This window comes from Tepidamorphus gemmatus (genome assembly GCF_004346195.1).
GTDB lineage: Bacteria > Pseudomonadota > Alphaproteobacteria > Rhizobiales > Tepidamorphaceae > Tepidamorphus > Tepidamorphus gemmatus.
This window is the reverse complement of the sequence record NZ_SMAK01000006.1, coordinates 1-115,343: the sequence shown is the minus strand read 5'-3', so window position 1 is coordinate 115,343 and position 115,343 is coordinate 1. Positions and strand designations below refer to the sequence as shown.

The following is a 115,343-nucleotide window of genomic DNA, read 5'->3' as shown; positions in this document are numbered from 1 at the left end:
GCCGCAGCGACGCTGTCGCAGCCCGAACGCGACGCGGTCTTCTTCAACACCGCCAGCCGGGTCTACCGGCTCTGAGAACGGAGGACAGGATGCCCCTGGAAATCAAGATACTCGACTTCGGCGACATCGAGCTGGAGAGCTCGTTCCTGGTGCTGGGGCGTGACTGCGGCCGCGTGCGGCGAGTGCCCGTCTACGGCTTCCTCATCCTCGGCGGCAGGTATCCGGTCGTCGTCGACACCGGCTACCGCGACAACGCGATCATGGAAACGCTCGGGATGCGCGGGCTGCAGTTCCACGAGAACATGATCGAGCGCCAGCTCGCCAATCACGGCGTCAAGCTCGGCGATGTCCGCTATGTCCTCCATACGCACCTGCACATCGACCACGCCGGCAAGGACGACCATTTCCCGATGAACACGACGGTGGTGATCAACCGCCGCGAGCTGGAATACTCGGTGTCCGGCCTGATGCACCCGCAGTATCCGAAGCCCGACATCATCCATCTGGTCGAGCGGCTGCACACGCCGGGTGCGCTCAGGCTCGAGGACCTGGAGATGTCCGGGCCGATCGAGCTGATGCCCGGCCTGACGCTGGAGGCCGCAGGCGCCCACACCGAGGGTTCGATGAACGTCCATGTCGAGACCGCCGACGGTCTGGCGACCATCTGCGGCGATGTCATCTACGACTTCAACGACCAGATCATCGAGCCGATGCGCACCTTCGGCCCGGAGGAGTACCAGGTGACCGGCAATCACGGCGGTTCCAAGCGCGGCGAGAAGGCCGCGATCCGCAAGCTCATGTATTCCGGCGCGAAGTATCTGCTGCCGGTGCACGACAAGCCGGCGAAGGTCGAGAACGGGCGCGTGGTCGGCCGCCTCGACATGACCGTCCCCGGTCCGGTCAGCCAGTCCGTGCCGCGTCGCGACTGGTTCCCCGCCTGACAGGGAGGCCACGATGGCACACACGGCCCTTGATCCCGGCTTCCGCCGCCTGATCGACGAGCATGCGCCGGTGCGCCAGGTCGGCTCCGGCTTTACCTTCACCGAAGGCCCGATCTGGCATCCGGTCGATCATTACCTGCTGTTCTCCGACATGCCGGCAGACGTGCGCCGCCGGCTCGACCGTGCCGGCGTGCGCGAGGTCATGCGACCCTCCAACAAGGCCAACGGCATGACCTATGACGCGGACCTCAACCTGCTGGTCTGCGAGCACGCCACCTCCTCGGTGGTGCGCTTTCGACCGGACGGGCGACGCGAGGTGCTGGCGAGCCATTTCGAGGGGCGCGAACTCAATAGTCCCAACGACATCTGCGTCCATTCGGACGGTTCGATCTGGTTCACCGATCCTTGGTATGGACGGATGCCGCACTATGGCGTCGAGCGGCCGCGCCAGCTCGGCTGGCAGGGCGTCTTCCGCATCCGGCCGAACGCCAGGCCCGGCGACGAGCCGCAGCTCGTCGTCGACCGCTACATGTTCACCCAGCCGAACGGCCTGTGCTTTTCGCCCGACGAGCGCCTGCTCTACGTCAACGACACCGAACAGGCCAACATCCGCGTCTTCGACGTCGGCCCGGACGGCAGCCTGCGCAACGGCCGCATCTTCGCCGCCGGTCTGCGCGACAGCCTGCTGCCCGGCGTCCCCGACGGCATGAAGTGCGACGCGGAGGGCAATGTCTGGTGCACCGCGCCGGGCGGCATCTGGGTCTATGCGCCGGACGGGCGGCATATCGGCAAGGTCTCGATTCCCGAGCTTCCCGCCAACCTGCACTGGGGCGGCGCGGACTGGCGCACGCTCTATGTCTGCGCCTCGACATCGGTCTATGCGGTGGACGTCAAGGTCGGCCCGCGCAACGAGCCGTTCATGCGCGCCCGCGCCTCCGCCGCGTCGGCGGGTCGGTCGGCGCAGGCGTCGGGCGGCAACGGCAGCCTGCGCCTCGATGCGAGCCGCTGCGCCCTGATCATCCAGGACATGCAGAACGACGTGGTGATGGACGGCGGCGCCTTCGCGGCGTCGGGCAGCCCCGACCACTGCCGCCAGCAGAACGCCATCGCCAACATCGCCCGCCTTGCCGACCGTTGCCGGGAGCTCGGCGTGCCGGTGATCCATGTCCACTATCTGGTCAATCCCGGCGCGCCCGGCATGACGCTCAACGCGCCGCTGTTCGAAGGGGTGGTCGATTCGAACGCCATGGTGCGCGGCACCTGGGGCGGGCAGCCGGTTGCCGGTCTCGAGCCGCAACCGGGCGATCACGTGGTCGAGAAGATGCGCATGTCAGCCTGGGAGGGGACGCCGCTCGAGACGATCCTCAAGGCCGAGGGGCGCGACATCATCATCGAGACCGGTGCCTGGACCAACATGTCGATCGAGCACACCGCCCGCACCGGAGCCGACAAGGGTTATATCATGGTCGTTCCCGAGGATTGCTGCTCGACCATGAACGCCGACTGGCATCGGGCCAGTATCGACTATGCCATGCAGAACGTTGCACTGGTCACCCGTGTCGACGAGGTGATCGCCGCGCTCGCCTGATCGGCCGCGCCGCCCCGATGCACGGCGCGGCGGAACGGCTTGGCGCGGCCGGCTCGCCGTGCGACCATCGGCCGTGCGCGAAGAGGCGCGCCGGGCGACTTCGCGCAGGGGAAACGCCGCAGCGGCCATCCGGCGGGCCTGCCCTGCCGAAGCGTGCGGCGCGGGATGACCGGAAGGGCGAGCGATGGCGGAGACCACCTCGTCTGACATCAGGGCGCAGCGCGGCGTCAGCAGCCAGACGGCCGCGCCGCAGATCGCGCAGATCGACCTGCGCGACATCCGCGCCGTGCTGGCGCTCGCAGCCGCCGATCTCGGCCGCGCACCGGTCTACGGACTTGCCATCGGGGCATTCTACGCCGTCGGCGGCATCGTCCTCTATCTGCTTGCGACACGGACCGGCCTGTTCTTCCTGACCTATCCGCTGGCGGCCGGCTTCGCGCTGCTCGGACCGTTCTGCGCGGTGGCGCTCTACGAGATCAGCCGGCGGCTCGAGAGCGGCCTGCCGCTGTCGCCGGGCGCCTTGGTCAGTGTCGTCGTCGGCCCCGGCGGCCGCTCGCTCGGCTGGATGCCGATGCTCAACCTGTTCGTGTTCTTCATCTGGGTGGATGTGGCGGCCGCCCTCTATCTCGGCTTCTTCGGGCTGCGTCGGCCGGATCTCGGCGGGTTTGTCGTGGAGGTGTTCACGACATGGCACGGCCTTTCCTTCCTGGTCCTCGGCAATCTCGTCGGCGCGGTCTTCGCCATCGGCGTCTTCACCTCGACCGTCGTCGCCTATCCGCTGCTGCTCGACCGCGACAGCGATTTCGTCACCGCCATCATCACCAGCTGGCGCGCGGTGCGGGCCAATCCGGTGCCGATGCTCGGCTATGGCCTGATCGTCGCCGTCAGCCTGTTCGTGGCGATGCTGCCTGCGCTGCTCGGGCTGATCGTGGTGCTGCCGCTGCTCGGCCATTCAACCTGGCACCTCTACCGCCGCGTGGTGCGCTGGCCAGACGGCGGAACGGGCTGAGCGCTCGGCCGAGCCGCTGTTCCAATGTCGCGCAGCCGAAGCCCCGGACGATGACGAAGGCGCGCCGGGATCGGGGCAGGGATGACCGCCACCCGCCGGCTCAGTTGCGCTTGCCGAACAGGCTGTCGAACAGCTTTTGGGCGGCATCGGCCGCAGGATCGCCCGGCGGCGGCTCGGCGACCTGCTGTTGCTGGTCGTCCTGCAGCGCGGGCTGCTCGTGCTGCGGCTTCTTCTTCTTCGCATTGACGCTGCCTGTCTCGACCGGGTCCGCCGCTTGCGGTGGCGGCTGCAGGGTCTGCTGCTGGGGCCGCTGGCCCTGGAGGAGCTGGTTGAGGCCCTTCAGGGCCTGGTCCTGCAGCGCCCGGTGGTCGATCCTGCCGTCCTTGACGATGGCACCGACATCGACGCCCGTCTTCTTCTGGATGTCGTCGACGATTTGAGCCACCGGCGCTGCGGCCTTGTCGGCGTCGGGCAGCCTGAACAGGCCGCCGCCGAGCGCGCGGAGCTGCTCGTAGGCCGCCGCCGGGTTCTGGAGGATGCCGGCGATGTCCGGATAGATCGACGGTCTCGACCAGGGTCCGGAGATCAGCACGGGCACGCCGAGGCCCTGCAGATCCTGCCTGCCACCCTGGCCCTCGAGGCTCGCCACCACCTTCGGGTCCACCCGGAAGGCGAGCGTCTGCGCCGGAAGATCGACCTCGCCGGAACCGGTCATGCGGACCAGGGGCCCGATCAGGTTGAGATCGCGGTTGACGGCCTTGCCCCTGTCGATCTCGAAGCTCGCTGCGAGCGAGGCGAAGTCCGTCTTCTCGCTCTGTTCCTGCTGCCAGCCCGACAGCGTGCCGGAGGTCAGCGAGCGCACCATCCTGGCGACGTTGATGCCCCGGATCGCCCCGTCGGTAAACTGGAAGGATGCCTTGCCGGACAGGCCGGAGACGATCGCGCGCTGGCTGGCGCCGGTGGCGCTGACGTCGATGGCGACGTCGGCCGAACCCTCGATTCGCTCGAAGCCCGCCGCGTCGCGCAGGAACGGATAGGCCTCGAGGCCCTGCAGGCTGAACCGCAGCCGCTGGCTCGGCGTTGCCGACGACGCGTCGACGGTGACCGTGCCGCTCCCGGTTCCGCCATAGAGGCCGAAGGCGGGCATGTCGGCGGTCAGCCGTCCCTTCTCGATCACCGCCGCGAGGTTGACGCGGCTGGCCTTGATGTCCCTGTAGACGAGTTCGCCGGCCGACACGGTGAGCTTGGCATTGATGGCATTGAGCGCGGAGAAGTCGATCGGCGCATCGCTCCAGCCCGCGTCGATGGCCGCCGCCTGGTGCCCGCCCGCCGGCGAGGCGGCGGCGCCGAGATAGGGGTTGAGGTCGAGCTTCTCGAGGTCGAGCTGCGCATTGACCTGGGGCACCGCGCCGAACACGATCCGGCCCGAACCCTTGCCGCGGGTGTCGTCGAGGCGGATCGAGGCATCCTCGAAGGCGATGGCATTGTCCTGCAGCTTCAGGATGCCGGACACGGCGAAGGTCTCGAAGCCGGACTGCCAGGCGGGCTGCTGGCCGAGCCAGCGCATCAGGCCGGTGAGCGAGGGGGTCTCGAGCGAGACCTTGCCGCTGCCGAGCCCGTTGCGGCTCACCGTGCCGTCGAAACCGGCCGTCACGCGCTGCGAGGCGGCGCGGGCGATGAGCGCCGCGTTCGAACCGACGATCAGGCCGCGCATGTCGGCGGTCGCCGACAGTTCGAAGGTCTCACCGTTCCAGCGGGCGCTGCCGGCCACCGACACCGGCTTGGTCATCTCGGCGATCGTCGCGGTGACGGTGATCGCCTCGATGCGGTCGGCTCCGGCATTGCCGGTCAGCGCCGCGGCGCCAATGCCGCTGATCGTCCCGTCGGCGAGGGTGACCGTGCCGGAGGCGTTGAAGCGGCTCTGCCATTCAGCCGGGCTGCGTCCGGCCGTGGCGAAGACGAGATCGGCGCCAGCGCTGCCGGTCACCGGCGCGTTGGCTCCGGCGATCCTGTTCAGCGCCGCCACGTCGATGCCGGAAATGCGCAGCTTGCCGCTCAGATAGGGGTCGGGCCGTGTGGCGTCGAGCGTCAGCGTTCCTGCACCGGATGCCCCCACGACGCCGATGATGTCGGCGATGGCCTCGAGCCTGCCGCCGCCGAACCGCATCGACCCGACCAGCGGCTGGATGGTGGTGCCGGCGACGACGAACCGGGTCAGCGACAGGTCGACCTCGCCAGCCAGGCGCGACAGCGGCGAGAAGTCGATCGGCCGTGCGGCGGTCGACGGGGCGGGCAGTCCGGGCGCAAGCGGCTTCGGTTCGGCCTTCGCGAGGAGTGCGTCGAGATCGAGGTTGTCGCCCGCGATCGACAGCCGCAGCGCGGGTGTCTCGCCCGAGAGATCGACGCGCAGCTGGCCGTCAACGGCGGTGGTGGCGGACCGCATGGTGAAGCTGTCCAGCGCGAAGCTGTCGCCGCTGTAACCGGCGGTTCCGGCAATCTCCACCGGCTTGGCGAGCAGCGCCGGCGCTTCGGCCTCGATCCGGAGCGTGGCGGGATAGCCGTCGAGCAGCGGGCCGAACGCACCGATTTCGCCCCGTGCGGCATAGCTGTCCGCGCCCAGTCGCGCCTTCGCCGAGAAGGTCAGCGGGCCGTCGAAGGATGCCAGCGAGGCGGTCAGCTCGACGTCCTCGATACGCGTCGCCGGCCTGCCGTCCGTCCCGGGGATCACGACGATGCCGCCATCGATGCGCAGGCGGTCGAGGCTGAGGCTCCGCAGGGCAGCCGAGGCTGGCGCGGCGGCTGGCGCGGCGCCGGCCAATCCGCCGGCAGTGGCGCCGCCGGCGACCTCGGCCGGCGCGCCGGAGCGCTGCGGCAGCGTGATCACCGGCCTTACCAGGGTGATTTCCGTGAGCCGCACATTGCCGGACAGGAGGCCGGAGAACGACAGGCCGAACCGCAGCCGGTCGGCGGCGGCGAGCTCCCGCGCGGTGCCGTCGGCAGACTCCGACACCGTGACGTGATCGGCGACCAGATCGAGGAACGGCAGCATCGAGATCGACACCGGTCCGTCGATCCTGACATGGTATCCGGTCGCGTTCTCGACCTCAGCGAGGATCTTCTCCTTCACGTCGTCGGCGGAAATGAAGACAGGCAGCATCAGGGCTGCCATCGCGACGATCGCGACAACGGCACCGAAGCTCAGCAAGGCGCGTCGCACGGGTATCCTCCGGCGTTAACGGACGGTTGAGGTTAACGAGCCTACGGCAGATTCCTAAAGAAAGATGACCAGGTGGAGCCCTGCCGAGGGCAGATCGGTGGCGGAATTCGCGATTTCCTTCGGCCGGCCCTCCCTGTAAGGTTCCGGGCTCATCGGCAACGGCAGGCAGGCAACGCAGATGACATCGACGGGCGCTCTCGACGCGGCGCTGGCGCCGACCTGGTACATCGAGAGCGACCATCCGGCCGTGCTCGGTTTCGTCGCGGAGCATGCCGGTGCCGGCACGCCCGAGGAGCGGGTCGTCCGCCTCTACTACGCGGTGCGCGACGGCTTCCGCTATGATCCCTATTCGATCCGGCTCGACCCTCGGAATTTCCGCGCCACCACCTGTCTGGAGCAGGGTGCCGGCTACTGCATCAACAAGGCGATCCTGTTGGCTGCCGCAGCGCGGGCGGTCGGCGTTCCGGCGCGGCTCGGCTTTGCCGATGTGCGCAACCATCTCGCCAGTCCGCGCCTCATCGAGCTGCTCGGAACCGACGTGTTCTACTGGCACGGCTATACGAGCCTGTGGCTCGGCGGGCGCTGGGTCAAGGCGACGCCGGCCTTCAACATCGAACTGTGCGAGCGTTTCGGGGTCCGACCGCTGGAGTTCGACGGACGCGCCGATTCGGTGTTCCACGAATTCGACACCGGCGGCCGGCGGCACATGGAATACATCCGCGAGCATGGCGATTTCGACGACCTGCCTTACGAGAGGCTGACGGCCGTCATGCTGGCGGAGTATCCCCGACTGTTTGCGGGCGAATTGCCCTCCGGCGATTTCCACGCCGAGGCCGAGCCGATCCGGGGATAGGTCGGATGCCGCGTCGCAGCCGCACGACGTCCGGCGATGCCTCAGGCTCCGTCTTCTGACGCAGCCGCCCCTTGTCCTCCCGGCCGGGCCCGACGCCGGAGTGCGGGGATCGGTTTGCGCATCCCGTCTGGCGTCCTCCCGACCAGCCGCCGTGGCCATCCGATCCCGGATCGGCTCCGCCGTCCGGGATGATGTCGGAGGGGCGGCAAGGGCAGGGGCTCTATCCGCTGCGCATCTTGCGGTACGAATCCTTGACCGCGATCAGGTCGCCGTCGAAGACGAACAGGTCGCAGCCGTCGACGTCGACGCGCCGCCCCTCGCGGTCGACACCCCTGAACCGCCATTCCGATACGCCACGGTTTCCCGCGACGAAATGCCGGGCGTTGGTCCAGGCTGCCTCCGGGAAGGCGTCGAACACCGCCTGATAGCCGGCTCGGACGGCCGCGCGCCCCGAATACACCCGGCCGCTGGCGTCGGGTCCGCCGGAGGCATGGAACGCGCAGACCGGTGCCATGCAGTCCATCAGGGCATCGAGGTCGCGCGCGTTCCATGCCGCCGCGAACCGCTCGAGCAGCCGCATCCGCACGGTCTCGCTCATCCGACGATCTCTACCTCCAGGAAGCGCAGCTCTTCATCGCCGGCGTTGATGACATTGTGCTCGACGCCGACCCTGCGGGCATAGGGGATGCCCTGCCTGAGTTCCGCCCGCGCCGTGTCGCCGCCGGGCAGCTCCAGCAGCAGCTGGCCATCGGTCAGCGGCACGACCACATAATCGTGCTCGTGCCGGTGCCAGCCGGTCTCGGCGCCGGGCGTGAAAGCCCATTCGGTCGCCTTCACCCGGTCATCGTCGATACGCACCGTCGGTATCGCCTTGGGTCGTTCCATGAGGAGCCTCCGTTGGGACAGGTCGGAAAGTGGGCCGTCAGGCCGGCCCGCCGGCCGTCTCGTCGGCCGGACCGGTCCTGCCGGTCGTGAGCCAGACGCCGACGAGCATGAACGTGGGCGCCGCCCGCAACAAGAGACCAGGACGTGCGCCGAACGGCATTGCGCCCCGGCCGATCCCGGCCGGCACGGCGGGATCGCTGGACGTGTCGAAGCCGTTGGTCCGGCGCGCCGGACGGTTGCGTCGAACAGGACGCAGCCCACCGCGTCGATACCGCCATGGACGAGCGCGGCAAGCATCGGCATCCCGACATGTGCGGGTGCCGGCGACATCTATCGCGTCCTGGAACTGGACATAGGGGAGGCGCAGCGGCTACGCCGCGATGGCGACGGCCTGAGTGCACCGGCCGGCCCGACTCCGCTCTGAGCGGCTCCGTCAATCCTCGAAAGTCGTCGATTGTTCGGCGATGAAGGCGCCGGCCTGCAGGATGTCGTCGCGAATCGCGCGGCGCGCGGCCATGGGATCCCTGGCGCGGAACGCCTCGAGGGCCGCCCGGTGGTGTTCCTGCAGACTCTCCACCAGCTCGAGATTCTGGAACAGCGCGTTCAGGCTCGGCCCGATCTGCACCCACAGCGCCCGGATGATCCTGAGCAGCACCGGCGAGCGCGACGCCTCGTAGATCGCGAAGTGGAAGTCCTCGTTGGCCGACAGGTAGTTCTTCAGATCCTGCCCGTCGATCGCCTTGCTCATCCGCTCGACGAGCTGTTCCAGCCGCCGGATCTCGCCCGCAGAGATCATCAGCGCGGCCTTCTGCGCCGCAAGCCCCTCCAGCTCTGCCCGCGTGTCGCGGATATCGAGGAACATGTCCTGGGTGATGCGCGGCACCCGGTAGGAGCGGTTCGGTTCGGCGATCAGCGCGTTCTCGGCAACGAGCTGTTGCAGCGCCTCGCGCACCGGCGTCGGACTCGTGCCGAAGGCATCCGCCAGCCCGCGCACGGTGAGTGCCTGTCCCGGCTCGAACATGCCCTTCATGATCGCGGCCCTGAGCCGCACATAGATGCGTCCGCGCAGGGTCTCCCGGGAGACCCCCCTTAGCCCGTGCGCAATCGACATTCGGATCCTGCCTCGCTTCGTCCCACGGGTGCCTGTCGGTCATGTCGCGGCCGATCTGCGCCGGCCTGCCGGGCCCGCGCCGCGGGCCCGGATGATGGTGCGTCGGTCGTCGGGCGCCTGCAACCAAGGATCGTGGCACAACTGCCGTCATGTTCAGGCGATGCGCACGCCATCCCTGATCAGTTCGTCGCGGACGCCGGCGATGCTGGCGGCCAGCCGTTCGACGCAGGCCTCCACGTCCGCCCGCGAGATCACCAGCGGCGGCGAGAAGGCGAGCGAGTCCCCGTTCGGCAGCGCCCGGGTGATCAGCCCGTTGTCGAGGGCGCGCGCCGCCACCCGGCCGGCGACCTTGAGCGCGGGATCGAACGGCGTCCGCGCGGCCGGATCGGCAACGAGCTCGACCGCGGCGATCAGGCCGATGCCGCGCACCTCGCCGATCGCGGGCTGTCCCTCGAAGGTCTCGCGCAGCAGGGTCTGCATGTAGGCGCCGGTCTCTGCGGCGCGGTCGGCAAGCTTCTCGCCCTCGAGGATGTCGAGATTGGCCATGGCCGCGGCGCAGGAGACCGGATGGGCGGTGTAGGTGTAGCCGTGACCGAACACGCCGAGCGTGCGCGATTCCTCCATCAGCACCTGCCACATCTTCTCCGAGACGACCGAGGCCGACAGCGGCACGTAACCACTGGTGATGCCCTTGGCAACGGTGACCATGTCCGGCTCGATGCCGAACACCTCGCAGCCGAACATCCTGCCGAGCCTCCCGAAGCCGCAGATCACCTCGTCGGCGATCATCAGCACGTCGTGCTTCTTCAGAACCTTCTGGATCTCCTGGAAATAGCCCTTCGGCGGAACGATGACGCCGCCGGCACCCATCACCGGTTCGGCGATGAAGGCGGCGACCGTGTCGGGGCCCTCCCGCTCGATCAGCGCGTCCAGTTCCGCCGCGCAGTGGCGGGCAAAGTCCTCCTCGCTCATGCCGGGTTCGGCGTTCCAGTAGTGGTGGGGGGTCACCGTGTGCAGGATGCGGTCGATCGGCAGGTCGAAGGCATTATGCAGCACGGGCAGGCCGGTGAGGCTCGCCGCCGCGACGGTGACGCCGTGATAGGCGCGCTTGCGCGCGATGATCTTCTTCTTCCTCGGGCGGCCGAGCAGGTTGTTGTAGTACCAGACGAGCTTGACCTGTGTGTCGTTGGCGTCCGAACCGGAGAGGCCGAAGAACACGCGGCCCATCTCGCCCGGCAGCATCCGTTTCAGCCGGTCGGCAACATGGGCGGCCGGCTCGGTGCCCATCGAGGCGAAGGAGTGGTAGTAGGGCAGCTCGCGGAGCTGCCGGTCGACCGCCTCGGCGATCTCGGTGCGGCCATAGCCGATGTTGACGCACCACAGGCCGGCCAGTGCGTCGATGTATTCCCGGCCCGCCCGGTCCTTCAGACGGACGCCGGAACCGCTGACCATGATGCGCGGCCCGGACTCGTTGTGCTGGGCGAGCGCCGTGAACGGATGGAACACGCTCTGCCTGTCGAGTTCCTCCACCGAGAGATTGTGTGTGGGATGCAGGGTCATGCCGATACTCCTGGGCCGGCGCGGCCGGCGAACGGCGCCTGTGATATCAAATCTCCTGGCTTTGTGATATCAAATATCGCTCTGGCGCGGTCTTCTCGTTGACAATCATGGCCGGGAATGCGTGACTATCCATGCGCGGCCCTCCGCCGCGCGACGCCGTCATCCAGTAGGGAGCGTTGGAACAAGAGATGGGTGCCACATACAAGCAAGGACTCCTCGCGGGAGCCGCGGCGCTGGCGGCGCTCGGCTTCGCGACGGCCGCCAGCGCGGCCGACTGGTTTCCGGTCAAGGTGTACGACGCCTCGTCGGGATCCAATGTCGAGGTTGACTACGTTCCGCTCGAGAAGGCCTCGAAGCCTTGGAACATCTGCGTGCTGTTCCCGCACATGAAGGACAGTTTCTGGGTCGCCGTCGCCTACGGCATCGTTGAGGAGGCCAAGCGCCAGAACGTCAACATGACGCTCTACGAGGCAGGCGGCTACGAAAACCTGCCGCGCCAGCTGTCGCAGTTTGACGATTGCCTCGCCGGCGGTGCCGATGCGATCATCGTCGGCGCGATTTCGGAAGCCGGTCTCGCCAAGAAGTTCGAGGAGGGCATCGCGGCGGGCAAGCCGGTGATCAGCACCGTCAATCCGGTGTCCGAGGCCAAGACCACGGCGAAGATGTTCGTCGAGTTCGACACCATGGGCGAGCAGACCGGCAATTATCTGAGGGAGGCCCTCGGCTCCGAGGAGGCCAAGGTGGTGACCTTCCCCGGTCCGGCCGGCTCCGGCTGGGCGGAGGCGTTCAACGACGGCTTCAAGCGCGCGATCGCCGGCGCCGACAACATCGAGCTGCTCGACGAGAAGTTCGGCGACTCCGGCGTCGCGGTCCAGCTCGCGCTGATCCAGGATGCGCTGCAGGCCTACCCCGAGATGAATGTGATCTGGGGTACCGCGCCGACCGCCGAGGCCGCCATCGCCGCGGTGGCCGAGGTGGGCCGCGAGGGCGAGATCATGATCATGTCCTCGTACGAGAACCAGGCCATGCTCGACGCGCTCAATCGCGGCGACATCATGGGTTTCGCTACCCAGTACCCCGTGCTCGAGGGGCGTGTCGCCATCGACATGGCGGTCCGCGCGCTCGAGGGCCAGCCGCTGATGACGTTCGTGAAGCCGATCCCGGACATGATCGCCAAGGATTCGGTTGACAAGATCGACATGAGTCTGGTTCTGGCGCCGGCGGACTGGACCCCGGTCTACTCGGTGCAGGCCCAGTGAGGCGCAGGCCGGTTCCCCACGGACCAGCGTGCCACCTGCAAGAGGGCTGATTGTGGGATGAACGATCTCGCGCAAGCGACGGCGGCGGCGCGGTCCCGGACCGCGCCGTCGGACGCTGGTGAGCCGCTGCTCGAGATGAGGGCCATCTGCAAGGCCTTTCCGGGCGTGCGCGCGCTGGATTCGGTCGACTTCGACCTGCGCCGCGGCGAGGTCCATGTCCTGTTCGGCGAGAACGGCGCCGGCAAGTCGACCCTGATCAACATCATCGCCGGCACCTTCCCGCCCGACAGCGGCAGCTTCCGCTTCGAGGGGCGCACCATCACCGGCCTGACGCCGCACAAGGCGCGGGTCATGGGCATCAGCCCGGTCTTCCAGGAATTCTCGCTCGTCCCGGACATGACCATCGAGGAGAATCTCTTCCTCGGCCGCGAGATCACCTCCGGCGGCGTGCTGTCCTCGCGCGCGATGATGCGCCGCGCCCGCGAGGTCATCGACGAACTCGGCTTCCATCTCGATCCGAAGAAGAAGGTGCGCGAACTGTCCCGCGCCCACCAGCAGATGACCGAGATCGCCAAGGCGCTGATGGGCAATGTCCGGTTGCTGATCCTTGACGAGCCGACCGCCTCGCTGACCGAGGCGGAGACCGGCCGCCTGTTCTCGCTGATCGAGCGGTTGAGGGCGGAAAAGGTCGGCATCATCTACGTTTCCCATCGCATGCGGGAGATCAAGCAGCTCGCCGACCGCATCACCGTGCTGCGCGACGGCCGACTGGTTCGCGCGCTCGACGCCGGCGGCGTCAGCGAGAACGAGCTGGTCGAGCTGATGACGGGCCGCAAGATCGACGTGCTGTTCCCGACGATCGCCCATGCACCGGGCGCGGTCAGGCTCGAGGTCGAGGATCTCACCCTCGCCAACCGCTCGGTCGTGGGCGTCGGTTTCCGTGCCCGCGCCGGCGAGGTGACCGGCATTGCCGGCCTGGTCGGCTGCGGCAAGTCGGAACTGGTTCGGGCGGTCTACGGCCTCGAGGACATCGAGCGCGGCACGATCCTCGTCGAGGGGCATCGTTACGACGCCCCGACCCCGGCCGAAAGTCTCAGGCGCGGCATCTGCTACTTTCCCTCCGATCGCGTCGTCGAGGGCCTCGCGCTCGGCCGGCCGATCCGCGAGAACGCCTCGATGGCCGCGCTCGATCTCGCCACCTTCGCCCGCATGCGCATCCTCCGGCGCGCCAACGAACGCCGGACGATCCAGGAGATCGTCGATCGGCTCAGGTTGCGGCCGCCGCAGATCGAGCGGGTCGTGGCCAACCTGTCCGGCGGCAATCGGCAGAAGGTGATGTTGGCCCGCGGCCTCACCCGCGAGACGCGGCTGTTCCTGTTCGACGAGCCGACCGTCGGCATCGACGTCGGCGCCAAGATCGAGGTGTACGAGCTGATGAAACAGCTCGTCGAGAACGGCGCGGCGATCGTCCTGGTGTCCTCGGAGCTGCCCGAGGTGCTGCATCTGTCGAACCGGCTCTACGTGATGCATCGCGGCCGGATGGTTGCCGAACTCACCGGCAAGGACATCAACGAGCAGGCGGTCCTGTCGAGCTTCTTCCGCGACGAGGCAACCGCCGCAGCGAGCGAGGGGGCATGACGGGTCGCGCCATTGGGGTGCGGGAGCACCCCGAATCCCAGTTCGACCGGGTCTCGCGCCTGGTGCTCGGGGTCGGCCTCCTGCCGATCCTGCTCGTCGCGATGATCGCCTTCATGGCGGTGGTCGAACAGAAGTTCTTCGGGCTCAACAACATCTTCAACGTGCTGCGCTCGACCTCGTTCCTGGCGATCGTCGCCGCCGGCCAGATGCTGGTGCTGATCGTCGGCGGATTCGATCTGTCGGTCGGCGCGGTGATCGCACTCACCTCGACGGTGATGGCAAAGGTGATGGCCATGCTGGCCGCCTCGATGCCCGATCAGACCGGGCTGGTGATCACCGTCGGCATTCTCGCGGGCCTCGCCTGTGGCGTCTTCATCGGACTGATCAACGGGTTGTGCGTCGCCTTCCTGCGCATCTCGCCGTTCATGGTGACGCTCGGCACGCTGTCGATCGCAAGCGGCATCGGCCTGCTGCTCACCAATGGCATCCCGGTCTACGGAATGCCGGACGCCTTCGTGAAGGATTTCGGGCGGGCGCTGTGGCTCGGCCTGCCGACCACCGTCTACATCGCCGTGGCGATCATCGCGGCGGTCTGGTTCATCCAGCAGCACACCCGGCTCGGCCGCTACATCTATGCCATCGGCGGCAATCTGCAGGCGGCGATCGTTTCGGGTGTCCCGGCGACCGGGTATCTGGTGCTGACCTATGTGATGTGCTCGGTGCTTGCCTCGATCGCCGGCATCCTGATGACCGCGCGGCTCGGCTCGGGCCAGGCGACGATGGGCGGCAACCTGATGATGCTGCAGTCGATCGCCGCCGCCGTGATCGCCGGCGTCAGCCTGCGCGGCGGCATCGGCCGGGTCGAGATGGTGGCGCTCGGCGCCCTGTTCCTGTCGATCCTCACCAACGCCATGAACCTGCTCAGGGTGGACAGCAAGATGCAGGTGGTCGTGCTCGGCATCATTCTCGTCGCCGCGGTGGCACTGGACGAGTGGGGCAAGCGGAGGCAGCTGCGTGGCTGACGTCGCCCGCCCGACCGAAATGTCCCGGCTGATCGGCCGGGCGACCCTGATCCAGGCGATCCTGCCGGTCGCGCTGGTGGTGATGGTGTTCGGCTTCTCGCTGGTCGAGCCGCGCGTGCTGTCGACCGGGAACCTCGTCAACATCGCCATCCAGGCGAGCTATCTGGCGATCTTCGCCACCGCCCAGATGGTGGTGATCCTGACCCGCGGCTTCGACCTGTCGCTCGGCACCGCCGTCTCCGCCGTCAGCGTGACCAGCGCGCTGGTGATGACCGGCATGGCCGGACCGGCCGGTGAGGGGCTTGCCCAGGCGCTGATCCTCGGCATCCTGATGGGGCTCGCCATTGGCGTCGGAACCGGCCTGTTCAACGGGTTCGCCGTCGCCTGGCTACGGGTCAATCCGTTCGTCGCCACGCTCGGCAGCCTCAACATCTGCCTCGGTATCGCCACCATGGCCTCCGACGGACGGCCGGTGTTCAACGTGCCCGACGCGTTCAGCCGTCTCGTCTATTCCGGCACCGTGGCCGGCATTCCGGTGCCGATCCTGCTGGCCGGTCTCGTGCTGCTGGTGACGTGGTTCATCCTCAACTACACGGTATTCGGCCGGGCACTCTACATCCTCGGCGGCAATCCGCGGGCAGCGACCGTCGCCGGCATCCCAAGCCGTCGCTACCTGCTGCTCGCCTATGTGATGTGCTCGGTCATCGCGGCGCTCGGCGCGCTGATGCTGACCGGGCGCACCGGCTCGGGCGAGCCCAATCTCGGCGGCAACCTGACGCTCGAAAGCATCGCTGCCGCCGTGATCGGCGGCGTCAGCCTGCGCGGCGGGCTGGGCGGGGTGCATTCCTGCATCCTCGGCGCGCTGTTCATCACGGCGCTGTCCAACGGCATGAACCTGATGCGGATCGACGGGTACATCCAGATGATCGTGCTCGGCTGCGTCGTCATCCTTGCGATCTTCCTTGACCGGCTCCGGGCAATGCGTTCATGAGGCGATGAGCGTGCGGACGGCGCGCGCCATCGCGGTGGCGATTTTGGCAGTTCAGATCAGGACGAGGAGACAGCGATGACGGTGATCAACTGCGACATGGGCGAGGGGTTCGGCCTCTACCAGATCGGCGATGATGCCGCGCTGATGCCGCTGATTTCGGTCGCCAACGTCGCCTGCGGCTTCCATGCCTCCGACTTCAACCACATGCGCAAGACGGTCCGGCTCGCCAAGCAGCACGGCGTCAAGGTCGGGGCGCATCCCTCGCTGCCGGACCTGCAGGGCTTCGGTCGCCGCGAGATGAAGATCTCGCGCGAGGAGCTCGCCAACTGCATCATCTACCAGGTCGGCGCGCTGAAGGGCTTCCTCGAGGCTGAGGGCATGCAGCTCAACCACATCAAGCCGCACGGCTCGCTGTATGGCATGTCGGCACGGATGGAGGACATCGCCCATGCGGTCTGTGATGCCGCCGACGTGTTCAAGGTGCCGCTCTACGGTATCGTCGGGACGCTGCACGAGAAGATCTATCCCGCCCGCGGCCACGCCTTCGTGTCGGAGTTCTATGCCGACCTGGACTACAGCGACGAAGGCACGATGATCATCACCCGGGAGCACCACGCCGTCGATCCGAAGGTCGCTGCCGAGCGCTGCCTTAGGGCCGTGCGGGAAGGCAGGACGACCAGCGTCAACGGCAAGGAGCTGGTGGTGCGGGCCGATTCGATCTGCGTGCATTCCGACACGCCGAACGCGGTCGAGATCGCGACGGCTGTCCGCGAGGCGATCAAGCCGTATCTCGACGCCGCGTGAATCCGCTACGCTGCGCCGCCGCGCGAATCGCTGGCTCTGCAACTGCCTGATCGGGGAAACGAATGTCCGAGAAACATATCCTGTCGCCGCTCCCGGGAACCTTCTATCGCAAGCCGGCCCCGGACAAGCCGCCGTTCAAGGATGTCGGCGACATGGTGACGCTCGGCGAGGTGGTCGGGCTCGTCGAGGTGATGAAGACCTTCTACGAGGTTAAGTCCGAGCTTGAGGGCAAGGTGGCGAGGATCCTCGCCGAGAACGAGGCCGCGGTGCAGGCCGGCGAGCCCCTGATCGAGCTGGAATGACGGGCGGATTCCCCGACGTGTGCCGTCCCCTGCCCGCCTCGCTCAGCGTCCTTCCGGAAACGGCAAGGCCGTTGCCCGGGATCGGTATGCATCAATGGTCGATCGCGCTCCAAGTCCGGTTTCCCGGCTGCATCTTCGGCCGGGATGACGGTGGCATGCCTGCCGTCGCGGTCGCCACTACGATCGGATCACGCCGCGCATGACCATCCGCAAGCTTCTCATCGCCAACCGCGGCGAGATCGCCGTCAGGATCAACCGGGCCGCGCGCGAACTCGGCATCCGCACCGTGCAGGCCTACAGCCAGGCCGACGCCGACTCGCTCGCCGTGAGGCTCGCCGACGAGGCGGTCGAGATTGGCCCGGCGCAGGCGGCGAAGTCCTATCTCAACGTTGACGCGCTGATTGCGGCGGCACGGTCGTCCGGAGCCGATGCGGTGCATCCGGGCTATGGCTTTCTTGCCGAGAGTGCCCGATTCGCCGAGGCGGTCGAGCAGGCCGGTCTGGTTTTCGTCGGCCCGCGTGGCGACACCATCCGCATGATGGGCGACAAGGTCGCCGCCCGCGCCGCCGCCGCCGCCGCCGGCGTGCCGACCGTGCCCGGCAGCGACGGCCGGATCGACAGCCTGCCCGATGCGCTGAAGCTTGCCGAGGAGATCGGCTATCCGGTGATGATCAAGGCGGCGGCCGGGGGCGGCGGACGCGGCATCCGCATCGCCCACGACAGGGCCGAGTTCGAGCGCTTCTTCCAGCTCGCCGGCACCGAGGCGCAGACGGCCTTCGGCGACGGAGGTCTCTACGTGGAGAAGGTGATCGAGCGGGCGCGTCACGTCGAGGTACAGGTACTCGGCGACGGCACCGACGCCGTCCATTGCTTCGAACGTGAATGCTCGCTGCAGCGCCGCCGCCAGAAGGTCTGGGAGGAGGCGCCTTCGGCCGCCCTCGACGCGACGAAGCGGCGCGACCTGTGCCAGTCGGCGGTGGCGCTGGCGAGATCGGTCGGCTATCGCGGCGCCGGCACGCTGGAGTATCTCTACGACGACCGCACCGGTGACTTCTACTTCATCGAGATGAACACCCGCATCCAGGTCGAGCATCCGGTCACCGAGTTCGTCACCGGCATCGACCTGGTGCGTGAGATGCTGCTGATCGCGGGCGGTCAGCCGCTGCGGCTGAAGCAGGAGGACATCGCGCTGCGCGGCCATGCGATCGAGGTGCGCATCAATGCGGAGGATCCGGCGAAGGACTTCATGCCCTTCCCCGGCAGGATTGGCGAGTTGGCGGTCCCGGGCGGGCCCGGCGCGCGCTTCGATACCATGCTCTATGCCGGGTATCAGATCCCGCCCTTCTACGACTCGCTGCTCGGCAAGCTGATCGTCTGGGACGAGGACCGCGAACATGCCATCGACCGGCTGAAGCGCGCGCTGCGCGAGCTCACCATCGGTGGGGTCAAGACCACCGTGCCGCTGCATCTGGCACTGGCCGACGACCGTGACGTGCGCGCCAATGATGTGCATACCCGCTGGCTCGAGCGCTGGCTCGAGACGAACGGATCGCGACTGGGCTGAACAGGGGAGGAACCGAACCGATGACAGCACGATACTCCTTCGGCGGAGACGAACACGTCTTCGTCGAGGTGGACGAGGAGATGTCGCTCGAGGCGTTCTTCAAGAGCCTGTCGATCACCAATGCGGTGAAGCAGGCGGGCATCAGGGGGGTCACCGAGATCTGCCCGGCGAACGCGTCGTTCCAGATCAAGTTCGACCCGGACGTGATCAGCCCGGATGACATGCTGGCCGAGCTGAAGTCTCTGGAGGCGGCGGCGGAGAAGGCCGAGTCACGCATCCAGACGCGCATCATCGAGGTGCCGGTGTTCTACCGCGATCCGTGGACCACCGAGACGCTGATGCGCTTCCGCGAGCGCCATCAGGATCCGAATTCGACCGACATCGAGTACGCAGCTCGGATCAACGGCTATGCGACGGTCGACGACTTCATCAAGGCGCATTCCGGCGCGCCCTGGTTCGTGTCGATGGTCGGTTTCGTCGCCGGCCTGCCGTTCCTCTATCAGATGGTCGAGCGCAAGCGGCAGATCCAGGTTCCGAAGTATCTGCGCCCGCGTACCGACACGCCGAAGCTGACGGTCGGTATCGGTGGCTGCTTCGGCTGCATCTACTCGGTGCGCGGCGCCGGCGGCTACCAGATGTTCGGCATCACGCCGATGCCGATCTACGACCCGAAGCAGGAGATCAGCTATCTCCGCGACTTCATGGTGTTCTTCCGCCCGGGCGACATCGTGAAGTGGAAGCCGATCGACCGGGCTGAATACGACGACACGGTCGCGGCCGTGGCGGCGAACCGCTACATGCCGAAAGTGCGGGAGGTCACCTTCGATCTCGACGAATTCAACAAGGACATCGACGGCTACAACGCCAGGCTCGAGGGGGTGCTCAATGGCCATTAAGGTGATTGCGCCCGGGCTTGCCACCACCGTTCAGGATCTCGGCCGGCCCGGCTACTACCATCTCGGCATTCCGCTCTCCGGCGCCATGGATCGCTATGCGCTCGTCTGCGCCAATCTGCTGGTCGGAAATGACGAGGGGGCGGCCTGTCTCGAATGCGTGTTCATGGGGCCGGAACTCGAGTTCACCCGGGACGCCGTGGTTGCCGTGACCGGCGCCGACCTGCCGCCCAAGGTCGACGGCGAGGAGCGCGAGACGTGGACGTCGTTCCCGGTAAAGGCCGGCCAGAGACTGTCCTTCTCGTTCCTCAAGGCGGGCGCCCGAGCCTATATCGCCGTTTCCGGTGGCATCGATGTGCCGGTGGTGCTCGGCAGCCGGTCGACCTATGCCCTTGGCGCCCTGGGCGGTCACGAGGGCAGGGCGCTTGCCGCGGGCGACACGCTGCCCGTCGGCGCAGGCGCCGGCAGGGCGGGACGTTCGGTGCCGGCCGCGCTGCGCCGGATGCCGGGCAAGCCGGCGGAGCTGCGGATGCTGCCGGGTCTCTACTGGCACCGGATCACGGCCGAGGCCGGCCGGCACTTCTTCGCCGACACCTGGAAGGTCGCGCCGGAGGCGGATCGCATCGGCTACCGGTTCCGCGGCGGGCGGCCGCTCGACTTCGTGCCGCGCGAACAGCCGTTCGGTGCGGGATCCGATCCCTCGAACATCGTCGATGCCTGCTATCCCTACGGCTCGATCCAGGTGCCCGGCGGCACCGAACCGATCGTGCTGCACCGCGATGCGGTCTCGGGCGGCGGCTACTTCATGCTCGGCACGGTGATTTCCGCCGACATGGATCTGATCGGCCAGATGCAGCCACACACCGAGACCCGCTTCGTCGAGGTCGACATGGCGACCGCCCTCAAGGCGCGCCACGACCGCGAGGCCGGACTGCAGAAGGTGCGCGACGCGCTGGCCTGAACTGGGGGCGCCGGCCTGATGCCAGATGCGTCGGGCCAGCCGACAGCAAGGCCGCAGAGCCAGGGGCGGCCTGAGCCCGTTGGCGATGACGAGGTGCGGAGAGGAGTACGGGCATGAACCGGATCGGAAGGGCGCGCCGGCGGTCAAACGTCTCTTGACGGAACGCACGGGGTCGGCGAGACCCTGTATCGGGACAACACTTCGCGGGTGGAACAGGGGAGTTCACTGATGAATGCAATCGAAAGCCGCATGCCGACTCTGGCCGGAACGCTGTGGCCGGCGCGCGGCGGGTCCGAGATCGTCCGCAATGTCGTGCTGGCGCTGATCGGGACGGTGCTGCTCACGATCTCTGCCAAGATCATGGTGCCATTCTGGCCGGTGCAGATGTCGATGCAGACCTTCGCGGTAATGGTGATCGGTGCCGCTTACGGGCCGCGGCTGGCCGGCGCCACCGTCGCCCTCTATCTCCTTGAGGGCGCGCTCGGGCTGCCGGTATTCGGCCGGGGCGCCGGTCTTGCCTACATGGCCGGCCCGACCGGCGGCTACCTGATCGGCTTCCTGGCCGCCGCCATCGTTGTCGGCTTCCTCGCCGAGCGTGGCTTCGACCGCCGCTGGCCGACGGCACTGGCGATGTTCCTGATCGGCGATGTCATCATCTTCGTCTTCGGCCTGGCGTGGTTGACCAGCCTGATCGGCTTCGAGAAGGCGATCGCCGGCGGCCTGATGCCGTTCCTGCCCGCCGAGGCGCTGAAGATCGCGCTCGCCATGGCGGTGATGCCGATCGCCTGGAAGTTGGTCGGCAGGCAATAGTCTGCGGCGGCGTCATCCCGGACCGGCCCGCTGGCCGATCCGGGATCGAGCGGGCGGGGCCTCTGGCGCTCGGATGCGCTGCGAAGCCGGCCTTCGCTCCGCTCCGGTCGGGATGACGCAGGAAGGGCTGCAACGTTGCGACCAGGATACGGCCCCGCTGCGGCGGGGCCGTTCGCGTTTCGGGGACACCGCATCCGCCGGCTGCGCGGACAGTTCGCTGGTATTTTGACCATCCGATAAAAAATTTTGCGCTTTCGTCGGATTGGTGCCATGCTGCCGTTACGGGCGCGACCGCGCCTCCCGTCCACGCGGCTCCCCCGGCGGGCCGGGCGGACAGGGGAGGGAGGCGCCGTGCCCGCCATGGAGGAGGAAGGCATGGCATCGACCCCGCATGTCGGCGCGCCCGACATCGCCGCCGGGCGACTGGCGCCCGAGGACTATCTCGAAAACTTCTCGGATCTGCATCCGCCGCTGACGACTCACGAGGCGCGGGTCGAGGCCGACCGCTGCTACTTCTGCCACGACGCACCCTGCACCGTCGCCTGTCCGACCTCGATCGACATTCCACTGTTCATACGCGAGATCGCGACTGGCAACCCGATCGGCGCGGCCCGCACGATCTTCGCCGAGAACATCCTGGGCGGCATGTGTGCCCGCGTCTGCCCTACCGAGACCCTGTGCGAAGAGGCCTGCGTGCGCATGGAGGCCGAGGGCAAGCCGGTAAGGATCGGCGAATTGCAGCGGCATGCCACCGATGCCTGGATGGCGACGCGCGGCGGGCAGCCGTTCTCCCGCGCCGATCCGACCGGCAAGCGCGTCGCCATCGTCGGCGCCGGGCCGGCGGGACTCGCCTGCGCCCACCGTCTTGCCCTGCACGGCCACGACGTCGTGATCTACGAGGCCCGCGAGAAGCCGGGCGGTCTCAACGAATACGGCATCGCCGCCTACAAGACCGTCGATGATTTCGCCCAGCGCGAGGTCGCGTTCGTCCTGTCGGTCGGCGGCATCACCATCGAGACCGGCAAGGCGCTCGGCCGGGATCTGAGCCTCGCCGAGCTCACGTCCGCCTTCGACGCGGTGTTCCTCGCTCTCGGCCTCGGCGCCGTCAATGCGCTCGACGTCCCGGGCGAAGATCTCGACGGCGTGATCGACGCGGTAGATTACATCGCCAGCTTGCGCCAGGCCGGGAACCTCGCCGAATTGCCGGTCGGCCGCCGCGTCGTCGTGATCGGCGGCGGGATGACCGCCATCGATGTCGCCGTGCAGTCGAAGCTGCTCGGTGCGCAGGAGGTCACCATCGTCTACCGCCGTGGCCAGGAGCAGATGGGCGCCAGCGGATTCGAGCAGGAACTGGCGCTGACCCGTGGCGTCGTCATCCGCCATTGGGCGCGACCCGTCCGCATCCTCGGCGGCAACGACAATCACGTGCGGGCCGTCGCCTTCGAGACGACGCGGCTCGACGGCGACCGGCTGGTCGGCACCGGCGAGATCTGGGAGCTTCCCGCCGACATGGTGTTCAAGGCGATCGGGCAGGCCTTCGATCCGGCCCCGCTCAACGGATCCGGTGCCGGCATCGCGCTCGAGTCCGGGCGTATCCGCGTCGACGCGGAGCGCCGCACCTCGCTTGCCCGGGTCTGGGCGGGCGGCGACTGCGTCGCCGGCGGCAAGGATCTGACGGTGGCGGCTGTCGAGGACGGCAAGCTGGCTGCGGAAAGCATCCACCGGGCACTGACCGCCGGCGCCTGAACCGTCCGGGGCCGCCGCCGGTGCCGCGCCATGCCGAATGACCCACGGGTCGATCCGGCGTCGCGACGATGGTCTCAGCGGCGGCATCCCGAACCCGGCATCCGCCTCGCTCGGTCGGAAGGCCCTTCTCGGCCGGGAGGATCAGCCGGGCAGGATGCAAAGTCTCGGTCACAGGAGGAGAGCATGGCCGATCTTCGCAGCGAATTCCTGGGGATCAGGACCCCCAATCCGTTCTGGCTGGCGTCCGCGCCGCCGACCGACAAGGAGTACAATGTGGTGCGCGCCTTCCAGCAGGGCTGGGGCGGCGTCGTGTGGAAGACGCTCGGCGAGGATCCGCCGATCGTCAACGTCAGCGGCCCGCGCTACGGCGCCACCTGGGGGCCGGACCGGCGGCTGACCGGCTTCAACAATATCGAGCTGATCACCGACCGCCCGCTGGAGATCAACCTGCAGGAGATCAAGCGGGTGAAGCGCGACTGGCCCGACCGCGGCCTGATCGTCTCGCTGATGGTGCCCTGCGAGGAGGCGAACTGGGCCGCGATCCTCAAGCGCGTCGAGGAGACCGAGGCCGACGGCGTGGAGCTGAACTTCGGCTGTCCGCACGGCATGTCGGAACGCGGCATGGGCTCGGCCGTCGGCCAGGTCCCCGAATACATCGAGATGGTGACGCGCTGGTGCAAGCAGCACACGCGGATGCCGGTGGTGGTCAAGCTCACCCCGAACGTCACCGACATCCGCGCGCCCGCGCGGGCGGCGAAGGCCGGCGGCGCCGACGCGGTGTCGCTGGTCAACACGGTGAACTCCATCATCGCGGTGGACATCGACACTTGGGCGCCGCAACCCACAATCGATGGCAAGGGCACCCACGGCGGCTATTGCGGCCCGGCGATCAAGCCGATCGCGCTGCACATGGTGGCCGAGATCGCCCGCGATCCGCAGACCCGCGGCATCCCGATCTCCGGCATCGGCGGCGTCACCGTGTGGCGCGATGCAGTCGAGTTCATGGCCCTGGGTGCAACCAATGTGCAGGTCTGCACCGCCGCGATGACCTATGGCTTCAAGGTCGTCAAGGAGATGATCGCCGGCCTGAACGACTGGATGGACGAGAAGGGCTACACCCGCCTGTCCGAGATCATCGGCCGTGCCGTGCCGAACGTCACCGACTGGCAGTACCTGAACCTCAACTACGTCACCAAGGCGCGCATCGACCAGGATCTGTGCATCAAGTGCGGCCGCTGCCATGTGGTCTGCGAGGACACCTCGCACCAGGCGATCACTGCAACGGTGAACGGCGTCCGGCACTTCGAGGTGATCGACTCAGAATGCGTCGGCTGCAATCTCTGCGTCTCGGTCTGTCCGGTGGAGAACTGCATCACCATGGAGCGGATCACCGGCATCGACCCGCGCACCAGGGAACCGATCCCCGACACCTACGGCAACTGGACCACGCACCCGAACAACCCCAACGCGATTCGCGAGGCGGCTGAATAGGGGCAGCCACGCCTTCATCGCACAGCCGATGTCATCCCGGACGGCCTTTGGGCCGTTCCGGGATCGGGTGGGTATGCCGGCGCCGTCATGTGTCCCGATCGCGACGCTCCGGTCGGGATGAGGCTGCGCCGATCGGCTATGCCTCCTCCTCGAAGCCGGTCAGCACGTTGACGGTGTTGATTCCGATCTCCTCGACCGCGTAGCCGCCCTCCATCAGGAACACGGTCGGCCGTCCCAGGCGGGCGATGCGGCGGCCGATCTGCAGGAAGTCGGGCGTCGTCAGCTTGAAATGCGAGATCGGGTCGCGCTCGAACGTATCGACGCCGAGCGACACCACCACCGCATCGGGCGCGTAGCCCGCCACCTTGCCGCAGGCGTCATCCAACGCTGCGCCCCAGACGTCATAGGTGGTACCGAACGGCATCGGGTAGTTGATCGTGTAGCCCTCGCCGGCACCCGCCCCCGTCTCGTCGGCATAGCCGAGGAAGAACGGGTACTCGGTCCTCGGATCACCGTGCAGCGAGACGAACTGCACGTCGGCGCGCTCGTAGAAGATGGCCTGGGTGCCGTTGCCGTGGTGGTAGTCCACGTCGAGGACGCTGACCCGGGCAGCGCCCTGGTCGCGCAGCCACTGCGCGGCGATGGCGGCGTTGTTGAGGAAGCAGTAGCCGCCATAGTAGTCGGCGGCCGCGTGATGGCCGGGCGGCCGGCACAGGCCGAACGCCGCCCGCGCGCCATCCCTGACCATCGCCGTGGCGGTCAGCGCGACATTGGCGCTCGCCCGCGCCGCGGCCCATGTGCCAGCCGTGATCGGCGTTCCGGCATCCATCGAGAAATAGGACAGCTTGCCGTCGATCGCCTCCGGTTCGACCGCCCGGAGGCCGCGGATCGCCCAGACCAGTGGCAGCGCCTCGTAGTCGCGCCCGCTCGCCGTCCACATCTCCCAGGCCCGCTCCAGGAAGGCGAGATAGCGGGCGTCATGCACCCGCCCGAGCGGCTCCGTTCCGAACTCGCGTGGCGGCTCCACCGGTCCGAGACCCGTCTCGCGGATGCGCGCCAGCACGATCTCGGCGCGCTCTGGCTTCTCCACGGCGGGCTTCAGCGTCCCTTCGATCAGCTCCATGCGCGCGGCATGAAGCCGGTGATCCTCGCTGTAGACGGTCTTCATGGTTCCTCCCAATGGCGTGATGCCGGAGTCCTGTGACCGGTCCCGGCGCCGCACGGCAGGTGCCCGGCCGGGCCGACGGCGGACGGCATGATGCCGCCCGCCCCTGTCAGCAGCGCCTCACGCGCACATGCGCCGCCGACCAGGCGCCCGGCCAGACCTCGGCGGCACCGGCCCGCTTCCGGCGGATCAGGCCGATCGGCAGGTCGCGGGCGATCAGGAACGGCCCGTCGCCGTCATGGGCGCCGACCGGATCGGTGGCGGCGAAGACGCCGGTGAAGCCGAGCTCCCGTTCGCATGGCACGAAGACAGCGCAGCCGGACACGTTGGTTTCGTTCTGCGTGGTTCCCGGCGCCGTGCCGACGCATCCGGTCGCCGCGACCACCGTCATCAGTTCGACCGCCCGCGCCTTGGCACAGCCGAACACCCGGCTGTACCCGGACAACAGCCCGGTCATCGACGGGACCATCAGCAGGTCGATCCCCTGCGGCGCCAGCAGACTCGACAGCGCCGGCATCTCCACGTCGAGGCAGATCAGCGTCGCGATCTTGAGGCCGCGCCATTCGACGATGGCGATCTCGTCGCCGGTCGCTAGCGTCCAGCTCTCCGGATCCTGCTCGCCCGGGGTCAGGGCCATCTTGTCCTGGGCAATGGCGCGCCCGTCCGGCAGCATCAGCCAGGCGCGGTTGCGTTGGCTGCCATTCACCGTCCACGGCATCGTTCCGGCGAGCAGCGCCACGCCATGCCGCGCCGGGAGCGGCTTGAGCATCTCGAGGGCCTGCGGCGCCTGCGCGGCCATCCAGCCGATCTCGGCCGTTGGCGCGAGCCCGGTGGGCTTGAAGCTCAGCCACTGCTCGCAGGCATATTCCGGCATGATCAGGAGGTCGGCACCGGCGCGGGCGGCCTCCGCGAGCTTGGCATCGATCCGCGCCGCCCAGGCCTCGAGACCGGTCAGCGGCGCAGAGAGATTGGTCGCCCACAGGGCGAGCGTCAGGGTGTCGGTCATAAAGCGCCCCTTAGAGCAAGTCGCGGAGAAGTGGAAGTGGGTGCCCCGTCAGGCAGTGCAACGCCACGGGGGCGAGATCGGGTGATCAATTCGGCTAAACGATGAACCGCCTCACTTCGGACATCCATCCTGCGTCTTCCCGGGTCGGAGGATGCAACGGGCGGCGTCCGGGGTGACGGCGGTGATCGGACAGCGGCTAGGGTTGCGGCATGCGCGAGGCGGCCCGTCTCACACCGCGCCGGCCACCTCTGCCAGCAGGCCGTCGAAGGCGGCAGTCACGATGCGGATGTCGAAGCGTTCGACGGCGCGGGCGCGGCCCTCGGCCTGAAGGCGCGCGCGCTCGGTGGGGGTGTCGATCAGCCGGGCGATGGCAGCGGCGAAGTCGGCCGGATCGACGGTTCCGGTGGTGATCGCCGTCTCGCCGGTCACCTCGGTCAGCCCGCCGCGCCCGGAGCTGATCACCGCCGCCCCGCAGGTCATCGCCTCGAGCGCGGTACGTCCGAACGGCTCAGCCCACACGCTCGGCACCACGGCGATCTCGGCCTGGGCGAACAGACCCATCACGGTTGCGTGCGGCAGGTCGAACATCAGTTCGGCGCGCGGTCCGAGCGGGGCGAGGTGCCGCCGCACCGCCGCGACCGACGCTGCGACGGACCGACCGCCGCCGAGCGCCATCACCGCCCGCCAGTCCGGTCGGCTGGCAAGGGCGGCGGCCGCGGCCTTGGCGAAGATCTCCACCCCCTTCTCCGGCACCGCGCGGCCGGCGAACAGCACGGTCCTCTGCTTCGGCCCGGGAACGAACGCCCGGGTGTCGATGCCGTTGTAGGTTACCGCCGAGCGCGCCTTGCCGGTGTAGCTCCGGCGCGCCGTCTCGCTGACGAAGGCGACCAGCGCCAGGTTGCGGAAGGCGCGGTCGCGCCAGACCCGATGCACGCCGCTGCGCGCCGGCAGGTGATTGTGGCGCTGCAGGATCACGGGAATGCCGGGAAAGGCGCGCGCGACACGGGCCGCCGCCAGCGGATACTGGTGGACGAGGATCGCCTCCGGCTTCGCCTGCCGGATGGCCTCGGCGACCGGCGCGAAGCTTCTGTCGCCAAACCCGACCGGACCGAAGCGTCTGCCGATCCCCGCCACGCCGATGAATGGCGCATCGGCGAATGGCGAGGCCACGGCCTCGCCGATCACCGTGATCCCCGGCCGGAACCGCGAATGGACGACGAAATCGCGCGCGCACAGGTCCACCGAGGTCGCCCGGTCCGCGGCATAGTGCATGTGGCGGGGCAGGATGATCGCAAGGCGCATGGTCAGATCATCACAGGATGGCGTGGGCCGACGCCATCGGCTATAGGGCCGTGATGACCGACCTGACAGTTGCCGTGCCCGTCTTCAACGGCGAAGCCGATCTCGATGCCGCCCTGTGGAATATCCGCCGGCAGACGGAGTCCGATTTTTCGATCGTCGTCTACGACAACGCGTCGACCGACGCGACGCCGCAGATCGCGGCACGCCATGCCGGCGAGGATCCGCGCATCAGGGTCGTGCGGCGGCCCGAGAACATCGGTCTGGTCCCGAACTTCGTCGCCGCCGTGCGCGACGCCACGACGGAGTTCTTCGCCTGGCACGCCGTCGACGACATCTGGTCGGCAGACTACGTCGCCGAACTGCGCAAGCTGCTGCGCGCGCGCCCCGACGCCTGGCTGGCGGTGCCGGGCCAGATCGTCCAGTCCACCGTGCTGAACAGGACCAAGCGCCGGCCGCTGCCATTGCCGCTGTCGGAGCGGACACCGCGCCTGCTGCGCGTCCTCAAGGCGATGTCGGCCTCGCGTTCCGCGTGGCTCTACGGCATGTGGCGGCGCGACCCGCTGCTGACGGCCTATCGGCGTGTGCTGGACGGCTATCCGGTCGTCTATGTGCACGACACGCTGGTGGTGCTGCAGGCGCTGCTGCGCGATGCGGTCACCGGGTCCGACGTCCCGACCTTCACCCAGCGCGTCGGGCACCAGAAGATGTACGACCTGCCCGCCACCGCGGCCGGCCGCCGGGCGGTCTGGGCGGATTTCGTGCGCTTCTGCCATGCCGAGATCGGGCGCCTCGACTGTTCCGATGCCGCCAAGGCGGTGCTGCACGCCTATGTCGCGAAATTCGCCGACAAGCGTTGCATGCGCGTTGCCGATCTCGTGCGCTGGTCGCTTGCCGAGCGGCTGGGGCTGAAGGCGAGGGGCCTCAGCGAATACGCCTGATCCAAGCATCGGGCCAGTGGGTGATGCTCTTCGACAGGGTGCTCTCGTTGAACGCCCAGGCCGGCTGCTCGATGACGAAGTCCGGGTTGCGCGCGACGAAATCGCGGGCCGCCTGCGCCGGGTTGTCGGTGGTCCATTCGGGGCGGCCGCGCGGCGTGTCGGCGAGGTCGCGCATGATGCCGTCGGTCGCCACGATGTAGGAGCCCGGTGTCACCATCGGCGCATAGGCCTCGAGTTCGGCCGTGACATGCGCATAGGTGTGGTTGGAATCGAGCACTACCATCACCGTCTCGTCGGGCGCGATCTCAGCACGCACCTTGCCGACGATCTGCGGATCGACCGAGGAGCCCTCGAACATGGTGATCATGCCGATCAGCGGATGTGCCGCAAGCCGCGCGCGGTTGTGCGGACGGATCTCGATGTCGACGCCGATCACCCGGCCCTTGCCGAGCATCCGGCACAGCGTCGCCGAATAGACCAGCGAGCCGCCATGCGCGATGCCGGTCTCGATGATCACGTCCGGCTTTACCGTGCACACCACCTCCTGGTAGCGGATCATGTCCTCGGGCAGCTGGATCACCGGGATGCCGAACCAGGTGAAGGTGTAGTTGTGCTTCTGGTTCCAGCCCGACTTCACCCACAAGTCGGTCAGGAACGCGAAGCCCTCGTCGCTCCAGAAGCTAGTCCGTCGCCCGTCCTCGGAGATGATCTCGGCGCGGTCGGTATCGATCTGAAATTTCATGCAGCCTCCGGGACGAGTGGCACGAAGCGGGCCTGCCGGCCGATGGCGCGGGCCTGAGCCTCGATCTCCGCGTGATAGGCGGGGTTCATGACGATGACGGTCGCGCCCTTGGCAGGAAGCTGTTCGGGTGCCAGGATCGGCAGTCCGGTCACGGGCAGATAGCCGCCCTGCTTCCTGGGGTTGATGTCGACGGCGCCGGCGAGGCGCGTGGCGTCGGGATCGATCAGCAGGGTGAAGGTGACGCCCTTCGAGCCGCCGCCCCACAGATAGACCGGGCCTTGTCCGGCGGCCGTCTCGACGATGCCGCGCCAGTGCGCGACATAGCGGGACTTCCGGTCCTCCCAGCCGGCGAAATCGGGAATTGTGGCCGGCGCGGGATCGTCGGCGCCGAAGCCCGCCTCGGCCCAGAGATACTGGCCGGCGAAGACGTGGCCGGCCCGCGCCGGGCCGAAGCCCGCCTCGCGCAGCGCGAGCGCCAGCGATCCGGCGGTGAAGATCGAGCAGTGTTCGTAGAACAGGTCCTGCATCTGGCCGTTGGCGATCACCCAGCCGATGCACGGCGTCTCAAGGAAGATACGGACCGGCGAATCGGCGCCGGCTGCGGCGCGGATCGCCCTCAGGAAGCCGACCGGATCGGGCACGTGCTCGATTGTGTGGCGGGAGACGATCACGTCCGGCGCGCCACCGGCCAGATGCGCCGTCGCCGGCTCGTAGTAGCGCCGATGGATTGCCGCGCGACCCGGTCCCTCGCCGTCGATGCCGCGCCAGGCGGGATCGAAGCCGGTTGCACGGGTGATCCTGCCGTCGCCGAGCGCGGCCAGATGCGCGAGGAAATCCCCCTGTCCGCAGCCGACCTCGACGACGCGGACCTCGGTCAGATCGCGGACCGCCGCCAGCACCCGCCCCGCCCGCTCCGCGAAGTGCGCCCGGAAGGCCGGGGAACAGGTCTGGTCGTTCTCGTAGGCCGCGTCATAGACCAGCAGGCCGGGCTCGAAGGCGGCGTTCCAGGCAAAGCCGCAGGCGTGGCAGCCGGCCATCTCCAGCACGCCGGTCGGCGTTGCCAGTGCGCGCTCGCGCGTCGGGCACAGGCCGTTCTGGTGCACGGGCACGCGCGCCCGCCGATCGAAGACGAGTGTGTCGGCCGAGCCGCAGACCGGGCAGGTCATCGCGCCGCCTCCGCCAGCGGCGCATCGTGCCGTCGCCACCAGTCCAGTGCCTCGCCGAGTCCCTGTTCCAGCGGCCGGATCGCCCGGAAGCCGACCTCGCCGGTGAGCCTGCGCACGTTGGCAACCAGGCGCTCCGGCTCGTCCCTGTCGGGCAGGGCGCCGATGCGGACGAGATCGGGCCGTCCGGCCAGCCGGCCGAGCGTCGTCGCGACCTCGGCAACCGTCGCGGCCCGCCCGGAGGCGATGTTGACCGGCCCCTCGACCGGTGACAGGGCGAGCGCGGCGAGCGCCGCGCCGGCATCGCGCGCGTCCATGAAATCACGCGGGCGGTGGCCGGGACCGATCGGTGCCGGCTCGCCGGCCAGCAGCCGACGCGCCACCTGCGGCACCAGCCGCGTCTCGGATTCCGCTGGCCCGTAGAGGAGGAACAGACGGCCCCACGCCCAGGACAGCCCCGCCGACCGGGCATAGCCCTCGACCAGCCGGCGGCAGGCGTCCTTGGCGATGCCGTAGAGCGTCTGCGGCGCGGTCGGCGTCGCCGTCTCGTCGCAATCGGCGGTGGTCTGAGCCGCGTATTCGAAGCCGGAACCGACCCCGACGAAGCGGCGCAGGCCGCGGTCGCCGCCCTGGCGCATCAGGTCGAGGCTCGACGCCACCCAGTCGAGGTTGCTCGGTGCCGTCCAGAAGCGGCCGTGCTCCACCTCCCAGGCACAATGCAGGATCGTATCGGGGCGAACTGTGTCGATCAGCGCCGCCCGCGCCGCCGGGTCGAGCAGGTCGACCCGGTGCCAGACGACGCCCGCGACCGCCGGGGCAGTGCCGCGCGTGCAGGCATGCACCTCGCGTCCCGCCGCGACGAGGGGCGGCAGAGCATTGCGGCCGATGAAGCCGGCGGCGCCGGTGACGAGGATTCGGGCAGTCATGGGATCGAGCGCGCCAGATGTCCGGTCGCGGCGACTTGTAGCCGCCGCCCGCCGCAGGTGCAATCGCGGCTTGGCGGAAACTGGCCAGGCTCCGGTCGGTCGCATTGACCGAACGCAATGGCCCGGCGGTCGCGACGTGTTGGGGGCCGGTGTGCAAGGGGACGGACGAGCCCCTATCCGAACGATCGGATCGCCGACGGCGTCCGGGTTGTGCGCCGCAGCACCCACGCGATGTAGCGGAACCGGCGCGGTCCTCGCGCGTTGCCACATTATCGTCCCGACGCATCGCGATGCTGGACCGGACCGGGGATCAATACCGCATCGCAATGTCGCAAACTCCGCATTTGCCGCGGACGGTCGACCCGCTATGCTATGGGCCGCCGCATGTCGCGGTGTCTCCCTTGGTCGAGGATGTCTATCGGGGTCGTTCGCGGCGCCCGATCCTGCGCGGTCGTCTGCGGGCACGGTATGGGGGTTTGGAGGTTTTGAACATGCGACTGACGCGGCGGGATCTGCTGGCGCTCGGCGCAGCTGCCGCCTGGAGTGCTGGCCGGCTCGACCGGCCGGCACTGGCACAGGAAGGGACAGAGGCACCCCCCGCTCCCGCGGTCAGGCTGGGGTCGGAGGAACCGTTCTCGCCGGCCATGGTGCGGCTGCGGGCCCGCGAACTGGCGCAGCGCCCCTACGAGCCGCCCCCGGCAGGTGCGGCCGAACCGCTGCTCGAGCTTTCCTACGACCAGTATCGCGACATCCGCTTCCGCCCCGAGGCGGCGATCTGGCGGGGCGAGGGGCTGCCGGTGCAGGTGCAGCTGTTCCATCTCGGCCATGTCTATTCGGCGCCGGTGATGATCAACATCGTCGAGAACGGCATCAGTCGCCACGTTGTCTATTCACCGGACCTGTTCAGCTATGGCCCGCTCGTGCCGCAGCCGCTGCCCAACGAGGACATCGGCTTTTCCGGGTTTCGGCTGCATGGCCCGCTCAACGATCCGGGCCGGCTCGACGAATTCGCGGTCTTCCAGGGGGCGAGCTATTTCCGCGCCATCGCGCGGGGTCAGACCTACGGCCTCTCGGCCCGCGGCCTGGCGATCCGTACTGCCGAGCCCGAAGGCGAGGAGTTTCCCGCCTTCCGCGAATTCTGGATCGAGCGGCCGCGCCCCGACTCCAGCTCGGTGGTGGTGCATGCGCTGCTCGACAGTCCCGGCATCACCGGCGCCTACCGGATGACCATCCGACCGGGCACGGAGACGGTGATCGACGTCGAGGCGACGCTGTTCCCGCGTGTCGAGATCAACAAGATCGGCCTGGCGCCGCTCACCAGCATGTTCTATTTCGGCCCGCACGACCGGGTCGGGGTCGACGATTTCCGGCCGTCGGTACATGATTCCGACGGTCTGTTGATGTGGAATGGCCGCGGCGAGTGGCTGTGGCGGCCGCTGATCAATCCGGCGACGCTGCAGATCAGCGCCTTCCTGGACGACCAGCCGCAGGGCTTCGGGCTGATGCAGAGGAGCCGCGACTTCGAGGCCTATGAGGACCTGGAGGCACACTACGAGCGCCGCCCGAGCCTGTGGGTCGAGCCGATCGGCAACTGGGGGCCGGGTTCGGTCATCCTCGTGGAGATCCCGACCAACGCCGAAACCTACGACAATATCGTTGCCTTCTGGCGGCCCGCCGAGCCGCTTCGCGCCGGCGAGGACTATCTCGTCACCTACCGGCTGTCCTGGTCGACCGACGTTCCGGTGCCCTCGGGCCTTGCAAGGGTCGTCAGCACCCGGGTCGGGCGCCCGACCAACGTGACCTCCGAGACACCCGCCGACCGGCGGCTCATCGTCATCGACTATGCCGGCGGGCCGCTCGCGCAACTGCCGCCCGACGCCGAGGTGTTGCCGGAGGTCTGGAACAGCGCCGGCCGTCTGGTCCCCGGAACGATCCAGTTCAACCCGGTTACCGGCGGACGCCGCGTCGCCTTCGGGCTCGATCCGAGCGGACGCGAGGGGATCGACCTGCGCTGCACCCTGCGACATGGCGGCGAGGCCATCTCGGAAGTCTGGGTCTACCGATGGTCAGCGTGACATCGACGGCGCGGTTCGAACGGCGCCGGCCGCCGCACCTTGCGCTTCCTGCCGAGTCGCCGATGGCGATGCCGGTGCAGGAGCTCTACAGCAGGCCGCAGCCGATGGTTCCCTACCGATCGGATGCGCCCGTCTGGCCGCGCCTCCTCGTCTTCGGTGGTGCGGCGGCGATGACGGTCCTGTTTGTGCGCGAGATGTATGCCGTCCTGTCGGTCGCGCGGCTGACGCCGATCGAGACCGTGATGCTGGCGCTGTTCTCGGTCAACATCGCCTGGATCTCGTTCGCCTTCGCCGTCGCGGTGGCCGGCGTCCTCGCGCTCGTGTTCTGCCGGGCGCGGCTCGATCTTCCGCAGCGCGGCAACCGGCTTCCGCTCGGCCGCACGGCGATCCTGATCCCTGCCTACAACGAGGATCCGGCGCGGGTGTTTGCGGCCGCCGCGGCGACCGCCGAGGCTCTGGCCAATGCCGGGGCGGCGCGCGCCTTCGACATCTTCGTGCTGAGCGACACGACCAATCCGGACGTCTGGATCGCCGAGGAGGCCGCCTATCGTGCCCTGCAGGACAGGGGAAACCCGCGCGCGCGGATCTTCTACCGCCGCCGCACCAGGAACGTCGAGCGCAAGGCCGGCAACGTCGCCGACTGGTGCCGCCGCTTCGGCGCAGCCTATCCCTATTTCGTCGTGCTCGACGCCGACAGCCTGATGGAGCCCGACACGCTGATCCGGCTGGCGCTGGACATCGAGGCCCGTCCGGGGGTCGGTCTGATCCAGACCGTCCCGATGGTCGTCAACCGCAACACCCTGTTCGCCCGCGTCCAGCAGTTCGCCGGGCGCGTGTATGGCCCGGTGATGTCGGCGGGACTGGCGATCTGGGCCGGCGACGACGGCAACTACTGGGGCCACAACGCCATCATCCGCACTGCCGCCTTCACCGGCGCTGCCGGCCTGCCGCATCTGCCCGGGCGGCCGCCGTTCGGCGGCCATGTGCTCAGCCACGATTTCGTCGAGGCCGCGCTGATGCGGCGCGCCGGCTGGTCGATCCGGCTGGTGCCGCTGGTCGGCGGCTCCTACGAGGAAAGCCCGCCGAGCCTGATCGACCTTGCTGCCCGTGACCGGCGCTGGTGTCAGGGCAATCTCCAGCACGCCAGGATCCTGCCGGCGCGCGGGCTCGCCTGGCCGAGCCGGGTGCATCTGCTTACCGGCATCATGTCCTATGTCGCCTCGCCGGTCTGGCTGATGTTCCTGCTCGCCGGCCTGTTGCTCGCCCTGCAGGCGCGGTTCATCCGGCCGGAATACTTCACCGAGGAGTTCCAGCTGTTCCCGACCTGGCCGGTGATCGATTCGGAACGCGCCATCGGCCTGTTCGTCGCGACGATGGCGATCCTGTTCCTGCCGAAATTTTTCGGGCTGTTCGTCGCGCTCGCCGACAGGACCGTCCGGCGCGGCATCGGCGGGCCGCTGCGCGGCGCCCTCAGCCTGTTGGTCGAATCGCTGATCGCCGCGCTGCTGGCGCCGGTCATGATGGCGATCCAGTCGGCGGCGGTTCTCGACATCCTGATTGGTCGCGATGCCGGCTGGAATCCGCAGCGCCGCGATGACGGCTCGGTGCCGCTCGTCGAGATCGCCAAGCGCCACGTCAACCACACGCTGTTCGGCGTGCTGCTCGGCGCCAGCGCCTGGGCGGTGTCGCCGCAGGTCTTCGCCTGGCTGACCCCGGCGCTGGCCGGTCTTGTCGTCGCAGTGCCGCTGTCGGCCGTCACCGCCCGTGCCGATGTCGGCCTCGCCCTTCGGCGGGTGGGGCTGCTGACGATCCCGGAGGAGTTCGAGCAGCCCGAGATCCTGCGCCGGGCCGCGCGGCTGGCGGGCGAGCTCGACGCGCGGCTCGGAGGCCAGGTCGAGGCGATCGCAAGGCTGGCTGCCGATCCGGCGCTGCTGGCCTTCCATCGGGCCTGCCTGGTTCCGGACCCGCCGCACGGACGCGGCGGTATCGACGAGCCGCTGGTTCTCGGGCTTGCCCGTCTGCGCTCCGCCAGCAGCATCGAGCAGGCGCTGACCTGGCTGTCGCCCCGCGAGAAGCTGGCCTTGCTTGCCGATCCGGAGGGGCTCGACCGGCTGGTGCTGCTGCCACACGCCAAGGCGGCCGAGTAGCGGGTCTGGCCGGGCGCGTGGCGGGCGGGGTGACGGGCGCAGGAGGAAGGCGCGGCTTCAGGCCGTTGCCGCCGCAGGTGTCAGGGAGCCTCGCCGCCCTCGCGCAGCCGCGACACGGCGTTGGCGTGCGCCTCGAAACCTTCGTAGCGCGCCAGCCGCCGGGCATGCGGGGCGAGCCCGGGATAGCCTTCGGCGGTGATGTAGCCGATGGTCTGGCGCTTCAGATAATCGAACACCGACAGCGGCGAGCAGGTCTTGGCGCGGCCGCCAGTCGGCAGCACGTGGTTCGGGCCGAGCACGTAGTTGGCGATCGAGATCGCCGAATGCTCGCCGATCAGCACCTCGCCGGCATTGGTCAGCTTCGGCAGATAGGCCCAGGCGTTGCCGCTCTCGACGATCAGGTGCTCCGGCGCATAGTCGTTGACGAAGGCGCAGGCGGCCTCCATGTCCGGCGCCAGCACGATGCCGCCGCGTCCGCCGGACAGAACCGTGCGGCTGTAGCCGACCCGCTCCGGCCCCATGTGGCGCCAGAGCACCTCCACTTCGTCGGCGACCTTCTCGGCCAGCGCGCGATCGTCGGTCACCAGGAAGGCGGAGGAATCCGGGCCATGCTCGGCCTCGTTGAGAAGGTCGAGCGCCGTGCGCCGCACGTCGGCGCTCGAATCCGCCAGGACGATCGATTCGCTCGGGCCGGCCGGCGGGCCGAGGTCGATGCGGTCCGACAGCGCGCGCATGCCGGCCACCACCCACGACGAGCCGGGGCCGACGATCTTGGCGACACGCGGTACCGTCTGCGTTCCATAGGCGACGGCTGCCACCGCCTGGGCGCCGCCCGATTTGTAGACCTCCCGGACGCCGGCCAGCCGGCAGGCATAGAGCGTGGCATCGTCAACGCCGCCGTCCGGCGTCGGCGGGGTGATCACCACGATGCGCGGCACGCGGGCGACGACGGCAGGAATCGTGGTCATCAGCGCGACCGAGGGAAACGCCCCCTTGCCGCGCGGCACGTAGCAGGCGACAGAGGGGATCGGCAGCGAGCGCTCGCCCGCCATCACGCCAGGCGCCATTTCCTCGAGCCACATGTCCTCGGGCAGCTGGCGCTCGTGGAAGCGGCGGATGCGCTCGGCCGCGAACGCCATCGACCGTTTCAGATCCGGATCGAGACGCGCCTCGGCCCGGTCGAAATCCTCGGGTGTTGCGGCGATGCGGTCCGGGTCGAGCGCCGCCTTGTCGTAGGTACGGGCAAACTCGGCGAGTGCCGCATCGCCGCGCGTCCTGACCGCCTCGATGATCGGCCCGACCTTGGGGAGGATTGCGGACAGGTCCGTCTCTGCGCGCACCAGCAGCTGCGCCCTGGCGTCTGCGTCGATCAGGCTGAGGTCGTGAACGGCAATGGCGGTCATCTTGGAGCTCCTGGGAGGGCCTTCGAGGCTCTAAGCCAAGTGCCGGCGCGGCTCAAGCGTCGCGCCCCGCGACTGCGGGTCAGATTCGGGCGAGGGCGAAGGGCGCCACCAGGGCGAGGAACAGGGCGAGAGCGATCAGCCGGTCGCCGAAGCGACGGATGCCGAACACGGTTGCGCTGCGCATGATGCCGATCCTCCTGTCGCGCGGGCGATGCTGCGGCGCACATATCGTTGCGTATGAAACCATGCCAGGGTGCAAACTGTCGCATCGGGAATTCCCTCATCGGCAACGCGAACCGACCTGCCATCCTGCCATTGCCTGTTCGGGTCGGCTGCTGCCGCTCAGCCGCCAAGCGAGGGCAGCTTGAGACCGTGCGCGCGGGCGCAGTCGATGGCGATGTCGTAGCCGGCGTCCGCATGGCGCATCACGCCGGTCGCCGGGTCGTTCCACAGGACCCTTTCCAGCCGGCGCGCCGCCGCGTCCGTGCCGTCGCAGACGATCACCATGCCGGAATGCTGCGAATAGCCGATGCCGACCCCGCCGCCGTGGTGGATGGACACCCAGGTGGCGCCCGAGGCGCAGTTGAGCAGCGCGTTGAGCAGCGGCCAGTCGGCGACCGCGTCCGAGCCGTCCTTCATTGCCTCGGTCTCGCGGTTGGGGCTCGCCACGGAGCCGGAATCGAGATGGTCGCGACCGATGACGATCGGAGCCTTCAACTCTCCCGACGCCACCATCTCGTTGAAGGCGAGGCCGAGCCGGTGGCGCTGGCCGAGACCGACCCAGCAGATGCGCGCCGGCAGCCCCTGGAACTGGATGCGCGCCCTGGCCATGTCGAGCCAGGTGTGCAGGTGCGGATCGTCCGGGATCAGTTCCTTCACCTTCTCGTCGGTCCTGCGGATGTCCTCGGGATCGCCGGACAGCGCCGCCCAGCGGAACGGGCCGATGCCCCTGCAGAACAGCGGGCGGATATAGGCCGGCACGAAGCCCGGGAACTCGAAGGCATCGACGAGACCGACGTCGCGGGCCATCTGGCGGATGTTGTTGCCGTAGTCGAAGGTCGGGATGCCCTGCCGGGCGAACCACAGCATCGCCTCGACCTGGTCCTTCATGGACAGCTTGGCGGCGCGGATCGTGCCGTCGGGATCGCGCAACCGCCGCTCGTCCCACTCTTCGAGGCTCCAGCCGGCGGGCAGGTAGCCGTTCAGCGGATCGTGCGCCGAGGTCTGGTCGGTCACGGCGTCGGGCCGGACGCCGCGCCGCACGAGTTCCGGGAACACCAGCGCCGCATTGCCGAGCACGCCGACCGAGATCGCCTTCTTCTCGGCGGTGGCGCGGCCGATCACCTCCAGCGCCTCGTCAAGGCTTTCCGCCTGCATGTCGAGATAGCCGGTTCTCAGGCGCATCTCGATGCGCGAGGGCCGACATTCGACCGCCAGCATCGAGGCCCCGGCCATCGTCGCCGCCAGCGGCTGCGCCCCGCCCATGCCGCCGAGCCCGCCGGTCAGGATCCACTTGCCGGAGAGGTCGCCGCCATAGTGCTGGCGGCCCATCTCGACGAAGGTCTCGTAGGTGCCCTGCACGATGCCCTGGCTGCCGATGTAGATCCAGGAGCCGGCGGTCATCTGTCCGTACATCATCAGGCCCCGGCGATCGAGCTCGTTGAAGTGCTCCCAGTCGGCCCAGCGCGCCACGAGATTGGAGTTGGCGATCAGCACGCGCGGCGCGTCGGGATGGGTGCGGAACACCCCGACCGGCTTGCCGGACTGCACCAGCAGCGTCTCGTCGTCCTCGAGATCCTTCAGCGCCGCCACGATCCGGTCGTAGGCGCGCCAGTCGCGCGCCGCCCGGCCGATGCCGCCATAGACCACCAGCTCCTGCGGCTTCTCGGCGACGTCGGGATCGAGGTTGTTCATCAGCATCCGCAATGCCGCTTCGCTGAGCCAGTTCTTCGCCGACAGCCGCGTCCCGCGCGGGGCGCGAATGACGCGCTCGTTGTCAATGCGGCCGAGTTCCATCATCGCTGTCCTCCGTAGAGCCTGGCCCCTGCCGCGAGCATTGCCGCCAGCACCTCCCGCAGCACCGCGCGCGTCGGGGCGGCTGCGGCCGCGTCGTAGGTCCAGGGCGGCGTCTCGAGCATGTAGGCCCGCTGCGCCAGTTCCATCTGCACGGCATGGACATCGGCATCCGGGCGGCCGTGGTGGCGGGTGATGAAGCCGCCCTTGAAGCGGCCGTTGAGCACATGGTCCGGTCCCGCCGCCGCACAGGCCGCGACCACCGCCGACTCGATCTCCGCCGCGCAGCTCGCTCCGGAGTTGGTGCCGATGTTGAAGGTTGGCAGCCTCCCCTCGAACAGGCGCGGGATGACCGAGCGGATCGAATGGCAGTCGTACAGGAGCGCATAGCCGTGCCGCGCCCGCACCCGCGCGATCTCTCCGGCCAGCGCCGCGTGGTAGGGCGCATGAAAGGCTGTCCGCCGTCGGTCGATCTCGGCCGGGTCGGGTTCCCGGCCGGGCTCGTAGAGCGGTTCGCCGTCGAAGGTGGTGGTCGGACAGAGTTCGGTCGTGGCCTGGCCTGGATAGAGCGAGGCGCCCGACGGATCGCGGTTGACGTCGATGACGTAGCGCGACAGCCGCGCCCGGACGACGGTCGGGGACAGATCGTCGGCGAAGTCGTAGAGCCGGTCGATCCACCAGTCGGTGTCACCGAGAGCAAGCCCGGTCGGGTTCAACCGCGCCGCGGCGTCCGGCGTCAGCTCGGTGCCGACATGCGGCATCGACAGGATCAACGGGCTGTCGCCGCGGCGGATATCGACGATCGGCGCGGTCATGCGGCCTCCAGTTCCGGCAGCGGCACGCCTGCCACCGAGGCCAGCGCGACGCCGTCGCGGGCGAGGCGGGCGGCGGCCTCGAGGTCGGGCGCCAGATAGCGGTCATCGTCGAGATGCGCGGCCTCGCTGCGCAGCGCCCGGATCGCGGCGGCGAGCGGCGGGCTCGTGGTCAGCGGCGCGCGCAGATCGATTCCCTGCGCCGCCACCAGCCATTCGATGCCGACGATGCGGGCAAGGTTGGCGTTCATCTCGCCGAGCCGGCGCGCCCCGTGACAGGCCATCGACACGTGGTCTTCCTGGTCTGCGCTGGTCGGCGTCGAATCCGTCGAGCAGGGATTGGCGCGTTGCTTGTTCTCCGACATCAGCGCCGCCGCCGTCACTTCGGCGATCATGTAGCCCGAATTGAGGCCCGGACGCGGGGTCAGGAACGGCGGCAGGCCGTAGGAGAGCGCCGGATTGACCAGCATCGCGATGCGGCGCTGGGCGATCGAGCCGAGTTCGGCGACGGCGAGCGCGATCTGGTCGGCGGCGAAGGCGACCGGTTCGGCGTGGAAGTTGCCGCCCGAGACGATGGTGCCGTCCCCGGTCATCACCAGCGGATTGTCGGTCACCGCATTCGCCTCGATGCGCAACGTCGTGCCGGCCTGGCGCAACAGGTCGAGGCAGGCGCCGGCGACCTGCGGCTGGCAACGGATGCAGTAGGGGTCCTGCACCCGCTCGTCGTCCTCCCGGTGGGATTCGCGGATCGCCGAGCCGTCGATCAGCGCATGCAGGGTGCGGGCCGCGTCGATCTGCCCGGCATGGCCGCGCAGCGCCTGCACCTCTGGCCGGAACGGCGCCGCCGATCCCATTGCCGCGTCCGTCGACAGCGCGCCGGTGATCAGCGACGTCAGTCCCAGCCGCCAGGCGTCGAACAGACCGGCCAGCGCCAACGCCGTTGAACACTGGGTGCCATTGATCATCGCCAGCCCTTCCTTGGGGCCGAGCGTGATCGGCGCAAGGCCGACCGCCGCCAGCGCCGCGGCGCCGGGCATCCGCCGGCCGCCGATCATCGCCTCGCCCGCGCCGATCATTACCGCCGTCAGATGGGCGAGCGGCGCGAGATCGCCGGAGGCGCCGACCGATCCCTGCGCCGGGACGACCGGCACGATGCCGGCCGCCAGCATCGCCTCGATCAGTGCGATCAGCTCCCAGCGCACACCGGAGGCGCCGCGCCCGAGCGAGATCAGCTTCAGCGCCATCATCAGCCGCACCACCGGCGCGGACAGCGGCTCGCCGACGCCGCAGCAATGCGACAGGATGAGATTCTCCTGCAGTCGGGCAGTGTCGGCGGGTGCGATGCGCGTCGAGGCGAGTTTGCCGAAACCGGTGTTGATGCCGTAGACGGCGGTACGGCCCGCCGCCGCTCCGGCAACGATCGCCGCGCTGCGCTCGATGTCGGCCCGGCAGCTGGGATCGAGGTGCAGACGGTCGCTGCCGCGGTAGATGCACTCGAGCTGCGCAAGCGAGACCGCGCCGGGGACGAGGGTGATTGCCGCAGTCATCGGGGGGCCTGTGTCGGGAGTCGTTCCGCAGCCGATGCCGCCGAGGCGCCGAGGGCTGTTGCCTGGCAGGCGGCTTCTCGCCTCGGCCGTGACAGCGGCGTGCCGATCCGCGATCGGGACGCCTCGCCGGTTCCTGATAGCCGGATTCCGGCTTTCGGCGTGGCTGCGACCGGGATGACGGCGACAATGCGCGAGCTTGCCGGTATCACCTGCCCCTCCACACCCGGGCATGCAGTGGGTTGAAGCCGATCCGGTAGACCAGTTCGGCAGGCTGCTCGATGTTCCAGACCGCCAGGTCGCAGGACTTGCCGACCTCCAGGGTGCCGATCTCCCGCAGCCGGCCGAGCGCGCGGGCGGCGTTGCGGGTAACCCCGCAGAGGCATTCCTCCACGGTCAGGCGGAACAGCGTTGCGGCCATGTTCATGGCGAGCAGGATCGAGGTCAGCGGCGAGGAGCCGGGATTGCAGTCGGTCGCCACCGCAATCGGCACGCCGGCCAGCCTGAGCGCCGTGACCGGCGGCGCCTGCCTCTCGCGCAGGAAGTAGAAGGCGCCCGGCAGCAGCACCGCGACCGTGCCGGCCGCCGCCATCGCGGCGACACCGTCCTCGTCAAGATATTCCAGATGATCGGCCGACAGCGCGCGGTAGCGGGCCGCGAGCTTCGCGCCGCCGAGATTCGACAGCTGCTCGGCATGCAGCTTCACCGGTAGCCCCAGTGCCCCGGCGGCATCGAAGACCAGCGCCATCTGATCGGGGGAGAAGGCAATGCCCTCGCAGAAGCCGTCGACCGCATCGGCGAGGCCGTCGGCGGCGACGGCCGGCAGCTGCCGGCGGCAGACCGCATGGATGTAGCCGTCGGCATCGCCGGCGAATTCCGGCGGAACCGCGTGGGCGCCGAGGAAGCTCGTGACGACCGTGACCGGGCGCGCCTCTGCGAGCCGGCGCGCGGCGCGCAGCATGCGGACCTCGCTGTCCGGCTCGAGCCCGTAGCCGGACTTCACTTCGATCGTGGTGATGCCCTCGGCGAGCAGCGCGTCGAGGCGGGGAAGGGCGCCGGCCACGAGGTCATCCTCGCTGGCGGTCCGTGTCGCCATCACCGTGGACAGGATGCCGCCGCCTGCCCGCGCGATCTCCGCGTAGCTGGCGCCGGCCAGCCGCAGCTCGAACTCGCGGGCGCGGTTGCCGCCGTGGACGATGTGGGTATGGCAGTCGATCAGGCCGGGGCTCACCCAGCGGCCGTCGAGGCCGATGCGCTCGCGTGCGTCGAGGCCGGCAGGGAGTTCGTTGGCGGGGCCAGCAAAGACGATCCGTCCGCCCTGGCAGGCGACGGCGCCGTTCTCGATGATGCCGAGCTCATGTCCCGGGCCGGATCCGGTCCGGTCGGTGGCCATGGTCATCAGCCGGCAGTCGTGCCACAGCCGGTCTGCCAGCATGCCCTTCCGCCTCCTGCGACCACATCCGTTGTCGTGGAGACTATACGTAGCGGCATGCTCAAGATATGTCTATACAATTAACGACCAGGATGTGGACATGCCCATGGCGACGGCACTGTGGTTCGAGACGGCGCTGCTCCCGGACGGTTGGGCGAAGGCGGTTGCGATCGGTCTCGCGGCTGACGGCACCATCGCCGCCGTCACGCCCGATGCCCCGCGCGGCGACGCCGAGGCTTACGCGGGCGCGGCCGTGCCGGGTCTCGCCGATCTGCATTCGCACGCCTTCCAGCGGGCGATGGCCGGGCTGACCGAGCGGCGCGGAACCTCGCCGGACAGCTTCTGGACCTGGCGGGAGACCATGTACCGGTTCCTCGCCCGCCTCTCGCCAGACGATGTCGAGGCGATCGCCGGGCTGCTCTATGCCGAGCTGCTCGAAGCGGGCTTCACCGCGGTTGGCGAGTTCCACTATCTCCACAATGCCCCGGATGGTTCGCGCTACGCCGACCCGGCGGAGATGGCGGTTCGCATCGCCGCCGCCGCCGCTGCGACCGGCATCGGGCTGACGCTGCTGCCGGTATTTTACGAGACCGGCAATTTCGGCGGCGTGCCCGCGACCGAGGGTCAGCGCCGCTTCCTGTCGGACCTCGACGGCTTCGCGCGGCTGATGGAGGGCGCGGCTACGGCGATCCGCGATCTGCCCGGCGCCGTGCTCGGAATAGCGCCGCATTCGCTGCGGGCCGTTACCCCGACTGCACTTGACCATCTGGTCAGGTCATATGGCGACGGACCCGTCCACATCCACGTGGCCGAGCAGGAGAAGGAGGTGGCCGACTGTCTCGCCTGGTCGGGCGCGCGGCCGATGCAGTGGCTGCTTGCCAATCAGCCGGTCGGGCCGGGCTGGTGTGCGATCCATGCCACCCACCTGCTGCAGGCGGAGACGCGGGCCTTCGCCGCGACGGGCGCGGTGGCGGGACTGTGCCCGGTCACGGAATCCAATCTCGGCGACGGCATCTTCGACGCAGTCCGATATCTCGACGCCGGCGGGCGCTTCGGGGTCGGAACCGATTCCAATGTCCAGATCTCGGCCGCCGCCGAACTGCGCACGCTGGAATACAGTCAGCGGCTTCGCGACCGCTCGCGCAATGCGCTGGCGACCCGCCCAGGCTCGACCGGCCGGCAGCTCGTCGAACGGGCGCTCGCCGGCGGCGCACAGGCGCTCGGCCGCAACGGCGGCGCGCTCGCGCCGGGCATGCGCGCCGATATCGTCCGGCTCGATCCCGGCCATCCCTCGCTGGCAGCAGCCTCGGGCGACGGATGGCTCGACGGTTGGCTGTTCTCGGCCGATCTGGCCGCCATTGGCGACGTCTGGGCCGGTGGCGTGCATCTGGTCCGGCAGGGTCGGCACGTGCGGCGCGACATGCTGGTGGAGCGTTACCGTCGCGTCCTTGCAGGCCTTCTGGCATGAGCCCGCGCGAACGTCCGCCCGTCCTCGACGGCTCCGGCGCCGTCTACCAGCAGATCCGCCGGGCGCTTGCCCGTCCGATCATCAGCGGCGAGTGGCGACCCGGCGTCCGCATTCCCTCCGAGACCGAACTGGCCGGGATGTTCGGCGCCTCGCGGATGACCGTCAACAAGGCGCTCACCTCGCTGGCCGAGGAAGGACTGATCCGCCGCCGCCGCCGGCACGGTTCCTTCGTCGCAGATCGGGTGCCGGAACGTTCGGTGCTGGAGATCTGGGACGTCGGCGCCGAGGTCGCCCGCGCCGGCCAGACCTATCTGTTCGACGAGATATCGCGGCGCGTCGGTCCGGCAGATGCCGGTGATGCCGACCGGCTCGGCGTCGATCCCGGCGCGGCAATCGTCGAGATTGTCGGCGTCCACCGCGCCGACGGCGACCCGGTGCAGCTCGAGCGACGGTTGATCAACCTGGCCGCCGCCCCCGGTGCCGAGCGATGCGACTTCCGGCAGACGGCGCCGGGGCGCTGGCTGCTCGACACCGTGGCATGGACCGATGCCGAGCACCTGATCCGCGCGGTCAACGCCGATGCCGGGACCGCCCGCCTGCTCGCAATCGGTGTCCGCGATGCCTGCCTGCTGGTCGAGCGCCGCACCTGGAACGGGCGCACACCGATTACCTGGGTCGAACTCGTCAATCCGGGCTCGGCGCGCCGGCTGGTCGGCCGCTTCTCGCCGGCCGGCGGTTGAGTGTCAGGCGCCGCCGGCCGGGCGGATCCGCCTGAGGAAGTGCCAGGTCGGCAGCGCCGCCAGCCCACCGACGAGGCCGGCCCCGTAGCTTGGCAGGGCAAGGCCCGTGAGCCACTGCCAGATCCAGCCCGCGGCGTAGCTCGCCGCCAGCATGACTGCGATGGTGATCGCGAGGCGCTGCCAGAACGGCAACATCAGCCGCATCGGTTGACCCCCTGAATGTTCCGGTCGCATAGACGGTGCCCGCTCCTGCCGAATCGGTCAGGATCGGCAGCGGATCAACGGAGCGTGCAGCAAAATGGGCTCGGTGGCGATGCGCAACGCGCCCGCGGCGGGGCGGACGGTGCCGACGATTGCGGTTGCGGGCGCCGAGTTCGCGGCCGAACCTTGCGGTGCGCTGTGGTGGCCGCAGGAACGGCTGCTGGCGGTCGCCGACCTGCACCTTGAAAAGGGCTCGGCGCTGGCGCGCCGCGGCGCCTTGCTGCCGCCCTACGACACCGCCGCCACGGTGTCGCGGCTCGCCGCCACCGTCACGCGCCTGCACCCGCGCACGGTGATCGCGCTTGGCGACAGCTTCCACGACACCGGCGCCGGTGCGCGCATCGACGCGGCCTCGCGCGCCGCGCTCGCCGCGCTGCAGCGCGGCCGCACGTGGATCTGGGTCGCCGGCAACCACGATCCGTGCCCACCGGATGGCATCCCCGGCGACTGGTACGCCGAGCTCGCCGTGGGGCCGGTCGTCTTCCGCCACGAGCCCGATCCTGCTGCGCCCGCCGGCGAGATCGCCGGCCATCTGCACCCGGTTGCGAAGGTCAGCCTGAAGGGCAGGGGGATACGCCGGCGCTGCTTCGCCGGCGACGGCCGCCGGCTGGTGATGCCCGCCTTCGGGGCCTATGCCGGCGGCCTCAACGTCCTCGATCCGGCCTTTGCCGGCCTGTTCGCTGCCGCCTCGCTCTGCGCCTGGATGCTCGGCGCCAGCGCGGTCTACCCGCTGCCGCGCCGCCGGCTGCTGCCGGACTGACGGCGCTCACCCCCCGCCGAGGGCCGTCACCCACAGCCAGGTGACGAGCGGCGACATCACCGTCACCGGCAGCATCAGCGCGGTGAACTGCCAGAAGGTGAACGGCCGCTGTCCGTAGCGCTCGGCCTGCTGCACCACGATGACGTTGCTCGCTGCGGAGATGATGAACAGGTTGCCGGCCAGCGTCGAAATGCCGGCCAGCATCATCAGGGTCTCGGTGCTGGCACCGGAGGTCAGTCGCAGATAGAGGTCCACGACCGGCACATTGGAGAACAGCTGGCTCGCCACGAAGGCGATCGCGGCCGTCACCGCCGGCTCGCCGAGCCGCTCGACCAGCGGCCCGAGCAGCTGCTGCAGCGCGCCCGAGTCGTGCAGCGATCCGGTCACGACGAACATTGCCACGAAGAAGATCAGCGTCGGCCAGTCCACCTCCCGCAGCGTGCGCAGCCGGCGGCTCGAGAACAGGGCGACCGGTGCCGCTGCCACCAGGCTGGCCACACCGAAGGGAACGTGCAGGCCCGGATGCAGGCTGCCGCCGACAACCAGCACGACCAGCAGGCCCATGCCGACCCAGGCCGGCCAGGCGCGCGGCTCGCTGTGCGGCAGCGGCAGCTCCGGCTGGATGGTTCCGGACGGCCGGCAGTTCATCACCAGCCGCACCAGCCACGGATAGGCCAGTGCCAGCGCGATCAGTGTCGGCGGGCCGAGCCAGAGGGCGAAGGTGCCGACCGGATCGGTGAAGCCGGCATGGGAAGCGATCAGGATGTTCTGCGGGTTGCCGACCGGACTTGCCATGCTGCCAAGCGTCACCGCCGCACACAGCGCGATCAGGATCGGCACCGCCGGCCGATCGAGCGCGCGCGCCAGCATCAGCGCGATCGGCGTGCCGATCACCGCTGCCGCGTCGTTGGTCAGAACCGCCGAGGTCAGCGCGGTCGCCAGCACGAAGATCAGGATCGCCAGCCGCGGTCGGCCGGCGCCGACGATGCGCTCGCCGATCGCATGCGAGATGCCGTTGTCGTAGAGCGCGGCGGCGATCAGGAACACGCCGAACAGATAGGCGATGACGTTCCAGTCGATCGCCGCCAGCGCCGCCTGCGGGGTGATCTCGCCGAACGCGAGAAGCACGACCGCCCCGGCGCTCATGATGTGCCAGATCCTGATCTTGTCCGGCAGCCATTGCCGCAGCGCGATCAGGAGGAAGATCAGGCAGGAGACGGCGAGGCTGATGCTCACGCGATGGCCCGTAGCACGGCGGACGTTACAGCGGAATGATCGCCACCTCGGAGACCATCGTCACGACCAGCGCGACGACGGCTGCCGCCGTCAGGCGGATGCGCAGCGGACCGTACCACATCGGCGCGCGCCCCTCGCCGACCGCCCTGAGATCGAGCCAGCCCTGCAGCAGGAAGGCGACGATCAGCAGCGACAGTCCCTCGATGCGCGGGATCAGCAGCGCCAACCATCCCGCGCTCGGCGCGAGGATCGACAGGGCGAATCCGAGCGTCCGGTCGGATGCCCACAGCGGGCTCATCGCCATGCCCCAGCGGATGCCGCCCAGGAATGACAGGATCAGCGCCGCGTACACGCCCCCGGCCAGCGACAGGAAGGCGACCGTGCCGTAGTCCGACAGCACCAGCGGCGCCAGTGCGGCCGCCACGAACGGCACCACGCCTGCCCAGCCGATGATCAGCGCCACCAGCGGCGGCCGGCTGTCCTCGCCGATCGGTCGGTCGGAGATGATGGTCATGCAGCGACTCCCTTCCCGGACGCGCTCTCGTTCAATCCCGCCGGAACAGCACGCTGCCCAGCCAACCTACCCCGAAGGCCATTGCCACGGTGGCCAGTCCGTACAGCAGCGGCTGGCGGTGGGCCAGATCGAACACGGCCGCCTCGAACCCGTGCTTGAAGACCCAGAAGCCGATCTCGGTGCTGGCCAGCAGGGCGCCGTCGGCGAAGACGTGGACGACCGCCGTGTAGCCGCCGGTGCGGATACGTGTGGGCAGCGGAATCGGCACCTGGAACAGCCGCTGCGTCAGCATCTGCACCGCTCGGCCGTCCTCGATGTACAGGTGCTGTTCCATCTTGCGGCGAATCAGGGCGTCGCGGAACTCGGCCTCCACCTCCGGTGGCTGGGCAGTTCGGGGCACGAGCTTCACATGGTCGAGGCCGATGCCGCGCCGGCGCAGCAGCAGCGGCCCCGAGATCTCGCTCAGCGGCCGGTTCGACAACACCGCGTAGTAGGACGGCGCCCGCACGAACTCGACGCCGGTGGCGTTGACCCATATCCCGGCGATCCGCTCCTTGCGCCAGCTCACCATGTCGTCCGTCGGGCCGCGCACCACGACGACGACATCGTAGCCCCGGGCCCGCCCCACGGTGGCAGCGTCGCGCTCGATCGACCCGAACACCACCAGTTCGGTCCCCACGAAGTTGGAGCGGATCTCGACGCGGCGGTTCGACAGCGTCGCGATGACGCCTTCCGCCCATACGGGCTCCGGCGGCAGAAACGAGGCCGCCGCCATAAGCACGAGGATGAGCCGCATCATCTCAGCGGCCTCCCGCGGCAATCGTCAGCGTGTAGAGATCGGGTGGCGTCGCCACCAGCTCGTACATCATCCGCACGCCGACCGCGAGTACGAGCAGCGCCAGCAACAGCCGCAGCTGCTCGCCGCGCAGCCGCTGGCCTGCCTGTACGCCGAACTGGGCGCCCATCACCCCTCCGACCATCAGCAGCAGCGCCAGCACAGCGTCGATCGACTTCGTCGAAACGGCGTGCAGCACCGTGGTCGCCGCGGTCACGAAGATGATCTGGAACAGCGACGTGCCCACGACGACGTTTGTCGGCATCCGAAGCAGATAGATCATCGCCGGCACCATGATGAAGCCGCCGCCGATGCCCATGACGGCAACCAGCAGGCCGATGAACCAGCCGAGCGCCAGCACCGGCAGGACCGAGATGTAGAGCCGCGAGCGCTTGAAGCGCATCCTGATCGGCAGCCTGTGCACCCAGGTATGCTGGCCGGGGCGGCGGGCGGCGATCGGCCGGCCGAGCCGTCTGAGGATGATCGCCCGCGCGCTCTCCAACAGCATCAGCCCGCCGACGACGCCGAGGAACAGCACGTAGAGCAGGGAGATGATCAGGTCGAGCTGGCCGACATGCCGCAGCAGGCGGAACAGCACCACACCCATTGACGCGCCGACGATGCCACCTGCGATCAGGATGATGCCGAGCGAGACGTCGATGGTCCCGCGCCGCCAGTGGGCGAGCGCGCCGGACACCGACGAGGCGACGATCTGGCCGCTCTGCGTCGCGACCGCGACGGCCGGCGGAATGCCGGTGAAGATCAGCAGCGGCGTCAGCAGGAAGCCGCCGCCGACGCCGAACATGCCGGACAGGAAGCCGACCGCGCCGCCCATGCCCAGCAGCAGGAACATGTTCACGGCGATCTCGGCAATCGGCAGGTAGATCTGCATGCTCGCGGCCTGACGGGTCGCCGCGCGCCGACGGGGCGCTCGTTCTTGCACTCTGTCTGTTAACCGGCAGCCGGCGGCGGAAGTCAACCGGCCGGGCCGGCGTGCGGCCTCAACCGGCCGAACGCGTCAGTCGCTCGATCAGCTCCTCACTGACCTCGCCGGTATCCGGCATGCCGACGCTGCGCTGGAAGGCGCGGATCGCATCGCGGGTGCGCGGTCCCATCTCGCCGTCCGCGGGACCGGGCGCGTAGCCGAGCCGCGACAGCAGCGACTGCACGGTTGCGATGCTCTCGCGTGCGCCGAGCGCCTGACGCACCGGCGGCAGCGCGTCGCCCCAGCCGCCCTGTGGCTCGGCGACGACGTTGGCGGCCGGGTCCACCGGCTTCGGGGTGAAGGAGTCGAGGGCTGCGCGTGCTCGGGCGAGCTGCTGCTCGTCCAGATTGCGGGCGATCTCGTCGCGCTTGGCGAGCGCCTCGCGGTCGCCCTGGTCGGCGGCGATGGCGAACCAGCGGAACGATTCCACCAGGTCGACGGCGACACCCATGCCGCGCGCGTAGAGGATCGCGAGATTGTACTGGCTGTCGGCGAGCCCGTGCTCGGCGGCCTGGCGGAACCAGGTGGCGGCCTTCTCGAAATCCGGCGTTCCGTCGATGCCGTCGGCGTACAGCACCGCCAGATTGTGCATCGCCTTGCGGTTGCCGCGCTCGGCCGCGCGCTGATACCACATCCGTGCCATTGCCAGGTCGCGACCGACGCCGTGGCCCTTCTCGTACATGCTGCCAAGCCGGTACTGGGCGGGCGCAAGGCCCTGCGCGGCGGCGAGTCGATACCACCTGGCCGCCTCGGCGTAGTCCTGCGGCACACCGCGGCCATCCATGTAGCGGATCGCGATCTCGAACTGTGCCGCTGGGTCGCCGGAAAGCGCTGCCTCGCGCAGCTTCTGCGGTCCGATGCTCTCGGGCAGCGCCGGGATCGCGTCCTGTTGCAAGGCAGGGGCGGACGCGGCGGCGGCCGGTGCGGGCTCGGTTCCGACTGCTTGATCGATCGTTGCGGGTGTCGGGATCGAGCCGGTGACGTCGGCCTTTGCGACGGGCTCGGCGGCGGCGATGATCTGGCGGATTGCCGAACCGGCCTCCTTGGTGTTGTCGACCGTCTGGTGTGGCGGCCGTTGCGGCGGCGTCGTGTCGGCTGTCTCGACCTGTCCTGCCTCCGGTGTCTCGAGGAGCGACAGCACGGCGGAATCCGAGCGCAGGATGGCAGCGAGCTTCATGGCGCCATAGATGACCAGCAACATCGCCACGAGGATCGCCAGCGGCCGGCGGTAGCGCGCCAGCGCGGTCCCGACCGCGGCCAGCCGCTTGCGGTCGCGGATCGGCGCCGCCGGTTCGTCGGCAACGGCCTCCCGGGTCGCCTCCCGGGTTGCCGCCTGGGCGGCGCGGCGGGCGGCGGCGATGAAGTCGGCCTTGCGCGTCGGCTCGGCGGCCAGCACCTCAGGCTCGGTCCTCGGCCTCCGGGTGCCGGGCTCGAGTGGCACGTCGTCAGCCGGATCGGGCGGAACCGCCTCGCGGAACGAGCGGGTGACGGCGTTGATGCGATCGACGATCGCGTCGGGCTCCGGCACGCGGGTGCGATCCTCCGGCGCGGCGCCGACCGTCGGCTCCGGCGCCGGTTCACGTCCGGCCGGCAGCTCGCCGGCCCGCGCCTGCGGCCTGGCGGCGGCGCCCTCGATCTCGTCCTCGAGATCCTCCAGCCGGCCGACGATCTTCTTCAGGGTCTCGTGAACGGCGCGCAGCGTCTCCTCGGTGCGTCGGTCGGCCGCCTCGGCATTGGCGCGCTGCTCGGCCAGTTCGCGCTTCAACGCCTCGAGGATGTCCGGATCGCCGCCGGTGTCGCGCGCCAGCGACGCCATCGCCCGCTCAACCGCCTCCTGCGCAGCGGCCCGCGCCGCCTCCATGGCATCGGCGCGGCTCTGATCGAGCCGGCTGAACAGGTCCTCGAGCGTCCGGTCCAGCCCATCGAGGCCCGCCACCCGACGGGTCGAGGCGTCGACCTGCTCGGCCAGCCGCGCGATCTGCCGCTCGATCTGGGCAAGCGCCGTGGCGTCTCCCTCGCTGGCGGCACTGTCCAGCCGGTTCGCGAGCATCGACAGGTGCTGCTCGAGCTCGGCCATCTGCGGCGCGGACACCGTGCCGACGCGCTCGCCGAGCGCGCGCATCTCGCCACGCAGGGCCGAGTAGTCGCTCTGACGGGCATCGTCGATCTGTTCGGCGAGTGCCCGGATCTCGGCGCGCACGGCTTCGAACTCGCGGTCGTCGCGCTCCCGCGTCCGAGACCGCTCGCCGGCGCTCAGGCGGTCGCCCAGCGCCTGGATCTCGCCGCGCAGGCTCTCGAACTCGCTGCGCCCGGCCGCGTCGATGGCGCGTGCGATTTCGCGGATCTCGCTGCGGATCTCGGCGAACTCGCTGCGCGCGGCGGTGTCGAGCCGCAGCGCGACGTCTTCGATCATCGCCTCGAGGCTGGACGCCGACGAGGTCGGCGTCCGTTCGACGCGGTCCGCGAGTTCGCGCAGCTCGGTGCGCAGGGCATGGAATTCGGCGCGCGCGCTGCGGTCGAGATCCTGGGCGATCTCGCGCAGCTCGCCGCGAATCGCATCCAGTTCGGACCGGGTCGCAGTATCGAGCCGGCGGGCGGTGTCCTCCAGTCGCCCGGCGAAGTCCTCGGCGACGCGCGCCGGCATGCTGTCGATGCGGTCGGCGAGATCGCCGACCAGCCGGCGCAGGGCGTCGAACTCCGCGCGGCTCGCATCCGGGTGGCGCTGTCCCCGCAGGGGCGCCTCCTCGAGGGTGCGCTCGAGCCGCTCGGCGACCGTATCGAGCCGGTGATCGATGCGGTCAGCATAGGTCGCCACGGCCCGGTCGAAGCTGGTCTCCAGGCTGCGCTGGCGGGTGGCGATCTCGGCGATCGCTTCCTTCAGGCCGTCGAGCGCGGCCGGCGAGACGCGCGAGTCGGCCAGCGGGCGCTCGCGCCCGGAGCCGATCGGCCGGGCGGTGGCCAGCGGCGGGCGCGCCGGCGTCTCCATGCGCCGGGCGATCTGTTCGAGGCGCTCCTCGAGCTGGCGCACCGTGTCGCGGGCCGCACGCCGTTCCAGATCATCCCGCGCGACGGCGCCACCAAGCCGGTCGAGCCGGCCGGCAATGGCGCGCAGCGCCTCGGGGGCCTCGTCGCGGCCGATCGGCTCGTCGCCGCCCACCGCATCGACGAGTCGGCCGAGACGGCGCTCGACCTCCGTCTCGGCGGCGCGCCCGCGCGCGGGCGGAAAGCGGTCGGTGAGATCGGTCGCGGCCGCGGCCGCATGCTTGTCGCGGCTGCCGCGCGACAGCCGGCGCTCGAGGTCGTCGAGACCCGCCTCCACCTGGTCGAGGGCTTGGCGGCGGCGATCCCGCGCGGCATTCTCGGGCCGGGCGGCGGCAGCCGTTGACTGCCTGCGCGGCGGCGCCACCTCGTCGACGCTGCCGTCGATCACCGCGTCGAGCCAGTCGCGCAGGCTCATCCCGGCGCGGTCGGCCAGCCGGCGCGCCTCCGCTACGGCATCGAGGTCGGAAATCGGCTTGGTGGAACCGCGGAGTGCCATCGTCTACTACCGGTGTTGCGGCGTGCGCTGCGCACGGGCGGGCTTTGCGACTCCGTGCCACCAGAGCGGCGCGGATCAGGGCCATGCCGGAGTTTTTCGCAACACGGTAAACAACGGGTTAAGGGATCCGGTGCGTCGGCAGCCGTTCGGCGCGCGGCCGGCCCCGGCGACGGCCGGGCACGGGGCGGCGAAGGGCGGAGAGGAGGCGGTCGAGCGGCAGCAGACTGACTGCTTGACGTTTACGTAAACGTTATGTAGCTTCCCTGTGAACAGGATCGCAAGCGCATGTCCCGCCGCAACGCTGAGACCGAGGCCGCACCGTCCCCGCCGGGTGAAGCCCCGGCGCCTGCTGCCGCCCGCCAGACCACCTTCACCATCGGCGATCTCGCGCGCGAGTTCGGAGTCACCCTGCGCACGTTGCGCTTCTACGAGGACAAGGGACTGATCCATCCGCGCCGCCATGGCCAGACCCGCATCTATTCGCGCCGCGACCGAGCGCGCCTGAAGCTGATCCTGCACGGCAAGCGGGTCGGCTTCTCGCTGGCCGAGATCAGCCAGATGCTTGATCTGTACGACCTGAAGGATGGCCAGGTCACCCAGCTTCGCGTGGCGCGCGACAAGTTCGACGAGCAGATCCGCTTTCTCGAGGCGCAGCGCGCCGAGATCGAGACGGCGATTTCCGAACTCCGGCGCGCCCGCGAGGTCGTCTCTGGTATGCTGAAGGAACGCGAGAGTCGCGGCGCCTGACGGACAGCGAATCCGGGGGCCGCGCACCGTAGGAGGAAATGCCCATGCCGAGCTACCAGGCGCCCGTCGAGGACGTCCTCTTCCTGCTCAACGACGTCATCGGTCTCGAGCGCTACGGCAACATCCCCGGCTTCGCCGAGGCGACGCCCGATCTGGTGCGGGCGATCCTCGAGGAGGGGGCGCGGCTTTGCCAGGAGGTGCTGCAGCCGCTCAACCGCATCGGCGATATCGAGGGCTGCGTCCGCCATGACGACGGCAGGGTCACCACGCCGCCGGGGTTCCGGGAGGCGTTCCGCCAGTTCGCCGAGGGCGGTTGGATCGGGCTGTCCGCCGATCCGGAATATGGCGGGCAGGGTCTGCCGCATACATTGTCGGCGGCGATGAACGAGTTCGTCTCCTCCGCCAACATGGCGTTCGGCATGTATCCGGGCCTGACACAGGGCGCCATCGCCGCGCTGAGCCTGCATGGCACCGCGGAGCAGAAGGCGCTCTACCTGCCGAAGCTGATCGCCGGCGAATGGCTTGGCACCATGAACCTCACCGAGCCCCACTGCGGCACCGACCTCGGCCTGATCAAGACGAGGGCGGTGCCGAACGGTGACGGCACCTATGCGATCACCGGCACCAAGATCTTCATTTCTGCCGGCGAGCACGACCTGTCCGACAACATTGTCCACCTGGTGCTCGCCCGCGCCGAGGGCTCGCCCGAGGGCATCAAGGGCATCTCGCTGTTCGTCGTGCCCAAGGTGCTGCCGAACGCCGACGGCTCGCTCGGCGCGCGCAACGCCGTCTCCTGCGGCTCGATCGAGCACAAGATGGGCATCCACGGCAACGCCACCTGCGTGATGAACTACGAGGGCGCCACGGGCTGGCTGGTCGGCGAGATCGACAAGGGCATGCGGGCGATGTTCACGATGATGAACGAGGCCCGGCTCGGCGTCGGCATCCAGGGTCTCGCCCAGTCGGAGGTCGCCTACCAGAACGCCGTGTCCTATGCGAGGGAGCGGCTGCAGGGCCGGGCGCTGACCGGCCCGAAGCAACCGGACCGGCCCGCCGACCCGATCATCGTGCATCCCGACGTCCGCCGCATGCTGATGAACATGAAGGCGTTCAACGAGGCGGCGCGCGCGTTGGTGCTGTGGACCGCGATCCGCGGCGACGTGTCCCATCGCGGCAGCGACGCTGGCGAGCGCCAGGCGGCCGCGGATCTGATGGGTCTACTCACCCCGGTCATCAAGGGCGTACTGACCGACATCGGCTTCCGCAACGCCGTCGAGGCCCAGCAGGTCTATGGCGGCCACGGCTACATCGCCGAGTGGGGGATGGAACAGTTCGTCCGCGACGCCCGCATCGCCATGATCTACGAAGGCGCCAACGGCATCCAGGCGCTCGATCTCGTCGGCCGCAAGCTGCCCGCCAACGGCGGCCGGGCCGTGATGGCCTGGTTCGCGGAGGTCGGCGACTTCGTCAAGGCCAACCGGGACGATGCGGCGATGGCGCCCTATGTGGGCCCGCTCAAGGCAGGGCTGGACACGCTGCAGAAGGCCACCATGTGGTTCATGCAGAATGCCATGGCCAGGCCCGACAATGCCGGCGCCGGCTCGACCGACTACATGCATCTGTTCGGCCTCGTGGCGCTCGGCTACATGTGGGCGCAGATCGCCAAGGCCGCTCAGGCGCGGCTCGCCGACGGTGCCGACAACCGGGCCTTCTACGAGGCCAAGCTGGTGACTGGCCGCTACTTCATGGAGCGGATCATGCCCGAGGCCGACGCCCATTATGCCCGCATCTCGTCGGGCGCCGATACGCTGATGGCGCTGCCGGCAGAGGCGTTCTGATGCCGCCTGCCGCACCTGTCTCCGCCATTCCGGGCGGTTGTGCGTCCGCTTCGGGGTCGGGTGGGCACTGCAGCCCCATGCCGTCGGCCCGCGTCCGGCTCGCGCACTGTGCGCGCCTGAGCGGGATGACGGCCTGGAGGCGAGTCGGGATGACGACTGACATGGGAAGGATCGACGAATGACCGTACTCGACGTGCCGCGCCCGGAGTGGAAGAGCGAGGACGTGCTGCTGCTCGAGGAGCAGTCGCGCCGCTTCTTCGAGACCGAGCTCGTTCCCCACTACGAGCAGTGGCTCGAGGACGGCATCGTGCCGCGCTGGGCGTGGGAGAAGGCGGGCGCGGCGGGCTTGCTCTGTGCGGCGATGCCGGAGGAATACGGCGGCGCCGGCGGCACCTTCGCGCACGAGGCGGCGATCACTTGGCAGCTTGGGCTCGCGGGCCTGGATTCCTTCGGAATCGCGCTGCACAGCGCCATCGTCGCCCCCTACATCCTGCATTTCGGTTCGGAGGACCAGAAGAAGCGCTGGCTGCCGAAACTCGCCACCGCCGAGTATATCGGTGCAATCGCGATGACCGAGCCGGGCGCCGGCTCCGATCTTCAGGGCGTCAAGACGGTGGCGGTCAAGGACGGCAACCACTACCGCATCTCCGGCTCCAAGACCTTCATCACCAACGGCCAGAATGCCAACCTGATCATCGTCGTCGCCAAGACCGATCCGACGGCCGGCGCCCGGGGAACCTCCCTGTTCGTCGTCGAGACCGATCGGGTCGAGGGTTTCCGGCGCGGCCGCAACCTGAAGAAGCTCGGCCTGAAGGCGCAGGACACCTCCGAACTGTTCTTCGACGATGTGCGCGTACCCGCCGATGCGCTGCTCGGCGCCGAGGAAGGGCAGGGCTTCATCCAGCTGATGAAGGAACTGCCGCAGGAGCGCCTGCTGGTGGCGGTGCAGGCGATCGCCATGATCGAGCGGGCGCTCGAGACCACCATCGCCTACGTGAAGGAACGCCGGGCGTTCGGCAAGACGATCGCCGAGTTCCAGAACACGCAGTTCGCGCTTGCCGAGGCGAAGACCGAGGCCACCATCGGCCGGGTTTTCGTCGAGCACTGCATCGGCCGGCTGATCAGCGGCAATCTCGACACGGTCACCGCCTCGATGGCCAAGTACTGGCTCACCGACCTGCAGTGCAAGATCGTCGACCAGTGCCTGCAGCTGCATGGCGGCTACGGTTACATGGCCGAGTACCCGATCTCGCGCATGTACCAGGATGCCCGCGTGCAGCGCATCTACGCGGGCACCAACGAGATCATGAAGATGCTGATCGCTCGGAGCCTGTGATGGTCTCGATCGCATCCGCAAGCACCTCTGTCGTCCCGGACGCCGCAATCCGGCGATCCGGGATCGGGATGCCGTGAACGTCTTTATCCTCCCGATTCCGGCTCTGCGTTGCGCCGGGCGCGGGATGACGGAGGACAGGGAGAGGATTGTCCGATGCCCGACTGCTTCATCTACGATCATGTCCGTACCCCGCGCGGGCGCGGCAAGAAGGACGGCAGCCTGCACGAGGTGACGGCGCTGTCGCTGGCCTCGCAAACGCTCGCCGCGATCCGCGACCGCAACGATCTTGATACCCGGCTCGTCGACGACGTCGTGCTGGGCTGCGTCGATCCGGTCGGTGAGGCCGGCGGCGACATCGCCCGCGGCGCGGTCCTGCATGCCGGCTACGACCAGTCGGTGCCGGGGGTCCAGATCAACCGGTTCTGCGCGTCCGGCCTCGACGCGGTGAATTTCGCCGCCGGCGAGATCATGTCCGGCCAGCACCAGATGGCCATCGGTGGCGGCGTCGAATCGATGAGTCGCATCGGCATCGGCGCGTCCGGCGGGGCCTGGCCGATGGATCCCTCGCTGGCGGTCCCGACCTACTTCATGCCGCAGGGCATCTCCGCCGACCTGATTGCCACGAAGTACGGCTTCTCCCGCGACGATGTCGACGCCTATGCGGTCGAGAGCCAGAAGCGGGCGGCGAATGCCTGGGAGAAGGGATATTTCCGCAACTCCGTGGTGCCGGTGAAGGACATCAACGGCCTGACCATTCTCGATCGCGACGAGCACATGCGGCCGGACACCACGATGCAGTCGCTGGCGAGCCTGAACCCGTCCTTCGCCCAGATGGGCGAACTCGGCGGATTCGATGCGGTGGCCATCCAGCGCTACCCGGAAATCGAGGAGGTCATCCACGTCCACCACGCCGGCAATTCCTCCGGGATCGTCGACGGGGCGGCGGCTGTCCTGCTCGGCTCGAAGGCAGCCGGGAAGCGGGCGGGCCTCAGGCCGCGCGCACGGATCAGGGCCTTCGCCAATATCGGCTCGGAGCCTGGCATCATGCTGACCGGCCCGCTCGCCGTCACCGAGAAGGTGTTGAAGAAGGCGCGGATGCGGCTCGACGACATCGACCTGTTCGAGATCAACGAGGCCTTCGCCTCGGTGGTGCTGCGCTTCTTGCAGTATTTCGACCTCGACCCGGCGAGGGTGAACGTCAATGGCGGCGCCATCGCCATGGGCCATCCGCTCGGCGCGACCGGCGCGATGATCCTCGGAACGGTGATCGACGAACTGGAGCGCCGCGGCAAGGAGACCGCGCTGGTGACGCTGTGCATCGGTGCCGGCATGGGCACCGCGACGATCGTCGAGCGGGTGTAGTCGCGACAGTGGCAAACACACCCACGTCCCTGCCGGACCTGGCCCGGCATTCTCCGCGGCGGTCTGGTCGCGCGAGCTGGAGGCCCGGGTCGGGTCCGGGCATGACGTGGGGGGCGGCCGGACAGGCCAGGGAGGACTCCTGACATGACCTACAAGAACTTCACCCTCGACATCGACTCCGACGGCATTGCGCTCGTGACGTGGGACATGCCGGAGAAGACGATGAACGTCTTCGACGTCTCGGTGATGGACGAGATCGCGGCGATCATCGAGACGGTCGCCAGCGACGCGACCATCAAGGGGGCCGTCGTGACCTCGGGCAAGGAAACCTTCTCCGCCGGCGCCGACCTGACCATGCTGCAGAGCCTGCTCGGCGAATTCCACCGGATGCGGGCGAAGGACCCCGCCGCCGCCATCCAGGCGATGTTCGAGCAGTCGAGCCGCATGTCGCGGCTGTGGCGCCGGCTCGAGACCTGCGGCAAGCCGTGGGTGGCCGCGCTGAACGGCACGGCGATGGGCGGCGCCTTCGAGCTGGCGCTCGCCTGCCACTACCGGGTCGCCGCCGACAGCGACAAGGTGAAGCTGGCGCTACCCGAGGTGAAGGTCGGTCTGTTCCCCGGCGCCGGCGGCACCCAGCGCGTGCCGCGCCTCGCCAACACGCCGGACGCGCTGCAGTTCCTGCTTCAGGGCCGCGAACTGAGGCCGTCGCAGGCGCGTGCCATGCGGCTGATCGACGAGGTGGTGCCGGCCGACAGGCTGATCGCTGCGGCGAAGGACTGGATCCGGAACGGCGGCAAGGGGATCCAGCCCTGGGACAGGGACGGTTTCAAGCTGCCCAGTGGCAAGGTCTATTCGCCGCAAGGCTTCCAGATCTTCCCCGCCGCCAATGCCATCTACCGCCGCGAGACCTACGACAACTATCCGGCAGCCCGGGCCATCCTGTCCTGCGTCTACGAGGGGCTCCAGCTCCCGATGGACCAGGCGCTGAGGGTTGAGTCGCGCTATTTCACACACGTCCTGCAGACCAGGGAGGCGGCCTCGATGATCCGCTCCCTGTTCGTCTCCATGCAGGAGCTGAACAAGGGCGCCCGCCGCCCGGCCGACGTGCCCCCGGCCAAGATCCGGAAGGTCGGCATCCTCGGTGCCGGCTTCATGGGCGCGGGCATCGCCTATGTGACGGCGCGGGCCGGCATCGACGTGGTGCTGATCGACCGTGACGTGGAGTCGGCGGAGCGCGGCAAGGCCTACTCCGACACGCTGATGTCGAAGGCGGTGGGCCGCGGCAGCGCCAGGCCCGAGGACAAGGCCGCACTGCTCGCCCGCATCCGCACGACCGCCGACTATGCGGATCTCGAGGGTTGCGATCTGGTCATCGAGGCGGTGTTCGAGGACAAGGCCGTCAAGGCCGACGTCGTGCAGAAGGCCGAGGCGGTGCTCGCCTCCTCGGCGGTGTTCGGCTCCAACACCTCGACCCTGCCGATCACCGACCTCGCCACGGCGAGCGCCCGGCCGGAGAACTTCATCGGCATCCACTTCTTCTCGCCGGTCGACAAGATGATGCTGGTCGAGATCATCCTCGGCAAGAAGACCGGCGACAGGGCGCTGGCCATCGCGCTCGACTACTGCCGGGCGATCCGGAAGACGCCGATCGTGGTCAATGATTCGCGCGGCTTCTACACCTCGCGCGTGGTCGGCACCTATATCCGCGAGGGCCATCTGATGCTGATGGAGGGGGTGCCTGCCGCGATGATCGAGAATGTCGGCCGCATGGCCGGCATGCCGGTCGGGCCGCTTGCACTCAACGACGAGGTCGCGGTCGATCTGGCCTGGAAGATCCTTCAGGCCACCCGCAAGGATCTCGGCGACAAGGCCATCGACCCGCGTCAGGCGGCGCTGCTGGAAGAGATGGTCGTCAGGCGCGGCCGTCTCGGACGCAAGAACGGCAAGGGCTTCTACGACTATCCCGAGAAGGGCAGGAAGAAGCTCTGGCCTGAGCTGTCCACCCTGCAGCCCGTGCATCTCGATCCCGATTCGATCGACGTCGCCGAAATCAAGCATCGTCTGCTGGCGATCCAGGCGCTGGAGACGGCTCGCTGCTTCGCGGAAGGGGTGCTTACCGACGTCCGCGAGGCCGATGTCGGTTCGATCCTCGGCTTCGGTTTCGCGCCGTTCTCCGGCGGCACGCTGAGCTACATCGACAATATGGGGCTGAAGGCCTTCGTCGAGCTCTGCAACAGGCTCGCCCGCAAGCACGGCCCGCGCTTCCGGCCTAACAGGCTGCTCAGGGAGATGGCGGCGAACGGCGAAACCTTCTACGGCCGCTTCCCGCCCGACGCGAGCGCAGCCAGGGCAGCGGCGTAGAGCCGCTCGCGGAGAAGGGGCGAGCGGCGCGCCGTCTGCGCTCGCGACGAGGCGCCAGGTTGGAGCGGATCATCGAGCCCGCGATGCGATGATCTGCCGGGCAGAGGAACCCGTTCCGGCGCGACGCACGCCGCATCCCGGCCGCAGGCGGGATGCCGGGGAGCCGGGACCGGGGCGCCGATGCGGGCTGGCGTCCTGCCCTCCCGCTCCCGGATCAGCCATGCGGCCGTCCGGGATGACGCGGGTCTGGCCCGGGTGCGAGGAGGACTGCAGGATCACTTCTGCAGTTCGGTCCAGATTGCCGTGTACATGGCCTGCACGTCGGGCGGGCAGGTCATGTTGAAGCGGCCGGCATCGGCGAACTGTTCGGGAATGTTGACCTCCGGTGCCGTGCGCATGTCCTCGGGCATGAACTGCTCCGAACCCTTGATGCCGTTGGCATAGCGGGCAAAGGCGGAGATCAGGGCCGCGTTCTCCGGGTCCATGATGAAGTTCATGAACAGCTTGGCGTTCTCGACGTTCTTGGCGTCCTTGAGCACGGCAACCGAGTCCATCCACAGGACATAGCCTTCCTTCGGATAGCCGTAGACCACGTCCGGGTTCTGCAGGCGGGCGCGGAACGTCGAGCCGTTCCAGTTGACCGAGGCCATGACGTCGCCGCTGGCCAGCTTCTCGGTCATGCCGTAGTCCATCGACAGCCATTTCGGTTTGGCCTCCATGAGCTTGTCGCGGACCTTGCGCAGCACCTCGCGGTCGCTCTCGCAGGGTTTGCCGCCCATGTAGTAGATCGCCAGATGCATGACATCGATCATCTCCGGCACGACATTGACCTTGCCGATGAGCTCCTCGGGCGGGTCGAGGAAGATTGCCGAGGTGTTGGGATCGCCGCTGTAGGCCTTGGTGTTGACCGCGATGCCGGTCGTGCCCCACTGCCACGGCACGGTGTAGTGACGGCCCGGATCCCATTCCACGTCGACCCACCGCGGATCGACGTTCTTGAAATTCTCCATCTGGTCGGGCCTGACCTCGAGCAGAAGGCCTTCCTTGATCCACACCGGAACGTAGGAGTGCGACGGCACCACGATGTCGAAGCCGTGACCGCCGGCCTTGACCTTGGCGAGCGCGGTGTCGTTGGAGTCGTAATCGGTGATCGTCACCTTTACGTCGTAGGTGTCCTCGAACTTCTTGATCAGCTCGGGGTTCGTGTAGTTGCCCCAGTTGAAGATGTTCAGCTCCCCTGCTGCCGAGGCGAGGCCGGTCGAGGCGATCAGGCTCGCCGCCGCCAGTCCGGTTGCAGTTCTCCACCTCATGTCTGATCCTCCGTTGTGGTTGGGCCCCGCAGCGGGGCAAGGCTACTTGCGTTTGCTCAGAAGGAAGAACACCGTTACCAGCGTGACGGAGATCCCGAGGAACACCGTTGCTATGGCGTTCATCTCCGGCGAGATCGCCCGCCGGAACTGGCCGAGCATGTAAGTGGGCAGGGTATCCTGTCCGCCCGATTTGACCAGTTCGGTGATCACCACGTCATCGAGCGAGATCACGAAGGCGAGCATCAGCCCGGCCAGGATGCCCGGCATCAGCAGCGGCAGCGTCACGCGCCGGAAGGTCATCCACGGCGTCGCGTAGAGATCCGCCGCCGCCGTTTCCAGGGTGAGGTCCATGTTCTCGAGCCGCGCGCGGATCGGCAGATAGGCGAACGGGATGCAGAAGGCGGTGTGGGCGAGGATCAGGTAGCCGAGCCCCGTATAGCCGGTCGCCACCTTGATCATGGCGAAGAAGATCAGCAGCGCGACGCCGGTGACGATTTCCGGCACCATCAGCGGCTGGTTGATCATCGCGTAGATGGCGGTGAGCCCGCGATAGGGCCTGGTTCGGGTCGTCGCCAGCGCCGCCATGGTGGCGAGCACGGTCGCCGAGACCGAGGCGATCGAGGCGATGATGAAGGACCTTATCGAGGCGTCCTTGACCTGCTGGTTCTGCCAGGCGGCCTCGTACCAGCGCCACGAGAAGCCCTCCCACACCGCGATCGAGGTCCCCGAATTGAACGAATAGATCACCAGGACCAGGATCGGCGCGTACAGCATCACGAAGCACAGCATCGCGATGGTGGCGAAGCCCGTCTGCTGCGTCACCGAGAACGGTCGGGCCCTGCGCATGGCGGCGTCAGCCATGGTGTCCGCCCCCCTGGCGCGACACGTTGCGCACGTAGACGAGCAGCGCCACCATGACGATGACGAGCAGCGTCATCGACAGCGCCGCGCCGAGCGGCCAGTTGCGGCCCTGCCCGAACTGCAGTTCGATCAGGTTGCCGAGCATCAGGTTCTTGCCGCCGCCGAGTACCCGCGGCGTCACATAGGCACCGAGCGAAGGGACGAAGACCAGGATCGAGCCGGCGATGATTCCGGGCTTGACCATCGGGATGATCACCCGCTTGAGCGCCTGGAAACGGGTCGCATAGAGGTCGTAGGCGGCCTCCACCAGGCGGAAGTCGAGCTTCTCCATCGAGGCGTAGAGCGGCAGCACCATCAGCGGCAGATAGACATAGGTCATGCCGAGCATGATCGCGAAGTCGGTGTAGAGCATCTGGATCGGTGTCTGGATCAGACCGAGCGAGATCAGCAGCGTGTTGATCGCGCCCTCGTTGCGGATCACCTCCATGATCGCGAAGGTGCGGATCAGGAGGTTCGTCCAGAACGGGATGGTGATCAGGAACAGCCAGACGGCGCGGTAGCGGGCGGGGCGGGTGGCGATGAAGTAGGCGGTCGGGAAGCCGAGGATCAGCGCCGTCAGCGTCGTCAGGAACGACAGCCGCACCGAGCGCCACAGCACCGAAAGATGCGCATCCGCCAGACTGATCGTGTCGTCGAAGATGTCGCGGCGGAACACGACGCTGAACCAGGCGTCCGTCGAGAATTCCCAGATCACCCCGCCATAGGGTCCGGGCTTCAGGAAGGAATAGACCAGCACGATGACGAGCGGTCCGGACGCCGCCACCGTCAGCACGATCAGTGCCGGCAGGCTGAGCAGCCACTTGGTCCGGATCGCGCGGCGTTCCGCGGCCGCCAGCGCGTCGCGGCCGCCGGCACCGGCAGCCAGTGCCGCGGCGTTCGATCTCAGCGATGTGTCCGAAGCCACCATTGCCAGCGGATCTCAATCCCGGAGCACCTGGATCGCGCCCGGCGCGATCTCGATGCCGACCCGTTCGCCGGTTGAGAACGCCTCCGCGCCGCCCCGCGCGTTCTGCATCCTGACCGTGAACGCGCCGCCGCGCTCCAGCCTGACGTGATAGTGCGTGTCGGTACCGAAATAGACGACATTCTCTATGTCGCCGGCGAGTGGCGACCCTCCTTCCGCCGCGACGAGGCGGGCATGTTCCGGGCGGACCACCGCGGTCGCCCGGCCGTTGCCCGCATAGCCATCGGGAAGATCGGCCTCGGCCTCGGCGCCCGATGGCAGGCGCAGCCGGGCGCGACCGCCCGAGATGGCGAGGACATCGACCTCGATCAGGTTGGTGTCGCCGATGAAGTTGGCGACGAACCGTTCGGCGGGATGCTCGTAGATGTCGCGCGGCGTGCCGACCTGCAGGATGCGCCCCTCGTTCATCACCGCGATCCGGTCCGACATCGTCAGCGCTTCCTCCTGGTCATGGGTGACGAAGATGAAGGTGATGCCGGTCTCGTGCTGCAGCCGCTTCAGTTCGAGCTGCATTTCCTTCCTGAGCTTGAGGTCGAGGGCCGACAGCGGTTCGTCGAGCAGCAGCACCTGCGGATGCGGGGCCAGCGCGCGGGCGAGCGCCACGCGCTGCTGCTGGCCGCCGGAGAGCTGCGAGGTCTGGCGATCCTTCAGGGCCTCCATGCGGACCAGCTTCAGCATCGCATCGACGGTCCGCGCCACCTCGGCCTTCGGCTTGCCGAGCATCTCCAGACCGAAGGCGATGTTGCCGGCCACCGTCATGTGCGGGAACAGCGCGTAGTTCTGGAAGACGGTATTGACCGGCCGCCTGTAGGGCGGGAGGAAAGAGATGTCCTGCCCTGCCAGCAGGATCGTTCCCTGCGTCGGATGGTCGAACCCGGCGATCAGCCTGAGCAGCGTCGTCTTGCCGCAGCCGGACGGCCCGAGCAGGGTGAAGAACTCGTTCTGCCGGATCTCGACGCTGACGTCGTCAAGCGCGACGACCCAATCCGGCTGGACGCCGAACGCCTTCGTAACGCCCCGCACCTCGATTGCGGCATGAGCCAATCGACCGTCCCCCTCTTGTTTTGTGCGGCTGCAAAAATGCTATCACGCGAGGTCTGTTGTGCAAGTGGTGTCCGGCAATCCGGTGGAGAAACAACGGCAATCGGCTGCGATGCCGAGTGCCGGACTGTGATCACGCCCGGCCGATTCCGGTGCCGTTGCGCTGCCTCTGCGGGCGTCCGCTAGTATTCCCACTCGACATTCACGCCGACGCTGGACGAGCCGTCCGCGCCGACCGAGCCGCGCGCCCGGATGTTGCGGGTCAGGTCGATGTCGACATTGACACGGCTGGAATCCGGCCTGACGCCCTGCGTCACACCGACATAGATGTTGTCGTTAATATAGCGGCCGATACCGATCGCCGGGGTATCGCCCGCCGTCGTCAGTTGCAGCACGTCGAGCCCGAGATTCTGGCGGATGCTGTCGATCATGCCGCCGCTGCCGCTGAGCACGCCGGTCAGCTCGCCGGCGGCCTGGGCGAGCTGCAGCGCCTCGCCCGCCGACAGAGAGCCCGTCGCCTTGTCGAACAGGATCCGCGACAGGATCTCGTCCTGCGGCAGCTCGGGCGTGGATGACAGGGTGAACACCGGCCGCGATGCGGTGCCGGTCACGGTGATCTGCGCGGTGACGCTCGAGGTCTGGGTCTCGGCGAGGAAATCGAGGCTCGGGTCGATCCTGTCGCCGCCCGAGAAGGTGACACGGCCGCGGGTCAGCGATATCCGCTGCGTCAGGAAGTTTACCTCGCCGCGCCTGAGCTCGAAGGCGCCGATCACCAGCGGGACGGCCGTCGTGCCGCGCACCGTCACCTCGCCGCCGAGTTGCGCGTCGATGCCCTGACCGCGCACGAAGATGCGGTTGGTGGTGGTCACCGTCAGGTCGAGGCCGATGAGAGGGCCGCCCGTGGCTCTGCTCTGGAGCGCCGCCTCGGCGGCCAGTTGCGCGGCCACGGCCTCCGGCGTGTTGACATGCCGCACCGGGATTGCGACGGCCGACCGCGGCAGCCGGTCGGGCAGTGTGATGTCCATCTGCCGGATCGTTACGGTGCCGGCGAGCACCGGGCGGCTCGCAACCGGTCCGGTCAGCGACAGCGAGGCATCGACGATGGCATCGACGATGTCGGTCGCGACGACCTCCGCATTGCTCGCCGTTATCCGGAGATCGGCGGGAAAGCCCGACGCAGCGTCGAGCCGGACCGTGCCCGATCCGCTCACCGTGCCGCCGTTGCGGGCGCGCGCCGAGAAGCGGGTGATCTCGACCGCGCGGGTGCCGCCGCGCGCCTCCAGTGCGACCTGATCGAACGAGACCCCGTTCAGCGGGCTGACGAAGGTGCCGCCGGCGAGCCGGATGGTACCGTTTGCGTCCGGCGCGTCGGCGCGTCCGGTGATGCGCATGTCGACGTCGACCGGGCCCGAGATGCGGTCGCCGGACGCCGCCAGCATGTCGTTGAGGATGGCGAGATCGACACGGCCGCGCGCGGCGAGATCGACTGCCCCGGTTGCCGATAGTGGCGCCGTGCCGGTGACCGTCAGTGCCGCGCCGCCGGGGCCGGTGATGCGCGCGTCTACACGGGTGTGCTCGCCGAGCAGTTCGCCGCTCGCGGCGATGTCGAGGCCGGTGAAGCCCGCCTCCCGCATCGCCGGCAGCACCAGCCGCGAGATGTCGGCGCGATAGGTGCCGCGCGGCGCCGCGGCGGTTCCGGTCAGTCGCGCCTGTCCGGACAGCGTGCCGCCGATGCCCGAGCCGGCGACCGCGATGTCGGCGAGCGCCAGCGGCAGCGCGCGGGCGATCACCGACAGGTCCAGCGTCGCCCCGGCGTGTCCGTCGATCTCCAGACTGCCGCCGCCGGTCCGGAGCGTCAGCCGCGCAAGCGAAATGGTGCCCCCGGCGATCCTGATCGTCGTGGGCGCGGCCAGCGTCGCGGTCTGGCCGCTTGCGGCAAGCGTCAGCGAGCGCAGCGCGATGTCGGCATCGCCGCCGGCCAGTGCCACCCCGGCCGCAACATCGAGCCGGGCGCCGAGGCCGGTCGCCGAGATGGTGATGTCGTTGGCGGTGGCGCCGCCGCGCGCTGTGGCCGTGATCCGCTCGATGCGGTTGCCTCCGACATCGAGCGCCCGCGCGTCGAGGTCGGCGTCGATGGCAAGCCGCCCGGTCGGATCGCGCAGCATCGCCGCGAGGCGTGCTGAGGACAGGCTGAGGTCGAACGCCCGCACGCCGCGTGCCTCGGCCCGCGCCCGCACCACCTGTTCGCCGTTCTCCACCGCAAGGTCGAGGGATGCGTCGAGGCTGCCGCGCAGTTCGGTGAGCGCCAGCGTCGCCAGGTCGGACAGGTCGGACGCCTTGATCTCCAGCCGGCCGGTGCCGTTCGCGTTCGGGTCGAAGGCGATGTCGCCGGCCACCCGAACCGAGCCGATCACCACCTCGAGCCCCTCGATCGCGAGCCCGGCGAGCCCGCCCGCGCCGTCCGCCGCGCTGAGCCGTCCGCGGCCGCTCACCGGCTGCCCGTCGAGGCGGCCGGACAGCGACACGGTTCCCTTCGGTGCGCCGGTGACGTCCTGTGCCGCGACCGCGAGTCTGAGAGTCTCGACCGGCCGCCCCATTGCTGTCGCCTCGTCGATCGTCGCCTGCAGATCGAGGTCGAGATCGGCAAGCGATCCGGTCATTCGTGCCTCGATCGTGGCCGCGCCGTCGACGCGGTTGTCGAGGCGGGCAAGATCGGTGAGGGCGATCGCCGCCACCACGTCGGCGCGTCGTTCGTCGGCGCTGCCGTTCGCGGTGATCGACAGCGCCGCGCCGGCAATCCTCAGATCCTCGAAGGCGAAGCTGCCGTCGGCGTCCCGCCGTATCCCGCCGTTCAGGGTGACCGATCCGCCGAGCGCGCCGTCGAGGGCCGCGATCCCGGTGCCGAGACCCTCGAAGCCGCCGCTGACGTCGAGCGCCAGCGCGCTGCCATCGAAGCGCGCGCGGGTTGCCGCCTGAAGGCTGGCGCGTCCGGCGAGATCCATGCCGGCGAGCCCGGCCAGCACCGAAAGGTCGAAATCGCGGGTGTCGAGGCGCCCGTCGAGGCCGGCTGCGTCCAGGCTGCCGCTCCAGACGATCTCGCCGGCCCCGACGATCAGACGCGCCGGCTCGGCCGTGACCTTGCCGGCGGGTGTGACGCTGCCGTCGAGCACGAGCCGCACCGCTTCGCCGGCCGCGGCGCCGTAGGCGCGTTCGGCCGGAGCCACCCCGACTGCCCGCAGGTCGAGGCTCAACGGGATCGCGCGATCACGGTCGGTGACCGGCCCGGTCGGTGCCAGTCCGAGCGCGAGACTGAGGCCGGCGATCCGGTTGCTGGCGATCTCGAGCATCTCGCCGTCGAGCTGCAACGCAAGGTGCGGTTCGGACAGGGAACCCCGCACCGTGCCGACCGCTTCGATGCCCGCCCAGGAGGTCTGCACCGGCAGGATCACCGCATAGCGACCCGCCTCTCCCATCACCGCGTCGTAATGGATGTCGAGCGCTCCGGTCGCAGGCACGACCTCGCCCCGCACGGAAATGATGGCGGCCGCCGTCTTGACCTCGAACCGATCAATCGTCACCGGCCCATCGTCGGCGAAGCGCAGGCGCGCGGCGAGCGTCGAACGTCCGGCCGCGAGCGGCGCGTAGGCGAGATCGACCAGCCCGGAGGCATCCGCCTCGAGATCGGCGACGAGCAGCAGCCCATCGCCGCCGCGGGCAATCGCTGCGGTACCGGAGGCCGTGCCGCGGTCGCCGGCGACGAGGTCGAGGTTCGCGCGCCAGTCGTCGATCGGACCGGAACCGCGGGCCGTGAACCGCACCGATGGCAGACCGGCCATGCCGGTCAGCCGCGAGACCAGCCCGCCGGCCGGTTCCTCGACCGTCAGGTCGAGGCCGAGCCGCCGCGAGTCGGGGATATAGGCGACGACGGCCCGCAGGCTGCCCGGTGTGCCGTCGATGCGCTCGGCGCTGAGGGCGAGATTGAGACCCTCGCTCGGCGGCCCGAGCTGGGCCTCGCCCGCGATCGCGACGGCCGCCGGGATGCCGAGCACCTGCTCGCCGAGGCCGAGGCGGACCACCTCGAGTCGCTCCAGCGCGATCTCGAACGGAAGCATGGGCAGGCCGCCACCATCCGCGCCGCCCTCCGGCAGGCGGGCGATCTCGACAGTGCCGATCTCGACCGCTTCGATCGACAGGACGCCGGCCAGCAGCGCGAACGGCCGCCAGGCGAACCGCACCCGGTCGATCGTCAGCCAGTCGCCGTTGCGATCCGCCATGGCGATGTCGAAGATCGTCACGTCGAACGGGATCCGCCCCTCCAGCCGGCCGATCGCAAGCCTCTGATCCTCGGCCGAGGCGAAATGTTCGATCAGCGAGGCGATCATGCTGCGTCCGGGCCCGGTCTGGGCGAATGCCAGCAGCGCCCCGACGAGGATCACCGGAGCGAGCAGGAGGGCCGTGACCAGCCCGGCTATGCGTTTGGCTCTACGCACTGCGTCGTCGTCCTCGGATGTCGCGGCTCAGAACGACTGGCCGAGACCCACATAGACCGCGAGGCTCGGATCGTAGGGCCCCTTCTCGAGCGGGACCGCGACGTCCAGCCTCAGCGGCCCGATGGCGGTGTAGTAGCGCAGGCCGAGGCCCGCGCTGAACTTCATGTCGGAGCCGAAATCCGGCGTCGAGGATGCGAAGGCGCCGCCCATGTCGAGGAAGGGCACGATACCGATCGTGTCGGTCACCTTCATCCGCATCTCCAGGGACGCCTCGAACAGGCTCTTGCCGCCGATGATCTGGCCATTCGGCAGCCGCGGGCTCACGCCTTGATACGCGTAGCCGCGGATCGAGCCGCCGCCGCCCGCGTAGAAGCGACGATCCGCCGGAATGATGGCAACGTTCGGGCCGTCGATCGTCCCGGCGGCGACACGCCCCGCCACGATGAAGCGCTTGGCGTCGTCGATCGCGTGATAGGCCGATACCGCGCCCTTCACTATGGTCATGCCGACGGTCGAGCCGAGGAACTCGGGAAAGGGTTCGATCTGTCCCGTTGCCCGGAAGCCCTCGGTCGGATCGAGTTTGCTGTCCGTGGAGTCGTAGGACAGGCTGATCGGGATACCGACCAGGGTGTAGTCTCGGGTGCCGAAGGCGTCGGTGATCCGCGATCGCTCGGCCTCTGCCCCGATGCGGCCCTCCAGCCTGTCGGTGAAACGTCGCCGCCATGCCACGTTGCCACCGAAGCCGCGGCTCTCATAGGCCTCGGGCACCTGCCGGAACGCCCGCGCCTCGACGAGCAGGTCGTCGTTGTTCCGGTAGACGCCCGGCTTCTCGAAGGTGGCCTTGGCGATGTACTGCAGATCGGTGACCGAGTTCGAGAACAGACGCGAGACCTCGCCCTCGATCCTCAGGCTCTCCGCCCGTCCGAACAGGTTGCGGTGGCCCCAGTAGCCGCTGACTGTGCTGCCTTCCGTGCTCGAATAGGCCGCGCCGAGACCGACGAAGCGCATCTTGCGCTCCTCGACCTCGATGATGATCGGGATCTGGCCGTCCGGGCCGATCTCCTCGCCTTCCACGATGCGGACCGACTGGAATACCCCGAGGCGGTTCATCTCGTCGCGGATTCGCGCGATCTCGGCGCGCGAATAGGGCGTCCCGGGAACGACACCCGCCTGCCGGGCGATGAACTCCGCGTCGACCTCGCTGGCGCCCCGGACCGCCACCGGGCCCATCACTGCGTATCGGCCCGGCGCGAGATAGAAGGTGAGGTCCAGCGTTCCGGTCGCATGATCGGCGATCGCCTCGCGCCGCGGCACGGCAGCGAAGGGATAGCCGAGATCCTGCATGGCATCGACGAGGCGCGTCTCGGCCTCCAGCACAAGCCGCGCCCGGGCAGGTTCGCCGGTCCGGATGCCGAGCGTAGCGGGATCGATCGGCAGCGGCGGCGGCGGCCTGCCGGTGGCCGCGTCGGCGAGCACGATCGGTCCGAACACGAACTGCCGGCCCGGTTCGATCCGCACCGTGACCGGCACCGGCCCCCGCAGCGCCGCCGCCGCCGCCGCGTCGATCGCGCGCGGCTCGGTTGCCGGGACGCCGGCGATGCGCACGTCGATCAGCGCGCCGTAATAGCCCTCGGCGAACAGCGCCGCCTGGAACCGCGGGATGTCCGCTGCGGCTCGGCGCACGAGACCGACCGGACCGGCCGGCGCCTCGGCGCTGAGCGCCCTGAGGTTGGAGGCGTTCTCGATGTCGCGCGTGAGGGGTTCCTCGCCGCCTGCGACATCGATCGTCACCGTGTAGGCGATCCCGGCCGCCGGCCGGGCGGTTGCGGACGGGGCATCGGGCGGGCTCTCGGGCGTCTGTGCGCGGGCACCGTCGTCAGATGTCAGTTCAAGCAAGATTACCGCCGCCGCTGCGAGAGCGACCGCGGTGATCCTGAACCCGAACCGCTGCCGGGCGCGGCAGAGTCGTCTTGTCGCGCCGAGAGTCGCAGACACCCCTTCACTCGATCGGTTGGCGGGCCCCCGCCGAGACCCCGATATGTTACTATACGCCGATGCGGCGCAAGACGAGACCGGCCCGTCGGCGGACGCGGTCTCGGCAATGCTGCATCCAGATCACAGCATAGCCTGGCAAGGTTACGTGTGTCTTGCCGCACCGGAAGGCGTATGGCTCACACGAGCCGGCGCGCCACGAAATCCGGCGGAGCTGCCTCGATCCAGCGGGTCAGCTCGGTCCGCCGCAGCAGCCCCGACTGGGCGTCGATCGCTGCGACGACCGCTGCCGCATTGGCGGCGGCGGCCCGTAGCGCCGATTCGGCACCGCGTCCTTCCATCAGCCAGGCCCCGAGCGTTGCCGAGAAGGCATCACCGGCCCCGACGGTGCCCGCGACCTTGACCTTCAGCGGCGGGCAGTGCCAGAGCTCGCCGGCGTCCGACAGATAGGCACCGTCGGTTCCGTCCGTCACGGTGACGTATCGCGGTCCGAGCCGGTGCACGGCCCGGCAGAACGCTTCGAGCGGCATGTCGAAACCCGAGCCGACCAGGCCGCGGCGCATCAGCTGCGGCGGGTTGTCGGGCAGATGGTCGCGGCATGGACCGGGCCCGCCATGCCGCATCAGGCCGGGCAGCATCGCTTCGGCCTCGATGCGGTTGATGCTCAGCATGTCGATGTCGGACAGCGCGGCGAAGAACGCCTCGCCGCGTGCGGTGAGCTGGCGAATGCCGGGATTGTTCGACACGAACGCACCGGCCTTGCGGGCACGGCGCACGATGTCCGGGTGCTGGTCGGCGGATTCGTTCGACAGGCCGGCGACGTGCACGATCGAGGCGCCGGCGAAGGCGTCGGCAGGAATGTCGCCGGCGCGGATCAGCGTGTTGGCGCCGCGAAAGGTGAAGACCGCGGCGTTGCGGTCGTGCGAGGCGATCATCACGGTGATGCCGGTGCCCAGTTCGTCGGTGTAGCGGACCAGACGGTCGGACAATCCCTCCCTGGCAAAGGATTCCAGCACCTTGGCGCCGTTCAGGTCGCGGCCGATCTTGACCAGCGGTGCCGCAGGGATGCCGAGCCGGGCGAAGCAGACCGCCGTATTCGCCGCCCCGCCGCCGGGATGGATGGTGATCCCCTCGGCCTCGATCTTCCGCCCCTCCTCCAGCAGCAGGAACGAGGCGGTCGCATTCGCCATGGTGACACGCTCGATGTCGCGGCTCGCGATGATGGTGATGATATCCACCGTCGCCGATCCGACGGTCACGGCATGGCCGCCTGCCACCTGTCCGCTGCCCTCTGCCACGTCCCGTTCTCCGCCTGTCGTTGCCGAGCTGGCCACCCTGTCGCGATTCCGCGCGCCGGTCCACCCGCGCGGGCCGGCCTGCACCCGTTGGATGGTTCCTTAAACTTCTAGGGTTATTGGTTGCTGCCTTTTCATCGGTATGGACGACAAGGCTCGGGGCGGGGTGTGTATCGGATGGTCTGCCGAACATCTCCCCCCAGGCAACAAGGCATAGATGCTGGTTCGAAAGCTACTCCAGACCCGCAGGACCGACGCCGAGCTTCCCCCGGAGATCCGCGCGGCGCTGGTTGACTCGCTGTTCGCGCCGATCGCCTCGCTGATCGTCGGCGCCATCGCCTGCACCATCATCGGCGCGGCCGTCGCGATCCGCGCCGAGGACGGCACGATCATGGCGACCTCGCTCGCGATCCTTGTTGTCGGCATGGTGCGGGTCGCCTCGGCCGTCCTCTACAAGCGGGGCAAGCGCATCCAGGACCTCGAGGCGACGCGGCTGTGGGAGCGGGTCTACGAACTGGGTGCCTGGGCATTCTCCGCCCTGCTCGGCGCGCTGTGCTTCCTGACCCTCGATCATACCGACGACGCGACGCTGCACCTCGCCGTCTCGACGACGGCGGCCGGCTATGCAGCGGCGATCTCCGGCCGCAACGCGGCCCGGCCGATCATCGCCGTCGGTCAGCTCACCCTGACCACGCTGCCGCTCGCCGTGGCGCTGCTCATCTATCCGGATTGGGTGCACAAGGCGCTCGGCATCGTGGTGTTGATGTTCATCTACGGGATGGTGGACATCACCCTGTCGATCCGCGACATCATCATCCAGGCGCTGACCGTGACGCGCAAGGAAGCTGCGCTTGCTGCGCGCTTCGAGGAGCAGGCGAACAGGTTCGATGTCGCGCTCAACAACATGTCGCACGGCCTGTGCATGCTCGACCAGCAGGACCGGCTGCAGGTCTGGAACGAGCGGTTCCTCGAGCTTTTGCGGCTCGAGGGCAGGGAAGTCCGCGAGGGCATGAGCATCCGCGAGCTCGTGCGGTCGAGTGTCCGCGCCGGCAATCACGCCGGCAAGGGCGTGCGGGCGGTGCTGCGCGATCTGACGCGCGGCCTCCAGCAGGACAGTTTCGGCCAGGTCTTCATCTCCCTCGACGGCGAGCGCACCATCGCGCTGTCCCGGCGCGTCATGACCGACGGCGGATCCGTGGTGATCCTCGAGGACATCACCGAACGCAAGCGCGCGCAGGAGCGGATCACCCGGCTTGCCCGCTTCGACGAACTGACCGGGCTTGCCAACCGCGCCCAGTTCCGCGAGCGCCTCGAGGCGATGCTGGCCGCTGCCCGGCGCAGCGAGACGCAGATCGCCATTCATCTGATCGACCTCGACCGCTTCAAGTCCGTCAACGACACGCTCGGCCATCCGATCGGCGACAAGCTGCTGCAGGCCGTCGCGCTGCGGCTCGGCGAGGTTGTCCGCCGCTCGGATCTGATCGCCCGGTTCGGCGGCGACGAGTTCGTCGTCGTTCAGGCCGATACCCATCGCCGGCGCGATGCCGGCTGGCTGGCGCTGAGGATCGTGCGCGCGCTCGAGGATCCCTTCGAGATCGACGGTCACCGCATCGACATCGGCGCCTCGATCGGGGTGGCGCTGGCGCCGCGCGACGGCACCGATGCCGATCAGCTCCTGAAGAAGGCCGACATGGCGCTCTATGCCGCCAAGAACGCCGGCGGCGGCGGTCATCGCTTCTTTGCGGCGGCGATGGAGAGCGACGCCCAGCAGCGCCGCGCCCTTGAGCTCGATCTGCGCCAGGCGGTGGCCGGTGAGGCGTTCGAGCTGCATTTCCAGCCGCTCGTCAATCTGGCGACCGGCCGCATCACCACCTGCGAGGCGCTGCTGCGCTGGCACCATCCGACGCGCGGCGCCGTTCCGCCGTCGGTGTTCATTCCCATTGCCGAGGAGACCGGCCTCATCATCGGCATCGGCGAATGGGCACTGCGGCGCGCCTGCGAGGAGGCGGCGCGCTGGCCGGACGGGGTCAAGGTCGCAGTCAACCTGTCGCCGGTACAGTTTCGCGACCGCAACCTGGCCGCCCATGTGGTCTCCGCGCTGGCGCGTTCCGGCCTGCCGGCCCACCGGCTCGAACTGGAGATCACCGAGCGGGTACTGCTCGAGGAGAGCGAGGCCACCACCCACGCCATCCAGCAGTTCCGGACCCTGGGCGTCTCACTGTCGCTCGACGATTTCGGTACCGGATATTCCTCGCTCAACTATCTGCGCAAGTTCCCGTTCGCGAAGATCAAGATCGACCAGTCGTTCATCCGCGATGTCGACTGCGAGGCGGAGGGGCGCGCCATCATCCGGGCGGTTGCCGGCCTCGGCACGTCGCTCGGCATCACGGTCGTCGCCGAGGGGCTCGAGACGAAACAGCAGATGGCGTTCGTCCGCGAGGATGGCTGTCACGAGGGTCAGGGCTACCTGTTCGGCCGGCCGATGCCTGCCGCTGAGGTTTCCGAGCGCATCCGCGGCGCGATCGCAAGGCCGCTCCTGGTCGCCTGAGACCCGGCGGCGCCGTTACTCAGCCGCCGCGAGCGCGGAGGGCAGCCGGTTCTGTGCCGCGACGAGCCGCTGCATCACCTTCAGATCGCGCTCGCCGAGGTCGAGACAGGCGTCAGCCCAGATCTCGACGATGCGATCGAGTTCCTCGAGCGACAGCGGTGCCACTTCACGCCCAGCCTGGAACACCGCGCGGGTGCCGGCATGGCGGCGACGCTGGCGGGCGATGTAGTCGCGGGTGGCCTCGATGCCCTGTCCGGGTTCCGCCAGCAGATGGACGAGACCGGCCTCCAACATCTCCTCAGCCGTGTAGGTTCGCCCCGTCAGGATCATTTCCTCGGCCCGGGCGGCGCCGATCCGACGGGCGATAAGGCTGTAGGCGCCCATGCCGGGGAACAGGCCGAACAGGTTCTCCGGAAAGCCGAACTTCGCACCGCGCTCGGCAATCACCACATTGAACGACAGAAGCGACTCGAAACCGCCGCCAAGGGCATCGCCCTGGGCGAGGCCGATCGTCACGACCGGCAGGCCGAGGCCGTTGAGGTTGCGGTGGAGGATGCGCACGCATGACTTGCCGTAGCCCACCAGTGCCGCGCGGTCGCGCTCGCGGATCTTCGCGGCAAACAGGTTGAGGTCGCCGCCGAGATTGAACACGCCCGGGGTGCGCGAGCCGAGCACCAGGAAGCGCAGGTCGTGCGGCCGGTCGGCAAACATCGCCGTGATGCCCTGCTGCCAGGCGTGGAAATCGTCGAGCAGGGCCGGATTGTAGCTCGGCCGTCCGTCCGGCCGCATGAATGTCCACAGCGTCCCGGTCGACTCCTCGTACGACACCTCGAGCTGCCGCAGATTGAACAGCCGGCGCGCGTCGAACTCCTTGCGGAAGTCGAGCTGGACGGCGGGTCCCGTCACGGGCGGCACCGTGTCACCGGCAATGCGCGATTTGTCGACGACGGGAGACCGTCCGACGGTAGAAGGCGTTCGTGGGCTCGGAAGAGAAAGCGAAGCTGACATTACAACACACCGCATCTTGCTAACTCTTCCTTTACCTTAACAGGTTCCTACGCTGCACACTACAGGGTTGCCGGCCCGCGAATGCTCGAATTTTCGGCAACGGGCCGTCCGTGCCGCATCCGGCAGAATTGTGACGGACCAGAAACATTGATCCGAAACGACTTTCGCCAGTTAACCATGTTTGAACATTTTACATCGCTCGCGCGGAACTGACGTGAAGAAGGCAGTCGTCTGCGCTGAACGCTCGACGCTCGGTCCGGAGGGACCACCATCGGCCTGCGCCTGACGTTGACCGGCGTGCCCGTGCAACCGGCTGGGCCGCGCGCATTGCCGAGGATGCGCGCAGGCTCGCTGCCGGCGCGGCCCCGACATGAAGTGGGCGGTGTGTGCCGCAGGCGGCGACGCAGGCCCGGGAGCGGGCGTCTACGAGGCCTCAGAGGATCGTCTGGCCGGTCTTCTTCCAGTCGGCGAGGAAGGCGTCGAGGCCCTTGTCGGTGAGCGGATGCGACACCAGCTGGCGAATGATGGCGGGCGGAATCGTGGCGACGTCGGCACCGGCCAGCGCACACAGCCTGACATGGTTGACGGTGCGGATCGAGGCGGCCAGCAGCTCGGTCTCGAAGCCGTAGTTGTCGTAGATCGTCCGGATCTCGCCGATCAGCTCCAGCCCGTCGAGACCGATATCGTCGAGCCGGCCGATGAAGGGCGAGACGAAGGTCGCGCCCGCCTTCGCCGCCAGCAGCGCCTGATTGGCGGAGAAGCACAGCGTGACATTGACCATCGTGCCCTCGCCGGACAGCGTCTTGCAGGCCTTGAGCCCGTCCATGGTCAGCGGCACCTTGACCGCGACGTTGTCGGCGATGGCGGCCAGGCTGCGTCCTTCGGCGATCATCCCTTCGGCATCGGTCGCGGTGACTTCGGCCGAGACGGGGCCGGCGACGATCGCACAGATTTCGGCGACGATCTCGCGGAACGGGCGGCCCGCCTTGGCCACGAGGGAGGGGTTGGTGGTGACGCCGTCAAGCAGGCCGGTATCGGCCAGCGCCCGGATCTCGGCCACGTCAGCGGTATCGACGAAGAATTTCATGCCTGTCCGTCCCTTCACGCGTCCCCTGCACCTGTCGCCGCCCTGTTTAGCGGTAGTTTGTCGCCGATGACAGCCCCGCGAATCGGTCCATGAGCCAATCCATCGTTCCCGTCCTGACCCCAGTCGCGGTAGAGGCGCCCTACAGTTACGCGGTGCCGGACGGCATGACACTCAGTCCGGGCGACGTGGTGGTGGTGCCGCTCGGCCCGCGCACCGTGCTCGGCGTGGTCTGGGACGGCGAGCCCGACCGCATTGTCCGCGGCAAGCTGCGTCCGGTCGAGGCGAAGCTGGCCGGACCGGCGATTGCACCGGCGATGCGCCGCTTCGTCGAGTGGATCGCCGACTACACGCTGAGCCCGCGCGGCATGGTGCTCAGGATGATGCTGAGGGTGCCGGAGGCGTTCGGTCCGCAGATGCCGGTCATCGCCGTCCGCCTTGCCGGTGCCCCGCCGGAGCGCATGACCGAGGCGCGCCGGCGCGTCCTCGAGGTCGCCGGCGACGGCCTTGCCTGGAGCAAGACGGCGCTCGCCCGGGCGGCAGGCGTCGGCGTCTCCGTGGTCGAGGGGCTGATCCAGGCCGGCACGCTCCAGTGCGTGGCGCTGCCGCCGAAGCCGGTGGTTGCGCCGCCCGAGCCCGATTTCGCGGCGACGGCCCTCACGCAGGCCCAGTCCGGCGCCGCCGAGGCGCTGGCCGACGCGGTGGCCGCGGGTGGCTTTTCGGTGAGCTTGCTCGAAGGCGTCACCGGTTCCGGCAAGACCGAGGTCTATTTCGAAGCCATGAGCGAGGCGCTGCGGCGCGGTCGGCAGGTACTGGTGATGGTGCCCGAGATCTCGCTCACCGCGCAGTTTCTCGCCCGCTTCGAGGCGCGATTCGGCACCATGCCGGCCGAATGGCATTCCGGCCTGACGCCGAAGCTGCGGGAAAGGACCTGGCGCGGGGTCGCGTCCGGCGAGGTCAAGGCGGTCGCGGGCGCGCGCTCGGCCCTGTTCCTTCCGTTCGCCGATCTCGGCCTGATCGTCGTCGACGAGGAGCATGACCCCGCCTACAAGCAGGAGGAGGGCGTCATCTATTCCGCCCGCGACATGGCCGTGGTGCGCGGCTCCCTCGAGGGCGTGCCGGTGGTTCTGTCGTCGGCGACGCCGTCGGTCGAGAGCCGCGCCAACGCCGAGCGCGGCCGCTACCGCCATCTGCGCCTGCCCGACCGTTACGGTGCGCGGCTGCCGGATATCCGCGCCGTCGACATGCGCAGCGACGGTCCGGAACGGGGCCGGTTCCTCAGCCCGCCGCTGGTTGCGGCGATCGCCGCGACGATCGCAGGTGGCGAGCAGGCGCTGCTGTTCCTCAACCGTCGCGGCTACGCGCCGCTGACGCTGTGCCGGGCCTGCGGCTTCCGCTTCGAGTGCCCGAACTGCTCGGCCTGGCTGGTCGAGCACCGTTTCCGCCGCCAGCTTGCCTGCCATCACTGCGGCCACGCGATCCCGCGGCCGGTGAACTGTCCCAACTGCGGCGCCGAGGACAGCCTGGTGCCGTGCGGCCCCGGCATCGAGCGCATTGCCGAGGAGGCGGCGGAGCGGTTTCCCGACATCCGCATCCTGATGCTGTCGAGTGACCTGATCGGCTCCATTGCCGAGCTGCGCCAGCGCTTCACCATGATCGAGCGCGGCGAGGTCGATCTGGTGGTGGGGACGCAACTCGTCGCCAAGGGTCACAACTTTCCCAATCTGGCGCTCGTTGGCGTGGTCGATGCCGATGTCGGGCTCGCCACCGGCGACCCGCGCGCCGCCGAGCGCACCTTCCAGCTGCTTCAGCAGGTCACCGGCCGGGCCGGGCGCCAGCGCGACGGCGGCCGGGCGCTGATCCAGACCTTCGATCCCGATCATCCGGTGATCAAGGCGATCGTCTCCGGCGACCGCGAGGCCTTCTACGCGCGCGAGATGGAGAGCCGCGAGCGGCAGGGCCTGCCGCCCTTCGGTCGGCTCGCCGCGATCTTGGTGTCGGCACGGTCGCAGGACGAGGCGGCATCCCATGCGAAGGCGCTGGCGCGTGCCGTCCCGCCCGCCGACGGCGTTCGCGTGCTCGGTCCGGCCGAGGCGCCGCTGGCGGTCGTGCGCGGCCGTCACCGCTTCCGTCTGCTGGTCAAGGCGAGGCGGACATTCGATCTGCAGGGCTTCCTGCGTGCCTGGTTCGACGCCGCCCCGAAACCGCGCGGCAGCGTCCGCATGAGCGTCGACGTCGACCCGCTGAGCTTTCTGTAGGGCCTATCGCCGTGGGCGCAGACCGTTCAGGAATACCGCCAGCACGGTCTCCTCGGCGGCTGCGACGGTGTCGCCCTGCTCGCCGAGCACGGCGCGTACCTGGACGTCGAAATCGGCGTAGTGCTGAGTCGTCGCCCATATCATGAAGATCAGGTGCACCGGATCGACCGGTGCCAGCCGCCCCTCGTCGATCCAGCCCCGTATCACCGCCGCCTTGCGGGCAACGAGGTCGCGCAGCGGCCCGCGCAGGAATTCGCCGATCGCGGGCGCGCCATGCAGCACCTCGTTGGCGAACAGCCGCGAGGCCTCCGGCATCTGCCGCGACATCTCCAGCTTGTGACGGATATAGCCGGCGATCTCGGCGATCGGATCGCCGGCCGGATCAAGCCGCTCCAGCGGCGCCAGCCAGGTCGCCAGGGTGGATTCGAGTACCTGCCGGTAGATCTCGTCCTTGCTGCGGAAATAGTAGAGCAGGTTCGGCTTCGACATGCCGGCCTGCGCCGCGATGCGGTCGACCGTTGCGCCGCGGAAGCCGGAGGCAGCGAACACCTGAAGCGCCGCGTCCAGGATGATCTGCCGGTTCGCCGTCTGGATGCGCGTTCGCGGCCGCCTGTCCCGGCGTGTTGATCGGCTGTCCGCCACCGTTGTCATGTCCCTGCCGTTTCGCGAAGTCATTTCCCCCTTGCGGGCGGGTTCTATCGCATGGCGGCGCGGTATTGAAGCGACCGTGCCATGCTCGCGCGTCCGCCCCGCCCTCGCATGTCTGTCCGCCGGACGCAGGGCGTCCGCCCGGACCGCCGTCCGGCACGGTCGGGTGTTCCCGACCGCGCTCCGCGCGGGATCGTCAGCGCCAGCATGCAGTGTCGTTGGCAGATCCGGGAACGCACGGCAGGGCGGTGCCGAGCCGCCCCCGCGCCCCTATCGCTGCGCGGTGCGCCAGTTGGGATGGATCCACGGCTCGAGGTTGGAGGCAGGCAGCGGATCGCGCCCGAGGATCATGTCGGCAGCCTTCTCTCCGGTCATGATGGTCGGCGCGTTGAGATTGCCGTTGGTAATCTGCGGGAAGATCGAGCTGTCCACCACCCGCAGCGCCTCCACCCCGATCACCCGGCACTGCGGATCGACCACCGCCATGGGGTCGTCGGTGCCTCCCATCCGGCAGGTGCCGCAGGGGTGATAGGCGCTTTCCACATGCGCGCGCACGAACGCGTCGATCTCGGCGTCGCTCTGCGTATCGGCGCCCGGCGCGATCTCGTGATCGATATGCTCGGCCATCGCCGGCTGCGCCATGATCTCGCGGGTGAGGCGGACGCAACTGCGGAACTCCGCCCAGTCGTCCGGGTGCGACATGTAGTTGAAGCGGATCGAGGGCGGCGCGGCAGGATCGGAGGAGGCGAGCGCGACGCGTCCCCGCGATTTCGACCGCATCGGCCCGACATGCACCTGGAATCCGTGGCGGTCGGCCGCCGCCCGACCGTCGTAGCGCACCGCCGCAGGCAGGAAGTGGTACTGGATGTCGGGATACTCGATCCCGGCGGCCGAGCGGATGAAGCCGCAGGATTCGAACTGGTTGCTCGTGCCGATCCCACGTCGGGCCAACAGCCACATCGCGCCGATCACGGCCTTCGACACGGGGTTCAGATGGCGGTGCAGGGTGATCTTCCGTCTGGCGGCGTACTGGACGTAGATTTCCAGATGATCCTGCAGATTGGCGCCGACCCCCGGCCGGTCGGCGACGATCTCGATGCCGAGACGCCTGAGATCGCTCGCCGGGCCGATGCCCGACAGCATCAGGATCTTGGGGGAATTGATCGAGGATGCCGACAGGATCACCTCGCGGCGTGCGCGCACGATCTGGGTACGGCGGCCGCGACGGATCATGACCCCGACGGCGCGACGGCCGTCGAACTCGACCCGCTGCACCTCGACACCGGTGAACAGTCGCAGGTTCTTCCGCTTCAGCGCCGGCCTGAGATAGGCGTTGGCCGCCGACCAGCGCCGGCCGCCCCACACCGTCATCTCCATCACCCCGAACCCCTCCTGGCGATGGCCGTTGTAGTCCTCGGTGATGCCGTAGCCGGCCTGCCTGCCGGCCTCGATGAAGGCGGTGTAGAGCGGATTGCGCATCCGGCCGCGCGTGACATGCAGCGGGCCGTCGCAGCCGCGCCATCCGGCCTCGCCGCCGTGGCTCGTTTCCATCCGCCGGAAGTAGGGCAGCACATCGCGGAAGCCCCAGCCGCGCGCCCCCATCGCCTCCCACGTGTCGAAGTCGCGGGCATGCCCGCGCACGAACACCATGCCGTTGATCGAGGACGATCCGCCGATCACCTTGCCACGCGGCACCGCCAGCCGGCGGCCGTTCAGATGCGGCTCCGGCTCGGTTCGGAACCCCCAGTCGTACAGCGGCATGTTCATCGGGATCGAGAAGGCTGCCGGCATCTGGATCAGCGGGCCGATGTCGCTGCCCCCGCGTTCGAGCACGATGACGGCGTGCCGGCCGTCGGCGCTCAGCCGGTCGGCAAGCACGCAGCCGGCCGAGCCGGCGCCGACGATGACGTAGTCGGCTTCCAGCGCTTCGCTCATGACACCGCTCCGGCCGCCGCGATCCGTGCCTCGACGAAGTCTTCGACTATCGCGATCGCCATCGCTGCATCCGGTGCCCCGTCGGCGAGCGCGAAGCGAATCCACAGCCCGTCGATCAGCGCCGCCGCCGCCTCCGCAGCCGCGCGCGCCTGTGGTCGCGGCATCAGCCGCGACAGATCGTGGACGAGATTGCTGGCGAGCCGGCGCGCATAGATGCGATGCAGGCGCCGCGCCTCCGGCACCGTCTGCGCCTGGACGTAGAAGGCGAGCCAGGCCGAGATCGTCGCCGGCTGGAACTGGTCCGGGGCGAAGTTGCCCGCAATGACCGCGGATATCCGCTCGCGCGGCGAGCTCGCCTGGCGCAGCCGGCTGCGGATCGCCCTGCCGAGATCGGACAGCAGGTAGCGCATCGTCTCGGCGAGCAGGCGGTCCTTCGACCCGAAGTAATGGTGGGCAAGCGCCGTCGAGACGCCGGCGCGGCGCGCGATCCCGCCCACCGTCACGGCGCAGAAGCCGCGGTCATGGATCGTCTCGATGGCGGCCTCGATCAGGGCCTGACGCCGGATCGCCTCCACGCCGATCTTGGGCAAGCTTCCGCCTCCAGCAAGATGGTTCTTGACTGATCAATCAATCAATAAATCTTGCCATGCTGCGCGTAAAGTGGTTCGATCCGGCCATCTTCCGTCGTGCCAGCCGGAGCTGCTCCAGGAGGGGGAGCTGCCGCCGGTGACCGACGACTGAAGTTCCGACCCAAGGGAGGTTCCAACGATGCAGCCCTGTCTTCGAACGCTGTGCGGCCTGACGCTCGCCGCGCTGATGTCCGTGCCGGCCCTGGCCAGCGATCCGGACTCCTGCAAGGTGGTGCGCTTCTCCGATGTCGGCTGGACCGATATCACCGCCACCACCGCCGCGACCGCGGAAGTCCTCAAGGCACTCGGCTACGAGCCCGACATCAAGGTGCTGTCCGTGCCGGTCACCTACGCCTCGCTGAAGAACAAGGACATCGACGTCTTCCTCGGCAACTGGATGCCGACCATGGAAGCCGACATCAAGCCGTATCTGGACGACGGCTCGGTGGAGGTTGTCGGCGTCAATCTCGAGGGCGCCAAGTACACCCTCGCCGTACCGGACTACACGGCCGCCAAGGGCCTCACCGACTTCGCCGACATCGCCGACTTCCGCCAGTCGCTCGGCGACAAGATCTATGGCATCGAGCCGGGCAATGACGGCAATCGCCTGATCCTCGACATGATCGAGGCCAATGCCTTCAACCTGCGCGGCTTCCAGCTGGTCGAATCCTCCGAGCAGGGCATGCTCGCCCAGGTCGCGCGCGCCGTCAGCCGCAACGAGGACATCGTGTTCCTCGCCTGGGAGCCGCACCCGATGAACGCCAATTTCAATCTGGTCTATCTGTCCGGCGGCGACGACTACTTCGGCCCCGACTACGGCGGCGCCACCGTCTACACCAACGTCCGCGCCGGCTACACCGCCGAGTGCCCGAATGTCGGCAAGCTGCTCGCCAACCAGCGCTTCACGCTGGCGATGGAGAACGAGATCATGGGTGCGATCCTCGACAGGGGCGAGGAGCCCGACAAGGCCGCGCGGGCCTGGCTGAAGGCCAACCCGAAGATGTGGGAAAGCTGGATCCGCGGCGTCACCACGCTGCACGGTCACGACGCAAGGGAAGCGGTCGAGAAGCATCTTGGCAGCTGACGCGCAGTCGCCTCGAACAGCCAGACTTGCGCGGAGCCGACGGCGTGGATGCCCGGATCGGGTTTCCGCGTCAGCTTGATGCCGACGAGGCGTGCGGCGCGCCGTCATCCCCGACCGGTCGTGGGCGGGTCGGGGATCGGCGGGCACCTCGGTGCCGTGGTCGCGGCCCCGATCCCGGTTCTCCGGTGTCGCCGCCGGCCGCGGGGAACCAGCCTGGCCGTGTCGGCTGCCTCTGGCCGAGGACGTGCGCGGGAACCCGCGAACCCCCTGAGATTTCTTCACAATCACCCCTGTTCATGCAACGGCGCCGCGCGCTAGCATCCGTTCCGGGCGAGACGCCGCAAGAGTGATCCGCCACTGCGCGCAGAGGGGCGTGTCAATGGACTGGCTGACGCAACACAAGCTTCCCATCGGGCAATGGGCCAAGGACGGTGTTGACTGGCTGACGGCCAATGCCGCCTGGGTCTTCGACGGGATCGCCGACATCCTTGACGCCATCATCGGCGCGATCCTGTGGGTGCTGCAGACACCGCATCCGTTGGTCGTCGTCGCCGCCGCGGTCGCTCTGGCCTATCTCGTGCGCCGTTCGATCCCCTTCGCGATCTTCGTGTTGCTGGCGCTGCTGCTGGTCATCAATCAGGGCTACTGGAAGGAGACCACCGAGACACTGGCGCTGGTGATCTCGGCGAGCGTGGTCTGCATGGCTGTCGGCGTGCCGGTTGGCATTGCCGCCGCGCATCGGCCGTGGCTCTACGAGGCGCTGAGGCCGGTGCTGGACCTGATGCAGACGATCCCGACCTTCGTCTATCTGATCCCGGCGCTGATCCTGTTCGGGCTCGGCATGGTGCCCGGACTGGTCGCCACCGTGATCTTCGCGGTGCCGGCCCCGATCCGGCTGACCCGGCTCGGCATCGTTTCGACGCCGCGCAGCCTGATCGAGGCGGGCGAGGCGTTCGGCGCGACGAAGCGCCAGTTGCTGTGGAAGGTCGAACTGCCCTTTGCACTGCCGAGCATCATGGCCGGGCTGACGCAGACCATCATGCTGTCGCTGTCGATGGTGGTGATCGCGGCCCTGGTCGGCGCCAACGGCCTCGGCGTGCCGACGCTGAGGGCGCTCAACCAGGTCAACATCGCCCGCGGGTTCGAGGTCGGCGTCGCGATCGTGCTGGTCGCCATCGTGCTCGACCGCTTCTTCCGGTCCGAGCGCGCCGAGGGGCGCCGCTGATCCATGACCGGTTCTGCAGCCAGCCGCGATCCTCTCGTCAGCTTCCGCGATGTCGACATCGTCTTCGGCAAGGCGCCGGAGCGGGCATTGCCGCTGATCGACCGCGGCGCCAGCCGCGAGGAGATCCAGGAGGAGACCGGCCAGGTGCTTGGCGTCGCCGGCGCCAGCCTCGATGTCCACGAGGGCGAGATCGTCGTGCTGATGGGGTTGTCGGGCTCGGGCAAGTCCACCCTGTTGCGGGCAGTCAACGGTCTCAACCGGGTGACGCGCGGGCAGGTTCTGGTGCGCGAGGGCGAGCGGACCGTCAATCCCTCCACCTGCTCGGCGGAGGAACTGCGTGCCCTGCGCCGCCGCCGGGTGGCGATGGTGTTCCAGCAGTTCGCCCTGCTGCCCTGGCGGACGGTTGCCGACAATGTCGGCTTCGGTCTCGAGCTCGCCGGCGTTCCGGCTGCCGAGCGGCAGGCGCGCATCGAGGCGCAGCTGTCGCTGGTCGGCCTTGCCGCCTGGGCTGGCAAGCATGTGCACGAGCTCTCCGGCGGCATGCAGCAGCGCGTCGGCCTCGCCCGCGCCTTCGCCACCGAGGCGCCGATCCTGCTCATGGACGAACCGTTCTCGGCGCTCGATCCGCTGATCCGCTCGCGCCTGCAGGACGAGCTGCTCGACCTGCAGACGTCGCTGCATCGCACCATCGTCTTCGTCAGCCACGATCTCGACGAGGCGCTGAAGATCGGCAGCAAGATCGCGATCATGGAGGGCGGACGCGTCGTCCAGTTCGGCACGCCGCACGAGATCGTGCTCAATCCCGCCAACGCCTACGTCGCCGATTTCGTCGCCCACATGAATCCGCTGTCGGTCCTGCGGGCAGGCGAGGTGATGACGTCGGTCGCTGCCGACGGCAATGGCGACGCCGCCCGGATCATCGACGCCGCCTCCGGCCTGGCGGTCAACGGCAATGGGATGATCTCGCTGCGCGGCGCCCATGTCGAGACGGTGCGGCTCGGCGAGGCCGAGCCGCGCCGTGGCGCCGTCGCGCTGTGCGGGCGCGACACCCCGATCCGGCAGGTGATGCAGGCCCGCCTCGCCACCGGGATGCCGGTGCTCGTGGTCGAGGAGGGGCGGATCGTCGGCCGCGTCGGCGACGCGGAGATCTATCACGGGCTGCTGCGGCGCTGAGGTCGCCTGCGGACGTGAATCCGGCTATGAGACGCCGGGTCCAGACAGCGAGAGGTCGGCGCGATGCGCTTCACCGAAACGGCGATTCCCGGCGTGTTCATCGTCGATGTCGAGCCGCGCGTCGACGAGCGCGGCTCCTTCAACAGGGCCTTCTGCCCGGCAGAGTTCGCCGCCGCCGGGATCGATTTCGTCCCGACCCAGATCAACATCGCCCGCAATACCCATCTGCACACGCTGCGCGGCATGCATCACAAGGTGGCGGGGCTCGAGGAGGCGAAGTTCGTGCGCTGCGTGCGCGGCGCGATCTTCGACGTGGCGGTGGATCTGAGGCGGGACAGCCCGACCTTCCGCCGCTGGGTCGGTGTCGAACTGGATGCCGCCTCGATGCGCGCGCTGTTCATCCCCGAGGGCTGCAGCCACGGTTACCTGACGCTCGCCCCCGACAGCGACGTGCTCTACCAGATGAGCCGTCCCTATACGCCGGAGGGCGATGCGGGGCTGCGCTGGGATGATCCCGCCTTCGCTATCGACTGGCCGGCACGCCCGGCGGTGATCAACCGGCGCGACGCGACCTATCCCGACTTCGAGGGCTGAGTGGCGGCTGGGCGGGCGCCGAACGCGACCGGTCCCCGCCAGCTCTGCGACCAGCGCCTGATCCGCGACAGCCGACGGATCATCGGCTCGTCGATGACAACCGTCATCACCCAGGCGACCGACACCGTCAGGGCGACGAAGGCCAGGAACAGCAGGAACTGGTGATCCGGTCCGATCCACAGCCATGTCGCTGCGACCATCGTGCACAGGATCGGGAAATGGGTCAGGTAGAGGGCGAAGGAGATCCGTCCCAGGAAGCCGGGTATGGACATGCTGAACACGGCCCGCACGCCAGGCAGGTAGAGCATCGCGATCAGAACCAGGATCGCACCGGCATTGCGCGTGGCGAGCTCCGGATCGGCGATGGGCCGCAACAGGTCCGCCAGCCACTGGTAGGACGGCCCGCGCGGCTCGGCGAACGGAAATCCGCCGAGATAGGTGCCGATCAGGAACACGACCCAGGCGACAGACGATCTCGGCACGTGGCCCCGCGACCAGTATGTATAGAGCAGTGCGCCCGAGAAGAAGCCGAACAGGAAGCCCTGGGTCCCTGTCCGGAAGAAGGTGAACACCAGTCCCGCCACCAGGCATGGCACGACGTAGCGCGCCGGCACTGCCTTGTAGATCGTGTAGATGACCAGCGAGCCGATCAGTTCGACCCGCATGGTCCAGACCACCGGATTGTAGTAGATCGCCGCGCGGTATGATCCCCGCGCCAGCCCGATCGCGACCTCCAGCAGCGAGGGGCCGCCCGGCTGGTACCAGCCTTGCACCCAGCCGTGCCGGACGATGGCGGCGACGTCGTGGATCTCGTTCGGGAAGATCGCCAGCAGGACGACCGCCAGAGCGATGCTTGCTGCCACCGGGATATTGAGCCGCAGCAGCCGGGTGCCGGCCAGCGCCAGCAGCGGCGCGCGCGACCGGTCGCCCGACTGCGCCATCACGAAGCCGGACAGGGCGAAGAAGACGAACACCGCGAAGGTACCGCTCTGCAGGACGAACAGCGGCGTCTTGGCGGCGATGTTCGGCCCCGACCAGTTGAAGGCGACGGTCCCGGCGTACCAGACGGGCGTGAACGCCAGCACGAAATGCCCCAGCATCACGATGACCGCTGCGATCCCGCGCAAACCGTCGAGCGAGGCGATGCGGCTGTCGTCGCACGGTGGCGGAATCGGCGTGACCATCACCGGCTCCCCGGCGAACGTGCGGCCGACCCGGCAGGTGGGCCGAAGCCCGGGCTCAAGGCCAGACCTTCCAGGGGGCCTTCCCGGATGCCCACAGCGCCTCGAGCTGATTCTTGTCGCGCAGCGTGTCCATCGCGTGCCAGAAGCCCGCATGCCGGAACGCCTCGAGCTCGCCGTCGCGCGCGAGACTTTCGAGCGGTTCGAGCTCCCAGGGCGTGTCGTCGCCGGCGATGCGGTCGATGACCTTCGGCGACAGCACGAAGAATCCGCCGTTGATCAGGGCATTGTCGCCAGGCGGCTTCTCGATGAAATGGTCGACCCGGTTGCCGTCGAGCGCCAGCGCCCCGTATCGGCCGGGCGGCACGACGGCCGTCACCGTCGCCAGCCGCCCGTGCGCCTTGTGGAAGGCGATCAGCCTGGAGATGTCGACATCGGCCACGCCGTCGCCATAGGTCAGGCAGAACGGTTCGGCCGGATCGAGATAGGCGGCGACGCGCTTCAGCCTGCCGCCAGTCATCGTCCCCTCGCCGGTATCGACCAGCGTCACCCGCCAGGGTTCGGCGCTGACCTGGTGGTATTCGATCTCGCCGGTACGCGCGTCGATCGTCACGTCGGAATTGTGCAGCAGGTAGTTTGCGAAGAACTCCTTGATCATGTAGCCGCGATAGCCGAGGCAGATGATGAAGTCGCTGACGCCGTAATGGGCATAGATCTTCATGATGTGCCAGAGGATCGGCCGCCCGCCGATCTCGATCATCGGCTTGGGTCGCAGATGCGACTCCTCCGAGATGCGCGTGCCGAGGCCGCCCGCCAGGATGACTGCTTTCATGTGATGCCCGCGCTTGCCCCGCTTCCAGCCGCGTGCTTTTAACACGCGCGGCTAATGGAGCAATCCGTCATGACAGCCAGCACCCGCCGCCCCCGCATCAGTCTCGTGGTGCCGACCCGCGACCGCGCCTTCACGCTGGCGCAGACGCTGAGGACCTGCGTGGCGCAGGATTATCCGGAGCTGGAGATCGTCGTTCACGACAATGCCAGTGGACCGGACACCGCCGCGGCGGTGGCCCGCTTCGACGATCCGCGGCTGCGCTACTTCCGGTCCGAAACCCGCCTGTCGATGCGGGCGAACTGGGAAGCCGCGCTGGCGCGCACCACCGGCGACTACATCGTGTTCATCGGCGACGACGACCTGGTGACGCTCGGCGGCATCTCGCGGCTCGCCGGGCTGATCGCCGAGACCGGCGCCGAGGCGATCAAGTGGACCTCGGTCAACTACATCTGGCCGAACCGCTCCACCACCGAGGCCGGCTACCTGATCCTGAAGCATTCCAAGCTGTTCTGGGATTACACCGTCTATGGCGGCGGCGCGATCCTCGATGCGATGTTCGAGGGCCGGCTGCGCATGTCGATGCGCACCTTCCACGTCTATCACGGCTGCATCTCGCGGCGGATCATCGATGACGTCAAGGCCAGCACGCGGCAGTACTTCTGCTATCATATCCCGGACGTCTACACCGCCTTCGCCAATGTTTTCGTCACCGACCGGATCCTGTTCGTCCGCCACCCGATCACCAGCTTCGGACATTCGGCGAGCTCGAATGCGATGTCGTTCTACCAGGATGCGACCGGCGCGGCCGAGGCCGGCGGCGAGACGCCCTACGCGAAGTTCGTCAGCGAGATCGACGCCGACCGCGAGGCGCCGTGGCCCTACAATCCCTTCATCAAGGCGATGAGCTATCACGGCCTCGTCAGTCTGCACATTGCCAACGAGATGTTCGCCACCGGCCGCAGGATCAATGTCGAGGCCTGGCTCGGCCACGCGCTGGCCGAGACGGTGGCCGACCCGATCTATCTGGCCGAGGCCCACAAGGCGCCTGTGATCTACGCGTTCGACCGGATGCTGAAGGAGCGCCTGCCGCCCGCCCCGGAGATCGCCGTATCGGCGCACGGCAAGCGCATCCGGGCGCACGGCACCCGGCGGCGGCTCAACAAGCTCGATGTTCCCACTGCGCTCGACGGCGAGGACAATTCCTTCACCGCCGCCCGGGTGCTGGATCGGCTGACCGATACCGGCTACCGGATCGCCCCGCGCGGCCCCCTGTCGACCGCCCGCCACGCCTGGCACTGGTTCCGGCTGCAGGCACGGGCCGGCGAATACCTGCGGTAGCGGACCGCGGTCTCCGCGGCGGCACGTGGTCTGGCGTGCCGCCCTGCCGACCCCGGATCGGCGTCGCCGTCGGGGATGACGTCAGACGGTTGCTCCGGCGGGGCGTGTCATCGGTGAGGCCGGGGCGAGATTTCTGCCGCTCACAGCCGGCGGATCGACGGCCTTGCCTTGCGCGGCGCCGGTGTTGCGCCGATGCCTTTCAGGATGATCTCCACCACCGTGCGCTTCGCCCTCTCGAACTGCTCGTCGGAGAGCGGCTCGCCGCCATTCAGCGTGGCGATCTGGTGGCTGAAATCGGCATAGTGCTGGGTCGTCGCCCAGATCATGTAGAGCAGGTAATACGGATCGACCGGCGCGATGCGCCCCTCGTTAATCCAGCGGCGGATCACCGCGACCCGGCCGTCGGTCCAGTCTCTCAGCGTCGTCTCCAGATAGTCCTGGATGACCGGCGCCTTGTGCAGGATCTCGTTGGCCCACACCTTCGAGCCGTTCGGATGGGCGCGCGAGATCTCCATCTTCTCGCCGATGTAGCGGGTCAGCGCCTCGACCGGATCGTCGCAATCGTCGAAGGATTGCGCCGAGCGCAGCCAGATCTGGAAGATGTTGTCGACGACCGTCCGGTACAGCTTGAGCTTGGTCGGGAAGTAGTAGTGCAGGTTCGCCTTGGGGATGCCGGCCCGTTCGGCGATCATCTGCGTGGTTGCACCCTTGAAGCCGTACTCGGCGAACACCGCCTCGGCGGCTTTCAGGATCTGGGCCTCGTTCTCCTGGCGGACGCCGCTTCTCGGCTCGGTTCGCGGCAGTGCCGAATGGTTGGGCATCGGGGGTGTCCGGGCGACCGCTTTTTTGTCTTGACCGAATGGTCAAGTGGCTCTAGCGTCTGAAGCTGACTATTTGGTCAACTTTCGCAGATCCGGGGCCGATACACAAGAATTCCGTTGGCGACACCGCGAGATCGGGCGCACGGAAGGGGGAACGGGCGTATCCGCGCCGAAGCGCGGGCCGCCAGATCGGTCGATCCGGCATCAGGACCGTGCGCGCCGTGGCTGCGCCTGCGAGGGTTGGCCCGTCGACGGACCTGTCGCGACGGACCAGGGAGGAGAGATGGACCGGATCGCAAACGCCATAGGTGCGCGCGTTGCGCCATCCTCGAGTGCGCGGTCGGCGCCCGTGTACAATCCCGCCACCGGCGAACAGGTCGCCGAACTGCCGCTGTCGACTGCCGCCGAGGTAGGCGAGGCGGTCGCTGCGGCCAGGGCTGCCGCCCCTGCCTGGGGCGCGACGCCGCCGCTGAAGCGGGCGCGGCTGATGTTCCGCTTCAAGGAGCTGCTCGACGCGCGCGCCGCCGATATCGCCCGCGCGATCAGCCGCGAGCACGGCAAGACGCATGCGGACGCGCTCGGCGAGGTCGCGCGCGGCATCGAGGTGGTGGAGTTCGCCTGCGGCATCCCGCATCTTCTGAAGGGCGAATTCTCCCGCAATGTCGGCCCGGAAGTCGATTCCTATTCCGATCGCCAGCCGCTCGGCGTGGTCGCCGGCATCACCCCGTTCAACTTTCCGGCGATGGTGCCGCTGTGGATGTATCCGGTGGCGATCGCCTGCGGCAACACCTTCGTGCTGAAGCCCTCCGAGCGTGATCCCTCCGCGCCGATGCTGGTCTATGAGATCTTCCGCGAGGCTGGCTTCCCGGACGGCGTGCTCAACATCGTCCACGGCGACAAGGAGGCCGTGGATGCGATCCTCGACCATCCCGATGTCAAGGCGGTGAGCTTCGTCGGCTCGACCCCGATCGCGGAATATGTCTATGCGCGCGGCACCGCGAAGGGCAAGCGCGTGCAGGCCCTCGGCGGGGCGAAGAACCACATGATCATCATGCCCGATGCCGACATCGACAAGGCCGCCGATGCGCTGATGGGGGCGGGCTACGGCTCGGCGGGCGAGCGCTGCATGGCGGTCTCGGTGGCGGTCCCGGTCGGCGAGGAGACGGCGAACCGCCTCGTCGAGACTCTGGCTCCGAAGGTGCGGGCCCTCAAGATCGGCCCCTCCACCGACCCCGACGCGGAGATGGGGCCGCTGGTCACCCGGCAGCATCTCCAGAAGGTGCTGGGCTACATCGACAAGGGGATCGCCGAGGGCGCCGATCTCGTCGTCGACGGACGGGGCTTCCGGCTGCAGGGATACGAGAACGGCTATTTCGTCGGCGGCTCGCTGTTCGACCGGGTCACCCCCGACATGACCATCTACCGGGAGGAGATCTTCGGACCCGTCCTGTCCGTTGTTCGGGCCGGGTCGTTCGGCGAGGCGGTCGGCCTCGTCAATGCCCATGAATATGGCAACGGCTCTGCGATCTTCACCCGCGACGGCGACGCGGCCCGCGCCTTCGCCGATGCGATCGAGGTAGGCATGGTCGGCGTCAACGTGCCGATTCCGGTTCCGGTCGCCTACCACTCCTTCGGCGGCTGGAAGCGCTCGCTGTTCGGCGATCACTCGATCTACGGTCCGGAAGGCGTGCGCTTCTACACCCGTCTGAAGACCGTCACCACGCGCTGGCCGGGCGGCATCAGGGAGGGCGCCGTCTACACCTTCCCGACGATGAACTGAGTGGGCAGCATGGTTCTCGACAGATCCGTCACCGCTACACCGCCATGCCGACCGGAGCGCGGCGGAAGGCCGGTATCGGTCTCCAGGGAAGGGGAGCTGCGATTCCGATCCCGGCCTGCAGCTCGGGCGCTTCCGCGATGATCGACGAGGCCTCGGTGTGCACGGCCTTCGTGACAAGGATCCAGCAAGGTTGAAGTGGAGCAGCACAGCATGACCGGTCCGGCCGACAATCTGAGGATCAATTCCGGGCGTCTCTGGGACTCGCTGATGGAGATGGCGAAGATCGGCCCCGGCGTGAAGGGCGGCAACAACCGCCAGACGCTGACGGATGCCGACCGCGAGGGCCGTCTGCTGTTCCAGCGCTGGTGCGAGGCGGCCGGCTGCACCATGACGGTTGACTCCATGGGCAACATGTTCGCCCGGCGCGCCGGCGCCGATCCGTCCCTGCCGCCGGTCGTGCTCGGCAGCCATCTCGATACGCAGCCGACGGGAGGCAAGTTCGACGGGGTTCTCGGCGTGCTGGGCGGCCTCGAGGTGATCCGCACCCTCAACGATCTCGGCCTGAAGACCCGCCATCCGATCGAGGTCGCCAACTGGACCAACGAGGAGGGCACCCGGTTCACCCCCGCGATGGTCGCCTCCGGCGTCTTTGCGGGCGCCTTCACGCAGGACGAGGTCTACGCCATCCGTGATCGCGAGGGGCGCCGCTTCGGCGAGGAGTTGAAGCGCATCGGCTTCGTCGGGACCGAGCCGGTGGGGCAGCACCCGATCAAGGCCTATTTCGAGCTGCACATCGAGCAGGGACCGATCCTCGAGGCGGAGGGCTGCGATGTCGGCGTCGTCACCCACGGCCAGGGCCAGCGCTGGTTCGACATCAGGTTGACCGGCTTCGAGAGCCATGCCGGTACCACGCCGATGCCGCGCCGCCGCGACGCGCTGCTCGGGGCGGCGAAGATCGTCCAGGCCGTCAACGAGATCGCGCTCGCGCATGCGCCGCATGCAGTCGGCACCGTCGGTGTGCTCGATCCCTATCCCGGGTCGCGCAACGTCATTCCCGGCGCCGTCACGATGACCGTCGACTTCCGCCATCCCGACGATGCGGTCCTGGCCGACATGAAGGCCAGGCTCGAGGCCGCGCTCGACAAGGCATGTGCGGAGGGGCGGCTCGAGCGGGAGGTGTCCGAGGTGTTCTACTATCCGCCGGTGGCCTTCGATCCCGCCTGCGTGTCCGCCGTCCGGCGCGCCGCCGAACGGCTCGGCTACAAGCATCGCGACATCGTCTCGGGTGCGGGTCACGACGCCTGCTACATCGCTCGCGTCGCACCGACTGCGATGATCTTCTGCCCCTGCGTCGACGGAATCAGCCACAACGAGGAGGAGGACATCACCCCCGACTGGGCGGCGGCCGGCGTCAACACGCTGTTCCACGCCGCGGTCGAGACGGCGGAGATCGTCGGGTGAGGGCCAGCGCCACTCATTTCCACGTCATCCCGGACGGCCGCCAGGCCGATCCGGGATCGGGGCCCATCGACGGCGGCGGCGTCCCGATCCCGGCTCTCCGCTCGCTGCGGACGGTGTGACGGGGAGCAACAGGGCGAGGAGGAGCACGACACATGTCCAAACTGATCAAGGGCGGCACCATCGTCACCGCCGATCTGACCTTCAAGGGCGACGTCTACATCCAGCACGACAGGATCGTCGCCGTCGGGCCCGACCTGCCGCACGACGCCGATCATGTCCTCGACGCCACCGGTTGCTACGTCATGCCGGGCGGCATCGATCCGCACACCCATCTCGAGATGCCCTTCATGGGCACCTATTCCTCCGACGATTTCGAGAGCGGCACCCGCGCCGCGCTTGCCGGCGGCACGACAATGGTGGTCGATTTCGCGCTGCCGTCGCCCGGCCAGTCGCTGCTCGACGCGCTTGCCATGTGGCACAACAAGACGGGCCGGGCGAACTGCGACTACTCGTTCCACATGGCGATCACCTGGTGGGGCGAGCAGGTGTTCGACGAGATGGCGGTCATCGTCCGCGACAAGGGCATCAACACCTTCAAGCATTTCATGGCCTACAAGGGCGCGCTGATGGTGGACGACGACGAGATGTTCGCCTCCTTCCAGCGCTGCGCCGAGCTCGGTGCCCTGCCGCTCGTCCATGCCGAGAACGGCGACGTCGTGGCGCAGCTTCAGGCAAGGCTGCTGGCAGAGGGCAATAACGGACCCGAGGCGCATGCCTATTCGCGGCCGCCGGAGGTCGAGGGCGAGGCGACCAACCGCGCGATCATGATCGCCGACATGGCCGGCGTGCCCGTCTACATCGTGCACGTGTCCTGCGAGCAGGCGCACGAGGCGATCCGCCGGGCCCGCCAGAAGGGGATCCGCGCCTATGGCGAGCCGCTGATCCAGCATCTGACCCTCGACGAGAGCGAATACGCTCACCCCGACTGGGATCACGCGGCCCGCCGCGTGATGTCGCCGCCGTTCCGCAACAAGCAGCACCAGGACTCGCTGTGGGCTGGCCTGCAGTCGGGCTCGCTGCAGGTGGTGGCGACCGACCATTGCGCGTTCACCACCGCGCAGAAACGTTTCGGTGTCGGCGACTTCACCAAGATCCCGAACGGCACCGGCGGGCTCGAGGACCGGATGCCGATGCTGTGGACGCATGGGGTCAATACCGGGCGGTTGACGATGAACGAGTTCGTTGCAGTGACCTCGACCAACATCGCCAAGATCCTAAACATCTATCCGAAGAAGGGCGCGATCCTGCCCGGTGCCGACGCCGACATCGTGGTGTGGGACCCGGCGCGGGAGAAGACCATCTCGGCGAAGACCCAGCAGTCGGCAATCGACTACAACGTCTTCGAGGGCAAGAAGGTCAAGGGCCTGCCGCGTTACGTGCTGTCGCGCGGGGTGGTCTCGATCCATGATGGCGAGGTCAGGACGCGCGAGGGCCACGGCGAATTCGTTCCCCGCCAGCCGTTCCAGGCGGTGAACCGGGCGCTGTCGACCTGGAAGGAACTCACCGCCCCGCGCAAGGTCGAGCGCAGCGGCATTCCGGCGAGCGGGGTCTGAGGGACCGTCGATGCCGCAATCCCCCCCGGCCACGGTCATCGACGTCCGCGACCTGTCGCTCACCTTCCAGACCGCGGACGGGCCGGTGCAGGCGTTGTCGCATATCGACCTGAAGGTCGACCGCGGCGAATTCGTCTCGTTCATCGGCCCGTCGGGCTGCGGCAAGACCACGCTGTTGCGCGTCATCGCCGATCTCGAGCAGCCCACCGCCGGCTCGATCCTCGTCAACGGCGTCAGCCCGGACGAAGCTCGCCGCAACCGCGCCTATGGATATGTGTTCCAGGCCGCCGCGCTGTATCCCTGGCGCACCATCGCCCGCAACGTCGCGCTGCCGCTCGAGATCATGGGTCTGTCGAAGGCCGAACAGGCCGAGCGCGTCAAGCGCAACCTCGATCTGGTCAACCTGACAGGCTTCGAGCGCAAGTATCCCTGGCAGCTGTCGGGCGGCATGCAGCAGCGCGCCTCGATCGCCCGCGCCCTTTCCGTCGAGCCGGACCTGCTGCTGATGGACGAGCCGTTCGGGGCGCTCGACGAGATCGTCCGCGACCATCTCAACGAGCAGCTCCTCAAGCTCTGGGCGAAGACCAACAAGACGGTGATCTTCGTCACCCACTCGATCCCCGAGGCGGTGTTCCTGTCGACGAAGATCGTCGTGATGTCGCCGCGCCCCGGCCGGGTCCACGACGTCATCGTGTCCGATCTGCCGCGCGAGCGGACCCTCGACATCCGCGAGACGCCGGACTTCCTCGCCATCGCCCACCGGGTGCGCGAGGGCCTGCGGGCGGGGCACAGCTATGAGGACTGAAGGACGGCTGCGGATTGCCGGTGCCGCGCCCGGGCGTGTCTTCCCGGCCGCCGCAGATGCGGCTGAATTCGGCGTGCGCGCCGATCCAGGCGTCTCGCGCGCTCCGCACGCTGCGGCCCCGATGACGGAGGCGGAGGGTCGGTCCGGATGAGCGCCCACGCCGCCGCCGACAGGCTGCGCGACCGGGTGATCCCGGTACTCGTCGTCGTGGCGGCGATCATTGTCATCTGGTACGTCGCCGCCGTCTGGCTCAATGCGCCGTTCCAGCGAGACACCTTTCTCCGCGCCAACCAGGACTACACGGCCGCCGAACTGATCGCCGCGACGCTGAATCAGGAGCGCCCGGTTCTGCCTGCCCCGCACCAGGTTGCCGCGGAGATCTGGAAGACCACCGCCCAGATCGCCCCGACCTCGCGGCGCAGCCTGATCTACCACGCCTGGATCACGCTCTCCTCGACGCTGCTCGGCTTCGTCATCGGTACGCTGCTCGGCATCGTGCTCGCCATCGGCATCGTCCACAGCCGCACCCTCGACCGTTCGCTGATGCCCTGGGTGATCGCCTCGCAGACGATCCCGATCCTCGCCGTCGCGCCGATGATCATCGTGGTGCTCAATGCCGTCGGTCTGACCGGCCTGATCCCCAAGGCGATGATTTCGACCTACCTGTCGTTCTTTCCCGTCGTGGTGGGCATGGTGAAGGGTCTGCGCTCGCCGGACGTCATCCATCTCGACCTGATGCGCACCTACTCGGCCAGCCGTGCGCAGGTGTTCTGGAAACTCAGGGCCCCGTCCTCGGTGCCGTTCCTGTTCACCGCCATGAAGGTCGCCATTGCCATCAGCCTGGTCGGCGCCATCGTCGGCGAGCTGCCGACCGGGGCGGTAGCCGGCCTCGGGGCGCGGCTGCTGGCCGGCTCCTATTACGGCCAGACCATCCAGATCTGGTCGGCACTGTTCATGGCGGCGTTCATGGCAGCGATCCTGGTGGCTCTGGTCGGTCTCGCCAACCGTATCGTGCTGCGGCGCATGGGAATGGCGCAATGAGGGGAGGGGTTGCGCCACTCGTGGGACTGTCCGGGGCGCTGGCGCTCGTTGCGCTGGCGCTGCCTGCCGTCCGCGGCGGGGCAACGGTTCTGGCCAGCCCGCCGCTCGCGCTGGCGGCAGCCGCGTTGATCGTCTGCGCCGTCGCGGCGACGGCGATGGCGCGCCTGACCATCCCTGCCGCGGCCATCGCCGCGCATCTGGCGGCCTGGCTTCTGATCGGTGCCCTGCCGCAGGTGACCGGCAGCGCCGGGTCCGGCTTCTGGCTTCTGGTCGTCGCCGCCTGGCTCGCCGCCTGGCGGCTGGCCGACGCGCTGTCGGCGCTGTCGCCGCGCGAGCGGATGCTGCAGCGCGCGATCGACATCGCCGTGCCGCTGTTGTTCGGCCTGTGGGTCCTGATCCTGTGGGAGCTCGTGGTGCGCGGCCTCGCGGTGCCGCGCGTGCTGCTGCCGTCGCCCGGCGAGATCTGGCTCAGGATGACCGGCTCGGTGCCGATCCTGTGGGCGGATTTCCGCCAGACCTTCCTGCGTGCGGTGCTGATCGGCTACGCGCTCGGCTGCGGCGCAGGCTTCATCGTGGCGATCCTCGTCGACCGGGTGCCGTTCCTCAGGCGCGGCCTCCTGCCGATCGGCAATCTGGTCAGCGCGCTGCCCATCGTCGGCATCGCACCGATCATGGTCATGTGGTTCGGCTTCGATTGGCCATCGAAGGCCGCCGTCGTCGTCGTGATGACCTTCTTTCCGATGCTGGTCAACACGGTGGCGGGGCTGGCGGCGGCCGGCGCGATGGAGCGCGACCTGATGCGCACCTATGCGGCCGGCTACTGGCAGACACTGATGAAGCTGCGACTGCCGGCTGCCCTGCCTTTCATCTTTACTGCCCTCAAGATCAACTCGACCCTCGCCCTGATCGGTGCCATCGTCGCGGAGTTCTTCGGCACGCCGATCGTCGGCATGGGCTTCCGCATCTCGACCGAGGTCGGGCGGATGAACATCGACATGGTCTGGGCGGAGATCGCCGTCGCCGCACTTGCCGGCTCGGCATTCTACGGCCTGGTCGCGCTGGTCGAGCGGGCCTTCACCTTCTGGCATCCGTCCTATCGCAGCTGAGGGGCGGGGCCCAATCCGGAGGAGAATATGAAGACGCAACTGATTGCTGCTGTCGCTGCCGCCGCCCTCGCTGTCGCCGCCGGTCCGGCGACGGCCAAGGACAAGATGACGCTCCAGCTCAAATGGGTGACCCAGGCCCAGTTTGCGGGCTACTACGTGGCCAAGGACAAGGGCTTCTACGACGAGGTCGGGCTCGACGTCGAGATCAAGCCGGGCGGACCTGACATCGCCCCGCCGCAGGTGATCGCCGGCGGCGGCGCCGACGTGATCGTCGACTGGATGCCTTCCGCGCTCGCCTCGCGCGAGAAGGGTGTGCCGCTGGTCAACATCGCCCAGCCGTTCAAGCGCTCCGGCATGATGCTGACCTGCCTGAAGGAGTCCGGCATCACCAGTCCGGAGGACTTCAGGGGCAAGACGCTCGGTGTCTGGTTCTTCGGCAACGAGTATCCCTTCCTGTCGTGGATGGCCCATCTCAACATTCCGACCGACGGCGGACCGGACGGCGTCACCGTCCTGAAGCAGGGCTTCAACGTCGATCCGCTGCTGCAGAAGCAGGCCGAATGCATCTCGACCATGACCTACAACGAGTACTGGCAGGTGATCGATGCCGGCATCTCGCCCGACGATCTTGTCGTCTTCAAGTACGAGGACCAGGGCGTCGCGACGCTCGAGGACGGACTCTATGTGCTCGAGGACAGGCTGTCCGATCCGGCCTTCGTCGACATGATGGCCCGCTTCGTCAAGGCCTCGATGAAGGGCTGGGACTATGCCCGCGAGCATCCCGAGGAAGCCGCCGGCATCGTTCTCGACAATGACGCCACCGGCGCCCAGACCGAGAAGCACCAGGTCCGCATGATGGGCGAGATCAACAAGCTGACCGAGGGCTCCGACGGCACGCTCGACCCGGCCGACTACGAGCGGACCGTGGACGTCCTGCTCGGCGGCGGTTCCGATCCGGTCATCACCAGGAGGCCGGAAGGCGCCTGGAGCCACGTCGTCACCGACAAGGCCAAGGCGATGTGAGCACGGCCGGCCGCCACCCCGCCCCTCTCCCGCATGGCGGGGGAGGGGTGCCGGGTGTCTGCGAGGCCGGTTGAGGGTGAGGGGGCGGGCCATTCGCCGGCGGCCCGTCATCTGCCGCGTGGACATCGGCCGCGTTCGGTGCGTAGAAACGGAACTCCCTTCCGTGAGCCGGGAACTGCCATGCCCCACGTCACCGTCGTCGATCACCCCCTCGTCCAGCACAAGCTCACCCTGCTGCGCGACAAGTCGCGCTCGACCGCCGGCTTCCGGCGGCTGATCAAGGAAGTGACGCTGCTGCTCGGCTACGAGGTGACCCGCGATCTGCCGCTGACGACCAGGCGGATCGAGACGCCGCTCGCCGAAATGGAGGCGCCGGCGCTCAAGGGCAAGAAGCTGGTCTTCGCCTCGGTGCTGCGGGCCGGCGAGGGCATGATCGAGGGGCTGATCGAACTTGTCCCCTCCGCCCGCATCGCCCATATCGGCCTTTATCGCCATCCGCAGACGCTGGAGCCGGTGCAGTACTACTTCAAGGCACCGGATGACATCGCCGATCGTCCGGTGATCGTCGTCGACCCGATGCTGGCGACCGGCAATTCGGTCGCCCACGCCATCGACCTTCTCAAGGCGAAGGGCGCGACGCAGCTGCGCCTGCTCTGCCTTCTGGCAGCGCCCGAGGGAATCGCGGCGCTGGACAGGCGCCATCCCGACGTGCCGATCGTCACGGCCGCCATCGACAGCCATCTCAACGACCACGGCTATATCGTGCCCGGGCTCGGCGATGCCGGCGACCGCATGTTCGGCACGAAGTAGGCTCGTCCTCCCGCCTCGCCCTCGCTGCGCCGTCATGCCGGATGCTCGGCAGGCCGATCCGGGATGCCGGGCAGGTGTGACTGCCGGCGCTCCGGGCCGCCGGGGCGGCGCGGATGCGTCGATGGAGGTCGGATGGAGTCCGGCCAGCCGCCGGTTACCACGGCAGAGGCGCCTGCAGTCTTCCGTGATGTCGGCATTCGCGCTTGCCCATTTGCCTTATGGCGCGCCCGGATGAGTATCCGCCCATGAGCGACATCGTTCCGCCACCCTCTAACCTGTTCTACCAGTCGCGCAACCGCCGCCCGCGCCTCGACCGGGCCGAGGGCGTCTACATGTGGGACGAGACCGGCAAGCGCTATCTTGACGGTTCGTCCGGGGCGATGGTCTCCAACATCGGCCATTCCAATCCGCGCGTCCTTGCTGCCATGCGGGCGCAGATGGACAGGTCGACCTTCGGCTACCGGCTGCATTTCGAGAACGAGCCGGCCGAGGAACTGGCGCGGCTGGTCGCCTCGCTGATGCCGGCGGGCCTCGACCGGGTATTCTTCGTCTCCGGCGGTTCGGAGGCCGTCGAGAGCGCCGTCAAGCTCGCCCGGCAATGGGCGGTCGCCACCGGGCAGGCGAGCCGCTGGAAGGTGATCGCCCGCTACCCGTCCTACCACGGCTCGACCTTCGGCGCGCTGGCGCTCACCGGCATGGCGCTGATGACCGCGCCGTTCTCGCCGATGCTGCGCGAGATGCCGCGCATCCCCGCACCGACCTGCTATCTCGACCGCGACAGCCTGTCGATGGAGGAACGCGGCCTGCGCTACGCTGGAATGCTGCGCGAGGAGATCCTGCGGCAGGGCCCCGAGACCGTGCTGGGCTTCATCATGGAGCCGGTCGGCGGCGCCTCGACCGGGGCGCTGGTCGCCCCCGATTCCTATTATGCGCGCATCCGAGAGATCTGCGACGAATTCGGCGTCCTGCTGATCTATGACGAGGTCATGAGTGGCGCCGGGCGGACCGGCACCTTCCTCGCCGCCGAGCACTGGGGGATCCGCCCCGATATCGTGGCATTGTCGAAGGGCTTCGGTGCGGGCTACATGCCGCTGGGCGCCATGGTCGCCGACCGCCGACTGGTCGAGCCGGTGCTCGATGCCGGCGGCTTCGTGCATGGCTTCACCTATGCCGGCAACCCGCTCGCCTGCGCGGCCGGTCTCGCCGTGATCCGCGAGGTGCTCGACAACGATCTGATGGGCAATGCGGCGCGGATCGGCGCGCTGCTGAAATCCGAGCTGACCGGGCTGATGGCGCGCTATCCCTTCATCGGCGACGTGCGCGGCAAGGGACTGCTGCTCGCCTTCGAGCTGGTTGCCGACCGGGAGACCATGACGCCGCTGCCGAAGGCGCACGACGCCTATGTCCGGCTCGTCGAGCACGCCTACGAGCGCGGCCTGATCATCTATTCCCGGCGCACGCGCGGCGGGCGCGAGGGCGACCATTTTCTCGTCTGCCCGCCAATGATCGCGACACAGGCCCATGTCGGCGAGATCATGGAGAAGCTCGTCGCCTCGCTCGATGCGCTGGCAGCGGAGCTTGACCTGCCGCGGGGCAACGCCTGACGGTCCGTGCACCGCTGATCCGCCCCGCGTGGTCCGGCGCCGCGCCCTGGCGGGGCGGATCGCTCAGCGCGTCGGCCCAACCGGCGATACCGTCTCCACATGGACTTCGGCAGGTCGCGCGCCGCCGAGCACATGGTTCCGTTCTCGACCGGCGCGACCAGGCCGCTGCCCGTCACTGCCGCGACGGGCGCGGCGGCCGCCGCCGCCAGAACCGCGAACCGGAGCCGATACCGGCTCCGCCGTGCAGTGCGGGTTGGGGGCATGGCATGGTGCGGGGGTTGGCCTGCCGACTTGTCGCTGCCATGCTGCGCCGGATCCCCGACCGACAGGACGGCACGATGGCAGGTCCGCGGGCACCCGGGGGGCACGGTCAGGCAGAAGCGGAATGAAGGTCGTCTACGACGAGGCGCAGAAGCTGCACTATCCCCGTCACTTCGTGGCGAGCGGCATCACCACCGCCAATCCCGAGCAGCCCGAGCGCGCCGACCGGCTGCTGGCCGCCGCACTCGGCGCGGGGCTCGAGCACGAGCGCACGCGGGATCAGGGTCTCGACCCGATCGCCGCCGTCCACACGCCGGAATATGTCGAGTTCCTGATCCATGCGCATGCCCGCTGGAGCCGGCGGCCCGGCGCCTCGGCCGAAGTGATCCCGAACATTCATCCCGGACGGGGTCATGCCGGCTATCCGCGCTCGGTCGACGGGCAGGCCGGCTACCACATGGCCGATACCGCCTGTCCGATCTCGGCGGAAACCTGGCCCGCCGCCAGGCTATCGGCATCGACGGCCGCCCAGGCCGCGCGACGGGTGCGCGACGGCGATCGAGCCGTTTACGCCCTGTGCCGGCCGCCTGGCCATCACGCCTTCGCCGACATGGCCGGGGGGTTCTGCTACCTCAACAATGCCGCCATCGCCGCGGAGGTTCTCCGGGCGGCCTGCGACCGCGTCGCGATCCTCGACGTCGACCTGCATCATGGCAATGGCACGCAGGGCATCTTCTATGCCCGCGCCGACGTGCTGACCGTCTCCATTCACGTCGATCCGCTGCGCTTCTACCCGTTCTTCTGGGGCTATGCCGACGAGCGCGGGCAGGGTGCCGGCCTCGGCTTCAACTTCAACCTGCCGCTCGCGCGCCATACCGACGACGCCGGCTATCTCGACGCCCTCGACACTGCACTCGGCCGAATCCGCGCCTACGCCCCCGGCGCGTTGGTGCTGGCGCTCGGCCTCGATGCCTCCATGCACGATCCGTTCGGCGGGCTCGCAGTCAGCGCCGACGGTTTTGCCCGGATCGGCGAGCGCGTCGCCCGTCTCGGCCTGCCGACGGTCATCGTCCAGGAAGGCGGCTATCTCTGCGACCAACTCGGCGACAACCTGGCGGCCTTTCTCGGCGGTTTCGCAGCGTTCCTGCGATGACGGCGCTGCCGGATCAGAACTGTTGCGGCACAAGTGGCACCCGGTTCTGCCTCAGCCGTCGCGACGGAACACAGACCGGGAGCGGATCATTGATTGCCGGGAACGATGATCCGTCTGGCCACCCAAATGAGCTGTTGCGTGGACGGCTGGCCGGGTCGATGATCGATCTTGATCGAGTCTACCGATGATTGTGCCATGCCATTCGACGATACGGCGTCCGCCCGGGCCCAGGCTCGCGGGGCGGGACGCGGATCCGACACGCGGCAGGTGATCCTCGACACCGCCGAGCGGATGTTCGTCGAGAAGGGCTACAGCGGCGTGACGCTGCGCGATCTGACGGCCGCGGCCGGCGTCAATCTCGCCTCGGTGAACTATCATTTCGGATCGAAGGACGCGCTGCTGCTGGAGGTATTTCGGCGGGGCAGTGTCGCCATAAACCGCGAGCGTCTGAAGCTGCTGCAGGAGGCCGAGGCGGCCAGCGGCGCGCGGCCGGCCGATGTGCGCGCGGTGCTGCGCGCCCTGTTCGCACCACCCTTGCGGGCGACGCTGACGGCGGATGGCACCGGCAACGAGGGACGGTCGATCTACATGCAGTTCGTCGCGCGCGCCGTCCTCGACGGGCCGCAGCAGATGCGCGAGATGATCGAGCGGGACGTCGGCCATCTGCAGCGTTTCGTCGAGGCACTGGCGCTGTCGCTTCCGCATCTCGAGCGCACCGAGCTGCTGTGGCGCTTCCATTTCGCGATGGGCGCGCTGCATGCGATGTACACCAACATGCGGCGGCTCGACGCCCTGTCGGGCGGCAGTGTCGGCGTCGGCGACGTCGAGGCGGTGCTGGACCGCCTCGTGGAGTTCTGTGCGGCGGGCCTGGAGGCCGGGCCCGCAGCTCCGGGTCAGGCAGCCGACAATCATCGGCACGCCTGAAGCCGCGCGATTGTCGGCGGATCAGGTCTACCGGATGAACACTTCGGCTTCGCCGCCGGTGCGGGCCGGATCGCTATTGCGATATCTGCGCAGCTCCAGCCGCGCCATCTGGTTGCGGTGCACTTCGTCGGGTCCATCGACCATCCGCACCGTGCGGGCATAGGCATAGGCGTTGGCCATCACCTCGTCGGCGAAGCCGCCGGCGCCGAACGCCTGCAGCGCCCAGTCGATCACCTTGCAGGCGGCTGCCGGCGCGGCGACCTTGATCATGGCGATCTCCATCCGCGCCTCCTTGTTGCCGACCGTGTCCATCTTCCAGGCCGCGTTCAGGGTCAAGAGGCGAGCCTGGTCGAGCAGAATGCGGGACTCGGCGATGCGCTCGGACCAGACGCTCTGCTGCGATACCGGGCCGCCGAACGCCTCGCGGCGCTCGAGCCGGCGACACATGCGTTCCAGCGCCCGCTCCGCTGCGCCGATCACGCGCATGCAGTGATGGATGCGGCCGGGGCCGAGCCGGCCCTGCGCGATCTCGAAGCCACGTCCTTCGCCGAGCAGCATATTGGAAGCCGGCACGCGGACATTCTCGAACGCGATTTCCATATGCCCGTGCGGCGCGTCGTCGAAGCCGAACACCGGCAGCGGTCGGATCACGCGGACGCCGGGCGTATCCATCGGGACGAGGATCATCGACTGCTGGCGGTGTCGATCGGGATTGTGCGGGTCAGACTTGCCCATCACGATCAGGATCCGGCAGCGCGGGTCGCCCGCGCCCGAAGTCCACCACTTGCGCCCGTTGATCACGTATTCGTCGCCTTCGCGGCGGATCTCGGTGCGGATGTTGGTGGCATCGGAGGAGGCGACGTCCGGCTCGGTCATCGAAAAGCCGGAGCGGATCTCGCCGGCAAGCAGCGGCTCGAGCCAGCGCTTCTTCTGCTCCTCGGTGCCGTACCGCTCCAGCACCTCCATGTTTCCGGTATCGGGCGCCGAACAGTTGAAGATCTCCGGTGCCCAGAATGACCGACCCATGATCTCGGCGAGCGGCGCGTATTCGACATTTGTCAGCCCCGCCCCGCGTTCGCTCTCCGGCAGGAACAGGTTCCACAGGCCCGCGGCGCGCGCCTTGGCCTTCAGCTCCTCCATCAGCGGCAGCGGTTGCCAGCGATCGCCGCCGGCGCCGACCTGCTCGAACAGCCTGCGCTCGTTCGGATAGACGTGCTCGGCCATGAAGTCGCAGAGGCGGTTGCGCAGATCCTCGACGCGGGGCGAGAAGGTGAAATCCATGGCGGCATCCTCGGCTGATCGAGGGATCACGATAATTCAAACGATTGTTTCAGTCAAAGCGCGCTGCACCATTCGGGGCGGTCTGGCCGGCCGGGTTGCCCTGATCCCGGTGCGCCGGGCCCGCCTCAGCCGCGCTTGAGGCCGCCGGCACAGAAGCCGCCGTCGACGGCGAGCGTCTGCCCGGTGACATAGGCTGCCTCGTCCGAGAGCAGGAACGCGGTGACAGCCGCGATCTCCTCGACCGTACCATAGCGCGCCATCGGCACGGCCGCATGCCAGCCGGCCCGGATCGCGTCGCTGTGCAGCGCCGCGGTGAGCGGCGTCTCCACCGGTCCCGGGGCCACCGTGTTGACGCGGATGCCACGCGGCGCAAGCTCGACGGCGAGCACCTGGGTCATGGTGACGACAGCGCCCTTGGAGGCGCCGTAGGCGACGCGACCGACATTGCCGCGCAGGCCGGACACCGAGCCGATATTGACGATCGCGCCGCCACGCCCGAGATGGCGGGCGACGGCTCTGGAGGCCAGGAACGAGCCGACGACATTGACGTCGAGGATCCGGCGGAACTGCTCGGCGGTGGTCTCGTCAAACGGCGCGTCGAGGCCGATGCCGGCGGAGTTGACCAGCCCGTCGAGGCGGCCAAAGGCCTCGGCCGCGGCATCCGTCGCCGCCGCCACCGCCGCTTCGTCGGTCACGTCGACACGGTAGAAGCGCACGCGTTCGGACCGCTCACCGAGCTCGGCCGATGCCTGATCGAGTGCTGTCTGCGCGGCATCCCAGACGGCGACGTCCCAGCCATCCGACAGGAGCCGACGCGTGACCCCGAGACCGATTCCGGACGCGCCGCCGGTGACGATCGCGGCCGGGCGCTTGCGGCCGGCCGCACCACGCTCGCCTGCCATGCCGAGCTTGCCTACTTGATGCGTTCGAGGATCGAGACGTAGTTGGCGACGGCGGCGCCGCCCATGTTGAAGATGCCGCCGAGCTGTGCACCGTCGATCTGCATTCCCTCCGGTGCGGTGCCGGTCAGCTGCATGGCGCTCAGCGCGTGCATCGAGACTCCGGTCGCCCCGATCGGGTGGCCCTTGGCCTTGAGGCCGCCGGATGGATTGACCGGCAGCCGCCCGCCGATCTCGGTCTGGCCCTCGAGCGCGATGCGGCCGCCCTGTCCTTCGGGGGCGAGGCCCATCGCCTCGTACTCGATCAGTTCGGCGATGGTGAAGCAGTCGTGCGTCTCGACGAAGGACAGGTCGTCGATCTTCACCCCGGCATCGGCGAGCGCGCGCGCCCAGGCTTGCGCGCCGCCCTCGAACTTGAGGATGTCGCGCTTCGACATCGGCAGGAAATCCTGCACATGCGCCCGGCCGCGGAAGGCCACCGCCCGCCTCATCCTGAGTGCCGTCCGGGTGTCCGCCAGCACGATCGCCGCCGCCCCGTCCGAGACCAGCGAGCAGTCGGTGCGCTTCAGCGGCCCGGCGACATAGGGGTTCTTCTCGCTCTCGGTGCGGCAGAACTCGTAGCCGAGATCCCTGCGCATCTGCGCGTAGGGATTGGCGACGCCGTTGCGATGGTTCTTGGCCGCGATCCGGGCGAGCGCATCCGACTGGTCGCCGTAGCGCTGGAAATAGCTCTGCGCGATCTTGCCGAACACGCCGGCAAATCCGGCCGGCGTGTCGCCGTCCTCCGGCAGGTAGGACGCCTTGAGCAGGTTGCGGCCGATTTCCGGCCCCGGTGTCGTGGTCATTTGCTCCACGCCGACCACCAGCACGATCCGCGCCGCGTTGGCCTCGATCGCGCGAATGCCCTGATGCACGGCGGCCGAGCCGGTGGCGCAGGCATTCTCGACGCGGGTCGCCGGCTTGAAGCGCAGCTCGGGGCTCGCCTGCAGCACCAGCGACGCGGTGAAATCCTGGGCCGAGAATCCGGCGTTGAAATGGCCCAGCACGATCTCGTCGACATCGCTCGCGGAAATACCTGCATGTGCAAGTGCTTCCTCGGTCACCTTCACGACTAGGCTTTCCACCGTCTCGCCCTCGAGCTTGCCGAACGGCGAGTGCGCCCATCCCACGATGCAGGCCGTCATGATTTCCTCCGCATATACAACTAATCCTTCCTAGCGCAACTCGCCGGTTCGGCCAAGGCCACAGCTCGTGGCGCGGGGCGCGTTCGGCGGCTCCGACCCGGCGGTCGCCTCAGGCGAGCGCCGCGCGCAGTTCGGCGCTGGCGCGCATCTCGCCCACCGGGTTGCCGTTGCGATCGGTGACCGGCTGTCGCGCGAGGGTCTCGACGGCCGCCCTCGCCTTCCCCTCGAGACCGCCGAGCGCGCACAGCACGGCTGCCATCAACGTCTCGGCGGCGCGGCTGGCGCCGTCGTCGATCTTCAGCGCGACGCCGAACCCCCTGTCGGGCAGCGCGGCGCAGAACACGCCCTCCGCGCCGGTCTTGACGAAGGCCGCAGCACCGGTGGCCTCCATGACCCGCGTACAGAACCGGCCGCTGCCCGCCACCATGAACGGATGCGCGGCCACCGCGCGACGGATCCGCTCGATCGCGGCGCGGCGGTCGGCGCCGAGATCCCGGCCCGTTGCGACGCTCGCGAAGGCTCGCGCCCAGCCCTCCAGCGGCGCCGCCCAGGTCGGCACCGAGCAGCCATCGATGCCGCAACGATCCGTCGTGAGGTCCGTCCCCGTCATCTCGGCCATTGTCGCGCGGATGCGCTGCTGCAGGGGATGGTCGTGGCGGACATAGCCGCGCCGCTCGAGACCGAGATGCATGGCGGCAGCCAGCATTCCGGCATGCTTGCCCGAGCAGTTGTTGTGGATGCGGCGGGGCGGTTCGCCGCGCGCCAGGAGGGCACAGCGGTCCTCGTCGCGGGCGGGCAGCTGCGGGCCGCATTCGAGGTCAGCTTCCGACAGTCCGGCCTTGCCCAGCATCGACCGGACGGCGGCGACATGTTGCGGCTCGCCATTGTGGGAGGATACGCTGAGCGCGATCTCGGCGTCGGTGAGGCCGAAGCGATCGGCCGCGCCGCTCTCGATCAGCGGCAGCGCCTGCATCAGCTTGATCGCCGAACGCGGATAGACCGGTGCGACGATGTTGCCGAGGCCGATCACGGTCGAGCCGGTGCGGTCGACGACGGCGAGCGCCCCGCGATGGCGGCTCTCGACGAGATCGCCGCGCGTGATCTCCACCACCACAGGGTTGGCGGTCGGAACGGGAGGATGCGGCATCGCCGGCGCGGGCCGTGTTCAGCCGGTCTGGGCGACGGCCGACAGCAGATCGGCGCCGAGGCCCTTCGGCCGCGCTGCCACGAGGTCGCGCAGCGTGTGCTGGTCGAGCACGTCGATGAAGGCGTTGAGCGCTTCGTCGAGGATGCGGTTGATCGGCGCGACCGGGCGGATCGGGCATTCGACCGCGCCGCCGACGCACTCGGCCTCGATATGCGTCGCCTCGGTCACCCGTACGACGTCGCCGATGCGGATCTCGGCGGGATCGCGCGACAGGCGGATACCGCCGCCGCGCCCGCGCGTCGTCTCCAGGAAGCCGCCCTGCACCAGCATCGGCACGATCTTGAAGACGTTGTGCTCGGTGATGTTCTGGGCGCGCGCGATCTCCGAGACGGTCACCGAACGGTCTCCGGCGACGGCGCAATGGATCAGGATTCGCAGCGCATAGCCGGTCTGCTTGGTCAGGCGCATCGCCGCTGCCGCCTCCTCGGCTCCCGGACATTCACGATCCGGGATACTACGCTTCTTATAGCCCGGCTGACAGAAAATTCCACCGCGACGAAGCGCCCCTCACAGATAGGCGCGCGTCCGCCAGTCGGCAACGATGGCCGGCTTCGCCTCGTCCTCGATCTCCAGGCTGGCATCGAAGAGACATTCGATGAAATCGGGGCGTCCGGTATCCAGCGCCTTGAGGCCGAGCACGCTGCGCACCCGGGCTCCCGACCTGACCGGCGCGACGAAGCGCAGCCGATCGAAGCCGTAGTTGATGCTGAGCTTCGCTCCGGCCAGCTGCGGCATGATCTCGGTGGCGAGCCCGCCCATCAGCGACAGGGTGAGGAACCCGTGCGCGATCGTCGTGCCGAACGGCGTCGCCCGGGCGCGGTCGGGATCGACATGGATGAACTGATGGTCGCCGGTCAGGTCGGCGAAGGTGTCGATCGTCGCCTGATCCACGGTGATCCAGCGCGAGGCGCCGATACGGCAGCCCACCAGAGCCTCGAACTCGCCGACGGCCAGCCTCGGCCCCCGATACTCAACCGCCTCACGCATAGGACAGCCCCCGCGCCGCGTCAGACCCGAATCGACACGCCTAGAAATACGCGATCAGGCGGCCGAGCGCAGCGACGGCGAGCCAGACCGCCAGCGAGGCGGCCGCCGCGAATCGGGCGAGGCGAAGCAAGGTGAGATCGCGGGCCGCGGCGTGAAGGATCCCCTCCAGGACCGCGACGTTGAGTAGCGCGAGGCCGATCGCCAAGAGCTTGATCCGGAAGGCGGGGTTCATGCCGATGTGGCTGGCCTCGGGCACGAGCAGCATGAGACCGGTAACGATCTGCACCAGCAGGCCGGCGACCGCATAGGGTCTGATGCTGGCGATCACCCCACGGGCGCCGGTCGCCGAATGGCGCAGGACCGCGACATCCATCGCCGCGACCAGTGCGAAGAAGACCATCGCACCAACCACGTGCAGGACATTGGCAGCCGGGAACAGCCAGACCGAACGGCGCATGGTGGCGCCGAACGCCGATGCCTCGACGGCCGCGAGAATGCCCTCCATCGGCCGGTCAGCGCAGGTGGAAGCGCCGTCCGTCGACGTCGAGCCACTCGGCGCGGATCTCCGGCGTGCCGTCGCGCTTGGGATAGCCGTAGGCGATCACCTCGACGCCGGTTGCCAGGATGTCGCCGGTCGCCCCGCGCGCCGTCATCCGCGACAGTGGGGCGAGCGTCACCAGCCATTCGGCCCCCTCGTGGCGCAGTGTCATCGCGCCATGCGGATTCTGCAGGGTGATCGAAAGGATCGGACCTTGCATGGTGATCGGATTGTCGGCGTCGTAGGATCCCCAGCCATGATGGGCGAGCGCCGGGACGACGAACAGGGAGGTGAGGCCGACAGCGAGAAGCATCCTCACGGGCTGTCCTCCTGCTTGGACCAGAAGCTTCCCCAAAGGTAGGGCGGGCAGAGCCGGCGGTAAACCCGCCGGGCCACGGTGCGCAAGCTTCTCACGCCATGTGGTTGTCGCGGATGGTCAGCTCCGGGTAGTCCTCCGTGCCGCCTTGCGCCAGATCCCCGGTTGCCGGCTCTTCCCAGCGCATGCCGAGGATCGCCGCCCGGCTGGCGCCGGAGATCAGGTTGTTGGCGATCACCGTGCTGCGGACGCCCTGGACGACGGAGACCTCGAAGCCGATCGGACAGTCGCGGGCGATGTTGCCCGTTGCCACGACGTCGCGCAGATAGGGGCCATAGCCGAGCCCGTAGCCGGATCGCGCGGCGTTCTCGACGACATTGCCGGTCAGCGTCGTGTCCGCCGACACGAAGATGCCGGTGCCGCGCGGTTCGGGAAATGCGCCGATCTCGATGTTGCGCACCAGGTTGCCGGACACGACGGCGAGCCGCCCGCCCTGGTCGAAATTGGTCACCGAGATACCGTGCAGCGCCCCGTTCACCAGGTTGTCGGCGACGACCGCCCCGTCGAACCCGAATTCCACGAAGATCGCCACCTCGCCGAGCCGGGCGCAGTTGTTGCCGGAGACGATCACGTCGGCGCCAGAATTGATCCTGACGGCGGAGAAGCTGCACTCGGCGATACGGTTGCCGCTGATCGTCACGCCGGCGCCGCGGAACACCACGATGCCGTTGCCGTACTGGCCGGTGCCGCCCGAGCGGTTGTGGATGCGCGTGACGTGATTGTTGGCGATCCGCGCGCCGTCACCCTGCCGCGCCGACTGCCAGACCATGATGCCGTTGTCGCCGCAGTCGTGCACACGGTTGTGCGAGATGTCGAGATCTGTGCCATCGAGGCTGAACAGGCCGGTGCCGCGCGCGCCGGACACCGTCGTCGCCCGTACCTGGCCGCCGCACCGGCGCAGCATGATCCCGTCGCCCCAGGAGTTGACGACCTCGCAGTCGGCGATCCGCACCTCCGCGACGTCGGCGAGGTCGACCAGCCCCTCCGCGCTGCCGAGATCCCGCGCCATGCCGTCGAGCACGATGCCGTCGAGCGCGACGCGCTCCGCCCCCTCGGCGCTGATCAGCGGCGCGCCGCCGATCGCTGCCAGCCGCGTCGCGCCGGGAATGCCGGCGAGGCGGGCACCCCGCCCCAGTCTCAGGCCGCTGACGGCGTAGCGGCCGGGCGGCAGGAACAACGGCGTCTCCGTTAGCCGTGTCTCGTCGAGTGCGCGCTGGATCACCGCCGTCTGGTCGGTCTCGCGATCGGGCTGGATGCCGAATCGCGCCGCGTCAATCCCGAGCGCCTGGGCATCGACGATTCGCGGGGCGAGGGGAGCCAGAACGGCGGCGCCTGCGCCAACAAGGAACGAACGGCGGGTCGACGGTGTTGAGCGGATCATGGTCGGCGGTGGAGCAACACGGATGCCAGGCTCGATCGTGCCGCTTCGGCACGCTGGCAGCGCCGATGCAGTGCCGGCTGTCCCGCTTCGGGAAGCGGTGTGTTGCCCACGAACGGCCCCCGGCCTATCTATGGCGGCGGCAGGGGGCAGCCGCAGTCAGCGACGTGACGTTTCTTCCCCTGAACCTGTGAGAACACGAGGAGGGTCATCCGATGGCATTCGAACTTCCCGATCTGCCCTACGCCTATGACGCGCTGGCGCCGTACATGTCGGCCGAGACGCTCGAATATCACCACGACAAGCACCATCTCGCCTACGTCAACAACGGCAACAACCTGCTGAAGGGCACGGAGTGGGAGGGCAAGAGCCTCGAGGAGATCGTCAAGGGCTCCTACGGCAGGAACCAGGGCCTGTTCAACAATGCCGGGCAGCACTACAACCACATCCACTTCTGGAAGTGGATGAAGCCCAACGGCGGCGGCAAGAAGCTGCCGGAGAAGCTCGCCAAGGCGATCGACGCGGACCTCGGCGGCTATGACAAGTTCCGCGACGAGTTCATCAATGCCGGCGTCACCCAGTTCGGCTCGGGCTGGAACTGGCTGGCGGTGAAGGACGGCAAGCTTGCCATCATGAAGACCCCCAACGGGGAGAACCCGCTGGTTCATGGCGCGACGCCGATCCTCGGCTGCGATGTTTGGGAGCATTCCTACTACATCGACTATCGCAACCGCCGGCCCGACTACCTGGCAGCCTGGGTCGATCACCTGATCAACTGGGAATACGTCGAGGAACTGTTCGACAAGGCGCGCTGAGCGGCCGCGTACCTGCTGTTCGGGAAGCGGGGCCGGCCGCCCCGCTTTTTCTTTCGTTGCGGCCGGTCGCCCGGCATCGCGGGTGACGGGCGCGTTGTGCGGGGCGGGCCGTCACGACACCGTCATGCTCGCGCGCGACATGGCGGAGCGACTCGTTCCGGCACCGGAAGGGAGGGGTCCAGGACATGCTGACAGTCTATGCGGCCACCGGACGGGGCCTCCAGCCGATCGCGGTCGAATCCGGCGAGAAGCCCGAGTCGGCCGTCTGGATCGATCTCATGTGTCCGACCGCCGAAGAGGAGGCGATGGTCCAGGGCTGGTTCGGCATCGAGGTGCCGACCCGTGAGGAGATGCGGGAAATCGAGGTGTCGAGCCGCCTCTACGAGGAGGACGGTGCGCTGTTCATGACGATCCTGTCGATCCTGAACGCCGATGCGCCGCATGCCGACGCGACCGACGTGACCTTCATCCTGCTGCCGAGTGCCCTCGTCACTGTCCGCTACGCGCAGCCGCGGCCGATCACCCTCTACGCCCAGCGGGCCGGCAAGGCCGGCCCCTCGTGCAAGGCGCCGGACTATGTGCTGCTCGGTCTCGTCGAGACCTTTGTCGATCGGCTCGCCGACATTCTCGAGCGGACCGGCGCCGACATCGACACGATTTCCCGTGAGATCTTCGAGCATGAATCGAAGCGACCGATCCGTCCCGCCGACTTCAAGGCGATCGTTGCCCGCATCGGCCGATCCGGCGAGCTCGCCGCCAAGGTGCGCGAGAGCCTGGTGACGATCGCGCGCATGATGTCGTTCCTGTCGTCGGGCGCCGGCGAGGTCCGCCTGTCGAAGGAGGTGCGCACCCACATCAAGACCGCAACGCGCGATTGCGCCCAGCTCGGCGATCACGCCACCTACCTGTCCAACAAGACCATGTTCCTGCTCGAGGCGACGATGGGCCTCATCAACATCGAGCAGACCAACATCATCAAGATCTTCTCGGTCGCAGCCGTGGCGCTGCTGCCGCCCACCCTGATCGCCTCGATCTACGGCATGAACTTCACCCACATGCCCGAGCTCGAATGGACGTTCGGCTATCCGCTGGCCTTGCTCGGCATGATCGCCTCGGCGGCACTGCCCTATGTCTATTTCCGTCGCAAAGGCTGGTTGTGACAGGCGGAAGAATGTTCAACTGGCGGTCTGTTGACAATAGCGATTCCTATAAGCTGTTGATTCAAAATGGCAAAATTTCTTCGCCGACTTGCCGGCGTTAACGATCTGCCAACAAAATGACCTTACGTCGCCTTCGATATGTCTCGGAGGTATCGAAGATGTTGGGACTGACTGGACGGCGCCGGCGGCGTGACGCCGAACTGGTGATGCAGGCTCTCAGGGCGACGCGTGCCTGTATCGAGTTCGCCCCTGATGGAACGATCCTCGACGCC

At 68.6% G+C, this 115,343-nt stretch carries 94 protein-coding genes (1 of these 94 running past the window's edge); 48 read left to right on the top strand and 46 right to left on the bottom strand.

From position 1 onward, the window contains the following. From EDC22_RS11130 to EDC22_RS11115, 4 genes are all read left to right on the top strand, one after another. Positions 1 to 75, top strand: partial view of an amidohydrolase family protein gene (locus tag EDC22_RS11130; RefSeq protein WP_132806734.1) — the final stretch only. It extends 807 nt beyond the left edge of the window; only the last 75 of its 882 coding nucleotides appear in the window; its start codon lies off the left edge, out of view; its stop codon occupies positions 73 to 75. Positions 76 to 89: 14 nt separating this feature from the next. Continuing rightward, complete coding sequence (locus EDC22_RS11125; RefSeq protein WP_132806733.1) at positions 90 to 941, top strand: N-acyl homoserine lactonase family protein; 852 nt, start codon at positions 90 to 92, stop codon at positions 939 to 941. A gap of 13 nt (positions 942 to 954) precedes the next feature. Continuing rightward, positions 955 to 2,529, top strand: coding sequence for an isochorismatase family protein (locus EDC22_RS11120; protein ID WP_132806732.1), 1,575 nt, complete (start codon positions 955 to 957; stop codon positions 2,527 to 2,529). A gap of 184 nt (positions 2,530 to 2,713) precedes the next feature. Continuing rightward, on the top strand, positions 2,714 to 3,538 hold the full coding sequence (locus EDC22_RS11115) for a DUF2189 domain-containing protein (RefSeq protein ID WP_132806731.1): 825 nt from the start codon (positions 2,714 to 2,716) through the stop codon (positions 3,536 to 3,538). A 100-nt stretch (positions 3,539 to 3,638) separates the two neighbouring features. On the opposite strand, the gene EDC22_RS11110 is transcribed toward EDC22_RS11115, so the two are convergent. Beyond that, positions 3,639 to 6,755 carry an AsmA family protein gene (locus EDC22_RS11110; RefSeq protein ID WP_132806730.1) on the bottom strand — a complete coding sequence of 1,039 codons (3,117 nt, stop codon included), beginning with the start codon at positions 6,753 to 6,755 and terminating at the stop codon, positions 3,639 to 3,641. A 178-nt stretch (positions 6,756 to 6,933) separates the two neighbouring features. On the opposite strand from EDC22_RS11110, the gene EDC22_RS11105 reads away from it, so the two are divergent. Continuing rightward, a complete protein-coding gene (locus EDC22_RS11105; protein ID WP_132806729.1) occupies positions 6,934 to 7,608 on the top strand; it encodes a transglutaminase-like domain-containing protein in 675 nt (224 codons plus the stop codon). Positions 7,609 to 7,828: 220 nt separating this feature from the next. Here the strand turns inward: EDC22_RS11105 and EDC22_RS11100 are convergent, their stop codons facing one another. From EDC22_RS11100 to EDC22_RS11085, 4 genes are all read right to left on the bottom strand, one after another. Next, on the bottom strand, positions 7,829 to 8,206 hold the full coding sequence (locus EDC22_RS11100) for a nuclear transport factor 2 family protein (protein ID WP_132806728.1): 378 nt from the start codon (positions 8,204 to 8,206) through the stop codon (positions 7,829 to 7,831). Next, the gene (locus EDC22_RS11095) at positions 8,203 to 8,493 is read right to left on the bottom strand and encodes a cupin domain-containing protein (protein ID WP_132806727.1); all 291 of its coding nucleotides are present in this window, start codon (positions 8,491 to 8,493) and stop codon (positions 8,203 to 8,205) included. Before EDC22_RS11095 ends, EDC22_RS11100 begins: the two co-directional genes overlap by 4 nt. 433 nt (positions 8,494 to 8,926) lie before the next feature. Beyond that, positions 8,927 to 9,604 carry a GntR family transcriptional regulator gene (locus EDC22_RS11090; protein WP_132806726.1) on the bottom strand — a complete coding sequence of 226 codons (678 nt, stop codon included), beginning with the start codon at positions 9,602 to 9,604 and terminating at the stop codon, positions 8,927 to 8,929. A gap of 153 nt (positions 9,605 to 9,757) precedes the next feature. Further along, positions 9,758 to 11,164, bottom strand: a complete 1,407-nt coding sequence (locus EDC22_RS11085; RefSeq protein ID WP_132806725.1) for an aminotransferase — start codon at positions 11,162 to 11,164, stop codon at positions 9,758 to 9,760. A 188-nt stretch (positions 11,165 to 11,352) separates the two neighbouring features. On the opposite strand from EDC22_RS11085, the gene torT reads away from it, so the two are divergent. The 12 genes from torT (at position 11,353) to preA (ending at position 24,645) form a co-directional block, all read left to right on the top strand. Then, a complete protein-coding gene (gene torT, locus EDC22_RS11080; RefSeq protein WP_132806724.1) occupies positions 11,353 to 12,423 on the top strand; it encodes a TMAO reductase system periplasmic protein TorT in 1,071 nt (356 codons plus the stop codon). Between the two features lie 57 nt (positions 12,424 to 12,480). Further along, positions 12,481 to 14,061: a sugar ABC transporter ATP-binding protein gene (locus EDC22_RS11075; RefSeq protein WP_132806723.1), complete on the top strand. Its 1,581-nt coding sequence runs from the start codon at positions 12,481 to 12,483 to the stop codon at positions 14,059 to 14,061. Continuing rightward, positions 14,058 to 15,083: an ABC transporter permease gene (locus tag EDC22_RS11070; protein WP_132806722.1), complete on the top strand. Its 1,026-nt coding sequence runs from the start codon at positions 14,058 to 14,060 to the stop codon at positions 15,081 to 15,083. The genes EDC22_RS11075 and EDC22_RS11070 overlap by 4 nt, the downstream gene beginning before the upstream one ends. Beyond that, a complete protein-coding gene (locus tag EDC22_RS11065) occupies positions 15,076 to 16,074 on the top strand; it encodes an ABC transporter permease (RefSeq protein WP_245499725.1) in 999 nt (332 codons plus the stop codon). The genes EDC22_RS11070 and EDC22_RS11065 overlap by 8 nt, the downstream gene beginning before the upstream one ends. Before the next feature lie 75 nt (positions 16,075 to 16,149). Next, positions 16,150 to 16,878: a LamB/YcsF family protein gene (locus EDC22_RS11060; protein ID WP_132806721.1), complete on the top strand. Its 729-nt coding sequence runs from the start codon at positions 16,150 to 16,152 to the stop codon at positions 16,876 to 16,878. A gap of 62 nt (positions 16,879 to 16,940) precedes the next feature. Continuing rightward, positions 16,941 to 17,180 (top strand): acetyl-CoA carboxylase, encoded by a 240-nt coding sequence (locus EDC22_RS11055; RefSeq protein WP_132806720.1) that lies wholly within the window; start codon positions 16,941 to 16,943, stop codon positions 17,178 to 17,180. Positions 17,181 to 17,379: 199 nt separating this feature from the next. Next, positions 17,380 to 18,744, top strand: a complete 1,365-nt coding sequence (locus EDC22_RS11050) for an acetyl-CoA carboxylase biotin carboxylase subunit (RefSeq protein WP_132806719.1) — start codon at positions 17,380 to 17,382, stop codon at positions 18,742 to 18,744. Positions 18,745 to 18,764: 20 nt separating this feature from the next. After that, a complete protein-coding gene (locus EDC22_RS11045) occupies positions 18,765 to 19,640 on the top strand; it encodes a 5-oxoprolinase subunit B family protein (protein WP_132806718.1) in 876 nt (291 codons plus the stop codon). Then, positions 19,630 to 20,598 (top strand): 5-oxoprolinase subunit C family protein, encoded by a 969-nt coding sequence (locus EDC22_RS11040; protein WP_132806717.1) that lies wholly within the window; start codon positions 19,630 to 19,632, stop codon positions 20,596 to 20,598. The genes EDC22_RS11045 and EDC22_RS11040 overlap by 11 nt, the downstream gene beginning before the upstream one ends. A gap of 228 nt (positions 20,599 to 20,826) precedes the next feature. Beyond that, a complete protein-coding gene (locus EDC22_RS11035; protein ID WP_132806716.1) occupies positions 20,827 to 21,408 on the top strand; it encodes a biotin transporter BioY in 582 nt (193 codons plus the stop codon). A gap of 375 nt (positions 21,409 to 21,783) precedes the next feature. Further along, the gene (locus EDC22_RS11030; protein WP_132806715.1) at positions 21,784 to 23,154 is read left to right on the top strand and encodes an NAD(P)-dependent oxidoreductase; all 1,371 of its coding nucleotides are present in this window, start codon (positions 21,784 to 21,786) and stop codon (positions 23,152 to 23,154) included. A 183-nt stretch (positions 23,155 to 23,337) separates the two neighbouring features. Then, a complete protein-coding gene (preA, locus tag EDC22_RS11025; protein ID WP_132806714.1) occupies positions 23,338 to 24,645 on the top strand; it encodes an NAD-dependent dihydropyrimidine dehydrogenase subunit PreA in 1,308 nt (435 codons plus the stop codon). A 136-nt stretch (positions 24,646 to 24,781) separates the two neighbouring features. Here the strand turns inward: preA and EDC22_RS11020 are convergent, their stop codons facing one another. From EDC22_RS11020 to EDC22_RS11010, 3 genes are all read right to left on the bottom strand, one after another. Then, positions 24,782 to 25,813, bottom strand: coding sequence for a histone deacetylase family protein (locus EDC22_RS11020; protein ID WP_132806713.1), 1,032 nt, complete (start codon positions 25,811 to 25,813; stop codon positions 24,782 to 24,784). A 106-nt stretch (positions 25,814 to 25,919) separates the two neighbouring features. Further along, positions 25,920 to 26,816, bottom strand: a complete 897-nt coding sequence (locus EDC22_RS11015; protein WP_132806712.1) for a nitrilase-related carbon-nitrogen hydrolase — start codon at positions 26,814 to 26,816, stop codon at positions 25,920 to 25,922. A gap of 228 nt (positions 26,817 to 27,044) precedes the next feature. Beyond that, a complete protein-coding gene (locus EDC22_RS11010; RefSeq protein WP_132806711.1) occupies positions 27,045 to 28,118 on the bottom strand; it encodes a glycosyltransferase family 4 protein in 1,074 nt (357 codons plus the stop codon). A 17-nt stretch (positions 28,119 to 28,135) separates the two neighbouring features. On the opposite strand from EDC22_RS11010, the gene EDC22_RS11005 reads away from it, so the two are divergent. Beyond that, on the top strand, positions 28,136 to 29,056 hold the full coding sequence (locus tag EDC22_RS11005) for a glycosyltransferase family 2 protein (RefSeq protein WP_132806710.1): 921 nt from the start codon (positions 28,136 to 28,138) through the stop codon (positions 29,054 to 29,056). On the opposite strand, the gene EDC22_RS11000 is transcribed toward EDC22_RS11005, so the two are convergent. The 3 genes from EDC22_RS11000 to EDC22_RS10990 are packed head-to-tail and all read right to left on the bottom strand — an operon-like array spanning position 29,040 to position 31,887. Continuing rightward, a complete protein-coding gene (locus tag EDC22_RS11000) occupies positions 29,040 to 29,798 on the bottom strand; it encodes a cephalosporin hydroxylase family protein (RefSeq protein WP_132806709.1) in 759 nt (252 codons plus the stop codon). The genes EDC22_RS11005 and EDC22_RS11000 overlap by 17 nt on opposite strands. Continuing rightward, positions 29,795 to 30,964 carry a class I SAM-dependent methyltransferase gene (locus EDC22_RS10995; RefSeq protein WP_132806708.1) on the bottom strand — a complete coding sequence of 390 codons (1,170 nt, stop codon included), beginning with the start codon at positions 30,962 to 30,964 and terminating at the stop codon, positions 29,795 to 29,797. The genes EDC22_RS11000 and EDC22_RS10995 overlap by 4 nt, the downstream gene beginning before the upstream one ends. Continuing rightward, positions 30,961 to 31,887 carry an NAD-dependent epimerase/dehydratase family protein gene (locus EDC22_RS10990; protein WP_132806707.1) on the bottom strand — a complete coding sequence of 309 codons (927 nt, stop codon included), beginning with the start codon at positions 31,885 to 31,887 and terminating at the stop codon, positions 30,961 to 30,963. Before EDC22_RS10990 ends, EDC22_RS10995 begins: the two co-directional genes overlap by 4 nt. Before the next feature lie 491 nt (positions 31,888 to 32,378). Between EDC22_RS10990 and EDC22_RS10985 the strand changes: the two genes are divergently transcribed. Next, the gene (locus EDC22_RS10985; protein WP_132806706.1) at positions 32,379 to 33,962 is read left to right on the top strand and encodes an OpgD/OpgG family glucan biosynthesis protein; all 1,584 of its coding nucleotides are present in this window, start codon (positions 32,379 to 32,381) and stop codon (positions 33,960 to 33,962) included. Then, positions 33,950 to 36,109 (top strand): glucans biosynthesis glucosyltransferase MdoH, encoded by a 2,160-nt coding sequence (mdoH, locus tag EDC22_RS10980; protein ID WP_132806705.1) that lies wholly within the window; start codon positions 33,950 to 33,952, stop codon positions 36,107 to 36,109. Before EDC22_RS10985 ends, mdoH begins: the two co-directional genes overlap by 13 nt. Positions 36,110 to 36,189: 80 nt before the next feature. Here the strand turns inward: mdoH and hisD are convergent, their stop codons facing one another. The 5 genes from hisD to hutI all read right to left on the bottom strand — a co-directional run bounded on the left by hisD (position 36,190) and on the right by hutI (position 43,316). Continuing rightward, positions 36,190 to 37,512 (bottom strand): histidinol dehydrogenase, encoded by a 1,323-nt coding sequence (gene hisD, locus EDC22_RS10975; protein ID WP_132806704.1) that lies wholly within the window; start codon positions 37,510 to 37,512, stop codon positions 36,190 to 36,192. Between the two features lie 342 nt (positions 37,513 to 37,854). Continuing rightward, a complete protein-coding gene (hutU, locus tag EDC22_RS10970) occupies positions 37,855 to 39,528 on the bottom strand; it encodes a urocanate hydratase (protein WP_132806862.1) in 1,674 nt (557 codons plus the stop codon). Next, positions 39,528 to 40,340, bottom strand: coding sequence for an N-formylglutamate deformylase (gene hutG, locus EDC22_RS10965; protein ID WP_132806703.1), 813 nt, complete (start codon positions 40,338 to 40,340; stop codon positions 39,528 to 39,530). Before hutG ends, hutU begins: the two co-directional genes overlap by 1 nt. Then, positions 40,337 to 41,884, bottom strand: coding sequence for a histidine ammonia-lyase (hutH, locus tag EDC22_RS10960; protein WP_132806702.1), 1,548 nt, complete (start codon positions 41,882 to 41,884; stop codon positions 40,337 to 40,339). The genes hutG and hutH overlap by 4 nt, the downstream gene beginning before the upstream one ends. A 205-nt stretch (positions 41,885 to 42,089) precedes the next feature. Further along, entirely contained in the window at positions 42,090 to 43,316 is a 1,227-nt protein-coding gene (gene hutI / locus EDC22_RS10955; protein WP_132806701.1) for an imidazolonepropionase, read from the bottom strand. 103 nt (positions 43,317 to 43,419) lie between these two features. Between hutI and EDC22_RS10950 the strand changes: the two genes are divergently transcribed. Both EDC22_RS10950 and EDC22_RS10945 read left to right on the top strand, forming a co-directional pair. Continuing rightward, a complete protein-coding gene (locus EDC22_RS10950) occupies positions 43,420 to 44,781 on the top strand; it encodes a formimidoylglutamate deiminase (protein WP_132806861.1) in 1,362 nt (453 codons plus the stop codon). After that, entirely contained in the window at positions 44,778 to 45,521 is a 744-nt protein-coding gene (locus EDC22_RS10945; RefSeq protein WP_132806700.1) for a histidine utilization transcriptional repressor HutC, read from the top strand. The genes EDC22_RS10950 and EDC22_RS10945 overlap by 4 nt, the downstream gene beginning before the upstream one ends. Before the next feature lie 3 nt (positions 45,522 to 45,524). On the opposite strand, the gene EDC22_RS10940 is transcribed toward EDC22_RS10945, so the two are convergent. Next, positions 45,525 to 45,725: a hypothetical protein gene (locus EDC22_RS10940; protein ID WP_132806699.1), complete on the bottom strand. Its 201-nt coding sequence runs from the start codon at positions 45,723 to 45,725 to the stop codon at positions 45,525 to 45,527. Positions 45,726 to 45,834: 109 nt separating this feature from the next. On the opposite strand from EDC22_RS10940, the gene pdeM reads away from it, so the two are divergent. Further along, positions 45,835 to 46,542 (top strand): ligase-associated DNA damage response endonuclease PdeM, encoded by a 708-nt coding sequence (gene pdeM / locus EDC22_RS10935; protein ID WP_132806698.1) that lies wholly within the window; start codon positions 45,835 to 45,837, stop codon positions 46,540 to 46,542. 6 nt (positions 46,543 to 46,548) lie between these two features. Here pdeM and EDC22_RS10930 read toward each other — a convergent pair whose 3' ends face one another. The 5 genes from EDC22_RS10930 to EDC22_RS10910 all read right to left on the bottom strand — a co-directional run bounded on the left by EDC22_RS10930 (position 46,549) and on the right by EDC22_RS10910 (position 53,650). Further along, the gene (locus EDC22_RS10930) at positions 46,549 to 47,778 is read right to left on the bottom strand and encodes an ArsB/NhaD family transporter (RefSeq protein WP_132806697.1); all 1,230 of its coding nucleotides are present in this window, start codon (positions 47,776 to 47,778) and stop codon (positions 46,549 to 46,551) included. Positions 47,779 to 47,803: 25 nt separating this feature from the next. Beyond that, a complete protein-coding gene (locus EDC22_RS10925) occupies positions 47,804 to 48,292 on the bottom strand; it encodes a DUF3429 domain-containing protein (RefSeq protein ID WP_132806696.1) in 489 nt (162 codons plus the stop codon). A gap of 31 nt (positions 48,293 to 48,323) precedes the next feature. Next, on the bottom strand, positions 48,324 to 49,091 hold the full coding sequence (locus tag EDC22_RS10920) for a TIGR02186 family protein (RefSeq protein ID WP_132806695.1): 768 nt from the start codon (positions 49,089 to 49,091) through the stop codon (positions 48,324 to 48,326). 1 nt (position 49,092) lies between these two features. Next, entirely contained in the window at positions 49,093 to 50,019 is a 927-nt protein-coding gene (locus tag EDC22_RS10915) for a sulfite exporter TauE/SafE family protein (protein WP_132806694.1), read from the bottom strand. Positions 50,020 to 50,128: 109 nt separating this feature from the next. Beyond that, positions 50,129 to 53,650 (bottom strand): peptidoglycan-binding protein, encoded by a 3,522-nt coding sequence (locus tag EDC22_RS10910; RefSeq protein WP_132806693.1) that lies wholly within the window; start codon positions 53,648 to 53,650, stop codon positions 50,129 to 50,131. Between the two features lie 285 nt (positions 53,651 to 53,935). Here EDC22_RS10910 and EDC22_RS10905 point away from each other — a divergent pair, with 285 nt between their 5' ends. From EDC22_RS10905 to EDC22_RS10885, 5 genes are all read left to right on the top strand, one after another. Next, positions 53,936 to 54,397, top strand: a complete 462-nt coding sequence (locus tag EDC22_RS10905; protein ID WP_132806692.1) for a MerR family transcriptional regulator — start codon at positions 53,936 to 53,938, stop codon at positions 54,395 to 54,397. A 44-nt stretch (positions 54,398 to 54,441) separates the two neighbouring features. Beyond that, positions 54,442 to 56,235, top strand: coding sequence for an acyl-CoA dehydrogenase C-terminal domain-containing protein (locus EDC22_RS10900; protein WP_132806691.1), 1,794 nt, complete (start codon positions 54,442 to 54,444; stop codon positions 56,233 to 56,235). Between the two features lie 178 nt (positions 56,236 to 56,413). After that, positions 56,414 to 57,571, top strand: a complete 1,158-nt coding sequence (locus EDC22_RS10895) for an acyl-CoA dehydrogenase family protein (protein WP_132806690.1) — start codon at positions 56,414 to 56,416, stop codon at positions 57,569 to 57,571. Positions 57,572 to 57,724: 153 nt separating this feature from the next. Beyond that, positions 57,725 to 58,933, top strand: a complete 1,209-nt coding sequence (locus tag EDC22_RS10890; RefSeq protein WP_132806689.1) for an acetyl-CoA C-acetyltransferase — start codon at positions 57,725 to 57,727, stop codon at positions 58,931 to 58,933. A 144-nt stretch (positions 58,934 to 59,077) separates the two neighbouring features. Continuing rightward, the gene (locus EDC22_RS10885) at positions 59,078 to 61,294 is read left to right on the top strand and encodes a 3-hydroxyacyl-CoA dehydrogenase NAD-binding domain-containing protein (protein ID WP_132806688.1); all 2,217 of its coding nucleotides are present in this window, start codon (positions 59,078 to 59,080) and stop codon (positions 61,292 to 61,294) included. A gap of 275 nt (positions 61,295 to 61,569) precedes the next feature. On the opposite strand, the gene EDC22_RS10880 is transcribed toward EDC22_RS10885, so the two are convergent. From EDC22_RS10880 to EDC22_RS10850, 7 genes are all read right to left on the bottom strand, one after another. After that, positions 61,570 to 62,604 (bottom strand): ABC transporter substrate-binding protein, encoded by a 1,035-nt coding sequence (locus tag EDC22_RS10880; RefSeq protein ID WP_132806687.1) that lies wholly within the window; start codon positions 62,602 to 62,604, stop codon positions 61,570 to 61,572. A 42-nt stretch (positions 62,605 to 62,646) separates the two neighbouring features. Further along, positions 62,647 to 63,465 carry an ABC transporter permease gene (locus EDC22_RS10875; RefSeq protein ID WP_132806686.1) on the bottom strand — a complete coding sequence of 273 codons (819 nt, stop codon included), beginning with the start codon at positions 63,463 to 63,465 and terminating at the stop codon, positions 62,647 to 62,649. Beyond that, positions 63,458 to 64,432, bottom strand: a complete 975-nt coding sequence (locus tag EDC22_RS10870; RefSeq protein WP_132806685.1) for an ABC transporter permease — start codon at positions 64,430 to 64,432, stop codon at positions 63,458 to 63,460. The genes EDC22_RS10875 and EDC22_RS10870 overlap by 8 nt, the downstream gene beginning before the upstream one ends. A 12-nt stretch (positions 64,433 to 64,444) precedes the next feature. Next, complete coding sequence (locus EDC22_RS10865; RefSeq protein ID WP_132806684.1) at positions 64,445 to 65,533, bottom strand: ABC transporter ATP-binding protein; 1,089 nt, start codon at positions 65,531 to 65,533, stop codon at positions 64,445 to 64,447. A 179-nt stretch (positions 65,534 to 65,712) separates the two neighbouring features. Continuing rightward, entirely contained in the window at positions 65,713 to 70,020 is a 4,308-nt protein-coding gene (locus tag EDC22_RS10860; protein WP_132806683.1) for a translocation/assembly module TamB domain-containing protein, read from the bottom strand. Positions 70,021 to 70,047: 27 nt separating this feature from the next. After that, positions 70,048 to 71,916, bottom strand: a complete 1,869-nt coding sequence (locus EDC22_RS10855; RefSeq protein WP_132806682.1) for an autotransporter assembly complex protein TamA — start codon at positions 71,914 to 71,916, stop codon at positions 70,048 to 70,050. A gap of 275 nt (positions 71,917 to 72,191) precedes the next feature. Then, complete coding sequence (locus tag EDC22_RS10850; protein ID WP_132806681.1) at positions 72,192 to 73,310, bottom strand: carbohydrate kinase family protein; 1,119 nt, start codon at positions 73,308 to 73,310, stop codon at positions 72,192 to 72,194. Positions 73,311 to 73,524: 214 nt separating this feature from the next. On the opposite strand from EDC22_RS10850, the gene EDC22_RS10845 reads away from it, so the two are divergent. Next, complete coding sequence (locus EDC22_RS10845) at positions 73,525 to 75,855, top strand: putative bifunctional diguanylate cyclase/phosphodiesterase (protein ID WP_132806680.1); 2,331 nt, start codon at positions 73,525 to 73,527, stop codon at positions 75,853 to 75,855. Between the two features lie 15 nt (positions 75,856 to 75,870). Here EDC22_RS10845 and EDC22_RS10840 read toward each other — a convergent pair whose 3' ends face one another. Together EDC22_RS10840 and fsa are read right to left on the bottom strand one after the other, a co-directional pair. Beyond that, positions 75,871 to 76,761, bottom strand: coding sequence for a crotonase/enoyl-CoA hydratase family protein (locus tag EDC22_RS10840; protein WP_245499724.1), 891 nt, complete (start codon positions 76,759 to 76,761; stop codon positions 75,871 to 75,873). Between the two features lie 535 nt (positions 76,762 to 77,296). Further along, positions 77,297 to 77,950 carry a fructose-6-phosphate aldolase gene (gene fsa, locus EDC22_RS10835; RefSeq protein ID WP_132806678.1) on the bottom strand — a complete coding sequence of 218 codons (654 nt, stop codon included), beginning with the start codon at positions 77,948 to 77,950 and terminating at the stop codon, positions 77,297 to 77,299. 89 nt (positions 77,951 to 78,039) lie between these two features. Here fsa and EDC22_RS10830 point away from each other — a divergent pair, with 89 nt between their 5' ends. Continuing rightward, positions 78,040 to 80,205, top strand: a complete 2,166-nt coding sequence (locus EDC22_RS10830) for a primosomal protein N' (protein WP_132806677.1) — start codon at positions 78,040 to 78,042, stop codon at positions 80,203 to 80,205. 3 nt (positions 80,206 to 80,208) lie between these two features. Here the strand turns inward: EDC22_RS10830 and EDC22_RS10825 are convergent, their stop codons facing one another. The 3 genes from EDC22_RS10825 to betI form a co-directional block, all read right to left on the bottom strand. Next, on the bottom strand, positions 80,209 to 80,856 hold the full coding sequence (locus EDC22_RS10825) for a TetR family transcriptional regulator C-terminal domain-containing protein (RefSeq protein WP_132806676.1): 648 nt from the start codon (positions 80,854 to 80,856) through the stop codon (positions 80,209 to 80,211). 267 nt (positions 80,857 to 81,123) lie between these two features. Beyond that, positions 81,124 to 82,788, bottom strand: a complete 1,665-nt coding sequence (gene betA / locus EDC22_RS10820; RefSeq protein WP_132806675.1) for a choline dehydrogenase — start codon at positions 82,786 to 82,788, stop codon at positions 81,124 to 81,126. Further along, on the bottom strand, positions 82,785 to 83,378 hold the full coding sequence (betI, locus tag EDC22_RS10815; RefSeq protein ID WP_132806674.1) for a choline-binding transcriptional repressor BetI: 594 nt from the start codon (positions 83,376 to 83,378) through the stop codon (positions 82,785 to 82,787). The genes betA and betI overlap by 4 nt, the downstream gene beginning before the upstream one ends. Before the next feature lie 178 nt (positions 83,379 to 83,556). Here betI and EDC22_RS10810 point away from each other — a divergent pair, with 178 nt between their 5' ends. The 4 genes from EDC22_RS10810 (at position 83,557) to EDC22_RS10795 (ending at position 87,493) form a co-directional block, all read left to right on the top strand. After that, entirely contained in the window at positions 83,557 to 84,501 is a 945-nt protein-coding gene (locus EDC22_RS10810) for a choline ABC transporter substrate-binding protein (RefSeq protein ID WP_132806673.1), read from the top strand. A gap of 379 nt (positions 84,502 to 84,880) precedes the next feature. Continuing rightward, positions 84,881 to 85,726, top strand: coding sequence for a choline ABC transporter permease subunit (gene choW / locus EDC22_RS10805; RefSeq protein ID WP_132806672.1), 846 nt, complete (start codon positions 84,881 to 84,883; stop codon positions 85,724 to 85,726). Between the two features lie 3 nt (positions 85,727 to 85,729). Continuing rightward, positions 85,730 to 86,899, top strand: a complete 1,170-nt coding sequence (gene choV / locus EDC22_RS10800) for a choline ABC transporter ATP-binding protein (protein ID WP_132806671.1) — start codon at positions 85,730 to 85,732, stop codon at positions 86,897 to 86,899. Positions 86,900 to 86,962: 63 nt separating this feature from the next. Continuing rightward, the gene (locus EDC22_RS10795) at positions 86,963 to 87,493 is read left to right on the top strand and encodes a dTDP-4-dehydrorhamnose 3,5-epimerase family protein (protein ID WP_132806670.1); all 531 of its coding nucleotides are present in this window, start codon (positions 86,963 to 86,965) and stop codon (positions 87,491 to 87,493) included. On the opposite strand, the gene EDC22_RS10790 is transcribed toward EDC22_RS10795, so the two are convergent. Next, positions 87,472 to 88,677 carry an acyltransferase family protein gene (locus EDC22_RS10790; RefSeq protein ID WP_165926875.1) on the bottom strand — a complete coding sequence of 402 codons (1,206 nt, stop codon included), beginning with the start codon at positions 88,675 to 88,677 and terminating at the stop codon, positions 87,472 to 87,474. The genes EDC22_RS10795 and EDC22_RS10790 overlap by 22 nt on opposite strands. Before the next feature lie 55 nt (positions 88,678 to 88,732). Then, positions 88,733 to 89,506, bottom strand: a complete 774-nt coding sequence (rfbF, locus tag EDC22_RS10785; RefSeq protein ID WP_132806668.1) for a glucose-1-phosphate cytidylyltransferase — start codon at positions 89,504 to 89,506, stop codon at positions 88,733 to 88,735. Positions 89,507 to 89,575: 69 nt separating this feature from the next. Between rfbF and EDC22_RS10780 the strand changes: the two genes are divergently transcribed. Then, a complete protein-coding gene (locus EDC22_RS10780; protein WP_165926874.1) occupies positions 89,576 to 90,844 on the top strand; it encodes a glycosyltransferase family 2 protein in 1,269 nt (422 codons plus the stop codon). 140 nt (positions 90,845 to 90,984) lie between these two features. Here EDC22_RS10780 and EDC22_RS10775 read toward each other — a convergent pair whose 3' ends face one another. Further along, positions 90,985 to 91,665 (bottom strand): TetR/AcrR family transcriptional regulator, encoded by a 681-nt coding sequence (locus EDC22_RS10775; RefSeq protein ID WP_132806666.1) that lies wholly within the window; start codon positions 91,663 to 91,665, stop codon positions 90,985 to 90,987. Positions 91,666 to 91,948: 283 nt separating this feature from the next. On the opposite strand from EDC22_RS10775, the gene EDC22_RS10770 reads away from it, so the two are divergent. The 11 genes from EDC22_RS10770 (at position 91,949) to EDC22_RS10720 (ending at position 105,246) form a co-directional block, all read left to right on the top strand. After that, positions 91,949 to 93,445, top strand: coding sequence for a CoA-acylating methylmalonate-semialdehyde dehydrogenase (locus tag EDC22_RS10770; RefSeq protein ID WP_132806665.1), 1,497 nt, complete (start codon positions 91,949 to 91,951; stop codon positions 93,443 to 93,445). Positions 93,446 to 93,655: 210 nt separating this feature from the next. After that, positions 93,656 to 94,906 carry a Zn-dependent hydrolase gene (locus tag EDC22_RS10765; RefSeq protein WP_132806664.1) on the top strand — a complete coding sequence of 417 codons (1,251 nt, stop codon included), beginning with the start codon at positions 93,656 to 93,658 and terminating at the stop codon, positions 94,904 to 94,906. Between the two features lie 152 nt (positions 94,907 to 95,058). Beyond that, positions 95,059 to 96,519, top strand: a complete 1,461-nt coding sequence (hydA, locus tag EDC22_RS10760) for a dihydropyrimidinase (protein WP_132806663.1) — start codon at positions 95,059 to 95,061, stop codon at positions 96,517 to 96,519. A 10-nt stretch (positions 96,520 to 96,529) separates the two neighbouring features. After that, a complete protein-coding gene (locus EDC22_RS10755) occupies positions 96,530 to 97,324 on the top strand; it encodes an ABC transporter ATP-binding protein (protein ID WP_132806662.1) in 795 nt (264 codons plus the stop codon). 147 nt (positions 97,325 to 97,471) lie between these two features. After that, complete coding sequence (locus EDC22_RS10750; protein WP_132806661.1) at positions 97,472 to 98,365, top strand: ABC transporter permease; 894 nt, start codon at positions 97,472 to 97,474, stop codon at positions 98,363 to 98,365. Next, on the top strand, positions 98,362 to 99,471 hold the full coding sequence (locus EDC22_RS10745; RefSeq protein ID WP_132806660.1) for an ABC transporter permease: 1,110 nt from the start codon (positions 98,362 to 98,364) through the stop codon (positions 99,469 to 99,471). Before EDC22_RS10750 ends, EDC22_RS10745 begins: the two co-directional genes overlap by 4 nt. Before the next feature lie 27 nt (positions 99,472 to 99,498). Beyond that, positions 99,499 to 100,494, top strand: a complete 996-nt coding sequence (locus EDC22_RS10740; protein WP_132806659.1) for an ABC transporter substrate-binding protein — start codon at positions 99,499 to 99,501, stop codon at positions 100,492 to 100,494. A gap of 180 nt (positions 100,495 to 100,674) precedes the next feature. Beyond that, positions 100,675 to 101,304, top strand: a complete 630-nt coding sequence (upp, locus tag EDC22_RS10735) for a uracil phosphoribosyltransferase (protein WP_132806658.1) — start codon at positions 100,675 to 100,677, stop codon at positions 101,302 to 101,304. Positions 101,305 to 101,549: 245 nt separating this feature from the next. Beyond that, positions 101,550 to 102,908, top strand: coding sequence for an aminotransferase family protein (locus EDC22_RS10730; RefSeq protein WP_132806657.1), 1,359 nt, complete (start codon positions 101,550 to 101,552; stop codon positions 102,906 to 102,908). Positions 102,909 to 103,293: 385 nt separating this feature from the next. Further along, positions 103,294 to 104,322: a histone deacetylase family protein gene (locus EDC22_RS10725; protein ID WP_132806656.1), complete on the top strand. Its 1,029-nt coding sequence runs from the start codon at positions 103,294 to 103,296 to the stop codon at positions 104,320 to 104,322. A gap of 195 nt (positions 104,323 to 104,517) precedes the next feature. Next, a complete protein-coding gene (locus EDC22_RS10720; RefSeq protein ID WP_132806655.1) occupies positions 104,518 to 105,246 on the top strand; it encodes a TetR/AcrR family transcriptional regulator in 729 nt (242 codons plus the stop codon). A gap of 27 nt (positions 105,247 to 105,273) precedes the next feature. Here EDC22_RS10720 and EDC22_RS10715 read toward each other — a convergent pair whose 3' ends face one another. The 9 genes from EDC22_RS10715 to EDC22_RS10675 form a co-directional block, all read right to left on the bottom strand. After that, positions 105,274 to 106,527: an acyl-CoA dehydrogenase family protein gene (locus EDC22_RS10715; RefSeq protein ID WP_132806654.1), complete on the bottom strand. Its 1,254-nt coding sequence runs from the start codon at positions 106,525 to 106,527 to the stop codon at positions 105,274 to 105,276. A gap of 125 nt (positions 106,528 to 106,652) precedes the next feature. Then, complete coding sequence (locus EDC22_RS10710) at positions 106,653 to 107,429, bottom strand: SDR family NAD(P)-dependent oxidoreductase (protein ID WP_132806653.1); 777 nt, start codon at positions 107,427 to 107,429, stop codon at positions 106,653 to 106,655. 11 nt (positions 107,430 to 107,440) lie between these two features. After that, positions 107,441 to 108,610 (bottom strand): acetyl-CoA acetyltransferase, encoded by a 1,170-nt coding sequence (locus tag EDC22_RS10705; protein WP_132806652.1) that lies wholly within the window; start codon positions 108,608 to 108,610, stop codon positions 107,441 to 107,443. A 109-nt stretch (positions 108,611 to 108,719) separates the two neighbouring features. Beyond that, positions 108,720 to 109,757, bottom strand: coding sequence for an asparaginase (locus tag EDC22_RS10700; RefSeq protein ID WP_132806651.1), 1,038 nt, complete (start codon positions 109,755 to 109,757; stop codon positions 108,720 to 108,722). An 18-nt stretch (positions 109,758 to 109,775) separates the two neighbouring features. Beyond that, positions 109,776 to 110,225 (bottom strand): Rrf2 family transcriptional regulator, encoded by a 450-nt coding sequence (locus EDC22_RS10695; protein ID WP_132806650.1) that lies wholly within the window; start codon positions 110,223 to 110,225, stop codon positions 109,776 to 109,778. Between the two features lie 99 nt (positions 110,226 to 110,324). Then, positions 110,325 to 110,804: a MaoC family dehydratase gene (locus EDC22_RS10690; RefSeq protein ID WP_132806649.1), complete on the bottom strand. Its 480-nt coding sequence runs from the start codon at positions 110,802 to 110,804 to the stop codon at positions 110,325 to 110,327. A gap of 40 nt (positions 110,805 to 110,844) precedes the next feature. Beyond that, positions 110,845 to 111,309 (bottom strand): hypothetical protein, encoded by a 465-nt coding sequence (locus EDC22_RS10685; RefSeq protein WP_132806648.1) that lies wholly within the window; start codon positions 111,307 to 111,309, stop codon positions 110,845 to 110,847. Positions 111,310 to 111,316: 7 nt separating this feature from the next. After that, the gene (locus tag EDC22_RS10680; RefSeq protein WP_132806860.1) at positions 111,317 to 111,655 is read right to left on the bottom strand and encodes a DUF6152 family protein; all 339 of its coding nucleotides are present in this window, start codon (positions 111,653 to 111,655) and stop codon (positions 111,317 to 111,319) included. 97 nt (positions 111,656 to 111,752) lie between these two features. Beyond that, positions 111,753 to 113,099: a TIGR03808 family TAT-translocated repetitive protein gene (locus EDC22_RS10675; protein ID WP_132806647.1), complete on the bottom strand. Its 1,347-nt coding sequence runs from the start codon at positions 113,097 to 113,099 to the stop codon at positions 111,753 to 111,755. Between the two features lie 212 nt (positions 113,100 to 113,311). Between EDC22_RS10675 and EDC22_RS10670 the strand changes: the two genes are divergently transcribed. Together EDC22_RS10670 and EDC22_RS10665 are read left to right on the top strand one after the other, a co-directional pair. Beyond that, a complete protein-coding gene (locus EDC22_RS10670) occupies positions 113,312 to 113,911 on the top strand; it encodes a superoxide dismutase (RefSeq protein ID WP_132806646.1) in 600 nt (199 codons plus the stop codon). A gap of 185 nt (positions 113,912 to 114,096) precedes the next feature. Beyond that, positions 114,097 to 115,071 carry a magnesium transporter CorA family protein gene (locus EDC22_RS10665; RefSeq protein WP_132806645.1) on the top strand — a complete coding sequence of 325 codons (975 nt, stop codon included), beginning with the start codon at positions 114,097 to 114,099 and terminating at the stop codon, positions 115,069 to 115,071. Positions 115,072 to 115,343: the final 272 nt, after the last annotated feature.

What these genes read in the sequence shown, in the direction of transcription:
- EDC22_RS11125 (WP_132806733.1), top strand. Translation starts at nt 90, where the DNA reads ATGCCCCTGGAAATCAAGATACTCGACTTCGGCGACATCGAGCTGGAG.
- EDC22_RS11120 (WP_132806732.1), top strand. Translation starts at nt 955, where the DNA reads ATGGCACACACGGCCCTTGATCCCGGCTTCCGCCGCCTGATCGACGAG.
- EDC22_RS11115 (WP_132806731.1), top strand. Translation starts at nt 2,714, where the DNA reads ATGGCGGAGACCACCTCGTCTGACATCAGGGCGCAGCGCGGCGTCAGC.
- EDC22_RS11105 (WP_132806729.1), top strand. Translation starts at nt 6,934, where the DNA reads ATGACATCGACGGGCGCTCTCGACGCGGCGCTGGCGCCGACCTGGTAC.
- EDC22_RS11100 (WP_132806728.1), bottom strand. Translation starts at nt 8,206, where the DNA reads ATGAGCGAGACCGTGCGGATGCGGCTGCTCGAGCGGTTCGCGGCGGCA.
- EDC22_RS11095 (WP_132806727.1), bottom strand. Translation starts at nt 8,493, where the DNA reads ATGGAACGACCCAAGGCGATACCGACGGTGCGTATCGACGATGACCGG.
- EDC22_RS11090 (WP_132806726.1), bottom strand. Translation starts at nt 9,604, where the DNA reads ATGTCGATTGCGCACGGGCTAAGGGGGGTCTCCCGGGAGACCCTGCGC.
- EDC22_RS11085 (WP_132806725.1), bottom strand. Translation starts at nt 11,164, where the DNA reads ATGACCCTGCATCCCACACACAATCTCTCGGTGGAGGAACTCGACAGG.
- torT (WP_132806724.1), top strand. Translation starts at nt 11,353, where the DNA reads ATGGGTGCCACATACAAGCAAGGACTCCTCGCGGGAGCCGCGGCGCTG.
- EDC22_RS11075 (WP_132806723.1), top strand. Translation starts at nt 12,481, where the DNA reads ATGAACGATCTCGCGCAAGCGACGGCGGCGGCGCGGTCCCGGACCGCG.
- EDC22_RS11070 (WP_132806722.1), top strand. Translation starts at nt 14,058, where the DNA reads ATGACGGGTCGCGCCATTGGGGTGCGGGAGCACCCCGAATCCCAGTTC.
- EDC22_RS11060 (WP_132806721.1), top strand. Translation starts at nt 16,150, where the DNA reads ATGACGGTGATCAACTGCGACATGGGCGAGGGGTTCGGCCTCTACCAG.
- EDC22_RS11055 (WP_132806720.1), top strand. Translation starts at nt 16,941, where the DNA reads ATGTCCGAGAAACATATCCTGTCGCCGCTCCCGGGAACCTTCTATCGC.
- EDC22_RS11050 (WP_132806719.1), top strand. Translation starts at nt 17,380, where the DNA reads ATGACCATCCGCAAGCTTCTCATCGCCAACCGCGGCGAGATCGCCGTC.
- EDC22_RS11045 (WP_132806718.1), top strand. Translation starts at nt 18,765, where the DNA reads ATGACAGCACGATACTCCTTCGGCGGAGACGAACACGTCTTCGTCGAG.
- EDC22_RS11040 (WP_132806717.1), top strand. Translation starts at nt 19,630, where the DNA reads ATGGCCATTAAGGTGATTGCGCCCGGGCTTGCCACCACCGTTCAGGAT.
- EDC22_RS11035 (WP_132806716.1), top strand. Translation starts at nt 20,827, where the DNA reads ATGAATGCAATCGAAAGCCGCATGCCGACTCTGGCCGGAACGCTGTGG.
- EDC22_RS11030 (WP_132806715.1), top strand. Translation starts at nt 21,784, where the DNA reads ATGGCATCGACCCCGCATGTCGGCGCGCCCGACATCGCCGCCGGGCGA.
- preA (WP_132806714.1), top strand. Translation starts at nt 23,338, where the DNA reads ATGGCCGATCTTCGCAGCGAATTCCTGGGGATCAGGACCCCCAATCCG.
- EDC22_RS11020 (WP_132806713.1), bottom strand. Translation starts at nt 25,813, where the DNA reads ATGAAGACCGTCTACAGCGAGGATCACCGGCTTCATGCCGCGCGCATG.
- EDC22_RS11015 (WP_132806712.1), bottom strand. Translation starts at nt 26,816, where the DNA reads ATGACCGACACCCTGACGCTCGCCCTGTGGGCGACCAATCTCTCTGCG.
- EDC22_RS11010 (WP_132806711.1), bottom strand. Translation starts at nt 28,118, where the DNA reads ATGCGCCTTGCGATCATCCTGCCCCGCCACATGCACTATGCCGCGGAC.
- EDC22_RS11005 (WP_132806710.1), top strand. Translation starts at nt 28,136, where the DNA reads ATGGCGTGGGCCGACGCCATCGGCTATAGGGCCGTGATGACCGACCTG.
- EDC22_RS11000 (WP_132806709.1), bottom strand. Translation starts at nt 29,798, where the DNA reads ATGAAATTTCAGATCGATACCGACCGCGCCGAGATCATCTCCGAGGAC.
- EDC22_RS10995 (WP_132806708.1), bottom strand. Translation starts at nt 30,964, where the DNA reads ATGACCTGCCCGGTCTGCGGCTCGGCCGACACACTCGTCTTCGATCGG.
- EDC22_RS10990 (WP_132806707.1), bottom strand. Translation starts at nt 31,887, where the DNA reads ATGACTGCCCGAATCCTCGTCACCGGCGCCGCCGGCTTCATCGGCCGC.
- EDC22_RS10985 (WP_132806706.1), top strand. Translation starts at nt 32,379, where the DNA reads ATGCGACTGACGCGGCGGGATCTGCTGGCGCTCGGCGCAGCTGCCGCC.
- mdoH (WP_132806705.1), top strand. Translation starts at nt 33,950, where the DNA reads ATGGTCAGCGTGACATCGACGGCGCGGTTCGAACGGCGCCGGCCGCCG.
- hisD (WP_132806704.1), bottom strand. Translation starts at nt 37,512, where the DNA reads ATGACCGCCATTGCCGTTCACGACCTCAGCCTGATCGACGCAGACGCC.
- hutU (WP_132806862.1), bottom strand. Translation starts at nt 39,528, where the DNA reads ATGGAACTCGGCCGCATTGACAACGAGCGCGTCATTCGCGCCCCGCGC.
- hutG (WP_132806703.1), bottom strand. Translation starts at nt 40,340, where the DNA reads ATGACCGCGCCGATCGTCGATATCCGCCGCGGCGACAGCCCGTTGATC.
- hutH (WP_132806702.1), bottom strand. Translation starts at nt 41,884, where the DNA reads ATGACTGCGGCAATCACCCTCGTCCCCGGCGCGGTCTCGCTTGCGCAG.
- hutI (WP_132806701.1), bottom strand. Translation starts at nt 43,316, where the DNA reads ATGCTGGCAGACCGGCTGTGGCACGACTGCCGGCTGATGACCATGGCC.
- EDC22_RS10950 (WP_132806861.1), top strand. Translation starts at nt 43,420, where the DNA reads ATGGCGACGGCACTGTGGTTCGAGACGGCGCTGCTCCCGGACGGTTGG.
- EDC22_RS10945 (WP_132806700.1), top strand. Translation starts at nt 44,778, where the DNA reads ATGAGCCCGCGCGAACGTCCGCCCGTCCTCGACGGCTCCGGCGCCGTC.
- EDC22_RS10940 (WP_132806699.1), bottom strand. Translation starts at nt 45,725, where the DNA reads ATGCGGCTGATGTTGCCGTTCTGGCAGCGCCTCGCGATCACCATCGCA.
- pdeM (WP_132806698.1), top strand. Translation starts at nt 45,835, where the DNA reads ATGCGCAACGCGCCCGCGGCGGGGCGGACGGTGCCGACGATTGCGGTT.
- EDC22_RS10925 (WP_132806696.1), bottom strand. Translation starts at nt 48,292, where the DNA reads ATGACCATCATCTCCGACCGACCGATCGGCGAGGACAGCCGGCCGCCG.
- EDC22_RS10920 (WP_132806695.1), bottom strand. Translation starts at nt 49,091, where the DNA reads ATGATGCGGCTCATCCTCGTGCTTATGGCGGCGGCCTCGTTTCTGCCG.
- EDC22_RS10915 (WP_132806694.1), bottom strand. Translation starts at nt 50,019, where the DNA reads ATGCAGATCTACCTGCCGATTGCCGAGATCGCCGTGAACATGTTCCTG.
- EDC22_RS10910 (WP_132806693.1), bottom strand. Translation starts at nt 53,650, where the DNA reads ATGGCACTCCGCGGTTCCACCAAGCCGATTTCCGACCTCGATGCCGTA.
- EDC22_RS10905 (WP_132806692.1), top strand. Translation starts at nt 53,936, where the DNA reads ATGTCCCGCCGCAACGCTGAGACCGAGGCCGCACCGTCCCCGCCGGGT.
- EDC22_RS10900 (WP_132806691.1), top strand. Translation starts at nt 54,442, where the DNA reads ATGCCGAGCTACCAGGCGCCCGTCGAGGACGTCCTCTTCCTGCTCAAC.
- EDC22_RS10895 (WP_132806690.1), top strand. Translation starts at nt 56,414, where the DNA reads ATGACCGTACTCGACGTGCCGCGCCCGGAGTGGAAGAGCGAGGACGTG.
- EDC22_RS10890 (WP_132806689.1), top strand. Translation starts at nt 57,725, where the DNA reads ATGCCCGACTGCTTCATCTACGATCATGTCCGTACCCCGCGCGGGCGC.
- EDC22_RS10885 (WP_132806688.1), top strand. Translation starts at nt 59,078, where the DNA reads ATGACCTACAAGAACTTCACCCTCGACATCGACTCCGACGGCATTGCG.
- EDC22_RS10880 (WP_132806687.1), bottom strand. Translation starts at nt 62,604, where the DNA reads ATGAGGTGGAGAACTGCAACCGGACTGGCGGCGGCGAGCCTGATCGCC.
- EDC22_RS10875 (WP_132806686.1), bottom strand. Translation starts at nt 63,465, where the DNA reads ATGGCTGACGCCGCCATGCGCAGGGCCCGACCGTTCTCGGTGACGCAG.
- EDC22_RS10870 (WP_132806685.1), bottom strand. Translation starts at nt 64,432, where the DNA reads ATGGTGGCTTCGGACACATCGCTGAGATCGAACGCCGCGGCACTGGCT.
- EDC22_RS10845 (WP_132806680.1), top strand. Translation starts at nt 73,525, where the DNA reads ATGCTGGTTCGAAAGCTACTCCAGACCCGCAGGACCGACGCCGAGCTT.
- fsa (WP_132806678.1), bottom strand. Translation starts at nt 77,950, where the DNA reads ATGAAATTCTTCGTCGATACCGCTGACGTGGCCGAGATCCGGGCGCTG.
- EDC22_RS10830 (WP_132806677.1), top strand. Translation starts at nt 78,040, where the DNA reads ATGAGCCAATCCATCGTTCCCGTCCTGACCCCAGTCGCGGTAGAGGCG.
- EDC22_RS10825 (WP_132806676.1), bottom strand. Translation starts at nt 80,856, where the DNA reads ATGACAACGGTGGCGGACAGCCGATCAACACGCCGGGACAGGCGGCCG.
- betA (WP_132806675.1), bottom strand. Translation starts at nt 82,788, where the DNA reads ATGAGCGAAGCGCTGGAAGCCGACTACGTCATCGTCGGCGCCGGCTCG.
- EDC22_RS10810 (WP_132806673.1), top strand. Translation starts at nt 83,557, where the DNA reads ATGCAGCCCTGTCTTCGAACGCTGTGCGGCCTGACGCTCGCCGCGCTG.
- choW (WP_132806672.1), top strand. Translation starts at nt 84,881, where the DNA reads ATGGACTGGCTGACGCAACACAAGCTTCCCATCGGGCAATGGGCCAAG.
- choV (WP_132806671.1), top strand. Translation starts at nt 85,730, where the DNA reads ATGACCGGTTCTGCAGCCAGCCGCGATCCTCTCGTCAGCTTCCGCGAT.
- EDC22_RS10795 (WP_132806670.1), top strand. Translation starts at nt 86,963, where the DNA reads ATGCGCTTCACCGAAACGGCGATTCCCGGCGTGTTCATCGTCGATGTC.
- EDC22_RS10790 (WP_165926875.1), bottom strand. Translation starts at nt 88,677, where the DNA reads ATGGTCACGCCGATTCCGCCACCGTGCGACGACAGCCGCATCGCCTCG.
- rfbF (WP_132806668.1), bottom strand. Translation starts at nt 89,506, where the DNA reads ATGAAAGCAGTCATCCTGGCGGGCGGCCTCGGCACGCGCATCTCGGAG.
- EDC22_RS10780 (WP_165926874.1), top strand. Translation starts at nt 89,576, where the DNA reads ATGACAGCCAGCACCCGCCGCCCCCGCATCAGTCTCGTGGTGCCGACC.
- EDC22_RS10775 (WP_132806666.1), bottom strand. Translation starts at nt 91,665, where the DNA reads ATGCCCAACCATTCGGCACTGCCGCGAACCGAGCCGAGAAGCGGCGTC.
- EDC22_RS10770 (WP_132806665.1), top strand. Translation starts at nt 91,949, where the DNA reads ATGGACCGGATCGCAAACGCCATAGGTGCGCGCGTTGCGCCATCCTCG.
- EDC22_RS10765 (WP_132806664.1), top strand. Translation starts at nt 93,656, where the DNA reads ATGACCGGTCCGGCCGACAATCTGAGGATCAATTCCGGGCGTCTCTGG.
- hydA (WP_132806663.1), top strand. Translation starts at nt 95,059, where the DNA reads ATGTCCAAACTGATCAAGGGCGGCACCATCGTCACCGCCGATCTGACC.
- EDC22_RS10755 (WP_132806662.1), top strand. Translation starts at nt 96,530, where the DNA reads ATGCCGCAATCCCCCCCGGCCACGGTCATCGACGTCCGCGACCTGTCG.
- EDC22_RS10750 (WP_132806661.1), top strand. Translation starts at nt 97,472, where the DNA reads ATGAGCGCCCACGCCGCCGCCGACAGGCTGCGCGACCGGGTGATCCCG.
- EDC22_RS10745 (WP_132806660.1), top strand. Translation starts at nt 98,362, where the DNA reads ATGAGGGGAGGGGTTGCGCCACTCGTGGGACTGTCCGGGGCGCTGGCG.
- EDC22_RS10740 (WP_132806659.1), top strand. Translation starts at nt 99,499, where the DNA reads ATGAAGACGCAACTGATTGCTGCTGTCGCTGCCGCCGCCCTCGCTGTC.
- upp (WP_132806658.1), top strand. Translation starts at nt 100,675, where the DNA reads ATGCCCCACGTCACCGTCGTCGATCACCCCCTCGTCCAGCACAAGCTC.
- EDC22_RS10730 (WP_132806657.1), top strand. Translation starts at nt 101,550, where the DNA reads ATGAGCGACATCGTTCCGCCACCCTCTAACCTGTTCTACCAGTCGCGC.
- EDC22_RS10725 (WP_132806656.1), top strand. Translation starts at nt 103,294, where the DNA reads ATGAAGGTCGTCTACGACGAGGCGCAGAAGCTGCACTATCCCCGTCAC.
- EDC22_RS10720 (WP_132806655.1), top strand. Translation starts at nt 104,518, where the DNA reads ATGCCATTCGACGATACGGCGTCCGCCCGGGCCCAGGCTCGCGGGGCG.
- EDC22_RS10715 (WP_132806654.1), bottom strand. Translation starts at nt 106,527, where the DNA reads ATGGATTTCACCTTCTCGCCCCGCGTCGAGGATCTGCGCAACCGCCTC.
- EDC22_RS10710 (WP_132806653.1), bottom strand. Translation starts at nt 107,429, where the DNA reads ATGGCAGGCGAGCGTGGTGCGGCCGGCCGCAAGCGCCCGGCCGCGATC.
- EDC22_RS10705 (WP_132806652.1), bottom strand. Translation starts at nt 108,610, where the DNA reads ATGACGGCCTGCATCGTGGGATGGGCGCACTCGCCGTTCGGCAAGCTC.
- EDC22_RS10700 (WP_132806651.1), bottom strand. Translation starts at nt 109,757, where the DNA reads ATGCCGCATCCTCCCGTTCCGACCGCCAACCCTGTGGTGGTGGAGATC.
- EDC22_RS10695 (WP_132806650.1), bottom strand. Translation starts at nt 110,225, where the DNA reads ATGCGCCTGACCAAGCAGACCGGCTATGCGCTGCGAATCCTGATCCAT.
- EDC22_RS10690 (WP_132806649.1), bottom strand. Translation starts at nt 110,804, where the DNA reads ATGCGTGAGGCGGTTGAGTATCGGGGGCCGAGGCTGGCCGTCGGCGAG.
- EDC22_RS10685 (WP_132806648.1), bottom strand. Translation starts at nt 111,309, where the DNA reads ATGGAGGGCATTCTCGCGGCCGTCGAGGCATCGGCGTTCGGCGCCACC.
- EDC22_RS10680 (WP_132806860.1), bottom strand. Translation starts at nt 111,655, where the DNA reads ATGCTTCTCGCTGTCGGCCTCACCTCCCTGTTCGTCGTCCCGGCGCTC.
- EDC22_RS10675 (WP_132806647.1), bottom strand. Translation starts at nt 113,099, where the DNA reads ATGATCCGCTCAACACCGTCGACCCGCCGTTCGTTCCTTGTTGGCGCA.
- EDC22_RS10670 (WP_132806646.1), top strand. Translation starts at nt 113,312, where the DNA reads ATGGCATTCGAACTTCCCGATCTGCCCTACGCCTATGACGCGCTGGCG.
- EDC22_RS10665 (WP_132806645.1), top strand. Translation starts at nt 114,097, where the DNA reads ATGCTGACAGTCTATGCGGCCACCGGACGGGGCCTCCAGCCGATCGCG.